Below are 115,343 nucleotides of genomic sequence, written 5' to 3'. Positions count from 1 at the left end.
TAAATACGGCAAGGAAAGCATCAAGCTTGAACTGCGTGATCAATATTACAACATGAGAGAAAAAATCGAACCGGTCAAAGAGATAGTCGATGTCGCCTATCAGGCCATGAAAAACCTCGACATCGAACCGATTATCGAACCGATCCGGGGCGGAACCGACGGCTCACAGCTCTCTTACATGGGACTGCCGACACCGAACGTTTTCACGGGCGGCCAAAACTTCCACGGAAAATATGAATACATTTCCGTCGATCATATGGAAAAGGCGGTAAACGTCATTGTTGAAATCGCCAGGCTCTTTGAAGAGCGCGCTTAAAACCAAAGCCCCCTGCTTTGGTTTTTTTCTTTCACATGAAACCTTTCCTTCTTTCTTTCCGTATATAAGGTATGAAATGGAAAGAAGGAGTGAAGACTATGGCAAGAGGGACTGTAGCGAAAGAATTGAAAAAAACCTTAAAAGACCCGCGTGTTCTGGAGACGAAATCAAATCCTTTTAAAAAACTGCGGAAAATGTTCAAACGATTTTTTTAAGATAACATCTCGTTTTCGTTAAAAAAATAAAGAAAGCGCTGTCAACTCGCAGTCATCTGTTAGAAGCAGTTATTTTGCATATCATACGGTTTTTTAGGGTACTGAATAACACAAGGCAAACGAAAACACTGAAGTAGTTAATTAGACACTTACAAAAAATAGTGAAAAAGTTATATAAACGATGATCATCCATCAGCCGATACAATCTATAGAACCACAACAAGAGCAAAATTTCTTCAACCCATAGTCATTTTTACGGAAAATGACGTTATTTTTTAAAAAAGTGACAATTGTTTGAATACTTTTCGTTTGTTTTTTCGTACAATAATAATACCAAAACTTTTTTTGGGAGGTATGTAAAATGATGCTACTTATTTTCGCTGCTTTGACAGGGTATCTTGTTTTCTCTTTCAGTAAGGACAACCGCCGGAAAACGCCAAAGACAAGCCCGCTGGTGACAGCTGCCGACACGAATAACATCATTGATTTAAATGCGATCCGTCAAAAACGCCGGATGCCGCTATCATAAAAACGACAGCTGCCGCAAAATCGGCAGCCTTTTTTTTATGCACCCGGCCGATATGAAACCATCCGCCTCCTTTTTTCGTACAACATAAAAAAGGAGTTTTTTTATGTACCATTTTTATATCAAAGAGCGGATGTTGACGTTTAAGAATCGTTTTCAAGTGTTTCTTGAAAGCGGAAAAGAAGTCTACAATGTTGAAGGAAAGCTGTTTTCATTCGGTGATGAACTGAAGCTGACTGATTTGGACGGCCGCACGCTCGCCAGCGTCAATCAGAAACTGATGTCGCTCGTTCCCCGTTACGAGATTTCCGTCAGCGGCAAACCCGTCTGCCAAGTCATCAAGAAAGTCACGTTTTTCAAACCGAAATTTGAAATTTCCGGACTCGGCTGGGATCTTACCGGCGATGTGTGGGGCCGGAATTTTCAAGTGACAGACGGAAAATCAAACCGGATGACCGTCACCAAATCATGGATGAGCTGGGGCGATTCCTATCATTTGCAGATTGAAAAGGAAGAGGATATCGTTCTTTGTCTCGCGATCGCCATTGTGATAGATATGATTCTATTTGAGGGTGATAAATAAAATATTTATCGAAATATATTGACAATATGAGAAAACATACTAAGATTAAGAGTATTACAGTTTATTCTGAAAAATAGCATATTTCCTTATCAAGAGAGGTGGAGGGACTGGCCCTATGATACCCGGCAACCGCTGTTCAGCAGAATGGTGCTAAATCCTGAAGATAAGGTTGAGATTTGCGGACGCAAGCTCTTCCCTATCCGAGGGAAGAGCTTTTTATATTTCATCAGGAAAGAAGGAATCGTTCATGTCACAGCAAAACACAGAACAACCATTGCATACGCTTCTAAGAAAAAACCCGCCGTTTCGCGCGGATCAGGTCGGAAGCCTGCTGCGGCCGACGGCTGTGAAGCAAGCCCGCCTGCAAAGAGCGGCGGGTGAGATTTCGGCAGAACAGCTGCGCGAAATCGAAAACAGAGAAATCATCCGCAGTGTGGAAAAGCAGAAAGAAACCGGCCTCAATGTCGTGACTGACGGCGAATTCCGCCGTGCCTGGTGGCATTTTGATTTTCTCGAAAATTTAGACGGCGTCGAAGCGTTTACGCCTGAAAGCGGCATTCAGTTTCACAACGTACAGACGAAAGCGCGCGGCATTAAAGTAACGGGAGATATTGATTTTTCTCAGCATCCGATGCTCGAAGATTATAAATTCCTGCACAGCATTGCCGGCGATGCTGTTCCGAAAATGACCATCCCAAGTCCGAATATGCTGTTTTTCCGCGGAAAATTGGAAAAAGCGTCCTACCAGAATGATTACAAACAATTTCAGCACGATGTGTCAAAGGCGTATAAAAAAGCGATTCAAGCTTTCTATGACGCCGGGTGCCGCTACCTTCAGCTCGATGACACCGCATGGGCCGTTTTCTTATCAGAAGCGGGGCTTCGTCAGATTGAAGCTTTCGGCACAACGCCGGATGAGCTGCGCAAGCTGTTTGCCGCTTCCATTAATGACGCCATCAAGGACCGCCCTGACGATCTGAAGGTTACGATGCATATCTGCCGCGGCAACTTCCAATCCACATGGACGGCTGAAGGCGGCTATGATGCAGCGGCTGAAACGATTTTTGACGGGCTTGACCTTGACGGATTGTTCCTGGAATATGATGATTCCCGCTCCGGCGGCTTTGAACCGCTCCGCTATGTCAAACGCTCTGATCTTCAGCTTGTGCTTGGATTGATTACGTCGAAACATGGCGAACTTGAAGACAAGGACGCGATTAAACGCCGGATTGAAGAAGCTTCACAATATGTCAGCCTGGATCAGCTTTGCCTCAGCCCGCAATGCGGATTCGCCTCCACTGAGGAAGGAAACCTGATCACAGAAGAACAGCAATGGGCAAAACTGCGCCATGTCGTCAACATTGCCGGTGAAGTCTGGAAATAAAAAAAAGACACGCGATTAGCGTGTCTTTTCCGTTTTACAGCGGACCGGTTCCGATTAAAATATCGATATCTATCGTGACAGCAGCCTCTTTCCGGCTGATGAACCGCCGGATGCTGTCATCAGTACATTTCCATGTTAAGGGCGTCATTTTCACAAGCCGCTCGAGGTCAGGCTGCGCTAAGGTCTTCGTGTAACACAGCCGTTTGCGCTCAAAGGTTTGAAAGCCCGCTTGGAATCGTCCGGCCGCAGAATCGGCGGTGTCATTCCGCCGAGGGCTGTCTCCGAAGAAGAATTCCCTTACTTCCTTCAAATAATCACGCCGCGGCACCGCTTTAATGACTGTGCCGCCCTTTCGTAAAAGCCTGCTGCATTCCTTGTAATTCCAAGGTGATAAAACAGACATCACGACATCAAAACAGCTGTCGGCAAACGGCGCATCCGCCACATCAGCGACGGCAAAAACCAAATGATTCCCGAAGGCCTTTGCGGCATGCAGCACACCTTCTTTCGAGAGATCAATGCCGATTCCCGTCACGGAAAAAGCGGGCTGAAGCAATTTGCATACGGCGGCTAAATGAGAGCCTTCTCCGCATCCCGCATCCAATATCGCCGCCGGTTTATGCGGAGATTGCTTACGGCTGATGACGGCGGCGATCTCCTTTTGAACCGGCCCAAAAAATTCCCGGCTGTCAAAAAGCTCGCGTCTCGCTTCGAACAGCTGCCTGTCATAGCGGGTTTTGACCGATTTATTGAGGAAATTCACATATCCTTGTTTTGATATATCAAATGTATGCCCCTGTCCGCAAATCAAGCTTTTGTATTGTGAGACCGCCATGGCCGACCGGCATAGCGGACACCTGAACACGGACTGGCATGATTGCAGTAATTCCGCGCGTTTTCTTTTTATAGACGTCAAAAAAACACCTCATTCATTCGTTATTCCGATGAAATGAAAAAGGCATAGACAAATAAACCTCGCCAAATTGGAAGGTTTAACCTATTTATCTATACCTCTCATTATCTGTAACGAATGAACTGAATGATCACGAAAATGACCCCTTTTCTGCCGTCTTTTGAAGGCTGTGCCCTCAGATCCATTTTATCAGCTGCATCCCGTCTTTACAATGAACCGGAACGGTTTTTGGGGGTATTTTAAACCTTTATTATCCAATTACTTATGAACATCCTTTATTTTCTTTATTTATAATATAAATTTATTATTTTGAAAATATCTAAAAAGGTTGATTTTCAAAAATTGAAACGATAAAATACTGCTATCTCATGTAATATCGTTATTCTTGTATATGATCAGTAATATGGTCTGATTGTTTCTACCTAGTGCCGTAAAAGACTAGACTACAAGAAAGTTTGCATAAATTTGAACGAGTGAAAAGCATATGACGCTGTCTATTCTTTTCTTTTGGCTCTTATTTATCACACTTTCTGGCTTTCAGGAATTTGTGACGAATAAGAGCTTTTTTTATTTCCATAATACCCTTATAGGAGTTGCTCACATGTACTTTTTATTGAACATTGTCGGTCTCATTGTTGTCATGGCTGTTGTTTTCTTATGCTCTCCCAACAAGAAGAAGATTAAATGGCGTCCGATTGTCATGCTCCTCGTCTTTGAGTTTCTGATTACTTGGTTTATGTTAGGGACAAAAGTCGGCGGCTTTGTCATCGGGAAGATCGGCGCGTTCTTTACATGGCTGATTTCCTGCGCCAGTCAAGGAATTGCGTTCGCTTTTCCGTCTGTCATGGCCAATCCGACGGTTGATTTTTTCTTCAGCGCATTGCTGCCGATTATCTTCGTCGTGACCTTCTTTGATATGCTGTCGTATTTCGGTATTCTGCCGTGGCTCATTGATAAAATCGGCTGGCTGATTTCTAAAATATCCCGTCTGCCGAAGCTGGAGAGCTTTTTCTCCATCCAGATGATGTTTTTAGGAAATACGGAAGCTTTAGCCGTCATCCGCCAGCAGCTTGCCGCCGTCAGCAACAATCGGCTTCTGACATTCGGGCTGATGAGCATGAGCAGCATCAGCGGCTCGATCATCGGATCGTACTTGACGATGGTTCCGTCCACTTATGTGTTTACAGCCATCCCGCTGAATTGCTTAAACGCCCTTTTAATCGCCAATATGCTGAATCCCGTGGACGTTTCTAAAGAGGATGATATTATTTACGTTCCTTCAAAAGCGGAGAAAAAAGACTTCTTCTCCACAATCTCTAACAGTATGCTTGTCGGCATGAACATGGTCATTGTCATTTTAGCGATGGTGATCGGATATGTGGCGTTAACGGCCGCGTTAAACGGCGTACTCGGATTGTTCATGCACGGTTTGACCATTCAAAAGATTTTCTCATACATCTTCAGTCCGTTTGCCTTCCTTCTCGGATTAGGCGGACATGACGCGATGTATGTCGCACAGCTGATGGGCATCAAGCTCGCGACGAATGAATTTGTGGCAATGGCCGATCTGAAAGGGCAGCTGAATTCACTTCCGCCGCACACGATTGCCGTGGCTACGACATTCCTGACATCATTCGCAAACTTCAGCACCATCGGTATGATCTACGGATCTTATCAATCTCTGCTTGATGGTGAAAAATCAGCCATCATCGGAAAAAACGTCTGGAAGCTGCTTGTCAGCGGAATTGCCGTTTCCTTATTGAGCGCGGCGATTGTCGGATTGTTTGTCTGGTAATAGAAAAAAAGCGATACCGCTCCGTTTTGGAGTGATATCGCTTTTTTTTATTGATAGACGGATGCAGGTACGAAAACGTCCCGGATTCCTGCCGCGTACGGTCCGAGATCATATTGTCCGAACACAACGGCAATGCCGTTTTTCGTAAAGAAGAAAGGTCTTTCGTTATTCAGGATGATCTCCTGTTTTTTAACGTCCTGATCGAACAGATCATCATGTTTCTTGATGTAACCGTAAAGATAGTCTCTCGTCTTGTTAGCTTTCGTTTTTGTATTCAGCACATTATCGAGTGTGACCCGTTTTTTTGCGGCCAAGTCGTAATTAAAGGTCTGAACGGATGTCAGCCCGTGTGCGCCGCCTGTGTAACTGTAGTCTTCCGTCTGAATGCTGAGCTTGCCGTCTTGATTATACTTCACCTTGAAATCTGCCTGGTATTCCGCTTTGTAGCCTTGTTTCTCACCGTCTTTTTTGTTTTTCACATATTCTTTGTACGATTGTTCAATATAGCGCTTGAAGTCCTGATTGATTTTCTTTTCAAAAGATGCGTTTCCCGTATTTGTGACCTCGGGGTATGTCAGCTGCTTTACATGCTTATACGTCTGGCTTTTGACGACGGGCTTTGCGGTTTGCGCGGCCTCGGCTGAAGGCGCGAAACCTCCGAACGGCGCGGCTGTCAGCACTGTTAAGAGCACGGCCGCCATCATTTTGAATGCCTTTTTCATCACAACTCCTCCTTTTCATTACCGTTCCCTTTTTGAAAACGGTTTACACTCTATAGACAGCGCAGATCAGCAAATTGTTTCTGGGCCTTCTTTCACATTTTCTCCATAAAAAAAGAGACATGGAAAATCCACGCCTCTTTTACCGTGAAGGTCTTTGCGCAATGGCTTCATAAACGGCTTCCGCCAAATCGGAGTTGCCGAACATCTCCAAAACGCCGATAACGGTTTGATCAGGAATCCGTTCTGATTCCTCCTTCGGCACGACAAGTTCTTCAGCCGTTTTTCGCAGCTCTTCGTTTAAAGGCTGTCCGGGATAAGCCTTGCTGTAAATGGCCATCGGATCAAGGTCATGATTGACGCACCATTGGGCAAACACCAAAATCATCATGTTTTCGTCACGCCGGTAATATTCTTCGAGTTGTTTTTCGGTAAACGGCTTCACTATCATTCGCTCCTCCAGAAAATCTACCCCTAAGATACACAAACACAGAGCGGAAGTAAACCAAAGAGGGTGAAACATATTATTTCATCAACCCGACTGCTTTAAATAGCGCATGCCCTGACTCTCTAAAAACTGTTGTCTGAATGTCCCGGACAGCGGAAGGGACGGATTTGCACGGAAGCCATTTTCGTTTTCTCCCAATATTAATGCTTCGTTCAGATATTTCACTTTCACAATAAAAAAGCGCCCCTCTCATAAAAGGCGCTTTTTCATTCTTATATGCTTCTGTCCCAATGCCGATGCTCAGCCACGGCCTTCAGAAATTGTTCATGGTTTCCGTCCGGAACAAGGCCTGGGCCGTTTTCGGTTCCGGCGGCGAGGGCGAGAAGTTCTTTTCCTTCACCGGAGGCGCCGATCGCTTTGTAATGGCTGAAGGCTTCGCTGACGAAGTCTCTGGCCGATTTTTGGGCTTTGAGGCTGTCTGTGCTTTGTTTTCCGCCCGGAATGAAAACAGCGTCGTACAGGACGGAATCCGCTGTCAGGAAAGTGGCTGACGCTTCGAGCTCCGTGCCGTTTTCTCCCTTGACGGTTCCCAGCGCGGGGCTGATGATATCGGCTCTGACTCCCGCCTGTTTGCATGCATCAAGCACTTGTTTGACTTTCTCATCAGAAAACCCGTGGTCGGTTAAAACCGCAACCTGCCTTGTCGCTGCCGTCTTCACCGTGTTTTCCTGGCTTAAGGCCGGGGAAGTGAACGTTTCATCAGATTCACGGTCCTTCGGCGGCGGGTTCACGCCGATTCCTTTCGCAACACGCTCGGCTAGCCCGGCGTCGACGTGACTGAAGACATCAACCACCTGCTGCTGCACATCCTTGCTGTTCACTTTTCCGACTTCAAAACAGAACGCGGAGATGATATGTTCTTTCTCAGCGGGAGACATGCTGTTCCAGAACATCTTGGCCTGAGAAAAATAGTCATTGAAGCTCTCACTGCGCTGGCGGATTTTTCTGCCTTCTACTTTTTCCTGGTAATGAACGTATCCGCCTTCTTCTTCTGAGGCCGGCGACGGATCATTGTTCTGCAGGGAATTTTTATGATAGGCGACGGGACCCTTATTAATCGTCATCCGGTGGTAGCCGTCGTATTGGTTGTTATGGAACGGGCAGACCGGCCGGTTGATCGGAATCTCGTGAAAATTCGGCCCGCCAAGACGGATGAGCTGTGTATCTGTATAAGAGAAAAGCCGACCTTGAAGAAGCGGATCATTGGTGAAATCAATGCCCGGCACGACATTTCCCGGGTGAAAGGCGACCTGTTCCGTTTCCGCAAAGACATTGTCCTGATTGCGGTCGAGGGTCATTTTTCCGATCAGCTTGACGGGAACCAACTCCTCCGGCCACAGCTTCGTCGGATCAAGGATATCGAAATCAAACTTAAATTCATCTTCTTCGTCAATCATCTGAACACCGAGCTCATACTCGACTTTGCCGCCGTTTTCAATCGTTTCCCACAGGTCGCGGCGGTTGAAATCGGGATCTTTCCCGGCAATTTTCTGCGCTTCATCCCATACGAGGGAATGAACGCCGAGCACGGGTTTCCAGTGGAATTTGACAAAGCGCGCTTTTCCTTTCTCGTTGACGAAACGGAACGTATGCACGCCGAAGCCCTCCATCATCCGATAGCTTCGCGGGATGCCGCGGTCAGACATCGTCCACATGACCATGTGCGCGGATTCAGGATTGTTTGCGACAAAATCCCAGAACGTATCATGAGCCGTCGCAGCCTGCGGCATTTCATTGTGCGGTTCCGGTTTTATGGCGTGAACGAGATCCGGGAATTTGATCGCGTCCTGAATGAAGAACACCGGAATATTGTTTCCGACGAGGTCATAGTTCCCTTCTTCAGTATAAAACTTCGTCGCAAATCCCCTGGCGTCACGGACGGTGTCGGCTGACCCCTTGGAGCCCGCCACTGTTGAGAAACGGACGAAAACAGGTGTTTTGACAGACGGGTCCTGCAAAAATTTCGCCCGTGTATATTCCGTCATCGGTTCGTACACCTGAAAATGCCCATGAACGCCGTACCCGCGTGCATGAACGACTCGTTCCGGAATCCGCTCGTGGTCAAAGTGCGTCATTTTCTCCCGGAAGTGAAAATCCTCCATCAGCGTCGGGCCGCGAACCCCGGCTTTTAACGAATGCTCATCCTCTGACACCCGCAAGCCTTGGTTTGTCGTCATTTTCTTCCCGCTGTTATCGGCCCTGTACTGCTCAAGCTGCTCGTCCTTTGAGTGTTCATTTACACGTTTGTTTTGGTCTTCACACATGTCTGCTCCCCCTTTTTAAAACGAAACATTCTACAGCACATTTACCCGTGGCGTTCTTCATATAAACTGCTAATCCGCTCATTAGGATTTTTGGTCTACATATAGATATGCGGTCATACACATTTGAAATAAGCCTTCTTCACAGAAAGAAAGGATGGAAGCGCTTACCAAAAAAGCTGTTGAATAGGGGAGGTCATATCATGCTTGCCATACTCGGTTTTGTGATGATGATTGTCTTTATGTACCTTATTATGTCTAACCGGCTTTCCGCTCTTATTGCTTTGATTGTCGTTCCTATTGTGTTCGCCCTGATCAGCGGATTTGGCAAAGATCTCGGCGAGATGATGATTCAGGGCGTTACAGACCTCGCCCCTACCGGTATCATGCTGTTATTCGCCATCCTGTATTTCGGCATTATGATTGACTCGGGCCTGTTTGATCCTCTCATTGCCAAAATCTTATCGTTTGTCAAAGGAGATCCGTTAAAAATCGCCGTAGGCACAGCGGTTCTGACCATGACCATTTCGCTGGACGGAGATGGGACAACAACCTATATGATTACCATTGCAGCGATGCTGCCTCTCTACAAACGGCTCGGCATGAACCGTTTGGTGTTAGCGGGAATAGCGATGCTCGGTTCGGGGGTTATGAATATTATCCCGTGGGGCGGCCCGACTGCGAGGGTTTTGGCCTCCTTAAAATTGGACACGTCAGAGGTCTTCACGCCGCTGATTCCCGCTATGATCGCCGGCATTCTCTGGGTGATCGCCGTTGCTTATATCCTCGGAAAGAAAGAGCGGAAGCGGCTCGGCGTCATTTCGATTGATCACGCACCGTCTTCCGATCCGGAGGCCGCACCGCTCAAGCGCCCCGCTCTTCAATGGTTTAACCTGCTGCTGACTGTCGCTCTGATGGCCGCACTGATCACCAGCCTGCTGCCGCTTCCTGTTCTTTTTATGACTGCGTTCGCCGTTGCCTTGATGGTTAACTATCCAAATGTCAAAGAGCAGCAGAAACGAATCTCGGCGCATGCGGGTAATGCGTTAAACGTTGTCTCAATGGTGTTTGCTGCGGGCATATTCACAGGCATTCTCTCCGGCACAAAAATGGTGGATGCCATGGCGCATTCTCTCGTTTCACTCATCCCTGATGCCATGGGCCCGCACCTGCCGTTGATCACTGCGATCGTCAGCATGCCATTCACCTTTTTCATGTCGAATGACGCCTTTTACTTCGGTGTCCTTCCCATCATCGCCGAAGCCGCTTCCGCTTACGGAATAGACGCCGCTGAAATCGGAAGGGCCTCCTTGCTGGGGCAGCCTGTGCATCTGCTCAGCCCGCTAGTGCCTTCCACCTATCTATTGGTTGGAATGGCAGGCGTCAGCTTTGGCGATCATCAAAAATTCACTATTAAATGGGCCGTGGGAACAACGATTGTGATGACGATTGCGGCGCTTTTGATTGGGATTATTTCGTTTTAATCAAAAAAGGATTTCCGTTGGCGGAAATCCTTTTCTGTACATTATTTTTTTGTATAGCGCACCCAGTCATAATGAGCGTATAGCGGATTTACACCATTGTAGGAACCGAGCCAGTCATCGACACCTATCCCATTCCACAAGTTCATCATGATCTTTCCCGGTGTTGTCGGGATTTGGCTTGTCGCAGTATGTTTTAATTGCCCATCGACATACCATTTAATAGAGTTTGGCTGCCAATCGAACGCATACGTATGATAGGCATTGGCCGCGTCAAATCCGAGATCCGCAACCTTCTCATGGTTTCCCGCGCCATTTGTATAATAATTAAATTGAACCTTTGTCGTGTCTTTTCCTAAAAATTCGATATCAATCTCATCCCAAGGAGTGCCATCCGTTGGACCTGTATAAGTGAAGAACGATGAAACGATCCCTGTGTTTTTAGCCGGTTTCATTCTGACTTCATAAAGTCCATAGCCATAGGTTTGAACGGAGCGGTTCTCCCCGCAGTCAAACTTGTTATAAGACGGGCTTGTCAGCGCCAAACGCATTTCACCTGATGACGTCATGGATACATTATTTGCACGCCATGTGCAGTTGAACATATCTCCATTGGAGTAACCATTTGCTTTTTGCCATAATCCGGAGTTATAGCTGTTAAAAGGTTCAAAAAACGATCCGCCTGTTTGAGCTGATGCAGTAGAAGTGATCGCACACAAACTCAAAAACAATCCAGTGACAAGAAGCAGCAGCACTCGTTTCATACGATAAAACATGTCGGCATTCCCCTTTCTTTGAAAGCGATTTCTTTATCGATCATACATGATTCTGTTAAAAGGGGACATCGGTCAGAATAATGATAATAATGAATCTTAAAAAACCTAAATTACCATCAGCACAAACAGAAATCAGCGCTCATTGTAATTTAGGTTTTGCCTGCCTTAACCAAGTCATATGTGAATGTAAGACAAAATAAATACAAGGAAACTAAAATGGAATGCCCCGGCCCATGATGACCAATTCCTGATTGCCTTCTTTGAGGATACTGACGACATTATTATTAATGACTTTCGCAATCTTCAATTCTGTCTCCCTCCCGCCTGACCATTTACCTGCTACACCTTGATTGTACATTCTTTTTGAACTAGGTCAATATCTCCATGTCAATCAGAAAACGCCGTTCAGAAATCTTTGTCCAACGATGAGGCAGAGGCGCATATAATGCAGAGAACCGGTTTTTGGGAAGGAGCGTGTGTGATGAAACGGTTTTCGAAAGAAGAAAGCAGCTGGATGCTGTATGATTGGGCCAATTCAGCTTATTCGGTCATTATTATGACGGCGGTGTTCCCCTTGTTTTTTAAAGCGGCGGCGGCGGAAAACGGCGTCAGCGCAGCTGATTCCACCGCTTATTTGGGCTATACGATTGCCGCCGCGACTTTTATTTTGGCGATGCTCAGCCCCGTCTTAGGAACGATTGCCGACTACAAAGGATGCAAGAAACGGTTTTTTGCCTTCTTTTTTCTGATCGGTGTGGCGGGCACCGCCGCGCTGGCTTTGATTCCCGGCGAATCTTGGATGCTGTTATTAATTTGTTATACGATCTCCACGATCGGCTTTGCCGGATCTAATGTGTTTTATGATGCGTTTCTCGTTGATGTGGCCGCAAAGGAGCGGATGAATATGGTGTCCGCCAGGGGGTTTGGGCTGGGCTATATCGGCAGTACAATCCCTTTTCTCCTCAGCATTGCCGTGATTCTGTCAGCACAAGCGGAGGTGATTCCGCTGTCCGCCCAGACTGCGGGCCGCATTGCCTTTTTGATTACGGCGGCATGGTGGGGGCTGTTTTCGATCCCGCTCCTTCTCCGCGTCCGCCAGCGCTATTATATCGAGAGGGAGCCGCGGCTTGTGATCAGCAGTTTTATACGGCTGGCCGGCACGCTGAAGCAGATCAGGAAGCACCGGGCGCTGTTTTTGTTTCTGCTCGCCTATTTCTTCTACATCGACGGGGTCGGCACCATCATTACGATGTCCACGTCATACGGGGCTGACCTCGGCATCAGCGCGGCAAATCTGCTGATTGTTTTATTTGTCACACAGGTCGTCGCCGCGCCTTTTTCAATTTTGTACGGGCGGCTGGCCGAACGGTTTAAGGGAAAAACAATGCTTTATGCCGGCATCGGCGTGTATATGATTGTCTGCACGTATGCTTATTTTATGGATTCCGCTTTTGATTTCTGGGTTTTGGCTATGCTTGTCGCCACTTCCCAAGGCGGTATTCAGGCGCTGAGCCGCTCTTACTTTGCAAAGCTTGTCCCCAAACAGAACGCCAATGAGTTTTTCGGCTTTTATAATATCTTCGGCAAGTTCGCTTCGATTATCGGCCCGCTTTTGATTGCCGTCACCGCCCAGCTGACCGGAAATTCGTCAGCCGCCGTGTTCAGCCTGATTTTGTTATTTGTAATCGGCATTGCCATCCTTGCGTTTGTGCCTGAGGAAACGGCGTAAAAAAAGCCTGCACGCGGCAGGCTTTCTTTTTTTATTTCTTGGCTTTATGGACTTTCAGTTTTTTGCCTTTGACCGTCGTATTTTTCATGATGTCAAGAACGTGCGGGCCTTTGCCGTTCAGAATTTCGACGTACGATGCGTTGTCCAGAATCGTGATAATCCCGATATCATCGGCTGAAACGCCGTCGATTTTCGCGATCGTCCCGACAAAATCGACCGCTCTGAGTTTTTTCTTTTTCCCGCCGTTAAAGTACAGCTTCATGATGTCTTTGTTTAACTGTTCGCTTTTGTCTGTTTTGACATCGGGGCGGGCGTTCAATTTTTCCGCAAATGCCGCTTTCCGTTCCGCTGTTTCTTTCTCAGACGGCGCCTCCCGCTTTTGGATGCGGAAACCGATATATGTCTCAATGTCATTCAGAAACCGCGATTCAGACGGCGTCACAAACGTAACGGCCAGTCCGCGGTGTCCGGCGCGGCCCGTTCTGCCTGTGCGGTGCACATAGCTTTCTTTTTCAAGCGGAATATCATAATTGATGACGAGGTTGATGTTTTCGATATCAATTCCTCTGGCGGCAACGTCGGTCGCAATGAGATAGCGGAACTCGCCGCGCTTGAATTCATTCATGACGTCAAAGCGGTCTTCCTGCACCATACCGCCGTGAATTTTATCGCAAGGGTAGCCCAGCCTGTCCAGCTCATCGGTTAACTGGATGACCCTTTCTTTTGTCCGGCAGAATATGATGCAGCTGTCCGGGTTTTCGGTGATCAGAACATCACGCAGCAAAGATGTTTTGTCCTCTTCTTCTGTTCTGGTGACAAAATGCTCGATGTCTTTTGTCGTCAGGCCTTCCGCTTTTACTTCAATCAATTCAGGGTCTTTCATATATGTGCGGCTCAGCTTCTCGACGTCATCCGGCAGCGTCGCTGAAAACAGCATGGTGACTCTGTTTTTCGGCAGATGCTGAATGATGGCTTCCACCTGTTCAATAAATCCCATATTCAGCATTTCATCCGCTTCGTCAATCACCACATACGCCAGCCGCTCAAGCGGCAGCGTCCCTTTTTCTATGTGATCAAGCACACGTCCCGGCGTTCCGGCAACGACGTGGCTTTTTTGCTTCAGTTCGGTTTTCTGTTTGTCAAAAGAAGCTTTTCCGAAAACCGCCGTGGCTTTTATCCGTTTGAAACGGCCGATATTCGTGATATCTTCTTTAATCTGCGCCGCAAGCTCGCGGGTCGGCGTTAAAATCAGGGCCTGCGGTTTGTTTTCCTCCCACTCCGCAAGCTCGCAGATCGGAATGCCGAAAGCCGCGGTTTTGCCGCTGCCCGTCTGCGATTTGACGACGAGGTCTTTTTTTTGCAGCGCGGCGGGGATGACGCGCCGCTGCACTTCAGTCGGCTCGGTGTATTGCAAGCCATTCAGCGCCCGTCGGATCTCGGGGCTGATCGCATATTCATTAAACTCATTCATGACTAAACTCCTTCTCTGTCCGGCTCCCCTCATTATACGCGAAATGCCGCCGCTTTACCCTGACGTTTTGCCGGGCCGTTCGGGGGACTGCTTTTTCTTCATGTCGAGCACGACCCATTTGGCGCAATAAAAGCTCATGCTTCCTTCCCCGTCATTGACATAGTAGCGGATCGATTCCCAGCCGCCGTCGACCGGGCTGATATCCAGATGGATGTCGGTGATGCTTTCAAGATCATCCAGCCGGGCAGACCTCACATCCTCAAACCGCAGCACGGCATCATACTGTCCGTCAGTCAGCTTCAGCTCAAACACCGGGATTTTATCATAATACTCGTTATACCCGGTATAGAAAGTAAACTCCGTCAATTCAAAACAACCCGGCGAATCCGGCCCCAGCAGAACTGCTTTCTCATGTTTGTGCCACTCCATTTTGCGCCTCCTTCTCCTCTGCTGCTTCATATTGACGGCAGTAAAAGCGGAACGTTTGATCCTCCCACTCCTCTATGAGAAAGTGCCGTCCATCATCGCCGTCAGCAACAGGATCAATTGTTACAATGCCTGAACCAGCCGCATGACTCTCCATTTCTTTTATCCGAACGGAAGAAACGTCTTTGCATGTGAGCTTTACATGAATGAGCTGATGTTCATACTCGGAGGAAAACGCCAACTCAATTACAGAAATCTCCCCTTCCCGGAAGAGGCGGAATTCTAAAATCTCATGAATCAGCCACTTATTCTTTTTCATTTTCTATTAATTCCCCTATAGCAGCGGCATACAATTCAACGCCGGCAGTCTCATGATCCCACAGATAAACGGTCTCCTCCATTACGCCGTCCGCTTTCTTCAAGCACAGCTTATCCCCGGTTCCGTTGTCGGCAATTACAATCATGTCGTCGGGCATGCTTTCTTCTCTGCACACACTGTTTTGCCTGATCACATCATCCCAGGTTTTCTGTAAACGGCCTTGTTCACGGATAGGGAAAAAAATCCACTCCCCGATTTCCGCGGGGTTCTTTTTATGAAGCAGCCGTTTATATGCTTTCGGAAAAGACGCTCTCAAGCTTTTTTCCGCAGCCCTGAACTCTTCTTCTGTCATCGTTATTCCTCCCCCATAAAACATGAGATGCATTCGCAAGCGGCATTCACTTTTGAAATAAGACAGGAGCGTTTCTTTCTATCGCCCTTATTAGCGGTGAGCCAAAAACCGTAATGGTTTGCTGCCGCGGATCCCCTGACAGCCCCCACTGAAAGTCCTGATGAATAAAGAAACAATAGTCTCCGTTTGGGATAACGGGGACCAGCCATTCGCCGAATTCATCTTTATCAATTGGCGCATGAGGATTAAATAGATAACATTCATGCTGCCAGTCCAGCGCATATATAAACTCTTGCTTTAAGGTACAAGATTGAAATGCCTTTAGTATCTGCACCTCTGCATCTTCCAAAAAACTGATATTCCCTTTTTCATCATTGAATCCTTGAGATACATTAAAAACTTGAAACGGCTTCGGAGGTTTTATTGAAGCAAATCTACTGTACGGTTTCCATTTCACTGCGCGATTCACCCTGCGCCACAATTGCTCTGTCTCCTCCTCACTCAAACAATGCCAATTCATATATTTCTGCCTCCCGCGGTTTCAAATGTTTCACCTCTGCCATCCAATCTTTTAATTCTTCAATCGTATGCAGATACGAATCAGGCGAATCTTTCAGAACAAACCCGCTCAAATACACGAGCATCTCCCAAACGTTTTCATCCTCAACCTCCGGATCATGTGCAGCCACGTACTCACACGCCCAATCCGACACTTCTTCCCTTGCCGCTTGACCGTTCAGGATCAGATCAGCCTTCTTCAGACATTCTGCCATTGTGTTCTTTCATGTTAGAAGCCTGCCTTTCGAATTGTTTAAAATGCTGACTAACAGCCTCCTGGCCCGTTCGTGCCGCCCGATGTCCCGGCTGAGCTCCGGGTAATCTGTTAAAGCGTTTTCCAGATGCGCATATTGAGGATACAGCTCAAAAAAGGATTTATATAAGGCTTTACGCTGCCACTTAGGCATTTGTTTATTCGCCAAAACAACATCTAAGCTGCCGCAGACAAGCGCGAAATATTCATAAAAATCCCCCGCGCAGGCAACCCCCTCAAAGTCTTCTTCAAAACTCCCCGCATCTGAGGGCAGCGGACCCTTCAATTCTTTTTTGTGAAACTTCAGGTTTCTGATGAGGTCATCATTTAAAGAATATCTGTTGGATCTCAACATTTCATTTAGCCGAAAAGAATTCATTTTGTTTCCCATTACTTATATCCCGCTTGTAGATCCCCGAAGTCGAGACCGCGTAAATGGCATTACTTGTCAGCTTCAGCTGATGCCCCGAAAGCTCACGGCCATCCGGATCACAGCACGTTACCTCTTGCACCGGCAGACTGACATCAGCCGGAATGAAGGACAGTGAATGATCATCTTTGCATATCCAAAACCCGTCATCTGAAATCGCAAGCTGATCATATACCCCTGAACATGCTTTATCAGAAATAATCCACACTCGTTTCACGTCCGTCTCATCAAACGCAGCAATGACTGTATAAGAGTAATACAGCATGTAGATCAGTCCGTTTTTTTCCGCAAGCGCATAGCAGTCATCTACAACGGGCGCATATATTTCTGAAAGCTGCTGATCAATGTGAGTTTCCTTTAATTGTCCGTCTAAAGTGAAGCACAGCACACTTTGACCATCAGGATTTTCATCGCTATAAATGCCTTCATCACTTAAACCGATCCAAAGGTTTTGTTTTTCGTCCAAAAGACTGCATGAAACCCCTGAAGGCAGAGAAAATGCACTTTGTTCTGTTCCATCTGCTGAAAATACTTTCACTTTATGCTCATGCGATTCAAAGAAAATCAGCACATACCTGTCAGCCGAACTCTGTTGAAACAGCATAATATCCTCACACGGAATTTGTTCATCAATATGAATCACTCGGGTATCGCCGGATTCATCCGTGATTGTAAACGAGAGACCGCCATTCTGATGCCGTCCAAGATACTGACGTCCGCAGTTGTCAAAGTGACAAAAACATCCTTTTACTGATTCATCGTGTATCTTGTTCATTTTTATTTTCATGTAATTGCCCCTTGCTATTTATAATGCGCGGCGAGCTTTTTTTGAAATTCATCCGGAACGATCTGATCCGGGAATACAACTGATATCCAGTCTAAAACATGATCATCTAACGGCCTCCATGATTCTAACGTTTTTCCCGCAATCTCCTGATCAATGCCTAAAATACAAATTTCAAATTCTCTCTCTCCGTAAATCGCCCACTTGAAAGTCGGTGAAGCCCAAACAACACGAGATGCAATGTTCAATATACAGTCATTTTTACTGTGCTTTGGATAATCAGTTAAGATTGAAAGATATTCATCTGCAGTTATATGCAAAGGGATCTTTAACCAGTTAAAATATCCGAATTTCTCGTAAAACCGATTCATATCATCCGAGTGTTCCAGAACGGCCATTAAGATAAATTCATCGTGATGATGATGCGCCAAACTTTTGAGCATCATCCAGCCTTCTTCAGACAAGACCCAGTGGAATTCCTCGAATAGATAATAATGTTTTTGTTGTTTAAATACTTGTTCGGGCAACGTTTTGTCTTCATGAAATAAGGAATATATCTGGGATTGAAAGACTGCCGATTCCTTTGTGTTCTTTATAAAAAAGGGATGCATCTTGTACCTCTTATTTTCGGGGGTTTATACGCAAGCTCACAGCCATATTCTGTGTGGAATAAACGGTTTCCAACGTATAAATGTATTTGCTGCAGATCCACGGTTTGGTTTCTGTCCTTTAAGAAAAGAGAGGCTGGGAACCTCTCTTATTTGTTTATTTATGACTTCGAACGATACGTATAAAATGATTGGTCGTCAAAGCGAACGGTTTCAGCTTCTACAGCAATCAGCATTCTGTTCATGTCAATGAGAAAGTTAGCATTTGATTGATACTCCGGAATTACAGAATTTGATAGATTTCCGATTCCTTCCGGATGATAACTCATCTCAAATACTTGCCAATTGTATTCTTCGGGATCTATTTTTTCTAATCTCATATCGCCAATATCTGCGCTAAAATAAACAGATGCTACATTTTGAAATAATATTTTATGTGTATATTCACTTTCTTTTTCAAAAACCTTAATATCAAGTGAAAGTTCTTTTTTAAACACATTAAAATCAAAATGAAGGACAGCGCACCCCTCATCTATATAATCAACCCAATCAATTATTGTTTTGTACATTGTTTATCTCCTAAGGACGTTTTGGAGGATTTTTTGTGTCTTTGAGATCTGATTTTAAAGTCTTCACGAAAAATTCTAGCTTTTCTTCATTACAGTTCAATTTATAGAAAGTTGTATTTGAATGATTTTCCACAAATCTAATTATAAATCTGTAATATTCGTTTTCTTTATCAATACTCAAAATAAAAAATGGTTCAATTGTTTCTAAACGTATCCTATCTTGATTCCCTGCTAATAATGCTTCAATCCCTGATATCAGCATTTTATATTCACTTTCTAATAAAGCGGCGGAGTAATCGCGAGCGATTACTTTATTATGTTCTAACAGTTCAAACATTGTTGAGATAAAAGGATCATCCTCCGCCTCTTGATACCTTCTCGGTGTTATGTCAAGTTCCAGACAATCATCTCTAATTTTAGCCATGCTGCCTCCTCGTTTTGGGTGAAAAGAGAGGCTGAGAACCTCTCTTACATTAATAGACTAGGATTCATTTAACATTTCAATCATTTCTGCCGCTTCTAAGTACAATTCATTTATCTTGTTTTGAATTTCTTTTGCGATTTCTTCATCACTTTCTAGATCTGATAAATATCCAGCTTTACCTGAAAACAACTTTTTTTCACAAACCCATATATCTAAGTGGTCTACACAATAGCCGTCTTCATTATCGTGAAAGTCGGTGCCGTCCAAATAAGCTGCAGAAAAAAATATCAATGAATTATAGGTACTCTCAAAACAATCTGAGGGCCGTACTTCTTTTCCTATTTCTTTTTCGTGTCCGACTCTTCCAAAAGCAGCTTCAATTTTCAAACCCATTTTTCTAAACTTTTCTTGATTGTTTCTTATTTTATTTAATGCTATTCGTTCAAATTGTTTTTCTATTTGTAAGATCTCTTTCTGTGTAATAGAATTCAGGTTGATTTTTTTCATATTACACCTCGTTCAGAACTCAGAACATTTACTACTGTCAGTATCTGTACAAGCGAATGTAAGAAATCTGTCTTTTACAATTCATACTTTATGATTTCCTCCATTGTCATCCCTTCAAAATATTTATAAAGAATAGATTCTACAGATGAATGTCCAAATATACCCAATGGGTTAGGGATGTTCTTGCCTGTTTTCTCATCTGCCTCTGCTAATTCATCTTCTGATGCAAATGAATCGCCTTCACTTATGAGATATTTACCGTCTTCATATAAAACAAATTTTAGTTGAGAATTACTGTTTTTCTCTATTATCTCTTGAGGCATCTTGGATATTACTGTCCAATCCCCTTGAAGAAAACCTGTATACCCGGTATTTGCCGCAAATATTTTCTTATTTTCTTCTTTCATTAGACGAATAACTTCTTCTCAGAGTATTTTCAGTAAAAATATTATAGTACTGAATAAGAATGTCATCGTCTTTATTTTTTGATAGATCACCTTCAATAACCCAAGCATAAGTATACTTCCCGATCTTATCCAAAGGTATTTAATAACAGCTCCCGGTACTACTTTAGCTATTGATTTCGCTTTCCTGGTCGTTGCCTTTATTTCTACTATTCGCTTATCAACTAACTCCGTGAAAGAAGAATCTCCATTTGTATTCATAACGGTAACTAAAGTTGCTAAGAATTCTTCTAATATCGGTTCTCTATCCAGATCCCTCTTATATCGTTCACAAAATTTTTCTACCGCATCAAAACATATATCTAAGCCTTCATCACTCAATAACACTTTCTTGTTTTTATATTCTTCTTCCCAATAACCCAATAGAACGGCCTTCTTTCTTTTCTATTTCATACCGCTCATATCCTGAATAATATCGTGTTTGAATTCTGTAAGCGCAGAGGTTAAAAAAGGGTTCCTTCATCAACTCACTCTATATCGTAATCCTCCCACTCCCTCCAGTTGTTATTTACTTCACCTAGATCAACTGAACCTGCGCCTTTTTCAAGATATTGCGCAAATGATTGAAAAGAAATTAATTGGCTTGGATCTGTTAGGTAATCAGGATATTCCCAATCCTCTGTTTCGAACACTCCTTCTGCTTCGCTTTTTAGATCCAGTATATTTAATAGTTTGTTTGGCTTTATCCAAAGCGCCTCTCTAAAAGAAGCATCCTCAAACAAATTCCTGAAATAAGTTTTCCAAGCCCTTTCTTTTGTACTCTTTTGGAATTCATTTCTTTGGTGAATATTTACGCAATAACGAGACTCTTTAATTTCAATTTCCACTACTTCGCTTAATTGTTGAAAATCACTTTCACGATATGTTATTTTCTCACCTGCTTCAGTCTTTAAGGCGAAGTCATCAATTATTATCGATTTGTAGTTGTCTGAAAAACAGTTACTATAGGTATGAATAGCCAGAAAAGGTCCTTTAGAATCTACTTCGAAGCAATGAATTGCCAGTAACCAATTGTCATCATTTAATCTTAATAAGGTACATTTACTCCCAACATAATTAGATTCACGCCATTCAAAAATTGGTCGGTTTAATTCACTAAATTCATCATCTAATAGGCTAAGAATTTCTTTACTTTTAATCAAAATTCATTCTCCTTATTAAATTATTTTTATATTTTATCTTCCACATAATAATTTATTTAATATATAACGGATTATTTCCAATTACTGCATGTCTATAATATCTTCAAAAGTATTGAACAGAATCTGCGTGTGCCCATTTTGGCCACTCTGTGTTACCATCAGCATGTTTTTGAATATATGCTATCTCTTGACGGGAAATTGCTTCGGCAATTGATTGAAAGAAAGGAGACAAACTAGGCAAATCTTTTTCTCCTTCTGGATGCATCCATAATTCTGTTGAATATAATTGTTCATACTCCGAAGAGAGACCCGCTATTTCCAGTTGTTCTTGTTTCGTCAGCCAAAGTGTGTCAAGAAATAATCTATTTTTGGTCATATGCCTCAAACATGTAATCCATTCATTCTTTGGGGAAATCTTATCTTTTATTTCCTGCTCAATAAAAAATTGAAATGTTTTCTCTCTAAGAGACACATTGATTTGTTTACTTGTAAAACCCGATTCTACATCTTCCAATTCCAGAAAATTTCCTTTTTCATCTGCAAATAAAAACGGTTCATCATCTAAAAAACTTACTTCATTATTTGTTAATTGATTACCTACCGCATAAAAATCAATAGCTGGTCCCAATCTCGACAATCCAAACAGCTGAAACGTTAAAAGCCAGTTATCTCTTTCAATAAAAATCGAAAGCTTCCCTTTTGCGAAGTCAAAATTCTCATTATCAAGAAACGGAAACTCTTCCTTATTGAATGAATCGTTAAGCAATGCGAGAATGGCTTCTTTTTTTCCACCCAACAGCCTCACCTCCGTTGATGTCTTTTTCTTAGAATAGCACTAGTATATCCTCCTTGTTTTCGTGAACAAGTTTGACAATGAGGATATAGCCTTTGTCGCTGGCCTTTCTTCCTTAATTTTGATACTGGTTGGTGATCTGCAATCCAATTTCTGCTTTTAGTTCCAGGGTGCCTTCTACCACAAGTATGACAGCCATATTTATTCCCAATTTTGTTTAATACTCTTCTTTCCTTTTTATTTAACCTGCTACTTGTACTTCTTGCAGGAATTGACCTTCTAGCGTATTTACCAGGTTTTAAATACTTCTTGGCGGCCTTCGCAAATCCTAAAGCCTTCTTAGCACCTTTAAACACTTTCCCGGGCCCAAAGTTAGAAGCAGCTGCCCAAGCAGCACCTTTCCACCCTTTACCTGATTTATATGCCTTATACCCATCATAGGCTGCAAATCCGGCATTTACCACAAGCCACACCCAATGCCCGTCCGGATCAACATTCATCACTGGGTTGTTGTTTCCATAAGTATATCCATTCTGATCCAATGAATCCCCATCACTGCCCGGGTCTGGGTCTAGTGATAAGAATACGCCGTTTCTTGGCTCGTAGTAGCGGGCCATGAGATAGTACAGGCCGGTTTCTTCGTCGTATTGGTAGCCTGCGTAGCGGTAGCGGTTGTCTTTTACTTCGTCGCTTGCTTCGGTTTTTGTCGGATTTCCCCATGCATCGTACTGATATTTGGCAACGGTTTTTCCGGTGCTGTCTGAGATGGCGATGACGTCGCCGTGTGCGTTGTAGTGATAGAAATATTTCTTGCCGTTCTCTGTATAGGATAACAGCTGGCCGCTCTCACCGTACGTGTATGATTTTGTGACGTTGTTGTCGGCGTCTGTTTCATACAGGACGTTCAGGCTGTCTCCGTCGTAGAAGTAGTTCGTAACTTTTCCGTTGACGGTTTTTTGGATTCTGTTTCCTTTTTCATCGTATTTGTATGTTGCGAACGGCTTGTCTTCGCCTTTTTTCGTGACGGCGGTCAGGTTGTCTTCTGCGTCCCACGTATATGTGTATTTGCCGTCCGATGTGCGGTTGCCGTTTTTATCATAGGACAGGTCTTCGTCATTCACCTTCGTCAGCTGGTTCATGATGTTGAAGGATGCGTTGACTGATTTGCTTGCGCCGTCCTTTGTGGCGGTGACGTTTGTCCGGTTGCCGAAGCCGTCGTACGTATATTGAATGACGGTGCCGTCTTCATGTGTTTCTTTGACGAGCTGGTTGAGCTTGCCGTATTCGTACTGCACCTTTCCGCCCGCTGAGCTGTCGATGACCGTGCGGTTGCCGTTGGCGTCATATTCATAGCTTTCCCGGAAGATGCTGCCGCCGTTTTTCGTTCCGATATGAAGAGAGCTGACGAGATTCCGCTCATCATATGAAAAACTCGTGCCGACTTCATTGCCGCTGATGAATGTCTGGACATTGCCGTTTTCATCATAATCAAATGTATAGGCTGAAGTGCCGTCTTTCATTTCAATCATTTGATCAAGTTTGTTGTACGTAAAGCTGTTTGTTCCTTTTTGGCCGCCGTGGCTCCATGAGAAAGTTTTCAGCTTATCCGAATCAGCCGGATACGTCCAGCTTTGGCTGCCGCCGCGGTCGGTTAATTCGGTCAGGCGGTTTTTGTTGTCAAAGGTGCGTTTTTTCGTTGTATTTTGTTCTTTGTTTGTGACAGACGTTTCATTGCCGTTTTTGTCATAGGTAAAGTTATATTTTTCAGTGCCGTTATACGCTTTTGACTTAACCCGATCGGTGCCGTCATAGGTCAGCGACACTTCATTGCCGTTGGCGGAAACGGTTTTCGTCAAGTTACTGTTGGCGTCATATTCACTCTTCAGTACATTGCCGAGCGGGTCGGTTGTTTTGACGAGCTTGCCCATGACGTCATATTCATATTGATAGGTCTGGTCCGTGCCGGCCCGAATCGTTTTTGTCAGCTCATTTCCTTCCTTGTCATAGCTGTGAAGGATGGATGTGCCGTTTGACAGGGTCAGCTTTGTCAGCTGGTCGGCCTGATCGTATTCGTAGGCGGTTGTTTCGCCTTTCGCGTCGGTTTCAGATGTTTTCTTGCCAGTCTCGTCATATGAAGCAGTGCTTGCATAACCTAGTTCGTCTTCTTCTTTTGTGACGTAGTTTCCTTTTTCGTCATAGGTGTTTTTCGTCAGGATGCTTCCTTCGATTAAACGGATATCATCAAACCACGCCGTTCCTATGGCGCTTTTTTGGAACAGAATGCTGATTTCGATTTTATTGATCGGCTTTGTTTTCGGAATGACTGCCGCTGCCCGGTTCCATTCTTGGGTCCCCTGCGGGAATTTGGCGGTGTAGACGCCCGTCGTTCCGTCCGCATAAGTGACGCCGGCCTGAAGAGCGTAATCATTGTCGTTCGTTAATTTTACACCGTCAGCCTTGGACATTCCTGTCAGCGTGATATATACCGGCTTATCGTCCGCGCTTTGGCCTAATGTAACGGTTTGTTTTGCGGCCGCATTGGCTTGTGATGCATTTGTGCGGGACGCTTTTAATGAGCTGTCATCATCGAAGCCTTCATCAAGGTCAGCGGCGGCTCCGCTTGTGCTCCAGCCGTCTGCTTTAGCCGTGAAACTGCTGTTTTGCACCGGGTTATAGCTTGAAGAGACTTCGCCTTTTTCCAGCTGAACCTGATCAAACCACGCTTTTCCTTTGCCGTCCTTGTCGTTATGGTCCACTTCCATATAGACGATGGCTTTTCCTGCATTGGCCGGTGTTGTAAAGGTGATCTGCCGTTTCGTCCAGTCATTCTTTCCGGCTAATGCGCCTGATTCATTGTGAATCCATTGAATGCGTTTTTGGTCTTTGTCACGCAGATCAATGTTGAAATACGCTCTTGCCTTTGTCAGATCCGTTTTGATCTGGCCGCTGAGTGTATACGTCGTATTCGGCTCAAGCTGCACTTCCTGCGTTGCGGACGCATGGCCGTGCTCTGTTCCGGCTGAAGCGGATTGTGAGGAGATCTCCAGTGCTTTTTGTCCGGACAGCGCGCCGCTTCTTGCTTTTACAGATGCAATACTTCCGCTGTCTCTCGTAGCGGTGAGATTCCAGCCCAGCTTTGTTCCTTCAAAGCTGCCGTCTTTCAGCAGGCTTGCCGAAGCTGCCAGCTCTTTGCTTGATTGAATGAGATTCCCATACTTGTCATAAACGGCGGCGGATGAGGATTTTCCGCTTTGATCCGTCTCAGAAACGGCATCCAGTCCGTCGTACGCAATATCAGTGACGTTCCCCTCGGTGTCCTTCATTTTCGTTACGTCATTGTTTTTGTTGTACTGATACGTTTCGGTGCCGTAGTTGTCTTTTACGGCTGTGACGTTGCCGTCTTTATCATATTGATAGCTTTCTGTCGCTTTGCCCGTATCCGCGTCGTTCGGATCGGTGTCCTGAATGACGTTGTTGCCTTCGTATACAGTGTTGGTCGTGATTTTCAGCCCTTCGGCATCATCGATCATCTGAATCGGGTTGCCCGCCTCATTATAGCCGTACTGCACTTGGCGGCCGTTCGGCTGCGTCATGAGCAGCGTTTTTTTGTCCGCGTCATAGCTGTAGTCGTACGTTTCTTTTTTCGCATTGACGGCTTTGGCCAGGCGGTGGCCGCTATATTGGTATTCAGTGAACAGCGGTTTGTCATCCGTGCTGTTTGCGGAATACTGCTTGACGAGGCGCCCCTCGTCATCGTAGTCATAGCTTGTGACGCTGCCGTCAGTATCCGTCACCTTTTTGAGAAGGTCTTTGTCATATGAATACGAAATCTTTTTGTTTTTCGGCCCTGTAAGAGATGTGACATGGCCGTTTTCATCATAGGTAAATGTCAGCTTGCGCCCTGATGCGTCTGTTATGGCGGTCAGCTGATTGCTGTCGTTATACTCGTATACGGTTGTGTTGTTGTGTCCGTCAACGATTTTTTGGAGCTTGCCGCCTTTTTTGCTGAAATAAGCGTTCGTCTGATCTTTTGTTTTTAATACAAATTGATCGCTTGTTTCCGTCAGTTCGAGATAAACGCCCGTCGGCGGCTGATACGTGCCGTCAGATTTTTTCGTGAAGACATGTGTTGTCGCGTCCTCATCAATATAAACGGCTCTGCCGTCTTCAGAAAGAATCGACGTTTCCGCATCGGCATACCAGCCTTGGCCGAACATATGGTCAGAGCTGTCAAGGCTGTTGAAGGTCCGGGAGAGTCCGAGCCCCGGTCCGCGTCCGTCGATTGACATATCTTCTTCATTGACGATGACATTTCCCGTTGCGCCGTTCAGCTGTCCGTCCGGAATGTCGATAATAGACCAGAATTCTTCCGTTCCGAGGAATTCCGCCCCTTCATGGAAAACAGGGTTAAAAGGTGCCGTCGGTATGCTGTCACCGTTTGCGTCATAGGCGGTCAGCGTAAAGGAATAGTTCTTCTTCCCTTTGTAATTGCCGTTTGCGTTTTCGTAAACAGGTGAAGGGTCAAGCGCCAGTTCGCCGCCCTTTCCGTCCGTGTGAAGCTGGAATCTTCCCGCTTTCACTTCATCGGCTGAAGGCCAGATGTGTTTGTTTTGGGTCGTCCAATGATCGGTATCACCGATATCGTATGATTGATAGTCTTTTCCGTTGTAGATGTTGATTTTGTAGCCTTTGGCGTTTTTCACCTTATCCCATATGAGATTGACATAACCCGTTTGGCTGGATTTCGTGTTCGTATAGACGTAGCCTGTCAGGTTTTTCGGCTTTGCGATATCAGGCAGCGCCGGACTCGCTTCCGGTGAGGCGATCGCTTCTCCGTCTTTGTTATAGGCAATGACTTTAAATCCGTAGGTTTTCCGGTTCGCATCTCCGCCGGCGTTTTTATAAACAGAGCCCGGGTTGATTGGCAATTCCGCGCCTTTTTTGTCTTTCAGGTGAAGCGCATATTTTCCGGCGCTGATTTCCGCCTTTGTCGGCCAGATGTTTTGATTTTTTGTGGACCAGGATGTTTTATTTCCGAGGTCAAGCGTTTCAAAGCTTTTGCCGTTATAAACTTGCATTTTATACCCGGCAGCGCCTGATACGGCTTTCCAGGAAAGATCAAACCAGCCTGTGGCGTTGTTGTTATTAAAGCCTTTCGTGCTCGGTCTCTGAACTCTGCCAATATTCGGAATGACGGGCTTGGCGGCCGCAGACATGGCGCCTTCTCCTTGGTCAAACACCGCGCTGACCGCGACCCAGTAATTTTTACTTGCCGGATAGCTGCCGCCGGAGTTTTTATAGACCGGCGAAGGATTAAGCGCTAATTCACTTCCGCCTTTTCCGTCTGTATGCAGCTTATATTTGCCGGAGTCGATTTCCGCTTTTGTCGGCCAAATCTTTTTTCCTCTTGTGCTCCAAGAGGTTGCATTGCCGACCGGAATGGCTTGATATTCTTTCCCGTTATAAAGCCACACTTTATAGCTTTTGGCGCCTTCAGCTTTTTTCCAGCTGATATTGAAAAATCCTGTCGAATCTCCGTTATGATACGCTTTGACAGACGGCGTGTCCGCCTTCGGAATCGTGTATGTCACTTCAATGTATGGTTTTTTAGCAGAGTTTGCTGATGACATCAGTTTCTTCCAATATTCTTTTCCGTTGCCGTTTGCGTGAAGCTTAAAGCCGTAATTGGCGCCGCCGCTATTCCACGACTTGACTGCGGAGGTGACATCGAAGCTTGCCCATTGGCCTTTATAGACCTCGGCTTTGCCGATGTTTTTGGAGCCCGGCTTGTTCTTCCACGTAATCTTGGCATTGTCGTAATTGCTGTTAACGGTGTCGAGCCAAAGCCCCGTCGCCTTTGATCCGTAATAGGAGTGGGCTGTGTATGCTTTGAGCGTCGCTTTCGTCACCGTCATGTTTTTGATCGGCTTTAGATTATCAAACTTCATAAAAGCGTAGTTCGTTCCGGTTGAACCGTCATAATATCCAGTTTTCAGCACGTACGCTTTCAATCCGGCATCCCATTTCTGCGATGCGGCAGAGTAGTTTGTCGTCGGGTACGCGCTCATGACAAAGGTATCGGATGACACAGATACTGATGTTGAAGGGTCAATAGATACCGGATAAACCCGCTTGGGATCTTTCAGCCATTTTTCATCGGCCGTTACATGGAGCAAGTAGCCTTCGCTGTTTTTTTCAAGTTTGAAGCTGACATCTTCTGACCTGTTGACTTCACCTGACTTTTCGTCGAGATCTGAGTCGGTCATAAAGGGCTTCGGCACGGTGTAGACGACATTGTCTTTATCATCAGAAAACGCGATCGAGCCGTCTTCCTGTTCTTTAGCCTGCAGGTCGGTTTTGATTTGAAAGGTGAAGGAATTGTAGCCTTCATATTTGTGAAGCACAAGGTCTTCTTTTATGTTTTCGTTAAATGTGTAGGTTTGTAAATCAATTGCAGGAAACACTTGCTGATACGTAAGCTCGTTGCTGTCTTCCCTTACTTTTGCTGAGGCATCTGTCGGAGTAATTGCAGCCTGATCGGGGCCTTTTGCGCCGGTTAATGAGTATGTGAGCTTATGATCATCGTGTTCAAATGTAGCGTATAATCCGTTTTTCATTTGCTTCAGAAAATCGGAGTTCAGCACTGTATTTTCCGTCCCGACTTCCTTTGAGCCGGTTTTCAATTCAGGAGAAACGTCTTCCCAGTCCGCATTGGCGGTTTCTTTCGTATGAATGGGGTCTGTGTAGATTTCCTGTTTGTACACACCCTCGCCTTCATAGTAAAGCTTTGAATTCTCAGTTCTTTCAGACGTGATCTCACCGTCTTGATTGATATCTTTTTGATCAAAAGGCATCTGCTCAGATGCTTTTTCCGCCGGAAGATCTTTTTCCGGGTCTGCGGCCGGAATGGCGGCGGTTTTCGCTTGAACTTGTTTATCACGCGTTTCTGCCGCAAACACATCGGCAGGCGCAATGGAAATCATCAGCGTTGCCGCAAGAGTGCCGGCCAGCCACTTTTTCCACTTGTTCTTTTTTCCTATTTTCATAGGTTCTCCTCCTTCTTTTGTAATTTAGGCTTAACAATAGTAATATTATTGAAATTGTTTATCAATATTTTCCTAGGTATTTAAGGTTATTTTAAGGATTATAGGAATTTTGAACCTTTTATTCATATAAAAAAACCGCCGGCTGCCGGCGGTTTTTCGTATTATGGATAGCGGAGATTTGTATTTTGCGCTCCCGCGTAGGATTGGGCGAAGTTTTTGGCGTCCTGGGCTGAAAGGGTGCCATAGCTGTAATTTGATCTCGGATTCCAGCCGGTGCGCGGTGATTTCGGGGCTTTGAGCGACGGGAATGAACCGGTGTCAGTGAATTGGGCGGTCCCGTAGTCGTCTATCATTCCGCCTTTTTCATTTCCGTTGCCGAAATAGTTGGCTTCTGAGAAGACAGTCGCGTTTGTATGAATGGTGAATCCTAAATTGAAATTGGTCACATAGTTGTTTTTCGCATGAAAATAGCCGTATCTCATCAGGCCCGGTGAACGCACATAGACGTTATTAAAATAGTTGTTGGTGATCGTCATATGCGGATAGCCGATATAATTGCGCCCTTCGTTATCATCATTCGGATAACCGAGAATCAGGCCGTACAGATGGTCTGTGAATTTAGAGTTAGACAGCGTCACAAAATCCGCTTTGGCGCCGACATACAGAAGCTTTCCCAAATCGCTGCGGCTGTTCGGATTGTAGCTGTGTCCTTCAAACCACACGTGGTCAATCCAGTAATTCTGTCCGTTCGCTATGTACATCGGAATGTCGTTGTTGCCCGTAATGGCGGCACTATGGCTGATAATGAGATTTTTGAAAATCACATTGTTTGAGCCGGAGCCGGTGGTCAGATAGATGTTGGTCAGCCTGTGGCTGGTATAAGAGCCGACGATGGTTTTATTGGCGCCGACTGTCACAACGGCTTTACCCGGGGAAGAAATATCACTTGTGATGACGATGGTTTTGCGATCCGTTCCGCCCGCATTGTTTTTCAAATCATTGAGATTGCTGACGTAGACGACGGGGCCGCCCTGGCCTCCCGATACGGCGGATTTTGCTTTTCCGTTATGATCCTTCGCATTTCCCGCGAATCCGGTAAGTCCCTGCATCACATCCGGATAAGCCGCTGCCGCTTCTGCCTGCTTTGATACGGAACATACGATGGCCAGACAAAGCGCAAAGCCGAGTGCAGCCAAGAAAGCGAGATGACGCGTCTTGTTTATCATGCCCTTCACTCCTTTAATCTCTTAAATTGTAAACACAAGAAGTATTATACAATTACTATCCCCTTTTTCCATGATCTGTTTGTCTGCTTTTTCGTTATGGCTGAATAGCCCCAAAATAAAAAAAGCAGCCGGTACGGCCGCCTATATACGGGTGCTGTCTGCCTGAGTTTCCGACGGCACGGCTTTTTGCTTTCGAATCAGGGACAGCGCCATTCCCGCAAAAATCAATACAATCCCCAAAGATTGATAAAGGTCGGGGCGAAATCCCGTAAATACGGTGTCAAGCACAATCGCCACCGCCGGATCAAGAAATACGATGATTGAAATAAACCGGGTGGATAAAAACCGCAAGCTGTCAAAAAAGAGCAAATACACAATTCCCGTATGAATGATACCGGTTGACACAATCATGATCCAATTCACATGCGACAAATCAGAAAAAGCGCCGAAACGGACGAACGGAAGAAGAATGATAACGCCCAATCCGGTCTGCAAACAGGTGACGGCGTATGGGCTGAGACTGTTGATACCTTTCCCGGCCAGTGTCGTAAAAGCATAAAAAAGGGCGGCCAGCACGGCCCAAATAATACCCGATCCCATCAGCTGAGAAAATGATGTATTTCCGTTGATGCCGGAAATCAGGGCGGTGCCCAGAAAGCAAATCACGATGGAAGTGACGGATATGAGATGCAGTTTTTCCCGGTATATAAGGCTCCCTAGGAGAAGGACAAGAACCGGAGCCAGATGATAAACGGAAATCGCTATCGTCACTGATGTCTCCTCAAATGATTTAAATAAAAACACCCAGTTCAGCACGAGAAAAAATCCGCAGGCCAGTGTCTGCAGCACCTCACGCCGGTTCCATTGTTCGGTGCGATACCGTCCGGAACCAAACCAGCAAACGCCCAGAAACAATGAGGCGCACAGACATCTCACAAAGACCAGTTCAATTGAAGGCACATTCGTATGTTCCGAGAAAAAGCCGATTGATCCGAAAATGACCATGGAAATGACCATTTTGATGACGGCATTTGATGTTTGTTCAGCTTGCATTGATTCGCTTCCCCCATATCATTGACTGTTTATTCAGACAAATACTAACAGCCATTTTACTTGATTCAGAGGAAGATTTCATCCTATTTTTCGAAAGACGGCGGTCTTTTCTCATTAAAAAAAGCCCCGCATCAGCAGGGTCTTCTGTTTAATGAACGATCAGTACAGGACAAGGAGACAATTGTGAGACCTTATGGCTCACGCTTCCGAGCATCATTTCTTTAAATCCGCTGATTCCGCGGCTTCCGACGACAATCAGATTGAAATGCTGTTCTTTCGCTATGTTTAAAATTTGATGCGCAGGTTCGCCTTGGACGTATAGGCTTTCCGCATTTACCCCGCTTTCAGCCGCTTTCTGCTTGGCATCTTCCAGAATGGCCGCTCCTTTTTGCTCGACTTCATGTTTAATGTCTTCAATGAAGTTTTCCGGAACATAGACAATCCCTGTTAAGGCTGATGTGGAGACAACGGCTTCACGTCCCGCATAGAGAATGGTGAGTTCAGCCTGCTGTTCTTTCGCCAGATGGATCGCTGCGTCCAGGGCTTTATTGCTCATGTCTGAACCGTCTACTGCTGCAAGAATTTTTTTAAACATATGAATCCCGCCTTTCTGCTTTTATTGTCCTCCTCTCTTTGCTGAATGTCAATTTTGCCGGCTTTCTCCGGAACATTACGCTTACAGACTTTCTCCGTTTGTGGCGATGACGTTTTTATACCAATAAAAACTTTTCTTTTTCTTTCTTTCAAACGTGCCTTTTCCGTCATTGCCGCGGTCGACATAGATATAGCCGTAGCGTTTTTTCATTTCTGCCGTTGAGGCGCTGACGAGGTCAATCGGCCCCCACGACGTGTAGCCGATCAGGTCGACGCCGTCTTCAATCGCCTCTCTTGCCTCTATTAAATGATCACGCAGATAATTGATTCGATAATCATCCTGAATGGTTCCGTCCTCCTCCGGCTGATCAACCGCGCCGAGCCCGTTTTCGACGATGAAGAGCGGTTTCTGATAACGGTCGTACAGCTTGTTTAAGGTGATGCGCAAGCCCTTCGGATCAATCTGCCAGCCCCATTCGGAAGATTTCAGGTACGGGTTTTTCACGCCGCCGAGGAGATTTCCCTTAGATTGCGCCAGATCCTCAGGCGCCGTGCTGGCCGTCATCGACATGTAGTAGCTGAAGCCGATGTAATCCACCGTATGTTCTTTCAGGAGCGCCTCGTCTCCTTCCTTCATCTCGATCGTAATTCCGTTTTCTTTAAAGAAGCGCTTCATGTAGCCCGGATAGCTGCCCCTCGCCTGCACATCAGAAAAGAACAGCGTGCTCCGCTCTTTTTGCAAAGCCGCATATACATCCTCCGGCTTCGGCGTCATCGGATACGTCGTCGTCGCGGCGATCATGCAGCCGATCTGGGAATCCGGGATGATCTCGTGGCCGGCTTTTACCGCCAGCGCGCTCGCCACAAATTGATGATGGGCCGCTTGGTACATCGTGTTTTGTTTATTTTCGCCTTCCCGGAATATAAGACCGCCGCCTGTAAACGGAGCATGAAGAACAACGTTGATTTCATTGAAGGTCATCCAATATTTCACCTTGTCTTTATAACGTGTGAAAACAGTCCGGGCGTACCGCTCATAGAAATCGACCGTCCGGCGGTTTCTCCAGCCGCCATAGTTTTTCACAAGACCGAGCGGCATCTCATAATGAGAAATCGTGACGACCGGTTCGATCTGATGTTTTCTCAATTCGTCAAACAAACGGTCGTAAAATTGCAGCCCTTCTTCGTTCGGTTCTGTTTCATCGCCGTTCGGAAAAATTCTCGTCCACGCAATGGAGGTCCGGAACGCTTTAAAGCCCATCTCCGCAAACAGGGCGATATCCTCTTGATAGCGGTGATAAAAATCAATCGCGTCATGATACAGATTCAGCGCATCGTCCGTCTCATGAAACGGAGACATAATGCCGTCCGGGGAGACATCCGCCGTAGAAAGTCCTTTGCCCCCTTCTTTATAAGCTCCTTCAATCTGATTGGCAGCCGTTGCGCCGCCCCATAAAAAACCTTCCGGAAATCTCTTCATGTTTTCTCCACCTCTTTTTCAGGATAACGCCAGAAGCGCTTCGTTCGGTTTGACCATTCCGCTTTTTTTCACGTCTGTAAATGAATATTGATCCGTATTCGTAATGATGACCGGCGTGATCACGTCAAAACCGGCAGCCTTTATCTCTTCGATATCAAAAGTAATCAGCAGATCTCCCGGTGCGACGGCATCGCCTTCTTTGACGTGCATTTCAAAATGCCTGCCATCCAGCCGTACCGTATCAAGCCCGATATGAATGAGAATTTCGGCTCCCCGGGCGCTCGTAATGCCGATGGCGTGCTTTGTTTTAAATACGGCTGTCACCCTGCCTTCTACGGGAGAAACCACCGCGCCCTCTTCAGGCAGAATCGCAAAACCTTTTCCCATCATTCCACCGGAAAAGACGCTGTCGTTCACTTCGCTTAATGCTTTCACTTCGCCTTTAATCGGGCTGTGAATGATTTCTCCGCCTGCCGTCACACCCGGCGTTTCAGATGCTTTGTCCCGTTCGGACTGTACATCCTCAAACCCGATCAGAAGTGCCGCCGCCATACCCGCCGCAAACGAGATAAAAAGCCCGATCAGCGCGTAAAGAAACGTCGGCCCGATAAAGACCGGAATGCTCGGCAGACCGGCGTTTCCGCCCACAATGTAGGAAGCGACACCCGTTACACCGTAAAAAGCACCGCCTGCCGCGCCGCCGATTAATGCAGCCGCGAACGGTTTTTTCAATCTCATGTTGACGCCGTACATGGCAGGTTCGGTTATGCCCATCAATGCCGTAATGCTCGTCGTAAACGCGAGTGATTTGAAGGTTTTGTTTTTTGATTTCAAGAAAACCGCAAATGACGCGCCGGCCTGCCCCATGTTCGCCAAAAACATCGCAGGCAGAATGTAATCATGTCCGTTTTGGGCAATGTTATTGATCATGATCGGCACAAGCGCATAATGCATCCCCGTCATAATGATTAGCGAAAACGTGCCGGCAAGCAGAATCATCGCGGCAATGCCCGCATGATTGAACAAATCATTGACGCCGACAGACAGGTAATTCCCGAGAATCGCGCCGAGCGGACCGACTGTGATCAGGGTGACAGGCACGACGATCACAAGCGTAAGCATCGGAACGGCAATCAATTTCAAAGATGAAGGAGTGATTCGGTCAATTCCCTTCTCCACATAGGACATCAGCCAGATCGCCAGCAAAATCGGGATAACTGTCGATGAATACGTGGCAGCGGTTACAGGAAGACCGATAAAGGAGATGCTTTTCCCTGCTCCAAGCAGGGCCGTTAAATCCGGATGCAGGATCGCACCCGCCACAGCGGCCGCCACGTACGGATTACATCTGAATTTTCTCGCCGCGCTTACTGCAAGCAAAAGCGGCAGAAAATAAAACGCACCGTCACCGACAGCCGTAAGAATGCTGTGAGTCTGGCTCTTCTCCGACATCCAGCCGAATGTCACCGCTAGCGCGACAAGCCCTTTTATCATGCCGGCTCCGGCAATGGCCGGCAGAATCGGCGTAAACACGCCGGAAATCACATCAAATACAGCACTCAGAACATTTTTCTTCTGTTTCGATGTTTTGTTTGCGCTTTCATCACTGAGCCCGCTGCTCTCCATCAAAGCCTGATACACCTTCGGCACATGATTGCCGACAATGATCTGAAACTGCCCGCCGCTGATATTTGTCCCCATCACGCCTTCCGTCTGTTCCAGCCCGCTCCGATCTGCTTTCGCATTGTCATACAGATTAAAACGAAGCCGCGTCATGCAATGGATGACACTCTGAACATTCTCCTCCCCGCCGACAAGTTGTAAAATCTCTTTTGATATTTTATGATAGTCCATGAGTATACCTCCTTAAAAATGGGGGAACTGCCGGACGAAAGGTGGCCGCCTTTCTCCGGCTTTTTTGTTATGAAATCAGCATCACCTCCGAAAAAAGGGTATAAAAAAAACCCAAACTGCACAGAACACGGGGGTCTCCCCCTGTCTGACGCAATTTAGGTTTTGCCTGCGGTTTGCAGTAACAATCCTGGGTGAATGATATTGGGTTGATATGTATACTTTAGCACTGGATTTATTGGGTGTCAACGCTTACATTTTTAAAAGTGAGATCCTTTTACATATTGTTCTTTAAATAGTTTAGGTGAAAACTCAAAAGGCACTTCTTTTGAGTTTTTATAAAGGGCAACCACTAATATACATTTAAAAAACATTTCTAATTTGTTATTCCATATTTGCTCGTTACAGCTCATAATCTAAGCTCTTGTTCCATAGCATAGTCAGTTCTTGCCGAATGTAACGCGCTCATTACTGCCAGCATGAGGCATCACCTTCTAAGTAAAATCGGGCCTATTTAGACTGTTACCATGTTTCATGATAGGTTATTCGGATAAAAAGACCTATCAAATCCTCTACTTTAATTTTTTAAATAAATTGATTTATAAAATTAAAGTAGGTTATGATATTCTATAAAAAAGATAGGTGGGACAATCAATTATGAAGACTAAAGAAGATGATTTGAAAATAGCTATAGAAGTATTTGATCGTTGTTGCAAAAAATTGTATAAACACAGAAATCCTAACATACGTTTAGAGAAGAGCTCTGAACTTTTAAGCAATTGGTTTTTAGATGGTCTGAAAGATCTAAACCCTCTTACTTTAGGATCGAACTCCCATCCAGATTTTATTGTTCAAAATGTGGGCTTTGAGTTGAAGTCTACAAAAACTAAAGGTTTAATTCAATTTAACTCTACTATCCCTTGTGGGGGTTATTTACATAATAATGAAGAAAGAGAATGTTATTATGTAATAGCTCGTTACATAAAGGACAGGCAATTTGGCTACCTAGAAGATTTTACATTAGTAGATGGTGACTTTTTCAACAATGATAGAAACCTGTCTTTTACACATCGCAATAGCCAAGAAAAAAAATTCGGATCCTTTCAGGATGGCATTGTTAGATACAGAAAAATGTATCATTTTCCTTCTCCACATAATGAAATACCGGGCGTTAGATTTATATCTAAATATAACAATGCTCAATCTTATAATTCTAATTTACAATTAGAAAAGGAAATAAGTAGAAGTAATTCCACTTGTGAAGAATTTACTTTTTATGTTTATGCGCATGATTTATTAGTGTGACTTCTTCATTTTTTATGCTCAACAATGAAACTTTCAATTTCATCTATTACTTTATTGTAATCTGTTTTAAACTCATGCTCCCAAACTCTCATTATATTCCAACCATTATCTAAATAATAATTTGTTACTTTTTTATCCCTTCTTTTATTTCTAAGAAGTTTTTCGTTCCAATACTGTATATTACTTTTAGGAATATGACCGTGTTTGGGGCAATTATGCCAAAAGCATGAATCAATAAATATTACTATTTTATACTTTTTTATTGCAATATCAGGTTTTCCGAATAATGACTTAACATTTCTTCTAAACCTCAATCCCCTTCTCCAAAGTTCAGAAGTTATTCTCTGTTCTAGCTTTGATTCGGATTTTATTGATTGCATTGTTTTCCTTCTCTGCTCTATTGTCTCCCTGCGCATCTTCAACACTCCTTCTCATTGCGTATATTTTTTTATATCCTCCAAATTAATTGTTAAACATAAAAAAGAGATCCCAAAAGGACCCCTTTACCTATCAAACAATTCTAATTGTTGAATCTCCTCTCTTTTTGAAGTTAACTCTTTTTTGTTTCTATGACTCCACTCTGCTATAGGTCTAGCAATTGCTCTAGCAAGTTCTACAGGTACTGCATTGCCTATTTGTTTATACACTTTATTTAAGCGTCCATTTTTGCTTATTTCTTTAGAAATATCTCCATCTGAAAATTTAAACCAGTCGGGAAATGTCTGTATTCTTGCAATTTCTTTAACAGACAGCCTTCGATTAAGCTCTATTCCATCAGCAAACCCCCATTGATCTGTTCCTAGTTTAACCATAGGGCTACCTCCCGGGTGTAACGGTGCCTGTCTCCCAGATGCTTGAATAGTAAAGCTTTGATCATTCCAAGTTTTTTTACGATTACGTGACATATATATAGAAGAGAAGCTACCTTCATACCAATCTCCCGGATCTTCTTCTAAATCGCCAATAGCGTCCTTAAGAGTTACGTAAGGTAATCTACCCTCACCATGAGTCTCACTTGGAAATTCATAATCAAAGTTTAAATCTTCACGAACTCCGACTATAAATACACGCTCTCTATATTGAGGCACTCCATAATCTCTAGCATTTGTTAGTTTAAATTTAACCTTATATCCAGCTGATTCAAAATCTTGAATTATTTGCTTAATGACTTCACCTTTACCTAAAGTAAGCATCCCTTTAACATTTTCCGCCACGAAAAAAAATGGCTTAGATTGTATTAAACAACGAATAAAATGTATATATAAAAAGTTTCTCTCATCATCTATTAAACGTGGTCCTGCTTCACTAAAACCTGGGCACGGAAAACCACCTAATACAATATCACTCTTCGGGAAAAATTTAATTTTTCTGATGTCCTTTTCAGATTGAAAAACATGCTGTGGAAAATTCAACTTATATGTTTGGTTAGCTTCTTTAAACATGTCTATTGAATAGACAGTATGAAAAATGCTTTCTTCTCTATGCTTTAAAAATAAATCTTTATCTTTTTTAAGTTCATTGGTTGTTTTAATTCCTTTTATAGCATCCAGACCAGCTAATTCAAACCCGAGGTCTAAACCTCCACAGCCAGAGAATAAACTTGTCAAGTTGAGTTTTTCGTTATCGTACAATAAAGGTTCTGGTTTTTCATTAAAATTGTCAAGTCTTTGAGCAGCTTCTTGTTCAATACTTATTTTATCTAAAAGTAGCGCTTTAACCTCATTGGCATCATAGTCTTTCATTGGGCGGTACTTTGCACGCCCTCTATCTTCAGTCTTCATAATTACACCTCCATGCTAAGATCATTTTAACACTTAATAAAGAAAAAGGCCAGAAGAGAATACGAATAGTAAATTAAAACAAATATAGAACAAAAACTGCAATTTAAAATACTAATTAATATAAAATCAAATATAACACATCTAGTTAAAGCAAACAAGTGTTCCCGTTTGTTTAAAATGTAATAATTTAAATTATATAATAGGAAAGGAATTAGCACACATTGAAAATGAAGGAAACAGGATGAGATGATATTAAACATTTTTTAAGGTTATTTATTGTAGAAAAGAGCAGCCTACCATACCATTTTTCTGTCATCTCTCGCAAAACAAGGGGAAACTTTGAAGAATAAAATAAGCACTAGATTAAGAGGAGAAATCGTTATAATGTTATGGAAAAAACGGATTTTAAATTAACAAAGCCATCAATAGTGGTAAAAGACAAAAATTCCAAACGAAAAAGGAGGTCAGATAATCTCCTCCTTTTTAATCTAAACGATTTAATTCCAAGACACTACTTGTCGGTAAAGTGTAGGTGGCAAGCCTGCTATTTGAACATCTAACTTTAAAGAGCTTTCCACCTTAGAACTTGCATTATGTATTCTAGCAGAAATGGTCCAGCCTTCATCACATACAATTATTAGCGTAGTATTGTATCCTTCTTTAAAATGTATATCGTAAAATCTCTTTGGTAACTTTAACTGAGGAACCCTTAATTTTGGTCTATTTCCATGTATGATTTTATTTAGCGTTCCATAAAGGTTAAATGCTTGTATCTCAGTGGTTTTATTTTTAGTGTCTACTATGGCCTTATAAAAATCATGTCTCCCAAGTAAATAACTTAATAATCTTTTAGGAATTTCACCTGGATACATTCCGTCTAGCACCTTGAGTTCGTTATTTAATGCCTCTAATACTGGCTTATAAAAATTTTCGGACTTATTCTCAAGTTCCCTCCAAAATAACCCTTTCTGCTTCAGTTCATCTAATTCTTTGAATAACGGAATAATATTTTTAAAATACTCATCCGTTGATTTAAATCCAAACCATGATTCTCCTACATCAATACTTGCAGATAGCCGCGAGTGTTTGACAGCCTTGTGATCTTTTTTGCAGGATAATCCAATTTCCCATTTTTCAAAACCACGCATTGCTAAAACATCTCGAACATCTCCAGTTTGCCCTTTAGAATCTTGCTGAATTGCTAACGAGAGAAGTCCCTCTCCATTTAATAGACCAGGTTCTAGCTTTAAAATCTCCATTACACCAGCCATGGATGCTTTATTCATGTCATCAATTTTTTCTGAATCAAATGCTAAATAGGCATCTCTCGCTGTTGTTAATTGATCAGAATCAAGAATTTGAATTTGTTCAGTACAAAGGCTATTACTCAAAGATTGTAGAAATGCATATTCAAGAGCTTTTCCATTTCTCGTCTGAATCCCCATTTTGACCTCTTTCTTTTATTAGAATATGTATATTGTAACTCATTGGTTAAAGGTTCTCCAGTTTTTACATATACATTGACTCATTATTGTTTAATTACTTACTAAGAACTTATAGTGGTGCTCCTTTATTCATTCAATTATTCAAATAAAAAGAAACAGTTAAGTGTTCATAAATCAGAACATTGTTTATACGATCATATTAAATGAATATATACTCTCTTTAAAGTAGAAGGGGCGTTTTTTTGGTTCACTTCACTCCCCAAACAGCCTCCCCATCACCGCTCAGCACACTAAACGTCACAACTTCCTTCTCCCTCGCTGAGTCCCATTCTTTCAGGAAGACGCCGTCATAATTTGTGCCGTTCAGGTTGATTCGGGCTTTGCTGCTGTCCGTTATTGTCCAGGTTCCGGTCATTTCCCCGGAAATGGTGCCGTCGTTGTTAAGCCGGATGTTTTTTGGGGTTTTGATCGTAGCCGTGATGTCTTTTCCGTGCTGGATGAGTTTGTAGGTTCCGGATGCGGCGGCCGCCGATATGTGTGTATCCGGTTCTCCCGCATAGCGGTATGGCGCTGCAACGGGCCATCCGTCTTTGTTCATGTACAGCCGATGCACTCTGACTTCGTGCTCTTCGCCTCTGTTCGGGAAACGGGTGTGGAAAATGAGGTATGATCGTTTCGTTTTCCCGTCGTAAAACACGGAGTTATGTCCCGGTGAGACGTAGCCCGTGCCTTTTTCAGATTGTGAGGCGAAGCTGTAGCCGCCCATGAGTTTGACCCCGTACGGTTCAATTGCTTTGTCATCGAAGAAACTGCCGTCTTTTCCTTTGGCGTCAAGCATGTTATGGCCTGCGGCGTCATAGTACGGACCGTCCGGATTTTGGGAACGCGCCACACGCATATTGTAGCCGCCGGCTGTGTCAAGTCCGCCGAATGACAGATACAGATAGTAATATTTCGTTTCCGGATTGTAGCTGATGTACGGGCCTTCGATTCTGCTGTGATTTCCGCCGAGCAGTTTTTTTCCGTATCCTTGGTTCGGGAGCGGGAAACCGGTTTTCGGATTCATTTCCAGTATAAAAATCCCTCCGGAGTAAGAGCCGTACACCATCCAGAGCTTGCCTTTATGGTCAAAAAACGTTTGCGGATCTACGACGTTCGGGTGAACGTTTGCATGATACGTCGTGCCGTCTTCGCTTTTTCCTTCCATGCCCGATTTCAAAAAGATGCCTTTGTTTTTGTAGGGTCCTTCGATTTTGTCACTCACGGCGACACCGAGAGCGGACCTCGGCGAGTCTCCTTTACAGGCGTTATAGTACATGTAAAATTTCCCGTCAGACAGCTGGGCGACATCCGGCGCCCACAGCGTATCAGACTGCGCCCAGTCGAATGTCTCTTTTAATTCGGTGTAGACGTTCGGGATCAGGGGATTATTGGGATTGACGCTTGAAGACATCTGCTGCCACTGCATCAGGTTTTTCGACTTGGCGGAAGCCAAATGCGAGCCGAATACATAATATGTATTGCCTGTTTTGATGACGGACGGATCATGCACGCTGACCTCTGAAAAAACCGGATGCTGGGCTTTTGCCTGCGGCAGAGTGAACCCGATGACCGCTGCTGAGACCAGGCACACACGAAAGAAACTGGTTTTCATTTTCTGAAATCGCCTCGCTCTCTTCTTTTCTTAAAACGCTTTCAAGACAACGCTCCATTTTATGACGCGGATGGCGGAAATATGTGATCAACAGCGCCGGCTTCACGATGTACCGCTTTACTTCGATAGCAATCTGATTTGTGAAAGACTGGAAAAAAAGTTTTGACTTCTGATTCGCAAACACTTAATATAAAAAACAGTTACTAGTTATCAGAATATTTAAGAATTGAGTGAAGCATATATGACCTTACACAAAGACCGCCGCATCGGGCGATTGTCCGTCCTTCTTCTGCTTCATGAGACTGAAGAAAACCAGCAGATCAGCCGGCTGGAACGGGACGGCTGGAAAGTCTGTCTCGGCAGGGTGGGTTCAATGGATGCGCATAAGGTGGTAGCTGCAATTGAAACCGCTTCCAAAAAGAGCGGCGTCATTCAATCTGAGGGTTATCGCGAATCACATGCGCTGTATCATGCCACAATGGAAGCTTTGCACGGAGTGACGCGGGGCGAAATGCTGCTTGGCTCGCTGCTTCGTACCGTGGGCCTGAAGTTTGCCGTCTTGCGGGGAAATCCGTATGAAAGCGAGGCGGAAGGCGATTGGATCGCCGTTTCACTTTACGGCACGATCGGGGCTCCGATTAAGGGGCTTGAGCACGAAACATTCGGGGTCGGAATTAATCACATATGAATCAGCCCATAGATTTCAGATGATAGGGGGCTATGCGTGAAATATCATTTTCATGGCATAGCTCCTTTTTGTATGGGCGCTTTACCAAAGTAAAGGAAAAGGGGTTGAAATGATGGAGACGTTAGACGGTTCCTCACTGACAACCGCAGATGCCCAGCGTGTGCTGTTTGATTTTGAAGAGGTTCAGGCATCTGCCGAAAGCATGGAACGTGTGAAAAAAAGCAAGGCGGCGGTTAAACGGATCGTTCAGGAAGAGAAGACCATTTACGGGATTACGACGGGATTCGGCAAGTTCAGCGATGTGCTGATTCAAAAAGAAGACGCCGCGGATCTGCAGCTGAATCTGATTCTTTCTCACGCGTGCGGCGTCGGTGATCCGTTTCCGGAATCTGTATCGCGGGCCATGCTGCTTTTGCGAGCCAATGCCCTGCTGAAAGGCTTTTCCGGCGTGCGGACTGAGCTGATTGATCAACTGCTCGCGTACCTCAATCATCGCATTCACCCGGTCATCCCGCAGCAAGGGTCACTGGGGGCGAGCGGAGATTTGGCGCCGCTTTCTCATCTCGCACTGGCGCTTATCGGGCAAGGCGAAGTCTTTTACGAAGGGGCCCGGATGCCGACAGCTCATGCTTTAGAAAAGACAAACCTTCAGCCGGCCGTCCTGACCTCTAAAGAAGGGCTCGCGCTGATCAACGGAACGCAGGCCATGACCGCGATGGGGCTGATCGCTTATCTCGAGGCCGAAAAGCTGGCCTATCAGTCGGAACGGATCGCGAGCTTAACGATCGAAGGCCTTCAGGGCATTATCGATGCGTTTGACGAGGACATTCATGCCGCCCGCGGATATCAGGAACAGATGGATGTCGCAGAGCGAATCCGCTATTACTTGTCAGACAGCAAGCTGACGACCGTCCAAGGGGAGCTGCGTGTCCAGGACGCCTATTCGATCCGCTGTATCCCTCAGGTCCACGGCGCATCATGGCAGACATTAGCGTATGTAAAAGAAAAATTAGAAATTGAGATGAATGCCGCGACAGATAACCCGCTCATTTTCGAAGACGGCGCCAAAATCATCTCAGGCGGAAACTTTCACGGACAGCCGATCGCCTTTGCCATGGATTTTCTCAAAGTGGCGGCGGCCGAACTTGCGAATATTTCTGAACGCCGTATCGAACGGCTTGTGAATCCGCAGCTGAATGACCTGCCGCCCTTTCTGAGCCCTCAGCCCGGCTTACAATCCGGAGCGATGATCATGCAATATGCGGCGGCCTCCCTCGTGTCAGAAAATAAAACCCTGGCCCATCCCGCCAGTGTCGATTCCATTCCTTCATCGGCAAACCAGGAGGATCACGTCAGCATGGGAACCATCGCCTCAAGGCACGCCTACCAGATCATTGCGAATACGAGGCGGGTGCTTGCCGTTGAAGCCATTTGCGCGCTGCAGGCCGTGGAATACCGGGGTGCGGAACATTGCGCTTCGTACACAAAACAGCTCTATCTTGAAATGAGAAACATCGTGCCGTCCATACAAGAAGACCGCGTGTTTTCTTATGACATCGAGCATCTGAGTGACTGGCTGAAGAAGGAGTCTTTTCTGCCGAATGAGCATCACCAAAAACTGATGACCAATGAAGGGGGACTGACAAGATGACTGATGTAAAGAAATCAATCCGCGCCGGCCGTGGCACCGAACTTGAATGCTTAGGATGGGAGCAGGAAGCCGTGCTCCGCATGCTCCGAAACAACCTTGACCCGGAGGTTGCCGAAAAGCCGGAGGATTTGATCGTATACGGCGGCATAGGCAAGGCCGCGCGAAACTGGGATGCTTTTCACGCGATTGAGCGCTCCCTCAAAACGTTAAAAGATGATGAAACACTGCTGATCCAATCCGGAAAACCGGTCGGACTGTTCCGCACGCACAGCCGCGCGCCCCGCGTCCTGCTGGCTAATTCGGTTCTCGTGCCGAAATGGGCGGATTGGGGGCATTTCCATGACCTTGAGAAAAAAGGGCTGATGATGTACGGGCAGATGACGGCCGGCAGCTGGATTTATATCGGCTCACAAGGTATTTTGCAAGGCACCTATGAAACCTTTGCGGAGCTTGCGAGACAGCATTTCGGCGGCAGTCTGAAAGGAACCCTTACGCTGACGGCCGGTCTTGGCGGAATGGGAGGCGCCCAGCCGCTGTCCGTCACGATGAATGATGGCGTGGTCATCGCCGTTGAAGCGGATGAAACACGGATTGATAAACGGATGGAAACAAACTATTGCGACCGTAAAACCGCATCAATTGACGAAGCGCTGCGCTGGGCCGAAGCAGCCAGACAAGCCGGAGAACCTTTATCGATCGGCCTTCTCGGCAATGCGGCTGAGGTGCATCATGAGCTTTTGAACCGCGGCGTCCATATTGACATCGTGACCGATCAGACTTCCGCTCACGACCCGCTGATCGGCTATATTCCGGCAGGATACTCACTTGAAGAGGCCGGGCGTCTGCGCCGGGATCAGCCCGATTTATACGTAAGGCTATCCAAGCAAAGTATGAAAAAGCACGTGGAAGCCATGCTTGCCTTCAAGAAAAAAGGGGCTATCGTCTTCGATTACGGCAACAATATCCGCCAGGCTGCCAAAGATGAGGGTCTCGCCGATGCTTTTGATTTTCCGGGATTCGTTCCCGCCTACATCCGGCCGTTATTTTGTGAAGGAAAAGGGCCGTTCCGCTGGGCTGCGCTGTCGGGAGACCCCGAAGATATATACCGCACGGACGCTTTATTAAAAGAGCTGTTTCCAGAAAATCAAGCCCTTCACCGCTGGATTGACATGGCACAGAAAAAAGTCACATTCCAAGGCCTGCCGTCCCGTATTTGCTGGCTCGGCTACGGTGAACGGGAAAAGATGGGGCTCGCCATCAATGAATTGGTCAGAAACGGCGAGCTGAAAGCCCCGATCGTCATCGGAAGAGACCATTTAGACTGCGGATCTGTCGCCTCTCCGAATCGGGAAACAGAAGCGATGAAAGACGGAAGCGACGCGGTCGGCGATTGGGCGGTGCTGAACGCGCTGATCAACACGGCCTCAGGCGCAAGCTGGGTTTCTTTTCACCACGGCGGGGGCGTCGGCATGGGGTATTCCCTTCACGCGGGAATGGTCGCGGTCGCCGACGGCAGCCTGCTTGCGGAACAACGGCTTTCCCGCGTTCTGACAAGCGATCCGGGAATGGGCATCATCCGCCATGCGGACGCAGGTTATGAAAAAGCGGCTCAAGTCGCCGAGGAACAAGACATTATGATACCGATGAAAAAGGAGCGGTAACATGCCGAAACAAATAGATACCATACTCACCAACATCGGCCAGCTGCTGACGATGGAATCCGGCGGCCCCCGATCAGGCGGAAGCATGCAGGATCTTCATGTCACGGAAGATGCCGTCATCGGCATTCACGACGGGCGCATTGTTTTTGCCGGACATCAAGGAGCGGAGGAAGGATACGAGGCACGAGACATCATCGACTGCGGGGGACGGCTCGTCACCCCCGGCCTCGTCGATCCCCATACCCATCTTGTATTCGGAGGGTCCCGGGAAAAAGAACTGAATTTAAAAATTCAGGGCATGTCCTATTTGGATATTCTGGCGCAAGGCGGCGGTATTTTGTCAACGGTCAAAGACACGAAAGCCGCCTCCGAAGAAGAACTGATTGAAAAAGGGCTTTTTCACCTCGGACGCATGCTGTCATACGGCATCACGACCGCGGAAGTAAAAAGCGGGTACGGACTCGACAAAGACACGGAGCTGAAACAGCTGACCGCAGCGAAAAAACTGGGCGGGCGCCAGCCGGTCGACCTTGTCACGACCTTTATGGGGGCACACGCCATTCCGCCTGAGTACCGGAACAGCCCTGACGAATTTCTGAATCGCATGCTGCGGCTTTTGCCTGAAATAAAAGAAAAAGGCCTCGCGCAATTTGCCGATATTTTCACAGAAACAGGCGTCTTTACCGTCAGCCAGTCGAGGGACTACCTGAAAAAGGCGTCTGAAGCTGGTTTCGGCCTGAAAATCCATGCTGATGAGATTGACCCGCTCGGCGGCGCGGAATTGGCGGCAGAACTGCATGCTGTTTCTGCCGATCATTTGGTGGGGGCGTCTGACGAAGGCATCGAAAAGCTAGCGGAGTCCGGAACGATCGCCGTCCTGCTGCCGGGCACGACTTTCTATCTCGGCAAACACACTTATGCGAGAGCCCGGAAGATGATTGATGCGGGCGTACGGGTCAGTTTGGCGACTGACTTCAACCCGGGCAGCTCACCGACGGAAAATCTCCAGCTCATCATGTCGATTGCCGCGCTTCATTTAAAAATGACCGCAGAAGAAATCTGGCATGCTGTCACCGTTAATGCCGCGTATGCGATCGGAAAAGGCGAAGAGGCCGGACAAATTAAAGCCGGACGGGCGGCTGACATTGTCATTTGGGAAGCGCCGAATTACATGTATATCCCGTATCATTACGGCGTCAATCATGTCCGCCGTGTCATCAAGAACGGAAAGACGGTCGTTTCAAGGGAGGGAGCCGCTCTTGGATAAGTATCCGTTTCTGCAAAAAGCCGGCTCTCTCTTCAACGACCGCCATGTGACAAGGATCGGCGATGTGACGGAAGCGTGGGCGGGACAAACGATCAAAGGGCCGGCTTTGATCGGCGTTCCGCTTTCTAAGTCGTCAATCAGCCATTCCGGCGCCTGCTTTGCACCCGGTGCGATCCGCCGGGCGCTCGGCGGCATTTCCGCATATTCCGCAGAGCTGCGGGAGCATGTCATTGACCATCTGTACGATATCGGCGATATTCAGATTCACGTCACGGATGTCGTCACATCTCACGAACACATTTATCGGACCATTCATGACATTCTGACGGACCAGCCTGACTGGGTGCCCGTCATTCTCGGCGGCGACAACTCCATCAGTTATTCCACCATTAAAGCCATTGCGGAAACGAAAGGAACAACAGCCGTCTTTCAATTCGACGCCCACCACGACGTCCGCAACACAGAAGACGGAGGGCCGACAAACGGCACGCCATTCCGCCGGCTGTTAGATGAAAATATCATAAGCGGACAAAACCTGATTCAGCTTGGAATCAGGGAGTTCAGCAACAGCTTGGCATATGAACAATATGTAAAAGAGCGGCAGGCAGACGTGCATACAATGGAGATGATCCGGGAGAAAGGGCTCCTCCGAACGATACAAGAGGTCTTGCCGGCCGTTCAAAAAAGAGCCGACGCCATTTTTATTTCGGTTGATATGGATGTGCTGGATCAAGCTCATGCGCCCGGCTGTCCTGCGATCGGCCCCGGAGGTCTGTATACCGAAGAACTGCTTCAGGCGGTCAGGTTTTTAGCCCAAGAGGCTGACATCTCGGGTATTGAGATCGTTGAGGTTGATCCGACACTTGATTTTCGCGATATGACAAGCCGGGCAGCCGCACATGTCATTTTACATGCATTAAAGGGATTTAAATTGTCACGTTAAAGTCAAATCCGGCACGCGTGCTCTCGGCTGCCGGAAGATTCTCACGCCACGCAAAAAGGGGGAGATCACGATGGATGTTGATCAAGGCGGCAATCAACTAAAGCGCACGATGAAAAGCAGGCACTTATTTATGATTTCATTGGGAGGGGTCATCGGCACGGGGCTGTTTTTGAGCACAGGGTATACATTGAGCCAGGCCGGGCCGGGCGGGACGATCGCCGCCTACTTAATCGGCGGCTTGATGATGTATCTTGTCATGCAGTGTCTCGGAGAATTGTCAGTAGCCATGCCTGTGACCGGTTCATTTCAAACGTATGCGACAACGTTTATCGGGCCGTCCACGGGTTTTATGGTCGGTATCATGTATTGGGTGAATTGGGTGGTGACGGTGGGATCGGAGTTTACAGCTTCCGGTATCCTCATGCAGCGCTGGTTTCCCCACAGCAGCGTCTGGATGTGGAGCGCGATTTTCGCGGCTCTCCTTTTTGCCGCCAATGCATTCTCCGTTAAATTGTTTGCAGAAACGGAGTTTTGGTTTTCCAGCGTCAAAATCGTTACCATCCTTTTATTTATCATCTTAGGCGGCGCCGCGATGTTCGGTTTGATTTCATTGCACGGTTCGGGTGAAGCTCCGATGCTGTCGAATTTCACCTCACACGGCGGACTGTTTCCGAACGGCTTTCTTGCGGTTTTCATCGCAATGATTTCCGTAAGTTTCGCCTTTTCAGGGACGGAGCTGATCGGAATTACCGCGGGTGAAACCGCCAATCCGGCAAAAGATATTCCGCGTTCGATCCGAAATGTCGCCTGGAGAACGGTCATCTTTTTTATCGGCGCCATTTTTGTGCTGTCCGGACTGATCTCCTGGAGGGAAGCCGGTGTGATTGAAAGTCCGTTTGTCGCGGTCTTTTCCCAAATCGGTATCCCATACGCCGCAGATATCATGAATTTCGTGATTTTAACGGCTTTGCTTTCGGTCGCCAACTCCGGACTGTATGCTTCCACCCGGATGCTGTGGTCTCTGGCGAATGAAAACATGATCAGCGCCCGGTTCAAAAAAGTCACGCCGAAAGGCATTCCGCTGAATGCCCTGCTCGCCAGCATGGCCGTTTCCTGCATATCCTTGATCTCAAGCATCGCCGCCCCGGGCACGGTCTACGTGGTGCTCGTGGCAATAGCCGGATTTGCCGGCGTCGTGGTGTGGATGAGTATCGCCCTGTCTCAGCTGTTATTTCGAAAACATTATGTGAAAAATGGCGGACGCGTCTCGGATCTGACCTTCCGCACACCGTTATACCCTCTCGTTCCGATCGCCGCTGTGATCTTATGTTTCGCTTCATGCGTAGGCCTTGCATTTGATCCCAATCAAAGAATCGCCCTCTTCTGCGGAATTCCTTGTATGATCCTGTGCTATCTCATTCGTTTTTTGAGAAAGAAACAGCCGAAACAATCCGTCCGTGACATTCATTTGGATAAAACCATGCCATAAAAAAGGCACATACTGATGAGGTATGTGCCTTTCTTCTCTTATTCCGTAATCAGCGTATGAATCAGTTTCGGCGCTTCCGCTTTTTCTGAGATGCGGATGTTGTCATAGACTTTGGCGGTCACGTCGTCAACGTTTTCGCGGTTGGCGTAAAGGGTGACGAGCGGCTCGCCTTTTTCGACGTTGTCACCGACTTTTTTGCGGAGCATAATGCCGACGGCAAGATCGATTTCGTCCTCTTTTGTCGCACGTCCCGCGCCCAACAGCATCGCTGCGACGCCGATTTCGTCAGCGACGATTTCTGAAACGACACCCGCTTCTTTCGCCGGAACGTCAATTTTGTACGCCGCCTGCGGAAGTTTGGACGGATCGTCAACGACAGAAGCGTCTCCTCCCTGATTGCTCAGGAACTCTTTGAACTTTTCAAGCGCTTTGCCGTTTTTCATGACTTCCTGAAGCTTCGTTCTCGCTTCTTCCAATGTCTCAGCTTTTTTCGCCAATACGACCATTTGGCTGCCGAGCGTGAGGACGAGTTCGTTTAAGTCTTCAGGCCCTTCCCCTCTTAACGTATCAATGGCTTCTTGTACTTCCAGGGCATTCCCGATCGCAAAACCGAGCGGCTGCGACATGTCAGAAATCACGGCCATCGTCTGGCGGCCGACGTTGTTTCCGATGCGGACCATTGCTTTGGCGAGGTTCACGGCATCTTCATCCGTTTTCATAAACGCGCCGGCCCCCGTTTTGACGTCAAGCACGATGGCATCTGCTCCGGCGGCGATTTTTTTACTCATAATTGAGCTTGCGATCAGCGGGATGGAGTTCACCGTACCCGTTACATCACGCAGCGCATACAGCTTTTTATCGGCAGGCGTCAAATTGCCGCTTTGTCCGATGACGGCTACCTTGTCGCGATTCACAAGCTTGATGAATTCATCTTTTGACAATTCCACATGGAAGCCTTCGATCGCTTCCAGCTTATCAATGGTCCCCCCCGTATGGCCAAGACCGCGGCCGGACATTTTAGCAACGGGAACGCCGAGCGCCGCGACGAGCGGTGCGAGTACGAGAGTTGTCGTGTCGCCGACCCCGCCCGTAGAGTGCTTGTCGACCTTAATGCCTTCAATGGCGGAGAGATCAATCGTTTCCCCTGAATTCACCATCGCCATTGTCAGATCTGCGCGCTCCTGATCTGTCATATCCTGAAAGTAAATCGCCATAGCCAGCGCGCTTGCCTGATAATCAGGGATGCTTCCGTCCGTGTATCCTTTTACGAAAAATTGAATTTCTTCTGTTGTCAGTTCTCTTCCATTTTGTTTTTTTACAATAAGATCTACCATTCTCATGATCTATCACCTGTCCTTCATTTATGTTCAGTGAATCAATCCGACGATCGCCGCTGTCAAGAAGCTGACGAGTGTTGCGCCGTACAGCAGCTTCAGCCCGAACCGCGCGACGACGTTTCCTTGTTTTTCATGCAGCCCTTTCACCGCACCGGTAATGATTCCGATAGAGGAGAAATTCGCGAATGAGACAAGGAATACAGATACCACTGCCTGTGTATGCGCACTGAAATGGAAATCGCCGGATGAGAGTGTCTGCATCGCCACAAATTCATTCGATACCATTTTCGTCGCCATAATGCTTCCGGCGCTCACCGCTTCATTCCACGGAATACCGGTTAAAAACGCAAACGGCGCGAATACATATCCGAGCAGCGCCTGGAATGTAATGCCGAAGACCGCGTTAAAAACGCCGTTGATCAGGGCAATGAGTGCGACAAATCCGATCAGCATCGCCGCTACGACGACGGCGACTCTGAATCCATCCATTATATACTCACCGAGCACTTCAAAAAAGGATTGCTTTTCTTCTTCAGGAACGACGATCAAATCCTCTTCTTTGCTGACGGTGTACGGGTTGATGATAGAAGCGATGATAAATCCGCCGAATAAGTTCAGCACAAGCGCCGTCACGACGTATTCAGGCTTCAGCATCATCATGTAAGAACCGACGATCGACATTGAGACCGTCGACATTGCGGACGCACAAAGCGTATATAAGCGCTGTTCAGTAAGATAACCGAGCTGTTTTTTCAAACTGATAAAGACTTCTGATTGCCCTAAAATCGCGGATGCGACAGCGTTGTAAGATTCGATTTTCCCCATTCCGTTCACCTTGCTTAACGCAAGACCGATATACTTCGTGATGAAGGGGAGGACCTTCCAATGCTGCAGAATTCCGATTAAAGCGGATATAAAGACGATCGGCAGAAGCACGCTCATGAAGAACGTCGTCTGTTTCGCATTCACAAGCCCGCCGAATACAAAGTTAATCCCTTCTGATGCATATTCCAGCAAGTAGTTAAATCCTTTTGCAAAACCGCCGACAAGAAAATTCCCGATACCGGTGTTGAGGAGAATATAACCGAGAATCAGCTGCAGCACGAGCATGACGGCGATCGGCCGGATTCTGATTCTTTTTTTGCCGTTGCTGGCAAGCCAGGCAAGACCTAAAAACACAATGATTCCGATAATTCCGATGAGATACTTCATATGTGTTCTCCTTTTATTTGTATTCGCTTACAATTTTTTATGCATCAACAAAGAAAGAGGATGGCGGAAGCTTTCAGCTTCCGCACTGCTGATTAATAGTCGCTGCTGCCGCTGTCTCCGCCGCTCACGATAGAGACGCCCGCACTTGCGCCGATCCGGCTCGCGCCCGCAGCGATCATGCTGTCAACATCAGCTTTTGTTCTGATGCCGCCTGATGCTTTGACCCCGATGTCCGGTCCGACTGTTTTTCTCATAAGAGCGATATCTTCAGCCGTTGCCCCGCCTGTAGAAAAACCGGTAGACGTTTTGACGAAATCGGCGCCTGCTGATACCGCTAAGCGGCACGCGCGCTCTTTTTCTTCATCTGTCAAAAGGCATGTTTCGATGATCACTTTGACGAGCGCTTTTTTATCAGCTGCTTCAACTACCGCGCGGATATCAGCTTCAACCGCTCCATCATCGCCGTCTTTTAATGCGCCGATATTGATGACCATGTCAACCTCAGTGGCTCCTTTTGAGATGGCATCCTTCGTTTCAAATGCTTTTGTTTCCGATGTCGTTGCGCCGAGAGGAAATCCGATAACGGTGCAAACGTCAACTCCCGTGCCCTTCAGTTCCTCCGCTGCGAGTTTGACCCAAGTCGGGTTTACACAAACGGAAGCGAATTTATATTCTTTTGCTTCTTTTATCAGTTGTAAAATATCCGCTTTTTGTGTATGCGGTTTCAAAGCAGTATGGTCTATTTGACTTGCAATTGACATTGTATGCACTTCCTTTTTCCTAGGATACGTTTAGAATAACCGAATTTTGAACATATGTAAATTGGTAATTGAAATTATGTTCATGAATTGTCACAATTCTTGAATGAGTTTTTTGGCCGTATGCTGATCGGTAATCAAAACGTTGGCGTACTTTCCTTTGAGGGCACCGTGAATGGCCTTGCATTTTCTGCTGCCGCCCGCCACCAGAATCGAACGCTCTTTCATTTTCAAGTCGCTGAGCTCGACTCCGATCGTCCGGCCGTTAATGCTGCTGCTGCAAATCCTGCCTTCCTCGTCAAAAAAGCGCGAACAAATATCGCCGACCCCGTGCGCTTTCAGCAATTGTTTCTCTTCTTCCCGGAAATAGCCGAGTCTGAAAAGCAGCGCCTCATCCCGGACAGTTCCGACCGTAAACAGGGCGATATTGGCTTGTCTGCCCATTTCAATGATCCGCTTAATATGTCTGTCCCGCTCGACCATCTGTTTCACATCGGCGCTGTCAAATATAACCGGCAGCGGCAAATACCTCGGCATGGTCTGAAATGCTTCGGCGAACAGCTGAATCGTTTCTGACGAATACGTATTGACATTGGAATGACTGATGCCGCCTTTCAGCTGCACAACTTCAACGCTCTTTACCTGCTTCGGCTCCATGCGGCTTGCGATCTGGTACATCGTCGTCCCCCAGCTTACGCCGAGTATATCGCCGTCCTTTACGGTTTTATGCATATAGTCTGCGCCATAGCGGCTTAAGTAATGTGTAATGGCCTGGTAATCGTCGCTTGGAGAAAAGACGACGTGCGCCTCAAGCAGCCCGTATTTTTCTTCCAGCTTCGCGCCGAGTTCGTCCAGATCCTCAAACGGGTCCATGACGCGAATTTGAACATACCCTTTTTCCTTTGCGTACTGAAGCAGCCTTGAAACGGTGGGGCGTGACAGATCAAGCCGTTCGGCGATCTGCTGCTGGCTGTAATCTGATTGATAATATAGTTTTGCCGCTTCTATGCTGAGCTGCTGTTTTTCACGATCCATATCGCGCCTCCAGTTTTGAATCAATATTATTTATTCATTATCACAGTACTTCAATTTATTTTAACATTAAAGTAATGTATACGCTCCATTATCGGAGGGTTAATCCACTTCAAAGGTGATATTTAAGACTCATTAATAAAACATGCTCAATTTAGAGGGTATTTTTCTAAAAATGAATATGAATAAAAATTTGATTATTCATTTAAACCAATATAGAAATTTAATCTCCCGTTAAGAAACTTTCATATTCCTGGTAACGACTTTAATTTTATATATACCTGAAGTATACCGCATTTGAAAGACTGTCGTCCTTTGCTTTTCAACTTATCTCGCGATCTATGTTTTATATTAACTATATGAATAAATACTCAAAAAAATAGAAAAAACTAGTTTACATGTAAAAATAATATATTTATTATTAGTTTATTGAAGATTTTTCGATTAAATAAGAGGAAGTGTTCTTTAGTGAAGAAAATAATCCTTACACTATTTTTTACAGCATCCCTCTTAATAATTTCTGCTTGTGGTAAAAATAATGAAGTCAAGATGGTTACAGATTCGGTATCAGAACCAATAGTTGTAATAACAGATACCTCTAAAGACCCTAAGAGCGAAAATAATGACTTTTGGTTAGACTCTGAATCGAAAAATATTTATTTCAAAAAAATATTTTGGTCATCTGATTTTAAGAATGGTCCTTTTTACAGTAAACAAGTAGAGAAGAATGATGCTGATATTAAAAAAATACTTAAAGGAAAAAAGACAGATATTGTCCCTCTCCCAAAACATAATAAGATTGAAATGGTTAAGGAATTAAAACATCCTACACCAAATTACATACTTGGAAAGATAAGTGGAGAAAACGGGAAAGAAATTACATGGAAACAAACTTACAAAAATCCTGGACCTGATGCGGATTTTCAAATCAAATTACCATCTTTCAAAGGAAAATCAGCAGTTGTTTCTCTTCGGTTTATTTGGTTGAATGAAAATCATGACTGTTACGGTGTGGCAGACAAGATTTTTAATATAAAAAAAATATAGAGGTGACTTAGGTGAAAAAAAAATAATTGTATTTATGCTTCTTTTGGGGGTTAGTTTTACTTCTTTAGGTACTGCCAAATTATTAGCGGCCAGCCCACCAGATGGAAACTTTAAAGACACTAAATTTCATTTTGGGTTCTTGAAGGGAAACCCTTATGATGAGACGACTGAACGTGACAAATACCGAACAACTTATGTATTTCAAGATGTAAAAGATGTTAATATTGCTTATACATCTTGGGTTAAAGCCAAAGGGCATGATGCTTCCCACGGTCATAATTATACAGTACGAAAAAAGGGCGTAGTATTAATGACAAACTATGCAGTTGAAGATTATAGAAGTTGGTGGGCGGAAACCGTAAGCACTTCTATTGCAGCTAAAAAAAATGGAAATGGGCACTCTAACGGAGTATGGAGTCCTGACTACGATAAATATTCGTAATAAAACGTGATTCAGAAGGGAACTGTTAGAGCATGAAAAAAAAGTTTTTTATTTTCACTCTTATTATAGGGCTTACCTTTACTTTAGTAGGTATTAACAAAGCTTTTGCAATTTCAACATTAGGTTCGTCAAAAAGTTATCATTTTGGGTTTTTAAAAGGAAATCCATACGATGAGACTGGTAAGCTTGAAAAATATACTACGAGCGCTGTCTATCAAAAAGTAAAGGATATAAATATTTCATATACATCTTGGGTTAAAGCAAACGGGCATGATGTTTCCCATGGTCATAATTATACAGTAAGAAAAAAGGGCGTAGTATTAATGACGAATTATGCCCTTGAAGATAACAAAGGATCTGGAACAGTAATCGCTTCAATTGCTGCTAAAAAAGACGGAAACGGCCATTCTAATGGATATTGGAGCGCAGATTATTGATAAATTCTTAGGTACTGATATTTCAGTACCTATTTACTTGTTTAGAGGAGGATTTTATGGGAGAACTAATTTTACGCCGACTATTACATAGAAAGTCATTTTATATCGCAATTTTAATCGGCTTATTTTGTTCTGTTGCTTATTTTTATACAGATGAACTTTTTTTAGAAGAATCAATTGAAAAAGATGGCGGAATAGCATTTACACCTTATACCAAGTGGATGGGGATTGGTGGAATTTCAGACTACCCTACCTTGTTTCTGTTCCTTTTACCTGTAATAGTATCTCTTCCATTAGCAGATTTATTCGCAAGTGATCAACGTACTGGCTATACACCTTTTTTATTTATAAGGAAAAAAGCAAGTTTATACTTCAAGGCTTTATTTGGATTGAATTTTGCCGCAGCTTTTATTACTGGAACGCTGCCTCTAATTTTTAATCTTTATTTGTCTTTCATGAAGTTTCCTAATATTCCGCCTGATCGTGTTATCAATAATGAAATGCCATTAGTAACAGGTTATACATTTTTCCCTGATTTTTATTATAGTCACCCATTATTACACATTTTGTTCTATATATTATTGACTGGTTTGTTTTCCGGGGTTTGGGCTAGTTTTGCACTGAGTATAAGTATGCTATTTCACAATATGTTTATTGTTGTTTTATCTCCATTCGTACTTCAGTTTATTCTTAATACTGTATTCACAACGTTAGGACAAGATCAAATGCAAGCCTCTAGTTTTTTACAACAACAAGCACCCAATGGAGCAAGTTGGTCTGCAATGTGCTTCCAGTTAATAGGAGTGATGCTTTTAAGCTTAATAATTTTTCTACTAGGAGTTCGCAAATATGTTCGTGATTAGGGAATGGAAAAACTTAATAACTGATTTATGCTCGGATAAGTGGAAGATATCGGGTTGGTTTTGCTTATTTATACTGACTATTCTTTTCTTAATTAAGAGTGCACGACTTGAAGATCTAAAAGGTACGATTAGTATCGCAGACGCAATGGATCAATTTTTCTCAATATATACATTTACTTTTCCTCTCAGTCCACTTTTTCTTTTATTTGTGTCTATTGGTGTTTTACCATTTTTTTCGCTATTTCGTATCATTAGATATAGATCACGTTCAGAACTTTTTTTAGCATTAATTGCTCGATTGTTTGGTATTTCCTTATGTTTTACACTATTATTATTATTTTCCGGCTACATTATTAGTGGGATTTGGTGCGGAAATTTTGTACATTATTGGGACACAACAGCAGGAACGCCTTATATAAGATATGGAGATCAAATAGACCTCTCATCTTTTTCAGGGATATGGATGATTACTCGTTATTTTATTACGAGTACGCTCGTGTTCTTTTTCTTTTCTGCTGCAGTTAGTGCTATATATTTGTTTTTATCAAATTACATATATAGTTTTATCGCTGTAATGTCTTTAATTATTATGGATCGTATGATGAGCAACTTTTATGAATTTTCAATTTTACATGATCACTTATCTTTGAATTTAGACCAATGGTTAGTACCAGAATCTTTTGAGACCACAGTCTTTCTGTTTACAGGCGGAACACTACTTTTATTTTCTATAATATATGTACAAATGGTCAAAAAAGATTATTCTAATGGGAAAATTGACGAGAACAACGTTAAGAAGAACTAATAATGGAGGACGAAAAATGTCGAAAGTAATCATAGAAGCTAAAGATATTGTAAAAACATTCAAAAGAAATACGGTACTAGATAGTATTTCTTTTGAATTAGACCAAGGGAAAATTTACGGATTTCAAGGACGGAATGGATCTGGTAAAACTATGCTGTTGCGTGTACTATCGGGATTGATGCGCCCTACTAAAGGGCAAATCTTAATAAACGGAATTAATATGACAAAGCAAGGAAATTTCCCTAACAATATTGGCGTTTTAATTGAGTATCCTGGTTTTGTGCCTGATTACACCGGCTTTAAGAATTTAAAGCTACTTTCAAAAATTCAATCAAAAATTTCCGATAATGACATAAAGAAAGCTATTGAAAGTGTCGGCTTAAATCCTGATGATAAAAAAAAATATAAAAAGTATTCCTTAGGTATGAAGCAACGCCTTGGAATTGCTCAAGCTATTATGGAAGATCAACAAATTATAATGCTGGATGAACCGACAAACGCTTTAGATCGGGAAGCTGTAAAAGTTGTTGAAAAACTTTTATTTAAATTAAAGGCTGAAGGAAAAACCATATTAGTTGCTAGTCACGACTCTGAAACACTTAATGCAGTATCAGATAAAATTTTTGATATTGATTGTGGACGTATTATCCGGGAGTCTGAGAGGAATGTGAATTAATGAAGAAAAAACTATATTTAGCTTTAGTATTAATTTGTTTGATTCTCGTTACTGCATATAGCATTTATCAATACCGTGCTACTAATAAAAACTATGCTGGTTACAAATTATCTATTGTTAATACTAAACTTGATACACCAATAAAAGCCTTAGGCCTTACACAAGCATTCGGTAAAGCAAAAACTGAAGTAGTGGAAGATGACATGCTGAACAAAATAACAAAATTTTCCATACCTTTCACTATTAAAAATGACACTAATAAAGATGCTACATTCCATCCAGAATTTTATCGGTTGATGCGTGGGGAAGATATGACGCAAAGTATCGACTTTATTGATAATCGCACAAAAAAAAGGGTTTATTCCATCCCTCCTTATACAACAATCAAAGGTGAAGCTAAATTCACCTATAATGATATGAATAAAACTGTACCATTACAACTAAATATTAATTCTAGGGATGGTATGACTATAAATTTGTTCAAAATCCCAGTTTACAAATAAGGCTTTATGGAAGTGAAATTCGATGAAAGATTATATCTTACTAATAAAAAGAGATCTGCAAACTGGCTTTCAACATATCAAAAACAACTTCATTATTTTGCTAATTGTCACGTTGTTTTTTTTGTTGTACCCAGTACTTCTGTTAAAATCATATGATCAAAATACTTATTATTCGTATTTAGATGCGTTACTAATTGGGATTGGAGGTATACCCATTGATCTTGTGAAGCAACACTCTTTTAAATTCCCTTTTTTATGGTTGTTTATTCAACTAAGCTTAATTTTTATTATGAATACATGGGCAAGAACAGACATTATCAATTTCAGCTCATTTACTAGAATTAGAATGCGCAAAGTATATTTACTTATCATCAGTAAATATACTTGTACTTTTATTATAACGTTGATTTACTGCTCTCTAATGTTTTTATCAACACTTTTTCTATGCTCTTTATTTGGGATCCAGTCAACAAATTATACAGAATATGCTTTGCATACACTCAGTTTTTCAGATTTAAAGATGCCTTATTTACAATTAACATGGTTCATCATTTTGTTGAATTTTTCAAGTGTACTCTGTGCAGTTTTTCTCTTCACAACACTATCAATAATGATGAAACCAGTTTATGCCTTTTTGATCATAACTGCATGGTACGTGCTGTCTATTTTCAGAGACTCCTTTGTTTTTATAGGAAATCTTAGTATGGTTTTAAGACAGCCCCTATTTCATCAAAATGCTTTTACCTCTATTATGATCACCTTGTTGATACAAATAATAATTATTTTTATTTGTGTGATTACCTCCATTATATTCCTTAACAAAAAAGACATCATAGGGGATTCTATTGATTAAAAATACTGAGCTAAGAAGAGTTATTTCAAATTTTAAAGAGTTTAATCATCATAACTTCTTAAATTGACTTTAATATTTTAACTATCCTCTCGGTTAATGTTACTACAATATTTCTAATTAGGATTTAAAATTTTTTCAAAAAAGCACCCTCTGATGGGGTGCCTATTTTTTCAGCACAAGCTCCTGAATCGCATGCGCCACGCCGTGTTCGTTATTTGATTTCGTTTCAAAATCGGCAATCTCCCTTACTTCCGGGATGGCATTGGCCATTGCCACACCGCAGCCGGCCCACTGAATCATGGACATGTCGTTGCCGTTATCGCCGATTGCCATGACGTCTTTCTGTTCAATGCCGAGTTTTTCGGCCAGCAGCTTAACCGCGTTTCCTTTACTGACTTTCGGGTGAAGAATCTCATGGAAGAATGGCGCACTTTTGACCATTGTGTATGTTTCTTTGAATGATTCCGGAATGGAAGCGATCGCTTTCTCCAGCTTGTCCGGATCGTCAATGAACATGACTTTCGGAATCAGAATATCCTTCGGCACTTCATCGATCGTGCGGAAATGAAGCGGCACTTTCGTAATGTATGATTCGTATACCGTGTATTCACTGATATCCCGGTTCGGCGTGTACAGATTGGCTGTGTCAAAGTAATGCATCGGAGTATCCAGCTGTAAGCTCAGCTCGTAAAGCGACTTCAAATCCTCAAAGCCTAATGACTGCTCGGCCACGACACCGTTTGTATACGTATTTTGGACGAGTGCGCCGTTATAGGCAATCACAAAGTCGCCTTCTTCCTGTAAGTTCAGCTCTTCCAAATACCGACGCACGCCGCCGATCGGCCGGCCCGTGCACAGGACGATATTGACCCCTTCCGCTTTGGCGGCATCAAGCGCCCCGCGGACTTCAGCCGTCACTTCATGATGATCGTTTAGTAGTGTTCCGTCCATATCTATTGCGATTAACTTGTACATCCTGCATCTCCTTTGTATCCTTTTCTTCTTATGCTTTCATCATATCGTTTTTTCGTTTCAATGAAAAATCAAACGGACAAGTTTCTCCGCCTTCTCTTCGTATACCGGGCCTGCCTCCGGATGCGGGGCCGTCTTTTCCCCTTGTCAGCTTGTTCGCCGCCGTCGTCTGTTTTCTGCTTCAAGAGCATCAGCCCCGCCGCAAAGAAAGGGACGGCCGCTATGTCCAGAAGGGCAAGCTTTATTCCCATCGCTGCGGGAAAGTATGCCCATAATGAACGGCTGTTCCGCCTGATCATGATATAAGAAACGATTTCCAGCAGGATAAACAGAGCGTTCACCCACAAGTAAATGAGCATTGCCGCAAACAGAAACAGCAGAAGCGTATTCCGCAGCGTGCCGGAAAACAGAAGAGCGCGCATCATATCAAAGAATGAAAAAGACTGCATGCTGCTGTTGACGACATTGGGATTGTAAATGGTAAAACGCCCGAACTGATCAAAAAGCATAAAAAATAACCATAACAGTGAAAACCATTGAATGATATGTACGATGACACCCGTCAAAACGAGTCTGTCGGCAGCCTTATTTCTCATGTGCATCCTCCCCGCCGGTTTTTATTCTTGTCATTGTTTTTGTTTCTCCGTATATCTTCCAAATGAGCGTACCGTTTTTTCCTCTTTTCAACGTGCTTTTGACGGGGTGCGGATGTCCGAGGTATTCAATCTCGATCGTCCCGTCCGTGTTTTGTGAGATCACCTTGTACACATCTGAGGGCATGGCAACCTCGCCGCGGCCCTGAATGACCTGCTTTGTCAGCACGCTGTCTTTCGTAAACGTGACGGTTTCAGATCTGACCCCGTCCATCGGGCCCGGTTTCAGCCCTGCATCCCATGTCCCGTAATAAAAAGGGGTATCGTCTGCTTTCTTTTGCGAGCAGCCTGTTATCATGACGCATCCGAAAACAAGAACCGTCATGATGAAAATCCGTATGTTCCGCAACATGATCACCTTCCTTTGAAGCTTTTTTACGCCTGTAACTTAGGCAGATGCCGTGGCACTGTGCAATTGACTACATAGTGTATAAAGACTTCACTAGATAAGGAGAATGATGAATGAACCCATATCAGTACTACACCCCGCCTGCCTATTTCCCTCAGCAGCAGGAATACGAAGTGAACCGCGTTGAGTATGAGCCGTATCAGCAGCAGGAAAGCTATTATTATGCGCCCCCTCAGTCTGAAGAGCGGCAGCCGACGGCTTTAGAACGGAGAGTCGCCCAGCTTGAAAGACAAAACGCCCAGCAAACGAGAGAGCTCACCCGCCTCTCACAAGAAGACCAGCGCCAAAACCGGGAAATCACGCGTATGAATGAGCAGATCAGACGGCTGAGCCAGTCCATTGAAATCCATACCCGCCGCTTAAACCGTTTGAATCAGCGCCTGCGCGCAGTCGAAAACAGACTCAATATTCCTTTTCACGCTACAGAAGGCGGCTTCTGAGAAAAAGGGCCGGAATACAAAGCTCGACAGGCCATCCCGAGCCTTGTATTCCGCTCTGTACATAACAGGTAAATATTTGAATCCTTTTCTTGCATGAATGCCTCTCCTATTCTTTCACATGATAAATGTGTAAAATCAATCACTCCAGGAGGTCTTCATGATGTATCAAAACCAATACAGCGGAAATCAGCTGCAGCAATGCCGCCAAACAGCACAGCAGCTTATTCAGCAGACGCAGCAAAGCAGTCAGCAGTACAAGCAAATGCTCCAGCAGGAACAGCAAAACATTCAAATGCTTCAGCAGATGCTTAACCATGAACAGCATGCCGTTCATACCATTCAGCAAGCGCTGCAGGGGCATGAAGCGGCCATTCAGAAATGCCAGCAAATCGTGAATGTGTGCAATCAGCTTCAGCAGGAAGTAAGCGGACACATGCCTGCACCGATGACAAACGCTAATGTTTCTTCATTCCCGCAAACACAGCATCACACACCGTTTCAGCAGCATTCATACCAGCAATAGGCCGGTCATGCAAATGACAAAGCGCGAGATACCGGCTTTGTCATTTGTTTTTATCTCTGTTTTGTCAGATCAATGCGATGAGCGGGTTTTCCGCCGAATTTTGCTTCCGCCTCATGCCTTACCGCTTCAAACGCTCTTGCTTCGACGTTTTGTTTAAACACATCAAGCTGTATCAAATAAGCCGCCCGCACTTTCAGCCCGTGGATGATGGAGATGACCCATAAAGGCAGCACGATATACACGCCCGGCGTGCTCGGCAGCACAAAAGCAATTGCTAAAATAATAAAATAGATAAGTCCGTATTTCAGCCATTTTTTGTTCTTGGCCCGGTAGCCGATATAGAAAAAGGCCAAGAAAGCGGTCAGCGCAAACGGCGCGAAAGTCAGCAGCAGCCACCAGCTGTGCAGCACTTCCCACCAAGTCCCTCTTTTCGTAATCAACATTCATTCCTCCTCCTTTACTACTATAACATGGATAATCAAGGAAGGTTTTCTATAAAAAACATAGACGGAATGACGTCTTCCTGCTATATTAATAATGATAATCATTATCACCAAAATAGGGGGATCATTATGAAGAAACAATCATGGCTGATCGGCCTGGCACTTCTGCTTGTTTTCGCATTAAGCGCTTGCAGCGGCGCGAAGGAAAACAACGGATCGGCATCAGGCAAAGGAAAGACAGACATGCGTACATATGAATCAACAAAAGGAAATATTGACATACCCGCACATCCGAAACGGATCGTCACTGACTTTTATGCGGGTGAGCTGCTGTCCGTTGACGCAAATGTCGTCGGGGCGGGCTCATGGGCTTTCAAAAATCCGTTTATCAAAAAACAGCTGAAAAACACCACGGACATCGGCAATCCCGTCAATGTGGAGAAAGTGATGCAGCTGAAGCCTGATTTAATCGTGCTGATGAAGGATGACCAATACGAGAAACTATCGAAAATCGCACCGACGATTGTCATTCCTTTTAACACCGCAAAGAATACGAAAGATACGGTCAGCCTATTCGGTGACATTGCCGGGGCGAAGGATAAAGCCAAAAGCTTTATGGCAGACTTCAACAAAAAGGCAGAAGCCGATCAAAAGCGCCTCAAAAACGTGATCGGCAAAGACGAGACAGTCGGCCTTTATGAAACGACAGATAAAGGCGAAATCTGGATTTTCAATGACAATTCCGGCCGCGGCGGCCAAGCCGTTTATAACGCGCTCGGATTGAAAGCACCGGCCAAAATCGAAAAAGACATCATGAAAACGGGCGCCATGAAACAGGTTTCCCAAGAGGTCATCCCTCAATATGCGGCTGATTATATGTTCATTACCGATTACAATCCGAATGGAGAAAGCAAAACATTTGAGCGTCTGAAAGAGTCATCCGTTTGGAAAAATCTCGATGCCGTAAAGAACAACCGTGTCTTTATCAACGATTTCAACACCTTCTATCCGTATGACCCGATTGCCGTCAGCAAACAGATGGATATCATCACCGACATGCTGATCAAACGGGCTGAAGAAAATAAAAAATAAAAAAAGCGGCACAGTCATGACACTGTGCCGTTTTTCATGTTCACTTTAATTTTGACTGTACGGAGCCCGGCATATCTTCAAATCTGACTTCTTCCCAGGTCTCGACATACTTTCCTTTCGCCTTCACCTTCAAATACGCGTTCTTCCGAAGGTCTTTCCCGGCGAAAAAGGTCACTTCTTCTTTTTTCCCGGATGCGTTATATCCGTCTAATGTATACTCAGTACCGCCCGGGCTAAGATGTTTGCCATCTCGATCAATCTGTACATAAACATCTTGCTGGTGAATAAACGGATTAAATCTGTCTGTAACATCATTATGAAAAAAGAGAAGTCCGTATATGACGGCAGCGGCCGCCAAGACGGCCAGGATTGCCAATGCTTTTTTCATCTGTGCACTCCCCTTACTTGTTCATTTTTTTCAAATAGCTTGTCCGCACCGCGAGGAAGAACAGAAGCTGAAAGATGAAAAACCCTCCGATGGTCAGACTGAGCGGCCCCGCTACATCGGAATAGCCTTCCACCGCCAATGTTCTCAAAGCAAACAGCGTATGGATGACGGCAATGACGAAAGGAAAGAAAAAGAGAATCGCCAATTGTATCGTCACGCTTTGTGCCATTTCACGCTCGCTCAGACCGATTTTGGCCAATGAACGGTAGCGCTCCCGGTCCTCATCTAAATCGGTGAACAGCCTGAAATATAAGAAACTCGCTGCCGCGACAAAGAAAACGATCGCGATAAACAGGCCGATGAATAAACTCAGGCTCGGCAGCTGCACCGTATCATAGTACGTCCCGGCTTTTGCCATAAAATCAGAATGCACGTCGATATAGTTGCCGTAAATCTCATTTTTCAAGGATTGGCTGATCCCAAGACTGTCTTTCCAATGATCATAGCTGTAGCCGTATAATGACGCTTTCTCACCGAGTGATTTCAGCTGATCAAAGGTTTGATCGTTCACCGCGATGATGGCATTCAGTGAAATCAGCGGTTTTTTGACTTCTTTTACCGTCAGTTTTTGGTCAGACGGCTTGCCTTTTTGGTTCAGCAGCTTCAGCTGATCCGGCGCGTCGTTTTTGAAATTGCGGTCATACGTGCCCGGGAAATAGACAGCCTCATTATGTTTCAGCCCGTTCAGCTTGACATGGAAGTATGTTGACACATCCGATTCGCTGATCATGTAAACAGGCGGAACAGTATCTCCTTCCTGATAGCGGACATAGGAAACATTTATTTTGTCTTTCTTATACGTAAAGCCGTGTGTTTTCAGTTCATGGTCAATATCTTTCAAATGAGTCTGTTCTTTCGGGTTATTGCTGAAAGATAAATACTCCATCTCATAGGCGGACTCTTCCGCCCCGACGGTCGATTTGTACATCGCGAGCACGCCCGTCGCCGTAAAGGCAACCGCGGAAATAATACTGACGATAAAGAACAGGCGGGCATTGTCTTTTAAACGATAGACAAGGTCAGAAACCCAAATAACATTTTTCCCGCGCAGATAAAAGGTTTTCCACTTCTTCAGCGCGCGCAGAATCCAGATGCTGCTTTGGCTGAAAAAGAAATACGTGCCGATGACGGTAAGCAGTAAAATGATGAACGGCTCGGTCCCGTGGACATTGCCTTTCAGAACCATGCCGTACCCGCCGCACAGGCAGGCGATGCCGAATAAGGACAGAAGCACGGACGGCTTCGGCTCCGGCTTGATCTTGTCAGTGCCCTTTATTAATTTGATCACCGTATTTGATCTGACAAAAAGGATCGTGAACTGCGATAAAAGGAAAAATAAGAGCAGAAATCCGCCGGCCGTAATGCCAAGCGCTTTCCAAGGCATGTACAGAGGCAGCGCGTCCATTTCTAAAATATAAGCGCCGACCGTAAAGAACGTTTTCGAAAAAATGAAGCCTCCGATAATCCCGGCTGCGATCGACATGACGCCGATGATCATGTTTTCCGCCGTAATGAGCTTTCTCAGCTGCACCGGCGTAATACCCTGCATCAGCAGAATACCGAATTCTTTATTTCTCGATTTCAAAAATGCGTTAACCGAATACAGAACAAATATGAAAGAAAAAACAAAGATCATCCATTCCGCGGCGGTTAAGCCTTTTTTGGCGATGTTATTCAGGTAGCCTTCCTTTAGTGCCGGATGAAACAGGAACATCGCAAAGGTAAAGAAAATCAAAACGGAAAAGGCGCTGCTCAAGAAGAATGCAAGATAGGCCCTTTTGTTTCTCGTGACGTTTTTATAAGCGAACTGAAGAAAGGTCATTTGCGTTTCCCCCCAGCATAGACAGCACATCAAGAATCTGCTCATAAAAGACTTGGCGGTTTTCCCCGCGGTAAATCTCATTAAACAGTTCGCCGTCTTTTATAAAGATGACGCGGCGGCAGTAGCTTGCCGCAACCGGATCGTGGGTCACCATCAAAGCCGTGACATGATCATCCTGATTCAGGCTCTGCATCGTTTCCATGACATCTTTTGACGCTTTGGAATCAAGGTTTCCCGTCGGTTCATCAGCCAGAATAAGTGACGGCTTATGAATGACCGCTCTTGCGATGGCGGCCCGCTGGCGCTGTCCGCCGGATACTTCAAACGTCCGTTTATTGAGCAGGTCTTCGATTCCGAGCTTTTTTGCGATGCCGTGCAGTTTTTCTTCCATGACAGACGGCGCTTCTTTTTCAAGCGTTAACGGCAGCATGATATTTTCACCGATTGTCAGCGTGTCCAGAAGGTTGAAATCCTGAAACACAAATCCGAGCTGCTTGCGGCGGAAATGAGCGAGCTTTGTCCGCTTCAGCCGGTGCGGGTTTTCTCCGTGAATCAGGATATCGCCTGAATCCGGCCGGTCGATCGTTGAAATGATATTCAAAAGTGTTGTTTTTCCGGAGCCGGACGGTCCCATCACCGCCGTGAACCCGCCTTCTTCTATTGAAAATGAAATTTGTTTTAAAGCTTGATAGGATACTTGTCCTTTATAGGTTAGGTTTTATTTATATGTTTGACTTCAAGCATATTCGCCATGAGAATCCTCCTTATGGTTTTATTCTTGTTGATCTGGGCTGCTTTCATGTAGTGCCGGGGCATTCAGCATAAAAAATCCCCTTGACATAAATCCATGTTATCAAGGGGAAACAGAATGAGCTATGTTGTTTTCTTAACGCAGTCTTACATTTTTGTAAGAAATGAAAATCGGACCGATGTCCCTTCACCGGGGGACGAGCTGATGTCCACCGTATGATTGAGCTTGCCCGTAATTTCTTTGACGAGATGGAGGCCGATTCCCGTAGATTCTTGGAAACGCCGCCCGTTTTCGCCGGTGTAATAAGGGTCAAACACCCGCTTGATATCTTGCGAGGGAATGCCGACACCGTAATCTTTGACTTCAAGCATCGTCCTGTCTTCATCGCGGAAGACATTCAGCTCCAGTCTGTCACTCTTGCCTGCCGAATATTTGACCGCATTTGTGACGACTTGGCCGATCGCAAATTTGAGCCATTTGGCATCGGTGTAAATCTGATGATCATCGCGAATATCCATTTTCGGATAGACGCGGTATTGAATAAAAAATCGTTTATAGCTTTGAATGACCGATTGGAGAAGCTCTGATAAGGAAACCGCTTCGACTTTAAAATCCCGCTCAAACAGGTCAAGCCTTGATGAATAAAGGAGCGTCTCCAGCCCGAATTCAATCTGCCGGACCTCTTTTTTGATTTGTTCAAAGACGGGCTCATCCTCTTCCTGAATGATTAAATTAATGACCGACAGCGGCGTTTTTACTTGGTGCACCCATTGATTCATATACGTCACCCGCGCGTCGAGCTTGGCTTCGGTCTCGTAGAGCTTCTGGTGCTGCAGCCGGGTCAGCTCCATCTGCTTTTCATACAGCTCTGAACAGAACACTGAAGAACCGAGATACGGGATGTCCGTCCCTTCCTGCTCCGAGCTGAGCCAATGATACACACCGCGGTCTTTGTACCAGCGATAGGCAAGATACCCCGCCAAAATAAGAAGCTGCACGCCCAATATGTAAAACAGGTGGGAAAAAGAATGAAGACCCGCAAACCAGTAATAAAAGAAGACAAACAGCCCTTGAAGGAGAAAAAGCAGAATCAGCACGGCATGAGACCGGAGAAACAGCTTCATGACAGCGCCCTCAGCTGGTAGCCTTCGCCCCGCACCGATTCAATGGAAACAGGCGCATTCAGCTCCCGCAGTTTTTTTCTGAGCCGCGTGATATACACGTTAAGCGTATTATCATCGACGAAAATGTCGGTGTCCCACGTTTTTTCCATGAGCCGGTCTCTTCCCGTCACCTTTTCTCCCCGCTCCAGCAGAACTTCCAAAAGCTTGCTTTCTTTCTTAGAAAGCTCGCTTTTTTCGTCCTGAAAACGCAGTTCAAACCGTTCCACAAAGAGCTGCACACCGGCATATTCAACCACTTTCTCTCCCTGCTTGGCGGCGTACTCTCCGTATGCCCTGCGGATCTGGCTTTTGATTTTCGCCAGCACAATATCATAAGAAAACGGTTTTTCGATATAATCATCTCCGCCGTTTTCAATCGCCATCACCTGATCCATTTCTCCGCTTCTGGCTGAGATGAAAATGATCGGGCTTGTAGAATGCTGGCGGATCTGGCGGCACCAATAATAGCCGTCATAAGACGGCAGATTGATATCAAGCAGCACCACATCAGGCTTTTCCCGCAAAAAAACATCAAGAACAGCCGTGAAATCCGCGGCGGCCACTGTTTGATATCCGTATTTTTCAAGGTAATTCTGCAATAGTCCGCGAATGTCTTCACTATCTTCCACAATCATGATTTTATTCAAACTGAACCACTCCCGTTTCTTACGCTGCTGCCATCATCATAATCGTTTCGGGCGTACGGACGCAACACCGCACAAAAAAACCGCCATCTTGGCGGTTTCCGTTTTCATCAGCCGACCTGCTGTTTTACGGCTTTACCGGCTGATCCGAACTCTCTCATTTTGCTTCGCACCGTCTCTTCCACGGCTTCAATGCCGGGTGTCATGTAGCCGCGCGGTTCGTACAGATCGCCGTTTTCCTGAAACATGCGTCGTGTTTCGTCTGTCCAGGCTACCATACATTCCGTGTTGATATTGATTTTCGCGTGGCCGAGCGTGATGGCTTTTTTGATCTGATCCTGCGGAATCCCGGATGCTCCGTGGAGAACGAGGGGAATATCAGTCATGCGGGAGATAGCCGCCATTTCTTTAAATCCGAGATTGGGCTCGCCCTGATATTTGCCGTGGACGGAGCCGAGGGCGGCGGCCAGAGCGTCGATATTGGTTTCTTTCACGATCCGTTTACATTCGGCGATATCGGCATAGCGGACCCCGCCGACCAGCCCGTCTTCCATGCCGCCGACCGTGCCGACTTCTGCTTCTACTGAGACGCCGTGCTTTGCGGCATAATCGGTGACTTCTTTTGTCATCGCGATGTTCTCATCAATCGGATGATGGGAGCCGTCAATCATCACTGAGCTGAATCCGGCGTCAATGGCCTGTCTGCAGCGTTCCGCACTGCTTCCGTGATCAAGATGGAGCACGACGGGAACGGTAATCGCCATTTCTTCCATTAACGCGCCGACCATGGCGGCAATTGTTTTAAACCCGCCTAAATAGTCGACCAGACGATCGGAAGCCGCGGCGATGACCGGCGATTGCTCTTTTTGCGCCGCTTGCAGAATCGCCTTCGTCCATTGGAGGCCGTTGATATTAAACTGGCCGACTGCATAATGCTCCCGTTTCGCTTCTGCAAGAAGATGTTTCATGGTGACAAAAGCCATGTTCACGCCTCCTTCATGAAGTATTTTGATACGACGGCTTCCGTTGTTTCCTTTGCCGTTTTGATCGTTTCCTCCGCAGTCAGCTTATAATATTCAGGTCTGAACAGCTCTACGGAGACAACATCATTGAATCCGATTTCTTTTAACGCTGACAGATGGGCGTCTAAGTCAATCGCACCCTGCCCAGGCCAGACGCGGTCTTCATCCGTTAAAAAGCCGATCGGAAAGTCTTCTGTATCGTCGATATGATAGATGAAAATTTTCTTTCCGTCCGCCTGCTTCAAGCTCTCAATATTGGAGCCCATCGCGTGGAAATGGAAGCTGTCAAACACCAGTCCGACATTATCGCGGCCGACAGCGTTCACGATGTCATACGCCTGTTCAAATGTATTGACCGTGCATTGCGGGTGGCCGACAAATTCAAGGGCAATGTTTACGCCGTACGGCTCCGCGATGTCCGAAAGCTCAGTCAGCACCTCTGCGCTGCTCTTTTTGATTTCTTCTTTCAAGATTTTCCGCTCTGTCACAAGCGGCACGGCCACCACATATTTCACGCCGAGCGTCCTGCAGGTTTCCATCATGCTTTTGAATTCCGAAATGATCTCCCTATAGCCCTTCTCATCACGGTTGTTGAAGAAAACCAGTGCGTTCAGGGCAAGCGGTTTAATGTGATGGGTTCGAAAATATTCCGCCAGATCGGCCAGTGAATGGTCTTTTAAGTATTCCGGCAGCTTATCCATTGTGCGGATTTCAATATAATCATAGCCGTGCTTTTCGCACAGTTCTAAATCCTGTTTCAGGTTTGAATTCTCCAGCGTAGTCGCTTCATTAAAGCAAAGTTTCATGTCAGCCTCTCCCATCCGCGTTTTCGATATGAAGGGAGTCCGGCTGGAGGGCTTTTTTGCCCCGCTCCGCCGAACTCCGTACTCAGCTTATGCCATACCCAGTTCTTCCTTTAATTTCTTAAGCGTGGTCCGGCTTGATTCATCCGCTCTTTCGCCGACCCAAGCAAAAACGGCGTTCGTCGCAATTCCGTCGAATTTCATCTCTCTCATCTTTCTGAAAATCGTCTCAAAATCGACCTCGCCTTGCCCGATGTCCAAATGTTGGTGAACCGTTACTTTCGCATCAGGCGGGTTGACGATGTAACGCAGGCCGTGCGCCGCTTTATGATTAAAAGTATCTGCAAATAAAACATGTGTAAGGCGGTCGCCGGCTTCATCAAACATGGTCGCAATATCGCCTTTTCCGTCATCATAGAAGAACGTATGCGCAGTCGAGTAGACAAGATTGATCCAATCCTTATCAAGCGCGCGGATCATATCCATCGCACCTTTGTGCGTTTCGATAAAATCATACGGGTGAGCCTGAAGATTGAGTTTAACGCCTTCTTTTTCAAAAACGGGCAGCAGTTCATCCATGGATTTGATAAATTTTTCTTCACTTGTCAAAGGATCATATTTTGAACCGCTGAATTCACTGTTCATCAAATCCACTTCAAGTTCAACCGCAATTTCGATCGCCCGTTTCCAGTTGCGCACGGCGGCCTGACGACGGTCTTCTTCAGGACCCGCCCAGTGGTAAAGCGGAAGAAGAGAGGACAGCTTCACACCTGTATCCTTTAAAAGGCGCTTCAATTGTTTGATTTTTGCTGAATCGACTTTCGGATATTTGTAGAAAGGACAAAAATCCTCGCGCGGGGACAGTTCGATATATTCGTATCCGAGCTCCGCCGTTTTATAGACCATTTCCTCTAACGTTAAATCATCGCGGTACATGGATGGATCTAAGGCCAGTTTCATTTCTTTCACTCCCGATCTATTATTTGTTCACAGTCGTAAATGATTGGTAGAATGCCGGTTTCTCTTGCAGCGCCACAGGCTCTTTCTGCCCGGATTCCTGAGCTTTTACGCACGCGTCAGTTGTCACCGCGGCAATATAACCGTCCCATGCCGTCGGACCGCTGACTTCGCCTTTTTTCCGGATCGAATCAATGAAGTCTTGAATTTCCACATCATACGCAGCCACAAATCGGCGCTGCCAATCCATCAGGATATCGGTGCTGAATGTCCCTTCTTTTCTCAAGCTGATGCTTGACGGTTCCGGAAGCTTGATGACGCCGTCTTCCCCGACGATCTCACATTGAATGTCATAGCCGTATTTACAGTTCACGTAGATTTCGGCATTGATGACGATGCCGCCTTTTGTTTCGATGATGACCATCTGCGGATCTTTCAGATGCGGCAGCGCATTTTTTGATTTCTTCGGATAGATGACCTGTACGGATTCATAGTCGTCATTGACGAGCCAGTGGAGGACATCAATTTCATGAACGAGCGTATCGACGACGGCCATGTCCGTTGAATAATTCGATGCGACTGTCGGGTTGCGGTGCGCACAGTGAATCATCAGCGGCTCGCCGACCACGCGGTTATCGATCGCTTCTTTCAGCTGAACGTAACCGCTGTCATATCTGCGCATAAAACCTACCTGCACCAATCGTTTTCCCGTCTTCATTTCTTCCTCGACAATGCGCATACAGCCTTCTGCCGTTGTCGCAAGCGGCTTTTCACAAAACACGTGCTTGCCGTGCTGAATCGCTTTCAAAACGCTGGACTCGTGAGCCGGGCCCCAGCTTGTCACTAAGACGGCATCCACATTTTCAGCAGCGAGGAGGCTGTCGTCATCAGGATAAACGGAGGCGTTCAAATTGAAATCCTGAACGGTCTGCTGCGCGGCCTCCTGATTCACATCTGTGACAGCGGTAATTTCCGCTCCGGACAGCTTATTTGTGATGCGGTTGATGTGCTCTTTTCCGATAGCACCGGTTCCGATAACACCTATACGTAAATTCATTGATCGCCACTCCTTCTGATAATCAAATAATGGTTCTCGTCTTTCTTTTCTCGCTGCCGTCCTGAGGAGCGCCGTAAAGTTCCTCCTGTATCTGTTCAAGCGACTTGCCGGACGTACTCGGCGCGAAGACAAGTCCGATGATCATACTGGCCGTCACACATATGAGCAGAATACCGGCCATAAAACCGATGCCGAATTGTGACATGATGACCGGCACAAATAAACTCCAAATGCCGATTGAAATACGGACGAGAAAGAACATGAGCCCTTGTGCTGACGCTCTGTATTCTGTCGGGAACAGCTCGCTTGCCCACAGCTGGTAGTTCGCCTGCTGGCCGGCTCCGTTATTGATGCCGATCGCTAAAACAAACAAAAGCAGCATCGGGAGCCCCTGAAACGGCAGTAAAAACAGCGACCAGCCGACAACGGCCATAAATGCGCAGATTCCGAACACCGTTTTCCGATATTGATCTGCAAAAGGCATGAAGATACAGGCGACGCCGAGCCCGGTAAAGATAAACAGGGCCATCTGCAGAATGTTGGCCGTATTTGCGGATACGCCGCCGACCTGCTGGTAGATGTACGGCATGAAGAACCCCATGACGCCCGCTGCGAGATTCCATACGAGAAACACACCCATTAAAAACAAAATGTTCTTGAAAAATTTCGGCTGAAGCAGGTCAAAATAAGATGTTTTTTTCACGGCGGCAGGCCGCTCTTCACTGTTTTTCCAGGCATCCGACTCAGGTAAACGCTTTCTTATCACATATGTGATCAGGGCGATCACCAATAGATGCGCAAAGACAATTTTATTTCCTAAAAGCCCGAGGTCACCGACCAAAACGGATAACAGCAGAACCACAACGGCCCCTGCGGCCCACGCCACCTGCGCCACTCCGCAATGCCTCGCCCGGTTTTTCTCGGGGGCGTTTTCCGCGATAATGGTCCATGAAGCCGTAATATCCGCGCCTACAGAAATCCCGATAATCATGTATCCGCATAACAGCATGGGAAAGTTGAATCCAAACAAAACCAAACAAATTCCTAAGGCGTAGACGAGCATACTGTTTGTGTATACAGCTTTTCGGCCGACTTTATCAGCCAAATACCCGCCGAGCAGCGCTCCGACGGCCGCTGATATCGCGTTTGCACTGAAGGCGCCGAGCAATCCGATCTGGCTGTCGGACAGCTTTAAATAGCTGACCCACATAGATAAACCCGCTGATCCTGCCACGATGGAACCTGCATCAATGTAATTGGCTAATGCTGCGGCGATGGTCCTTTTGCTGAAAGCTGATTCCGCCTTGGCACTATTCATATAAGTCCCCCTCTAATTTGCAGGATCAAGCAGTTCACTGTCGATGTACTTTCTCGCAATCAGCGCGTACTCAAGCGGATTGGCGACTGCCGGGTCTTGTTCGGCTTCGATGACGATCCAGCCTGAATAATCATGACGGACGAGCGTTCGGTATACTTCGGTAAAATCGATGCATCCGTCTCCGGGAACCGTAAAAATGCCCTGTAAAAACGACTGCCTGAATGACTTGCCTTCCTGTCTGCACCGCTCCATAATGTCAAACCGCGCGTCCTTGAAATGAACGTGTCTGATCCGATCCATATGCTTGTTGAGAATTGTCATATAGTCTCCGTCCGAGATATAGGCATGCCCGGTATCATAAAGTAAATGGACATACCGCGGGTCCGTTCCATCCATCAGCCGGTCAACTTCTTCCGCCGTCTGGACGCCTGTGCCGAGATGATGATGAAAAACCATGTCCAGCCCGTATTCGTCAGCGATTTTCCCGAGACGGTTCAAGCCCTGGCACAGCGTATCCCATTCTTCATCTGTGAAGTGCGGTTTTTTCTTAAATACATCAATGTCCAAGCCTTGAACACTGTACGTCTGTTCAGAAACGGTGGCGACATCCGCTCCGACTTTCTGCAAATAATCACAGTGTTCTGTAAATTGTTCAGCCGTTTTTTCAATACCGTCTTGAATGATAAAGCTGCTGAACCATTTCCCCGCAATCCGCAAGTTCCGGAGAGCCAGCTCCTTATTGAGGACGGAGGGTTCAGGGAAAAACCCTCCCACTTCCGTACCTTGAAAGCCGGCGACAACAATATCGCTTAACAAATGCTGCAGCGTATTCCCGGCTCCGATTTCCGGCATATCGTCATTGCGCCACCCAATGGGAGCGATGCCCCACAGAATATCTTGTTTGCCCATCGTGATGCCTCCCCTCTAGTACTGCTTCGCAGACTTCAGCTTCATCTCTTTCGCTTCGTATGCCCGCTGAACACTTTCCTGCTCCGACACTTCCGCCACGCCGACATGCCACCAGCTGTCATAGCCGTCCGTCATCGTTTTCGGCAGAACCTTCATTTCAATTAAAGTGGATACGTCTTGCGTTTTCGCATCTTCAAGCGCCGCTTTCAGTTCTTCAACCGTATTGGCTCTGTATGTTTTAGCGCCGTAGCCCTCTGCCACCTTCGCGTAATCAACGTTTAAAATCTGATTGTCCTCTGTGCGGAACTCGCAGAAATAACTGCCGCTCCCGTGATCCATCTGCAGGTTGTTGATACAGCCGAATCCCGAGTTGTCAAAAAGCAGGACATTGATTTTTTTGTTATATTGAAGCGCGGTAATCAGCTCTGAGTGCAGCATCAGAAAGCTTCCGTCGCCGACGAGTGAATAGACTTCTTTGTCGGGATGGGCCAGCTTGAGGCCGAGCGTGCCCGATACCTCATACCCCATGCAGGAATAGCCGTACTCGAGGTGGTACGTATTCGGGACGTTGGAATGCCACAGCCGCTGCAAATCTCCCGGAAGAGATCCCGCCGAACTGATGACGACGCTGTCTTCAGGAATCGTGTCATTGATGGTCAACAGCGCCGTTGTTTGCGGCAGCTCAGTCTCGAGCGCGTCGGCATACTCGTTTAACACATCCTGTGAGAAATGGTTCTTAATTTCCGGTTCGAACGCGTCACGTGTAAAAGTGACCTTGCCGAGCCGGTCCCGTTCAGCCAGCCATTCATCTTTCCAATCTTTAATCGCCGTGCCGAATGCACTTTTATATCCGTCTAATAAGCCGTGCAGCCTGCCGAGCGTCACTTTCGCATCGGCTACGACCTGAAACGCGTCAAGCTTGTAAGCCTGCATGCGGCTGACGTTGATATTCAAAAATTTTGCTTTGTCAAAATCAAACGCCGTTTTCGAGGATGTCGCAAAGTCCGTGTAACGTGTGCCGACACCGATGATCAGATCAGCCTGGCGGGCGGCTTTGTTTGCGGCGAGTGTGCCCGTGATGCCCATGCCGCCCAGATTGTTGGCGAAATCGGCTTCAACCGTTGACTTGCCGGCCTGCGTTTCGACAAGCGGAATGCCGTATGTTTCAGAAAGCGCGATTAATTCCTCACGCGCGCCGGAGTACTTCGCGCCGCCGCCCACTAAAATGACGGGACGGCTGCTCTCCTTAATTCTCTCCGCGGCGCCTTTCAGCTCACGCTCGCTTGGCTGCATCCGGTCAATGTAATGAACGCGTTTTTCAAAGAAGCTTTCATCAAAATCAAATGCTTCTCCCTCTACATCCTGAGATATGCAGATTGTCGCCGGACCCGCTTTTGCCGGATCTGTCATCACTTCAAACGCCCGGATTAAGCTGCTCATCAGCTGCTCGGGGCGGGTAATGCGGTCCCAATAGCGGGACACGGGCTTTAACGCATCGTTTGTCGTGACGGCGGCACTGTATTCCTGCTCCACCTGCTGAAGCACCGGGTCAGGCTGCCTCGTCGCAAAGGTATCGGCCGGAAGCAGCAGCACCGGGATATTATTGGCCAGCGCCGTACCCGCGGCAGCCGTCAAGTTAGCGGCACCCGGACCGACAGATGTCGATACCGCGTAAATTTTTCTTCTCAGCATCTGCTTGCTGTATGCCATCGCGGCATGCGCCATGCCTTGTTCGTTTTTGCCTTGATAGACTTTCAGGTGCCCGGCGTCCTGCTCAAGCGCCTGCCCGATCCCCAACACATTTCCGTGGCCGAAAATCGTGAAGATGCCCTCAACGAACGGCTCTTCTTTTCCGTCAACATGAATGTACTGCCGGTTCAAGAATTTAATCAGCGCTTGTGCTGTCGTTAAGCGAATTGTCTTACCCACAAACGATCCCACCTTTTATACGTTCTATTTACCGTTAAGACTGTGCTGCGCTTCAATCAGTTCGATGATTTCACCGGCAGCCGGCATTGCTTCTGAGGAGCTGTGTTTGCTGACGACGATGGAAGCGGAAGCGCTCCCGTATTTTAAAGCCGTTTCAATATCCCGGCCGCTGACAAGTCCGTAGATGAAGGCTGACGCATAGGAATCACCCGCACCGAAGGTCTTCAGCACCTTTGTTTTATAGGCGTGCGCCCGGAAAACTTCTCCCGATCTGCTGTATGCGTATGATCCGTCAACGCCGTGCTTAATGACGACAAGGTCAGCAGAGTGCGCAAACAAATGGCGGACGGTTTCATCGTTATCTCCGCCGCTGCGGTTTTCCATTACGTCAAATTCATCACGCGTACCGATGACGATATCGGATTGTTCCGCCACCAGCGTGTAGTACACGGCTGTTTCTTCTGCCGATTGCCATGTATACGGACGGTAGTCGAGCTCAAACACGACTTTTACGTCATGTTTTTTTGCGATATGCACCGCTTTTAAGACGGCTTCGCGCGACGGGCTTTTCGCAAGCGCCGTGCCTGACACGAGCAGCATTTTCGCGTTTGCGATGTAACCTTCATTGACTTCGGACGGCTCAAGATACAAATCCGCCACGTCATCCCGGTACATCAGAATGCTGCACTCTTCGGGACTGAGAATTTCCGTAAAAGCGAGCCCGGCTTTGCGCCCTTCTCTGTCAACGGTCATTTGTGACGTATCAACGCCCTTTCCCTGCATATAAGAAACGATGAATCTGCCGTGCTGATCATCCGGGATTTTGCCGATAAAACCGGCTTTTAATCCGAGCTTGGCGCTGCCGATCGCAATATTTGCCGGGGAGCCGCCGACATATTTAGAAAACGTCATCGTTTCTTCCATCGGCCGGTTGTATTCCGCCGCGTTCAAATCAATACACGCGCGCCCGATCGCGACAATATCAAACTCTTTTTCTTCATTAAATGTATATTTCATCGTTATCTGCCACTCCTCACTTGTTAGCGTTCCAGGATCCATTCATGGGCCGGATCATTATGAAACTTCCATTTTCGTGTCGGTCCCGCCATTACATTCAGGTAGTAAGAGGTATACCCGTCCGGAACACCAACCGGGTGATAGCCCGCCGGCACGATGACAACGTTTTCATTTTCTGCGGTCATCGTCTCGTCAATCGAGCGGTCGTCCGTGTACACACGCTGGAAGACAAACCCCTGCGGCGGGTCCGTTTCATGGTAATAGGTTTCTTCTAAAAAGGATTCAGCCGGCAGATTGTCTTGGTCATGTTTATGAGGCGGGTAGCTCGACCAGTTGCCGCTGTCCGTGTAAACTTCAACAACGAGAAGGCTGTTTGCCGATGGATCTGAATCGGGGAGAATATTATGAACGGTTCGTTTGTTTGCCAGCTTGCCGCGATGTTCCACACCGTTGTCTTCCGCTTTAATCAGCTTTGTCGGAAGCTGGTGTTCGGACGGAGAATAGCACAGCGCGACCCTCGCCCCGCTGACGGCTGTGATTCCAAAAGAGCGGTCATTGGACACATAAACGCTGTCCGTCGGTTTTCTTTCAAATACGCTTTCACGGGTGCCGATGCTTTCAAATGTCTGATCATAATCAGTGACGGTGATTTTTCCCGTTACCGCAACGATGCAGCACTCCGTCTTTTTCAAATCTTCTGTATATGCGGAACCGGGAGTGAGGTCAACGACTTTAAATCCGACGTATTTGAGATCTGAATTGGCTGAAGTGACGTCATGTATGATGTTCACACCTTGAGAAATCTCATCGGCCTGCGGTTTGCGCAGCAAATGACTCATGTTTATTCCTCCTTAATTGATGGTAAAAGAAAACCCGGACGGAATCACAAAGCCGTCCGGGCCGGCTGTCAGATCAATTGAAGTCAGGAGACGGGTATCGTGCCGTCACGACTTTTTTACGTGTATAGAAGTCGACGCTGTCTTTTCCGTTTGCGTGCAATGTGCCGAAGAAAGAAGACTTCCAGCCAGAGAACGGGAAGAATGCCATCGGCGCCGGCACGCCAAGGTTGATGCCGAGCATCCCCGCGTCAATATTCTCACGGAAGTAGCGGATCGCGTGCGCATTTGAAGTGAACAGACACGCGCCGTTCGCAAATTCAGACTGGTTGGCGATGTCCACCGCTTCTTTTAAGTTTTTCACGCGGATGACCGACAGAACGGGCGCAAAGATTTCATCTTTCCAAATCGTCATATCCGTCGTCACGTTGTCAAAAATCGTCGGTCCGACGAAATAGCCGTCTTCCGTTGCGTTTTCACGCCCGTCACAAAGAAGTCTCGCTCCTTCTTCGATGCCTTTTTCAATATAGCTGTGCGTGCGTTTTTTGTTGTCCTCGCGGATGACCGGGCCCAAGAATACGCCGTCATCCAGTCCGTTTCCGATCTTGATGTCCTCTGCTTTTTCCTGTAGTTTCGCCATAAACTCATCAGCGATTCCCTCTTCAACCGTCACAACCGCGCATGCCATGCACCGCTCTCCTGCCGAACCGAATGCCGCACCGATAATGTTTGTCACCGTATCTTCAAGGTGGGCGTCATTTAACACGATCGTATGGTTTTTCGCGCCCGTTAACGCCTGCACGCGTTTCAAATGTTCGCTGCCTTTTTTGAAAACATACTCGCCGACAGGTTTTGAACCGACGAATGAGATGGCTTTAATATCCGGATGTTCAAGAACGCCGTTTACGACGTCATGCGCGCCGTGCACGACATTGAAGACGCCCTTCGGCAGACCGGCCTGTTCAAACAGCTCTGCCAGTTTTTCCGTTAACAGCGGCGTGCGCTCAGACGGCTTCAGAATGAACGTGTTTCCTAATGAAATCGCCATCGGGAACATCCAGCACGGAACCATCATCGGGAAGTTGAACGGTGCGATACCGCCGACCACCCCGATCGGATAGCGGTAATTCGCCGCCTCTACATCCGTCGCAATAGAGGCAAGTGAATCGCCCATCATGAGTGACGGCGCGCCCGCTGCGAATTCGACGTTTTCAATTCCGCGTCCCACTTCACCGAGTGCTTCTGTCGTGTTTTTACCGTTTTCCAAAGTGATCAGACGGGCAAGCTCTTCTTTGTTCTGCTGGAGAAGCTGCTGATAGTTAAATAGGATTCTCGCACGGCGCGGCACTGCCGTCTTTGACCATGTTTGAAACGCCTCTGACGCTGAGCGGACGGCGTATTCCACATCCTCCCGCGTAGAAATCGGAACCTGGCACATCACTTCTTTTGTAGCCGGATTGACAACGTCTTCATATTGATCTGTCTTACTTTCAACCCATTCACCATTGATGTAGTTTTTCAGTTTTCTGATCTCTGCCATTCTCATTGCCTCCTTAAATAGTAAACATCCTGTTCAGCTGGATAATAACGGATGAATATATTCATCTTTTACATATAAAAGACATGAATTAAACGCTTACAAATGCTAAAATGATGGTGACTCCCAATCTTCCCATGTAAAAGTTGGTCATGTACCGGAAAAAGCAAACGGTTACATCTTTCGCTTTTGATTTTACAGGTTATATTTTGGTCATTTCTTGGTTACATTGTAAGCCCAACACATCTTCAAGTCAATCTAAAAAATCAAAATTTTTTCATTATTTTTATCATACTTTTTTTGATCGGGAAAACAGGAACTTGGAGAACCGTGTCGAATCGTACGGTGTGAACCCTCTTTTTTATCATTTGTTAAGTAACTATTGATTAACTTCTGGTGTTTATTATATATTTTAATTACTTTAAGAATTCTAGAAGGAGTTTTTTTATGAAACTGATGCGGATTCAGGAGATGGAAGAATACATTCTCAAACACGGAGCCACTTCGCTGGATGAGCTGTGCGAGGTATTCAATGTCTCTAAAAACACGGTCAGACGCGATATTAATAAGCTTGCGGAAAAAGGGGTTATCAAAAAGGTATACGGCGGCGTGACATCAGCCGAAAAATCTGTGCTCGTCCCTTTTGAGAACCGCACCATTCAACATCAGGATGAAAAAATCAAAATCGCCCGCTATGCGTCACGGTTTATCGAGGATCACGATCTTGTGTTTATTGATTCCGGCACAACGACCAAATCGATGCTGGAGACGCTTGATCCCGATAAGAATGTAACGGTTTTGACGAACAGCCTTGATATTATTAACGCGGCTTCATCCATGAAAAATATCGACCTGATCATCATCGGCAATAACTACAAACGGAAGACAAGGTCGTTTGTCGGCATTGATGATCCGAGCACACTCAATAAATACAACATTAACAAGGCGTTCATGTCCGCTACCGGGACAACGATCACCCACGGCCTGACGAATTCCGACTTACTGGAATACGAGGTGAAAAAGAGAATTTCCGAAAAGGCGAACGAAGTGTATCTGCTCGCGGATCATTCCAAATTCGGCAAATCCACACTTTTGACTTACGCGCCTTTCGACCGGCTTCACAGCATCGTCACTTCTCAGCAGCTCGATGAGGAATATACGAAGTATTGCCAAGAGCATCAAATCGACATTCACTTGGCATAGCGTTATAGTTAATAGAGAACGCTGCCGTATTTTTCCGGCAGTCGCTATGATATCCAATTTTTTCAGGGGGCGAAAACATGAGCAAAGTAACAATCGGCAAAACTGACCTAAAGGTATTTCCGATCGGTTTGGGAACAAATGCGGTCGGCGGACACAATCTCTATCCGAATCTGAATGAAGAAACGGGAAAAGAATTGGTCCGGGAAGCGATTAAAAGCGGCGTTACCATGTTAGATACCGCCTACATTTACGGTGTGGGCCGTTCTGAAGAATTAATCGGCGAGGTGCTGAAAGAATGCAACCGCGAGGATGTCTTCATCGCCACAAAAGCCGCTCACAGAAAAGAAGGCGATGACTTTGTTTTCGACAATTCACCGGCCTTTTTGAAACAATCGGTCGAAGACAGCTTGAAACGCCTGCAGACTGATTACATCGATTTATTCTACATCCATTTCCCGGATGAGCACACGCCGAAGGACGAAGCCGTTCAAGCATTGAATGAGCTGAAAAAAGAAGGAAAAATCCGTTCCATCGGCGTATCCAATTTCTCTTTGGAGCAGCTGAAAGAAGCCAATAAAGACGGCTTAGTCGACGTGATTCAAGGAGAATACAACCTGCTGAACCGTGAGGCGGAAAAGACTTTCTTCCCTTATACGACAGAACACGGCATCTCATTCATTCCGTACTTCCCGCTCGTATCCGGACTGCTGGCCGGCAAATACGACGAGAACACAACCTTCCCTGAAGGCGACCTGCGCAATGATCAGGCGCATTTCCAAGGGGAACAGTTTAAAGAAAACATCAAAAAAGTCAACCAGCTCAAACCGATTGCCGAAAAGCACAATGCCGATACGGCGCATATCGTGCTTGCCTGGTACTTGGCGAGACCTGAAATCGATATCCTGATTCCGGGCGCCAAACGCGCGGATCAATTAAAAGACAACATGAAAGCAGCCTCCATTACGCTATCTGCTGAAGAAATCGCGTTTATCGACAAGCTGTTTTCCTAAGAAAAAAAACACGCCTTTTAAAAGGGGCGTGTTTTTTTTATGTTTATATTTTTCTCTTCGGGGAATGAAATAGTTATCTAAATAAACTATTATGCGTTCCAAAAGATGAGGAGGATCATCTGTGAAGAAAAGTACCAAAAAATACCTGATTTACTTTTTCGGAGCATTAGGCGGGCTGCTTTACGGCTATGACACCGGTGTAATTTCAGGGGCTTTGTTATTTATTAACAATGATATTCCTTTAAACACGCTGACCGAGGGATTGGTCGTCAGCATGCTACTGCTCGGTGCGATTTTCGGGTCCGCCTTAAGCGGGACATGCTCTGACCGATGGGGCCGGAGAAAAGTGGTTTTCGTCCTTTCACTCATTTTTATTATCGGCGCGCTTGCGTGTGCGGCTTCGCAAACCGTCACTATGCTGATTATCTCCCGTGTCATTCTCGGGTTAGCCGTCGGCGGCTCAACGGCGCTGGTTCCCGTTTATCTATCTGAGATGGCGCCGACAAAAATACGCGGAACGCTCGGCACATTGAATAACTTAATGATTGTAACCGGAATTTTACTCGCATATATCGTGAATTACATATTCACCCCGTTTGAAGCTTGGCGCTGGATGGTCGGTCTCGCGGCAGTACCGGCGGCGCTTTTATTAATCGGAATCGCGTTTATGCCGGAATCTCCGAGATGGCTCGTCAAACGCGGCCGTGAGCACGAAGCCAGACAAGTCATGGAAATGACGCACGACAAAAAGGATATCGCCGTTGAATTGGCGGAAATGAAACAAGGAGAAGCCGAGAAAAAAGAATCTACGCTCGGCTTGCTGAAAGCAAAATGGATCCGCCCTATGCTGCTGATCGGGATCGGCCTCGCCATCTTCCAGCAGGCGGTCGGTATCAACACGGTGATTTACTATGCGCCGACCATCTTTACAAAGGCAGGACTCGGCACTTCGGCGTCCGTTCTCGGCACGATGGGCATCGGTGTCTTAAACGTCATCATGTGTATCACCGCCATGATCTTAATTGACCGGATCGGCCGGAAAAAACTGCTGATGTGGGGAAGTGTCGGCATTACCTTGAGCCTGGCGTCACTATCAGCCATTCTCCTTCTGGCCGGCCTGTCAGCTTCAACGGCATGGCTGACCGTGCTGTTTCTCGGCATCTATATCGTTTTCTACCAGGCGACATGGGGTCCCGTCGTATGGGTTCTGATGCCGGAGCTGTTCCCGTCAAACGCACGCGGAGCCGCAACCGGATTTACGACATTGATTCTGTCGGCAACCAACCTGATCGTTTCACTGGTATTCCCGCTTATGCTGAGCGCCATGGGCATCGGCTGGGTATTCGGAATATTCTCAGTCATTTGCCTCTCATCCTTCTTCTTCGCCGCTTACATCGTTCCCGAAACGAAGGGCAGAAGTTTAGAAGAAATCGAAACGCACTTGAAAAAACGGTTCTCCTTAAAGAAGCGCAGCAAACAAAATCAAATTCTTAAACAGCGCACACTGTAATAAAAAAAGGAATCGCCCCCGCCGGGCGATTCCTTTTTGGCGTCATACCATAACTTTGCAGATGTCATTCGTAAACTCGACCGGATCATGGATCGGCAGCCCTTCAATCAGAAGCGCCTGATTGTACAGCAGGTTTGTGTATAATGCCAGCTTTTCCCGATCTTGTCCGTGCGCGTTCTTTAACGTCTCAAACACTTCGTGGTTCGGGTTGATTTCCAGCACTTTTTCCGCTTTGACCTGCTGGCTGTCAGGCATGGCGTTTAACACTTTTTCCATTTCGATCGTCACTTCGCCGTCTGTCGCAAAGCAGACCGGATGAGATTTTAAACGTTTCGATGCTCTGACGTTCTTTACTTTATCCGCAAGAATCTCTTTCATGCTTTCGAACAGGTCTTTATATTCGTTCTCTTCGGCTTCAGTCTGCTTTTCATCTTCGTCACTGTCGATGCCTAAATCGGCGCTGGATACGGATTTGAACTCTTTTTCCTCGTAGCTTGTCAGCATTTTGATCGCGAATTCATCAATATCCTCCGTGAAATATAAAATCTCGTAGCCTTTGTCCGCCACCATTTCAGTTTGCGGCAGCTTTTCAATCCGCTCATATGAATCACCGGACGCGTAATAGATATATTTTTGATCCTCAGGCATTCTGGACACATATTCGTCCAGAGTGACGAGCTTTTTCTCCTTAGATGAATAGAAGAGAAGCAGATCTTTTAATACGTCTTTATTCGCGCCGAAATCATTATAGACGCCGAATTTCAGCTGTCTGCCGAAAGATTCATAGAAAGATTCGTATTTTTCCCTTTTGTTCTTCAGCAGGCTCTTCAGCTCGGCTTTGATTTTTTTATTGATGTTTTTCGCAATCAGCTTCAGCTGGCGGTCGTGCTGCAGCATCTCTCTGGAAATGTTCAGCGACAGATCCTCAGAATCCACCATGCCTTTTACAAAGCTGAAATGATCCGGAAGCAGGTCGGCGCATTTGTTCATGATCAGCACGCCGTTGGAGTACAGCTCCAATCCTTTTTCGAATTCCTTCGTATAATAGTCAAACGGCATGTTTTCCGGAATAAACAAAATCGAATTGTAACGCACCGCTCCATCGACGCTGATATGCACATGGGTCAGCGGTTTATCAAAACCGTAATGCTTCTCGGCGTAAAAAGCCTCGTAGTCCTCATCCGTCAGCTCGCTTTTATTTTTTCTCCAGATCGGCACCATGCTGTTGACCGTCTGTTCTTCCTGAACTTCTTCAAATTCGTTCTCGCTGCCCTCTTTCGGCTTGTTGACCGTCTCTTCCATTTTGATCGGGTAGCGGATAAAATCAGAGTACTTTTTCACGATCGCTTTGATGCGGTAGTTTTCTAAAAACTCATCATAGCTTTCATCTTCTGTGTTTTCTTTTATTTTCAAGGTGATTTCCGTACCGACGGTTTCCTTGTCACACGGCGCGATCGTGTAGCCGGCAGCCCCTTCCGACTCCCATACATACGCCTCGTCACTGCCGAGCGCCTTACTTTTCACCGTGACTTTATCAGCCACCATAAACGCCGCATAAAACCCGACGCCGAACTGGCCGATAATGTCATGGCCATCTTTCGAGTCATTTTCTTGCTTGAAAGCGAGTGAACCGCTTTTCGCAATCGTGCCGAGATGCTGTTCAAGCTCGTCTTTTGTCATCCCGATACCGGTGTCTTTGACGGTGAGCGTTCTCGCTTCTTTGTCCGCCGTCACTTTTATGTAGTAATTGTCTTGATCAAACGTTAATGAATCATCGGTTAACGCCTTGTAATAGATTTTGTCAATCGCATCGCTCGCGTTGGAAATTAACTCGCGGAGAAAAATTTCCTTCTGCGTGTAAATGGAGTTAATCATCATGTCCAGCAATCGCTTGGATTCTGCTTTAAACTTTTTTTTCCGCACTTCAGATCTCTCCTTTAATTATGCTTTGATGTTATGTAAAATCTTTTCAGCATCTATTTATCATATACAGTTACAATTGTCAACTAGCATTAGCAGATGCATATATTGTAAATTTAACATGTTAATGGATTCATTTCACCCATTTTATCAATAAAAAAGAGAGAATGTTGATCATCCTCTCCTCTCTGCTTCTTTCCGGCGGCCGAATTCCTTCTTCATCCATATGTATGACGGGTAGAAAAACAAACTAAATAAGATAAGAGATCCCAAGTTTCGCAAAGACTCATGCAGAACATTTCTTACAGTGAGAGGAAATGTGATGTCCTGAAATAGAATAGAGATAACGGTGTAAATCACAAATCCCATAGGAACAATGGCATAACAATAAAACGCTATCTCCTTCTTATGCTGGATCTTCAAAATATGCAAACCTTCAATGATGTATATACATAATATTAACATATTTAATAGCTATTTAGAAACAGACCGCCGTATGTTTATCCCCCTATTCAGCGGGAACAGATATAAAAAAGGAGGAATCGCAATATGGGAAGATTAACAGACAAAACCGCAATCATCACAGGGGCCGCGACAGGCATCGGACAAGCGACGGCACGGATTTTCGCCGATGAAGGCGCCCGCGTGATCTGCGGTGACATCAATGAAAGCGAACTGAATGAAACCGTCAGCGCCATCAGAAAAAACGGCGGAGAAGCAGAAGCCTTTCACCTTGATGTATCAGACGAAGAAAACGTAAAGTCTTTTGCGGACGGCATTCAGCAAAAGTACGGAACAATTGATATTCTGTTTAACAATGCCGGTGTTGACCAAGAGGGCGGAAAAGTCCATGAATACCCGGTCGACCTGTTTGACCGGATCATCGCCGTCGATCTGCGCGGCACATTTCTGTGCAGCAAATACCTGATTCCGCTCATGCTCGAAAAAGGAGGCTCCATCATCAACACCTCCTCCATGTCCGGCCGGGCCGCAGACCTTGACCGCTCAGGCTATAACGCCGCAAAAGGCGGAATCACGAACCTGACGAGAGCGATGGCCATTGATTACGCCAGAAGCGGAATCCGCGTCAATTCCTTATCGCCGGGGACGATTGAAACGCCGCTCATTGATAAATTGGCAGGCACGACAGAAGACGAAATGGGCGAGGCGTTCCGTGAAGCCAACAAATGGATCACGCCGCTCGGCCGGCTCGGAAAACCGGAAGAAATGGCAGCCGTCGCGCTCTTCCTCGCTTCAGACGACAGCTCTTACGTAACGGGAGAAGACATCACCGCAGACGGCGGCATCATGGCATACACTTGGCCGGGAAAAATGCTGATTGATAAGAAGTGGAAGGAAGAGACGGAGTGACGATAGATAATAAAAAAAGCCAGTGTAAAAAAACACTGGTTGAACAAGCTGAGGGCGGGTTACTTAAACCAGCCCTTTTCCTTTGATCGGGTAATGGCTTCAATTCGATTTTTTACTTCTAGTTTATCCAGAATCATCGAAACGTAATTGCGGACTGTGCCACTTTTGATGCTGAGGGCGTTTGCGATTTCTTTCGTGTTTTTTCCGTCTGCGACAAGCTCGAGCACCTCTTTTTCCCGTTCAGTCAGCGGGTTTTCTTCACTATAGATGTCCTCCATTAATTCAGGTGCGTAGACGCGTCTTCCTTTCATGACGCTGCGGATGGCGCTGACGAGCTCATCGCTCGGGCTGTCCTTGAGCATGTACCCGCTGACGCCTGCTTTTAGCGCCCGCTGAAAATAGCCGGAGCGGGCAAAGGTCGTCAAAATGATGATTTTCACATCGCTGTCCTTGAGCTTTTCCGCCGCCTCAAGACCTGATACCCCGGGCATTTCAATGTCCATCAGACAGATGTCAGGAGCGTGTTTTTCCACGAAATCGATGGCATCCTGGCCGCTTGTGCCTTGGCCGACAACCGTCATATCCTCTTCTAAATTCAACAGCGAACCGAGTGCGCCGAGCAGCATTTGCTGATCCTCGGCAATGAAGATGTTGATCATCTGCTACCATCCTTTTCTTTTGATTTTGAATCATTCGGGATTCTCATGGTCAGCTTTGTTCCGGCAGCTGTATCGATGGCTAAACTGCCATTCGCGAATTCAAGCCGTTCTCTCATTCCAAGCAGGCCGTTTCCCTGTGAAAAAAAGCGGTCTTCTCTGCATTGAAAGCTGCCGTCGTCTTCTACCGTAATGACAACCTCTTTCCAAAGCTGCTGAATGGTGATGCGGCATACTTTGGCGCCGCTGTGTTTCACGACATTGGTGACGGCTTCTTTAATGCACATGCTGACGATGTTTTCGTTCAGCAGAGAGATATGTTTGGGCGCTTCTTTTTCTTCATACACAAATTCAATTCCTGCCGCTTCAAGAATTTGCCGAACATTGCCGAGCTCATCCTTCAATCGGATGCCTTTCATCGACGATACAATTTGTCTGACCTCATTTAAGGAGGTGCGGGCCGTCTGTTGAACGCTTTTCAGCTCAGTGCGGGCCTGTTCAGGGTCCTTGTAAATCAACTTCCGGGCAAGGTCGCTTTTCAGTCCGATTAAGGAGAGCTTTTGTCCAAGTGTATCGTGAAGGTCCCGGGCAATGCGCTGCCTTTCTTCCAGCTTCACAAGATCCGCGATTCGTTCATTTGCATATTCTAATTTCTCCTCAAGGCGCTCTCTTGCCTTTCTGCTTCGAATGGTGAGCGGGAGCAGGATGGCACTGATCAGTGTAATGACGATAAACGGAATTTGTGTCAAAAACCACCCTTTTTTCAGAACAAGGCTGAAGTTGACGGCAACCGCCGCACTGATGATATGAATGTAATATAAGATGTAAAAAGGAACTTTGTCTCGGATATGGCCGATGAAGTAGGCGATAAAGAAGGCGAAATAAATATAGCTGAACAGCATAACTGAGCTGGTCGAAATGCCGATCAGAAGAAGCGCCCATAAGTAAACCGGCCAGCCTTTTGCAACAAATGCAAAGCGATATGCGCCAAAGAAAACAAGTGTGAAAATGACGCCGGCCGCCATTACAAAGGTGGAAGAGCTCTTGAAAATAAAATAAAAGGGCAGAATGAAAAAAATCGTCCATATATAAGGAGAAATCCCATTCAGTTTTTGAAATTTAAAATATTTCTTCATCCTTATTCCACCTTCTGCCGCTTGTGTCTACCATCACTTTACCAAAACGCCGCCTTCATTGCATCCTCACACATAAAGAGCAGGCCCTTTCTGATAAGAGAAAGAGCCGCGCGCCATATCAGGCATTTTTCTTTAAAGGTTCTTTCGGCACCTGCTGGGGCGGCGGTGTTTTCCGCGCCTCCCGAAAGGTGACAAATTGCTTTTCATCCTCATCCCACAGACGGAATTTCATGGATTCAAGACTTGTTTTAAGCGTAATGGTCGGTACGTTTTTTAAAGGTTCATGCCCCTCGTGAGCGGCTTCCAGCTTGTAATTCGGCACTTTCGGGCTTAAGTGGTGGACATGATGGTAGCCGATATTGCCCGTCAGCCATTGCAAAAGCTTCGGAAGCTTGTAAAAGGAGCTTCCTTCTACCGCGGCCTGCACATAGTCCCAATGCTCATCGGCTTCAAAATAAGAATCCTCGAATGTATGCTGGACATAAAAGAGCCAAACGCCGATTGACCCCGAAATAAGGAAAATCGGACCCTGAACAAGCAAAAAGTTTTCCCAGCCGACAAGCAGGCACGTCGCAGCAGCCAATAAGACAATCGCCGCGTTCGTGAAATAGGTGTTCCAGCGTTCCTTGCGGCGGGCGCCTTTTACATTGAAACGGTTTTTAATCAGAAATACGTAAATCGGGCCGAGAATAAACATAATAAACGGATTGCGATAAAGTCTGTAGCGTACTTTTGTCCAGGCTGACGCTTCGTTGTATTCCTTGACGGTCATCATCCAAATATCGCCTGTTCCCCGTTTATCTAAGTTGCTGCTTGTCGCATGATGAATGGAGTGGCTGCGCTGCCATTGAGAGAACGGAAACAGTGTCAGCACACCTGAAATAAACCCAAACAGCCGGTTCAGCTTCTTTTGTTTGAAAAAGGATTGATGGCAGCAGTCGTGGAAAATAATAAAGATTCTTGTCAAAAATCCCGCTGCTATTACAGTAAAGGCGAGGGTCAGAAAATAGGAGACATCGAGGCTGAAGTAAGCAAGAAACCAAAGGGCAAAGAACGGTACAAACGTGTTGAGAAGCTGAATGACACTATGCTTTGTATCGGCACCGGAAAATGCGGCAACCTGCTTTTTTAAAGACGCTTGTTTTTGAGTTGCGGCGTGATTGATCATGGATGTCACGTCCCTTCTTTTTCATTATGATCCCAAGTATAACGGGGCGCCGGACGCTTTTGTAGTAGCAGCCATCATGCCCCGAATATGACATTTGTCATGTTTGGCAGCAGAAATGCTGATCTGGCGTCATATGGCAGGTTTTCTTTTTAGCCGGACAATTCATATCGGCACTTCTCGAAGAAAACAGCAAAAAAGAACTCCGCCTGTTTTGGGAGTTCTTTTTCATCATCTTCACAGCAAAATCACCCGATACTTCTTCACATCCAAAAACTGCAGAAACTCCCGGGCCAGCTTGTCCGGCGCGTGGTCTTTTCCTTCATGAAGGCGATATTGAATCAGACCGACGAGCATGGATGCGACATAGTATGCATAGAGCTTTTTGCCCGCCTGAATGTGCAGAGGCTGATGAAGATAAAACGATTGCAGCGCTCTGAACATTTCCGGGATGACGTCAGGCACTCCCGAACCCTCTCTCAGAAAATGGACGAGCGGCAGGCCGTCCGACAGTGCCGAAAAGAGACGGACGAGCGCGGCTTCCGCTTCTTCCATGGAGCAATCGGCAGGCTCTCCTTTTACCGTCAATAATCCGATCAGATCCCGGCATGATTGATGGATGATCGTTTTCAGCAATGCTTCTTTGTTGGCGTAATGGTCATAAAAAGTGGCACGGCGGAGGTTGCTTTGACGGGCAATATCGGAAATCGTGATTGCCGCGTACTCTTTTTTTTCCGCCATTAAGCCGATCATGGCTTCTTGCAAGGCCTGCCTCGTCCGGGTCACCCTGCGGTCGGCGGGCTTTTTTTCTTCTTGTTCCGGCACCCGGCGGCCGAACAGCCAGTAAAACCGTTTTTGAGAAATTAAATCCCACACCTGTCCGCTGATCGCTTCCGGGGATGCTCCGGGCTCCTCATTCAGCCAGTACAACACAATGGCATATGTGTATAACGCGCGGTAATGAATGTACATATCCTGTTCAGTCGGTGAGAAATCCGCATTGACCGGTGACAGCAGCACATCATGCCGGAACACATCTTTTAAAAAAGCATGAAAGTGAAAATACGGCATTTTATGACGGTCCATCATCGTTTGAAAAAACTCCCGATGCCGGTCAACAAAAGACAGGGTCGGATGCACTTTTTGCCATCCGCCATGTAAATGAAGCACATCTTTATTCTTCAGCGAATCATAAAGCGCTTCGCTCAGCCCGTCTTTCATTTCTTCCTCTATATCCTCTAAAATCGCATATTTATCTTCGTAATAAAGGTACAGTGTCCCCCGGCTCACATGCGCCCGTTCGGCGATGTCCTTCATGGTCACACGGCGGATATCCCGCTCTCCAAGCATGGCCAAAAGCGCTTGTTTGATGTCAGTTGTCACAGAATCCGGCATAAGAGACACTCCTTTCATTAGACAGATCACCGCAATTTGTACGGTAACGTATAGATGTGTTTACGCTGTCTTTGCCGCAAAAACACATCACATTATAATAGGCCCTGAAGAAACAAAAAAGCAACCAGAGGAGGAAGACCGATGGATCAGCATATAAAAGCAGACATCAAACGCGTCTTTGAGCTTCAGAAAAAAAATCAAAAAACGCTGCGTGCTTCAACAGCCGGGCAGCGCAGAGAAAAGCTTCAGCGCTTTTTAGATGCCGTCACCGCACATGAAGAAGAAATCATCGAGGCGATCAGACGGGACGTCCGCAAGCCTTATCATGAGGTGAAAAGAGCGGAAACGCAGGGAACGATCAAGGCGATTAAAGATAATATGAACAATCTCGACACCTGGATGGCGCCGAAACGCGTCGGCTCATCCGTCAGCCCCGACGCTGACGGCGTATTAATGTACGAGCCAAAAGGCGTCACCTTAATTCTCGGCCCATGGAATTATCCGTTTATGCTGACGATGGCTCCGCTTGCGGCTGCCATTGCGGCCGGCAACAGCGCGATTGTGAAGCTGTCCGATTTTACGATGGAGACGAGCCATATCGCCGCGACAGTTATTCGCGAGGCATTTCACGAAGAAGAAGTCGCCATTTTTGAAGGTGAGGTCGATGTCGCCACAGAACTGCTCGACCAGCCGTTTGACCACATTTTCTTCACCGGAAGCACGAATGTCGGTAAAATCGTCATGACGGCAGCGGCGAAGCACTTGTCGTCCGTCACGCTTGAGCTTGGCGGAAAAAGCCCGACGATCATCGACAGCGGCTATGATTTGATGGACGCGGCGAAAAAAATCGCCGTCGGCAAATTTGTCAATGCGGGGCAAACATGTATCGCTCCTGACTATCTTCTTATGAAGGAAGATGTACAGGACACCTTTACAGATCTTCTCCAGACCATTGTCAATGCAGGTTTTATGGAGGATGATCATACGGTTGACCGCAACAAATTCACGCAGATTGTCAACGACCGCAACTTTAACCGTGTCAAAGCTCTGTATGATGATGCCATTGAAAAAGGGGCGAAAACGGCGTTCGGCGGTGTATTTGATGCGCATGACCGCACGATTTCTCCGACCGTGCTGACAAACGTCACGCCTGATATGAAGATCATGCAGGAAGAAATCTTCGCACCGATTCTGCCGATTATGAATTACGAAGATATCAGTGAAGCCGTTGATTACATCACTGAACGGGACAAGCCGCTTGCCTTGTATGTATTCAGCCATAATCAGGAGCTGATCGATTATGTTCTGCAGCATACGACGTCCGGCAATGCTTCTGTCAATGATGTCGTCGTTCATTTCACTGACGTCAACCTTCCGTTCGGCGGTGTCAATACGAGCGGGATCGGTTCATATCACGGTGTGTACGGCTTTAAAGAATTCTCTCATGAAAAAGGCGTATTTATTCAAGCCTCTAAATAAAAAAAGAATCCGCGCACGCGGATTCTTTTTTATTATTTTTTTGCACCGAATGCGAGCAGTTTCGTATAAGTGCCAACGTAGAGCGTGCCGTCTTCAGCCAGAACCGGGGAGGAAATGACATTGCTGTCTGTTTGATAGCGCCATTTTTCATTACCGTCAGCGTCAACCGCATAGACGTTTTTATCGTCAGAGCCGAAGTACACATTGCCGTCCGCATCAATCAGCGGCGCCGTTCTTACAGGCCCGTCCGTATAGAAAGACCAGTTCATATTGCCGGTTTTGCTGATGGAAAACAGCTCGCCGCTTCCGGAACCGATATACACATTGCCGTTATGGTCGATCGCTAATGAAGAGCTGGAGAAACCGTTTAACGGGAACGTCCACTTTACAGCACCCGTTGATGTATAGGCATATAAGTTGCCGTCCTGGTTTCCGGCGTAAACGGTGCCGTCTCTATCTATAACCGGATAACCTTTAAACCCGTTGGACGTCGTTTTTGACCATTTCACTTGGCCAGTTCCGGAATTGATCGCGTAAAAGATATTATTGTACGTTGCCGTATACAGAGTGCCGTTTGATGCTAACACGGGAGCGGAACCGACCACGCCGTTTGTTTTAAACTTCCACTTCTGCGTCCATGTCGAAGGCGACGTCGGTTTAATCGCATAGATATAGTTATCCAGCGTCGACACATACAGCGTGCCGTCAGAGCCGATAGCCGCATCGGAACTAGGCGCTCCGCTCAACGGAACCGATGTTAAAATGTTTCCGGTTTCTTTGTCGATGAAATACAGTTTTTTATCGTGAGAAGGAAGATAAATAACACCGTTTGTTCCGAGCACCGGAGTCAGCGTATAGGTCGTCCCGAGGTTTTCCGTCACCCATTTCACAGTACGTCCGGATGATACGCCGTCAGCTTCCCGTCTTTTGATTGAATAAATACGGTGCCGTCCCCGTCAACCGCGGCTCCCGCGCCGTTTTGAGGATTGGCCGGAACATTCTTTTCCCATTTTAACGCGCCATCGGCAGTGCTTGTAAACCGGCTTTCTCTTGACCAGTTGAACATCGTCGGAGACATCGCCTGCGCGTCATACCGTCCCGCCAAGAAACCGGATGCCGCATGATTTTGTTTAAATACCGTTTCCGCAGCTTGAGCAGCGGCCGGATGCAGCCATTTTGCCCCCGGCAGATCAGAAACCGCCCCCACAGATAAAGCCGCAGCAACCGCAGCGCCGGCCGCCAATGTTTTCATTCGCAATGAAGCTGTCTTTTTTTTCAATGTCAGTTCCTCCCGTTTCTATTAAAAACTGCTATACCGCTTTCATCATACCATAATCATCCTATGAAATATTTGTATTTTCGGTAGATTTATAGAACAAATGTCACATAGCCTGCTGATGCTTCGGGGATGATCGAAACGCGGCAATATACCACACCACATTGACGATGAAAGCCGCGCCTGACCAAACGAAAAGGCCGTAATAAAGAGACAGCTCCTGCCCTAAGGAAATTGCGGTCAATAACGTCACCAACAAGACAGCCGCGCAAATGATAAGCCCGATTCCGCAAAAAACGGCCATGATGATTTTCATGACACGAATACCGAGAATATACATAATGAGCGGGACCGCATATATAACAAGGATCTGGCCGACGGCGGCCCACATGCCCGCGGAATTAAAACGATTCGCGTTCGGCCCCGTTTCCGCAAGCGGAGAAAGCGAGACGAGGACCGGCAATAAACAAAACAGCAGAGCGGAAAGCAAGGTCACCGCAACCGTACCTTTTTTCTTTTGATTCATGTGAATATCCTCCTGACAATAACCCGGCTTTTTTACCGGTAATCTGATAATATGTTATATTTTAGCACGATTTTTACTTAATTTGAGAATGTTTTGTCAAAAACGAATTTACAAATCCAGAAAAATAGATATAATAAATGTTATGGAACCGATATTGATTCATAAAGCGCTATCTAACAAAACACGAAGTGATATTATGACGTGGCTTAAACACCCGGAGGACCATTTTGATGAAAAACCTTACCTTGATCAGGGACTCAGCTTCCGCACCGGAATTTGCGTCGGTGATATTCAGGCAAAGTCGGGGCTTGCGCAGTCCGTCATCTCCAGCTACCTGCTGACCATGCAAAAAGCCGGCCTGCTGGAATCCGAACGAATCGGAAAATGGACCTATTACAGAAGGAATGAAAAACAAATTAAAGCCTTTGCTGACTATGTTCAGCACCAGCTATAACCATGAAAGGAGGTTTTTTTTGTTCTAACATATCTATTTTTCTGTATATGTAGTTATAAAAGGAGGCATACATAACAATGAAAAAAAGCAGCTCCATCTTCATTCTGTTTTTGGCATTAGGGGTTTTCGGAATTATCACGACTGAAATGGGCATTATCGGCGTTCTTCCGCAAGTGGCGGACAGATTTCATATTTCTGCTTCAAAAGCGGGGTGGCTTGTCAGTATTTTCGCGTTCATCGTCGCTGTGTCGGGACCGTTTTTAACCTTGCTTGCTTCAGGTATAAACCGGAAAGTCATTCTGCTTTTGGCGGTGCTGATGTTTGCCGTTTCAAATGCGGTCTACGCGTATACGGCGCATTTCAGTGTCATGCTGGCGTTTCGGATCATTCCGGCTTTATGCCACCCGGTGTTCTTTTCTGTAGCGCTTGCGGCCGCGGCCCGGCTTGTCCCCGCCGGCCAATCCGGAAAAGCCGTAACGAAAGTCTTTTCAGGCATCACCGCCGGCTTTGCGTTCGGCGTGCCTTTCACGTCTTATCTGGCGGATCGTCTCTCCCTTGAATCAGCATTCCTATTCGGCGCTATCATCAGTCTCATCGCATTCACAGGTATTCTTCTCTTTTTGCCATCCATGCCGGTCACAGAAAACATGTCTTTCAGAAGCCAGCTCGGCATCCTTCGCAAGCCGGTCTTGTGGCTTAATATCGCTGCCGTCACCTGTCTCTTTGCGGCCATGTTTTCTGTCTACAGCTATTTTGCGGAGTACCTCGGACGGGTGTCCCATATGAACGGCACATGGGTCAGCTTCATGCTGATGAGCTTCGGAGTGATTATGATAGCCGGGAATTTCGTCTTCGGCGCTTTGTTATATAAAAATATGAAAAAGACCGTCATCCTGTTTCCGCTTCTTTATACAGCCGCCTACTTGCTCATATACGGGTTTGGGACGTCTTTCGCGCCGATGGCCGTCCTCGTCTTCGTATGGGGCGCCGTTCATTCCGGCGGGCTCATTGTCAGCCAGACATGGCTTACTGCGGAAGCAAAGGAGGCCCCCGAATTCGGCAACAGCCTGTTTGTCTCTTTTTCCAACCTCGGCATCACCATCGGAACGGCGGCGGGCGGCTGGTTTATTTCCCATTTGGGAATCCATCAGCTGATGTGTTGCGGCATCATGTTTGCCCTTCTGGCTTTCGGGCTGATCATGGGACGCTTGGCATGGGGAAAGAGGCTGCTCGCAGAAGCTTAAGCTCCGTTGCAAAATCCGGAATGATTACGTATAATATTCCAGATTAAAGCAAGGGAGAGAAAATGATACATGGAAAGACCGGCAGGATTTTGGATTCGGTTTCTGGCTTACGTCATTGATCAAATCATCATAGGAATTCCGATTTTTATCATTCAATTTATGGTCTCTTTTTTATTTGCGGCAGGCGTTGCGGCGGCTGACCCCTTCATGACCGAAAATCAGTTTAACATCTCTTTTCTGGTGTTCGGCGTCATCCCGATTCTTGCGAGCTCTTTTGTGATCAGTATCTTATATTTCAGCCTGCTCACGGCCTCAAAGATGCAGGGGACACTGGGAAAAGCATTGCTAGGCCTTAAGGTCGTCAATGAAGATGGCGGACGCATTTCCATCGGCCAGGCCTTCGGACGCGCTTTCGCATATATCATATCTAAGCTCATTCTTTATATCGGATTCATCATGGGCGCCTTCGGAGAGAAAAAAACGCTGCACGACATCATGTGCAGCACCCGTGTTGTCTATAAATAATGACCTCAAGTCCGGGCCTTTTGAGCCCGGGCTTTTTTATGACGGCTGTGCCCGCCTGATGTCAATGCCGCCCTTTCCGTCAGCCTCAATGCGGATCGTCCCGTTCACAACGACAGACAGCGGATGAAACTCCGCATGCTGATCAGAAAAAATCCAGCGGCGCCCGTTCGGCCCTAAAAGCAAAAACGCCCCATCATTGTAATCACCCATAAAATGAAACCCGTTTTCACTAAGAGGCGCATGCTTTCTCACCGGAATGCCGAAACGCTGCAGCTCCTTCCCGGTCGATACCACCTCGGCAGCCGTCAGATTCACCTCGCCGATATTCAGGACGGACTCAATCGAAAAACGTTCCGCGCTTGCCGGCGATGTGTCTCTCGCGATGAATTCCGCCAGATTGTTGGACGGATCTTTAAAATAAAAGGAACGCGCCTGAATATGGGAGAAATACACCTCATCCTCCCCATCTTCCGTTTGAAAAACGACTTTATCCTTTATCCACGCCTTCGCCTCATCAAAACGATTATTCGGAATGTTAAACGCAAAATGATACGTCGGTTGAGAGTGAGAATCGGCGCGCCTGAATTCCAACTCACTTTCTCCCGCCTTGATGGTAAACGAATCACCGGACTCATCAATTAAAGGAAAACCTAACACCCGTTCATAGAAGTGTTTCGTCTCCTCCAACGCACAACTGTACAAAGTAATGTTATTTATTTGCATGATCATACCCCCTTTGGTTTATACTGCCATATAGAGGGGTTGATTCCTACTGTTTCGATTCACCAATTGAGAATCCCCCTTTCGCCCGGCGCTAAACATGACAAACAGCGCCAAACCGCTTATACCAGGCGTTTTTTAACGTCTGAAGCAAAAAAAGCAGAAAATAATACCCCATATAGCTTGACAAAAAATAAATGTTATTTAATAATCTATATATAATTAGAATTATTATTGAAAGATAAAGTGAATGCTTTGTCTTTTTAATATATTTCAAATCACATTTCAGGAGGAAGATATTATGTCTTTAATCGGAAAAGAAGTACTGCCATTCGAAGCAAAAGCTTTTAAAAACGGTGAATTCATCGATGTAACAAACGAAGATTTGAAAGGTCAATGGAGCGTTTTCTGCTTCTACCCAGCGGATTTCTCTTTCGTTTGCCCGACTGAACTTGAAGATCTTCAAGGACAATACGCTGCACTGAAAGAATTAGGTGTTGAAGTATACTCTGTTTCTACAGATACTCACTTCGTACACAAAGGCTGGCATGACAGCTCTGAAAAAATCGGCAAAATCACTTACGCAATGATCGGTGACCCATCTCAAACGATCTCCCGCAACTTCGACGTTCTTGACGAAGAAACTGGTCTTGCTGACCGCGGAACATTCATCATCGATCCTGATGGCGTGATCCAAACAGTTGAAATCAATGCAGGCGGTATCGGCCGTGACGCAAGCAACCTTGTAAACAAAGTAAAAGCAGCTCAATACGTTCGTCAAAACCCAGGTGAAGTCTGCCCGGCTAAATGGGAAGAAGGCGGCGAAACACTTACACCTAGCCTTGATTTGGTAGGTAAAATCTAAGGAGTGCATTCCATTGGTACTTGATGCAAATATCAAAGCACAATTAAATCAATACATGCAGCTAATTGAGAACGACATTGTTCTCAAAGTAAGCGCCGGTGACGATGACACTTCTAAGGACATGCTGGCTCTCGTTGACGAGCTGGCTTCCATGTCATCTAAAATTTCAGTTGAAAAAACTGAATTAAACAGAACACCGAGCTTCAGCGTTAATCGTACCGGAGAAGACACAGGCGTTACATTCGCCGGTGTTCCTCTCGGCCACGAATTTACATCTTTAGTGCTGGCATTGCTTCAAGTCAGCGGCAGAGCCCCTAAGGCTGATCAAAAGGTCATTGACCAGATTAAGAACATCAGCGGAGAATACCGCTTTGAGTCTTATATCAGCCTGACGTGCCACAACTGCCCTGATGTCGTCCAAGCATTAAACATGATGAGCGTGCTCAACCCGAATATCACACATACAATGATTGACGGCGCGGCATTCAAAGAAGAAGTAGAAAGCAAAAACATTATGGCTGTTCCGACTGTTTTCTTAAACGGTGAATCTTTCGGAAGCGGCCGTATGACCATCGAAGAGATTCTCGCGAAAATGGGCAGCGGCGCAGATGCGTCTGAGTTTGCCGACAAAGAGCCGTTTGACGTTCTTGTTGTCGGCGGCGGACCTGCCGGCGCAAGCGCGGCGATCTACACGGCGCGTAAAGGCATCCGCACCGGTGTCGTCGCTGAACGCTTCGGCGGCCAGGTACTCGACACCATGAGCATCGAAAACTTCATCAGCGTCAAAGCGACTGAAGGACCGAAGCTCGCTGCAAGCCTTGAAGAGCACGTGAAAGATTATGATATTGACGTCATGAACCTTCAGCGCGCGAAACGCCTTGAGAAAAAAGACCTCTTCGAACTTGAACTTGAAAACGGCGCTGTACTGAAAAGTAAAACAGTGATCCTTTCAACAGGTGCCCGCTGGCGCAATGTCAACGTACCTGGTGAGCAAGAGTTCAAAAACAAAGGTGTCGCTTACTGCCCGCACTGTGACGGACCATTGTTTGAAGGCAAAGACGTAGCGGTTATCGGCGGCGGAAACTCCGGAATCGAAGCGGCGATTGACCTTGCAGGTATCGTCAATCACGTGACTGTGCTGGAATTCGCGCCTGAACTGAAAGCAGACGAAGTCCTGCAAAAACGTCTTTACAGCCTGCCAAACGTCACTGTGCACAAAAATGCACAAACGAAAGAAATCACAGGCGACCAAAACGTAAACGGCATTACGTTCGTTGACCGTGAAACAGGCGAAGAAAAACACGTTGAACTCCAAGGTGTATTCGTCCAAATCGGCCTCGTGCCTAATACAGAATGGTTAGACGAAACGGTCGAACGCAACCGCATCGGCGAAATCATCGTCGATAAGAGCGGCGCGACAAGCGTTCCCGGCCTATTTGCCGCAGGGGACTGCACAGACGGCCCGTACAACCAAATCATTATCTCCATGGGATCAGGTGCAACTGCCGCTTTAGGCGCATTTGATTATTTGATCCGGAATTAATGTGAAAGCCGCCATTCATATGGCGGCTTTTTTAAATATACTAATTAAGAAGGCAGTATCTCCTCTAAACAATCCTCCCTGATTTTATAAGATTTTGGCCTTCTGCTTACCAGCTCAACAAATCCTTGCTGTTCTAAATAATCCATTACTCTGTTAATTTTATGTCTCGATTTATTTGAGAGCTCCATTAAATCTTGCACCGACAGCGTAACCTGATCATTTACAAATACATTAATCGTGATAATGATATTAAAAATATCACGTTCATCCTTATAATCAGCCCATTGATCACTATCAATATAGTTCCTAATTCGTTTCAGTTTCATTAAATTAAATTCAAGATCCTCAATAATCCCTTTTTGTCCTGACAGAAGCAATTCCAGCATATCCATTAAATAAAAAGTCAGCTCTCCCCGGTTTAAAGGTGCGGGAATTTCCTCTAATGCCTTATAATACTTATCTTTGTTCTTATTAACTGCGTAAGAAAAAGTGATGGCTGAATATTTTTCTAAGTATCGGGACAAATAACTCCCAACGATAAGGCGTCCTGTTCTTCCATTGCCGTCATAAAAAGGATGAATGTATTCATAGTAGTAATGAGCTGTCATGTAACGATACAGCTGGGGATGTGTTTCATCATGAAGATAAGCAATTAAAGCCTCAAGCGCTTCTGTTATCTTCTGTTCAGAATTAACGCCGATATGGGTGGTCATGTTCCCATCGTTCACTTCAACATAGCCTTTTCTGAATAGCTCACCATCCGGCGCATCTTCTGCTCCGATTTCATCTGCGACCAGCTCGTCATATAATTCCCTAAAGTCATGAATGCTTGTAAACGACGGAATTCGGTCTATAAATTGATATGTTTTCATCAATCCGACAAACCGCTTATGTGAGGGCTCGGATTGTTCTAACGCTTTAAGAGCCTCTTTCAATTCTTTTTTTGTACTGCGGATTCCTTCAATTTCATTATTACTCTGTGCTTCATTAATAATTAATTTATCAAAATAAGGTTTGACGGCAAATTCGGGGAGCTGACTGATAAGGGATGAAATTTTGGAACTGTTTAACAACACTTCATTATTCAGCTTCATGAGTTTATGTGTATTCACATAAAATAGCTCAAATGAATCGCCCGTGGGTCGGCCTTTTCGGAACCCCCGTATGTTTAATGATGTTGAATAACTGCCATAGCTGCTTGTTCTCTTTTTAAATTCTTTCTCATATGAATCAGCATCCATTTTATAAAAAAGCTTAGATAACTTCTCATACTTCATATCATCACCTCGCTTAATTTAAAATTATACACTTTTTTAAATTATACAATCATTATAGCCTGATTTCTAACAAATATTCTCGCTTTCCAATCAAAACAAAAAACGGCATACTGCATGGCAGTACACCGTCTGAAGCAATTCAATCTGTCTTTCTCCCTCTCGCCCGATAGATAAGAAATAATCCAATAAACCACAGCGGCGTCAGCAGCAAAGCCGGGCGCGTTACATCCGCAAACAGCATAATCACCAGAATGACGGCAAACAGCGCCAGCACGGCGTAATTGATAAACGGCGCAAACGGCGCCTTGAAAGACGAGCTTGCATGTAAGTCCGGACGGGTTTTCCTGTATCTGATATGACAGACAAGAATCACGCCCCACACCCAAATGAAACAAATCGCGCTGATGGTGGTCACGATGCCAAAAGCCGCTTCCGGTATCAATTTGCTTAAAAGAGCGCCAGCTGACAGCACAATAACCGATATCCATAATGCGCGGCTCGGCACATGATTTTTATTCAGCTTCGCAAAACTTGCAGGCGCTTGTTTCGTTTTGCTTAAGTTATACAAAATCCGGCTTGTTGAAAACATCCCGCTGTTACAAGCAGAAGCGGCAGACGTTAATACGACAAAATTAATGATTCCCGCGGCTAACGGGATGCCGACCAGGCTGAAGGTCTTTACAAAAGGACTTTCCGCCGCATTCAGCTGCATCCACGGATTAATACATAAAAGAATGAGCAATGCCCCGACGTAGAAAAATAAAATCCGCAATGGAATTTTATTGATAGCGGACGGAATATTTTTTTTCGGATTTGACGTTTCCGCCGCCGACACACCCACTAATTCCACACCGACATAGGCGAAGATCACCATCTGGAACGAAAGCAAAAAGCCTGAAAATCCGTTCGGAAACAAGCCGCCGTGCTCCCACAGATTCGCCGCTGAAACCGTTCCGGTATGCGTTTTGAACCCAATCACCAGCAGAACCACCCCGATGACAATTAACGCGAGAATCGTGACTACCTTAATTAAGGCGAACCAAAACTCCAATTCTCCAAAAATCTTAACCGTTAACAGATTAAGCCCTAATAAAATGAGCAAACAGATAAGTGCCGGAATCCACTGCGGAATATCAAACCAATATTTCACATACACACCGACGGCGATCACATCCGCCATAGCCGTCATAATCCAGCAAAACCAGTAGGTCCAGCCGGTGACAAACGCTGCACGCGGCCCTAAATACGCCTCGGCAATATCCGTTAATGATTGGTAGCCCGCTTTAGATAACAGCAGTTCTCCCAGCGCCCGCATGACGAAAAAAAGCGCAATACCTACAATAAAATACGCAAAGATGATAGAAGGACCCGCCAGCTGAATCGCCTTACCGGACCCTAAAAACAATCCGGTGCCGATCGTGCCGCCAATGGCGATCAGCTGCACGTGCCGATTCGATAAGTCCCTCTTTAGCTCTCGCTGCTCCACATCTGACTCCTCCTTACCTCTCTAGTGAACGACGAGCAAAAAAAGCCAATAAAAAAAGAGATTGGATGCCCTCCAATCTCATGGTCATAAGAATATCAAATTATATCTGCGCCGCTGACAATCAACAGCATGACAAATACATATTCGGTACTCTTCTGTCCTTTTGCCTGAGATTGTGAACCCTTCGGCGCCGCGGAAAACCCGCGGTCTCTCCAGAAGCCGCTCCTGCTGTAGTTCGACCCACAGCAATCATAGCCTGCTACGTATTGAGTTTCTGATAGAAATACCTATCAGCTAACTTTTTATTTTAATGGAACTTGAATGCATTGTCAATAGAGGGATGAGCTGCACGGCGTTATCCCGGTCCAATTTTTGATGCCTGAAGCGCCGTATTTTCCGTTTTCATTGTCTCAAAAAGGCGTTATGCGGTACTATCATATAAGGTCTAATCATTTAAACATTATGTCATACTTTAAATTCACTTTATCATACAATTGCTCGTAAATAAAAAGGGGATGGACGAGATTGGAAACGAAATATTTAGATCTGCTCGCACAAAAATACGATTGTGAAGAAAAAGTGGTCACGGAAATCATTAATCTGAAAGCGATACTGAACCTGCCGAAAGGAACCGAGCATTTCGTCAGTGATCTGCACGGGGAGTATCAGGCATTCCAGCACGTGCTGCGGAACGGTTCAGGAAGGGTAAAAGAGAAGATCCGCGATATTTTCAGCGGCGTCATTTACGATAGAGAAATTGATGAACTGACGGCTTTGGTCTATTATCCTGAGGACAAACTGCAGCTGATCAAACATGACTTTGATACGAAAGAGGCATTAAACGAGTGGTATAAAGAAACGATTCACCGGATGATTAAGCTCGTTTCTTATTGTTCTTCCAAGTACACCCGCTCCAAATTGCGCAAAGCGCTGCCCGCCCAATTTGCTTATATTTCTGAAGAGCTGCTGTACAAAACAGAACAAGCCGCCAACAAGGAACAATACTACTCCGAAATCATAGAACAGATCATTGCGCTCGGCCAGGCCGATAAGCTGATCACCGGCCTTGCCTACAGCACGCAGCGTTTGGTGGTCGACCATCTGCATGTTGTCGGCGATATTTACGACCGCGGACCGCAGCCGGATAAGATCATGGAAGAACTGATCAACTATCATTCAGTGGATATTCAATGGGGGAATCATGATGTTCTCTGGATAGGCGCTTATTCCGGCTCAAAAGTATGCCTGGCAAACATTATCCGCATCTGTGCCCGCTATGACAATCTGGATATTATTGAAGACGTTTACGGCATCAATCTGAGACCGCTATTGAACCTTGCTGAAAAATATTACGATGATAACCCGTCTTTCCGCCCGAAAGCGGACGAAAACAGACCGGAAGATGAGATTAAACAAATCACAAAAATTCATCAGGCGATTGCGATGATCCAATTTAAGCTTGAGAGCCCGATTATTAAGAGACGGCCGAACTTTAATATGGAGGAACGGCTGTTACTGGAAAAGATCGATTATGACCGCAATGAAATCACGCTGAACGGAAAAACATATCAACTGGAAAACACCTGCTTTGCGACGGTGAATCCCAAACAGCCTGACGAGCTGTTAGAGGAAGAAGCAGAAGTCATGGACAAGCTGCTGTTCTCTGTTCAGAACTCCGAAAAACTGGGCCGCCATATGAATTTTATGATGAAAAAAGGCAGCCTTTATTTAAAATATAACGGCAACCTGCTGATTCACGGCTGTATTCCCGTCGATGAAAACGGCAGCATGGAAACGATGATGATAGAGGATAAAGCTTATGCGGGCCGTGAGCTGCTAGATGTTTTTGAACGGTTCTTACGGGAAGCGTTTGCCCATCCGGAAGAAACCGATGATCTGGCGACAGATATGACGTGGTACTTATGGACAGGCGAATACTCCTCCCTCTTTGGAAAACGCGCCATGACAACCTTTGAGCGGTATTTCATTAAAGAGAAGGAAACGCATAAAGAAAAGAAAAACCCGTATTACTATTTGCGCGAAGACGAAGCAGCCTGCCGAAACATCCTGAAGGAATTCGGCCTCAACCCGGATCACGGCCATATCATCAACGGCCATACACCGGTAAAAGAAATCGAAGGCGAAGATCCGATCAAGGCAAACGGAAAAATGATCGTCATCGACGGCGGCTTCTCCAAAGCCTACCAATCCACAACAGGCATCGCCGGCTACACGCTCTTATACAACTCCTACGGCATGCAGCTCGTCGCCCATAAACACTTTAACTCCAAGGCCGAAGTGCTGAGCACCGGAACCGACGTCTTAACAGTGAAACGATTAGTCGACAAAGAGCTGGAGCGTAAGAAAGTGAAAGAAACAAACGTCGGTGAAGAACTGATGAAAGAAGTGGCGATTTTGGAGAAGCTGCGGGAGTATCGGTATATGAAGTGAAGAATATGGAGTTCAGGGATGATTCTCTGGGCTCTTTTTTTACGGTTTCCCTGTATGTAAAACCGATTTAACCGCTTCTTCAATCTCCCTATAACCCGTACATCTGCAAATATTGGACTCCAGCCAATTTTTTATCGTGTCATCACTTGCATTCGGCTCAGTATTCACTAAAGCATGACAATTCATGAGAAAACCCGGTGTGCAATAACCGCATTGAAACGCGAATTTTTCAATAAAGGCCTTTTGAATCGGCGTATTGATCAGTCCTTCAATCGTCGTAATGTCCTTTCCTTCCCCTTCTGCCGCAAGCATTAAGCAAGATTTCATCGGCACCCCGTCCGTTAATACCGTACAGGCGCCGCAATCCCCATTTAAGCAGCCCGGCTTTGCACCAGTTAATCCGAGACGAAGACGAAGAGCAAATAACAAAGTATCAGCCGGCCTGACCGTCATCTGTCTTTCCTCGCCATTTACTTTCAACGTAATAGGATCAGACATTTGGACCTCCTTCTAATTCCCGTAAGGCATCTAAAATTGTATTTTGCAAGACAAACATTCGGTATTCACTTGAGCCTTCTGCGTCATCAAGAACGGGTTTGGGTACATACTGTAAAGACCTGCTTACTCTTTCTTCTGCTGATCGGCTTTTATCGTTAAGCACAGCCTCCATTTCAGCAGAACGAAACGGAAATGGACATACGCCGCTGAAGGCCATTCTGATCTCATCATCTTTTTTCAGCGCACAGACTGTCACCAATGGATACCCGACATTCCACTGCTGTCTTCTTTTGATACTGACAAATGGCAGGTCAACGTACGCTCGATCGACAACGACATGAAATAAAAAATCACCTTTTTGCAACTGTATTTCCTTGTTAAATACTTTATTTATGGGACGGTAATGAATCCCCGCTCTCCCTGCAATCCCTATCAAACTATCAGAAATCAGCAACGGCAGCACGGCCTCACGGTAGTAGATGCCCCCGCAAATGTTTCCACCCAGGCTGACCTTATTTCGAGTCGTCCGATCGGCTATTTCACTTACCGTTTTACTTAATAGCGGAAATGGATTTTCTTCCTCCAGTTTCGTTAATGACACGCCTGCTCCGATCACCAGATAACGTTCATAAAAACGGATGGCGTGAAATTCCGGAAGCGCGTTCATATCTATCACCGCATCCGTATAGACGATATTCAGCCTTCCTAACGTGATAATTTCCGTGCCGCCGGAATAATACATTGGTGTTTTCTTTTCGGCCGCAAGCGAGTGAAATAGATTGATTGTTTCTTGAATGGTCTTCGGTTTAAAATAGTCGAAATCAAACGGTATCATCTTTCCACCCCTCTTGCGTTCTCCATAATCGTTCGGGAATGAGAGGAAGTTGATTCAATTGGACACCTAAAGCGGCGGAAAGGCAATTTCCCAATGCGGCCGGCATCCCCAGCAGTCCGTGTTCCCCGCCGCCGCGCGCTCCATAAGGCGCAATCACATGCGGGGTTTCAACAAATTCAATGATATATTCAGGCTGCTCTCCATAGTGAAGGGGGCGGTATGTTCTAAGCTGAGGATTTAATACTCTGCCATATGAATCAAAGACAAAGGTTTCTCTTCCTCCGAATGCGATTCCCATACTCATCCCCCCCATCACTTGACCCCTTGCAGCTTTTTCATTCAATACTGTTCCTATATCCACAACAGAATAGGCTTTTGTAATCCGATACGTATAATCCCGTTTATCCAACTCAACTTCAATTCCCTGAGCACCGACAGCCCACTCGGGTCCCGGCTTTCCTCTTCCCGTTTCCCGGTCTAAATTCGTCATCCGGGTTAATGTGTAATTGCCGCTCGCAATGATTTGGCCGCCAATGGTATTTCCATTCGGAAACGTATATCCGTAAGCAATGTCTTTTATGTCAACATGTACAGAAGGATGATCTATAAAATAAACCTTTCCGTCGGCCACTTCCAATTCCTCGACAGGAACCCGCAACACACATGATGCCGCGTCCTTCAGCTTTCGAATGGCTTCTTCCGCTGCATTCAGTACGGCTTTTCCGGCCATTAACGTCCCTCTGCTCCCCACGGTTTTCCAATGCTCGGGTGTTGTTTGTGTATCTACAAGCATTTTTACGTGAATTTTGCTTATATCCATTTTCATTCGTTCTGCTAAGATTTGGGCTAGCACTGTTTTTGTCCCTGTTCCAATCTCCACTATCCCTGACATCAAATTAATGCTTCCATCAGGATTAAAGGTTAAAATCACTCCGGACGTTGCATTTGTATCAAATGTTGAGGTTTTCCAAATGCAGCTGATTCCCTTCGCCCGTATCTTCCGGCCGTCGATTTCAATTCGCTGTCCCTCGTCCCAATTCATTAATTCCTTCAATCTTTCAATACATTTCGGTACATTTCCGACCGTGCTTGAATTGAGAAGAACTTGAGTCGGTGTGGTGTCACCGGGGCTAATGGCATTTTTATAGCGGAGTTCTAACGGGTCCATGTTCAGCTTTTCCGCCAATACATCCATCGTCCGCTCAAAAGCAAATAACACTTCAGCATGGCTGTAGCCCCTGAATGCACTTGGATATGGGTGATTCGTATACATACAATATGAATCACACGATATATGGTCGATAGCGTACGGACCCGTACAATCAACCACCGCAGCCCGGCTGATGTCCACTCCTTTATCAGAGTATGCTCCGCCATCAAATAAAAGCTGAATGTCCGCCGCCTTTAAAATTCCATTCTTTGTGGCCCCTAATTTGACAATGGCATCCAATCCTACATGAACGGGAGATGTGATCATATCCTCTTCTCTCGTATTAAACAATTTGACGGGCCGGCCTCCGACTGCTTTTGATGCCAAATAGGCAATCACCTCTAACTGAACGGCTGCTTTTCCCCCGTACGCCCCGCCTACTAAAGGCGTTTTGACGATAACCTTTCCGGGTTCAATTCCAAAATACCACTGCATTAATTTTTTAATGGCAAAAGGAGCTTGAGAGGATGTGGTAATGATAATCTCCTCATCCGCCCGAATTTCAGCGATCGAGCATCTTGTCTCCATCGCAGCGTGATCAGAAGGGTTAAAGGAAATCTGGAATTCTGCTGTCACATCACTTTCCCTAAATCCGTCTTCAATATTTCCTTTTCTAACCTTATCCACGTTTGCGATATTTGTCTTCGGAACCGGGAATACACCTTTTGTCTTCTCATAGCGGTCCGCATGTTCATGAACGAGCGGCGCATCCTTTTGAAAGGCCTCACGGGGGGAATTGACGACGGGAAGAGGTTTATAGGATACTTTGATGGCATCCGCGGCCTTTTTAGCTGTAATCGGATTTTCCGCAACAACAACAGCAACCGGCTCACCATGGTATCTGACCCTTTTATAAGCAATCGGCGATCTGTCTTTAATTTCTTCACCTGCAAGCGGAAAAGGTTCATCCCCCAATATCGCTCTCACGCCGGGAATCTTCCAAGCTTCTGAAAAGTCCATAGACACAATATCGGCATGCGCATATGGACTGGTCAGCATTTTTGCGTGTAACGTCCCTGTTTCTTGAAAATCATCCGTATATTTCGCTTTACCCGTCACTTTTTCAAGGGCCTCTTTCCGAATGACACTCTTCCCGATATACTCCAACTCATTCACTCCCCGAATTTATTCAGCAGCAGCGTATAATCTTCAGCTGTATCGACGTCATAAAAAAGCAAAGGGTCTTGAAAGCTGATCATTTTTCCCGTATTGATCATACTTTCACGGATCACATGCCGGGCGCCCTGGTCTCCCTTTAACTGATGCAATACCGGAAAACATTGATTGGAGAATAAAATGGGGGGCATAGGAAGATGTTGATTTTCAGCGGCGATAAATGAATAACGGCGCTCCTTGTGATAGGAATCAATTAACGTATTGATGATATCTGCGGTGACAAACGGCTGATCTGCAAGGAGAATGATAACGGCGTCAGCCTCGTACGCTGCCGCTTTTTGTAAACCGCATAGTATAGAATGGCCTTGGCCCTTACCCGCTTGCTCACATTCTGCCTGGCTCCACTTATTTGACATAGGGGATAAAAAGAAAAATTCCGAAAGCCAATGCAGTGAATCTCCCTTTCCCGTAATAACGAAAATATGATCTAATTCAGATAACAAAGCATGTTTAAGCGCCATACTTCCGAGGGAGACGCCATTGAGAACTAAACTTCGCTTATCCGTCCCCATGCGTCTGCTTGTACCGGCTGCCAGGTAAATGGCTGCTGTTTTCATAAGCGAGACCTTTGTTTTCGCATTTCTTTAATCATCTCGCCGACAATACTTACAGCAATCTCTTTAGGGCCTTGTGCCCCGATGGGAAGGCCGATAGGGGAATGAATATCTGCCGGAATCTCCGCCCCGCCTAACAGCCGCTCCGTGCGCCTTCTGGGGCCTAAAACGCCTTTATAAAACACATTCTCGTTTTTTATTGTATGTAAAATGATCTGATCTTTTTGAAAGCTGTGCGTCATAATGACAACAAAATCCCTTTTTGTCATGCTCAGGCCTTCCATGACTTCTTCCGGCGCTCCCGTTATCAAATGGCCGGCTTCAGGAAAATGCCCGTGATGACATAAGGCGGGACGCCAGTCAATCACCGTCACATGAAAGCCCGCACGAGCCGCCAACGAAACTAACGGCCTCGCATCTTCCCCTGCTCCGAAGACATATAGACAAGGCTTTGGAACCATCTGATGGATAAAAAATAAATCAGATGTATGTTCATCCCTTTTGATTCCCTTCTCTGTCTGTCTCAGTTTTTGAATACGGCTTTGTTCCATAACATCCCCGGTTCCAAACACGCTGCCGTCTTCAGCTATATACAGATCTTCCTTCGGCTCTAACGTTTCAGTGAATCGTTTCACTCGGGTCACAGACTTTTTTTCATCTAAGCATGTCTTGACTGTCATCAGATTTCGTTCCAATTCCCCTTTTACAGGCTCAAGCAAAACCGTCAAAACACCATTACAGCCAATGCCCTGTCCCCAGGATTAATCGTCCTCCGCGCTCATATCAAAGCGGACAATCAACGGCTCTCCCGCAGTCCAGACCTGTTCCGACCGTTCAACGAGATCTTCTTCCAGACAACCGGCGGATAACATTCCGACTCTTGTTTTGTCCCCTAAAATCAGCATGGAGGCCCCTTCCTTCTTATAAGCGGACCCCTCTGTTTTAATGATGGTAGCCAGTACCTTAGCTTTTTTAGAAGTGGCGATGACATCCAAAATCCGGTGTATATCATCCATTTCATGTCCCCCGCTTTTACCTGATCATATCTGCATCTGTATATCCGTATTCTTTTTTTCCGGAAAACATTACAAACGCTTCAGCAATTTCTTCGTTTCTAAAAAAAAAGAGTCTTTATAGACCTTATGACCGGGCGGCGGGTGCGACAGCATGTCGGAACGGAGAGATTCCAATAACATGACCTGTTCCTTCTGTTTCCAATTGTCTGTTTCACCATGCTGTATGCCTTTAAAACCCGCAAAGTATTCACTTAACACTTGTAAATCATTCCCCAGCTCCCTTTTGTCACTTGAAGATAAAGCTCCTTCTTTTTCCCATTCTTTTAACGTTTTCACTATATTTGATAGATACTCAAATCCGGCGTTCAACTTTTGCATCTCTATTTGATAGCTTGAAATGATGATTTTATGTTTTTTTCTGACGGGGTTGAATTTTAAGCTGTCAGAGGCTGTTTGCAGCATCTCTTTTGCCGTATGCAGCTCCCGCAGAAGATGGTTCATTTTATATTCCATAAGGTTCCCTTTTCCTTGTCCCCACTCTGATTGCACCCATTTGGAGAGGTCTGAAAGTGTGCCGGAAAGCTGACGAGCCAATGTTTGAAAAGAGTCCGCTGCCTTTTTTGTGTAGTCCGGCGGAAAAAGGAACATGTGAACCAGAATGGCGATGATGACGCCGATCACCGTATCGATGATTCGGTCGAATGCATAATCTTTAGAGTTCCGTTCAAACGTAAAGACCAACAAAATGGTGAGCGCTGCCTGATGTAAAACCGTTACATCTATTCGTAACCACTTCGCAATGTAAGTACCGCCTAATAGGAACAGCCCCAGCATCCAGCCATTCATTGGCAAGTGACTGACAAGATAGGACGTTAGCATGATCCCAATCGCAGTTCCCGCAATACGATGAAAAGAAAAGCGAATCGACTGATCTATCGTTGGCTGCAAACATAAGATAACAGATAGAGGCGCTAAATAGGGATGATCAGAGCCCGCCAGTTTTGCCGCTTCCCAAGAAACAGCAGATGCAATCGCCATCTTCCAAACCAAAGATGTTTTGTTTTGAATTTTTTCACTTTTCACCATACACCCCCTCCTTTCAGAAACCTTTTCCACTAGGTTTCCGTGACGCAAAGGGATTTATACTGTCGTATGGAAAAAGCGGAAGATGGGAGAACGTTAGCAAATGATACATTATTTACTACTCTTTGCAGGTGCTTCACCTTTCTTGATAGCTTCGCCCCAGATATGAAGCCTGTCCCCCTATGCCTTTCGAAGGGAAACATACAAACCGTGTTGGTTAATGTGATGAAATTGGGTGAATTTTTTATCATTTTATATGGTAAGGGTTTAAGATGCAGATTGCCTTTGTTAGTATGGCAACCAAAGGAGGAGGATCAATTATGCAAAGCAGAATGAAGCTAACCGCAGTGAAACTGGCAGCCTTGGTATTCCTAGCAGGTGCCTTTGCCCTCCCGGTTTTACCTCATGCTGCGGCTGCTGCAGAATCCCAAGCTACATACAAAGTTGAAAACCTCAACGACAGTGAGCTGAAGATGACGTTCAATCATGCAGATGTTCATATTGACGCTAAAGGCAATGCAACCCTAAAAGACAACATAACGGGCGAGGAGCAGGCTCTTCCGAAAAGCTCTGCTGACAAAAATGGTGACCCCGTTACACTGAATATGAAAAAATCAAAAATGGCGTTTTAGTCAAAGTCGTAAACAAAGACGCTGGAAAAACGAGCGGGTCAATCAGCACCCAATCAGTCGGGAAATGTATTTTAGGTACTGGCGGTGGTGCGGTAACTGGAGGCGGCACACTGGGTCTTGCAGGAGCTGCTGTAGGAACAGTCACAATACCCGGTATCGGAACAGTAGGAGCGGGTGCCGTCGGAGCAATTACCGGCGCTGTTGGCGGCGCAATGACAGGAGCTGCCGCATCTTGCTTTTAACCATGAAGAAAAAGGGGCCCGCGCCCCTTTCTTTTACTAACTATGGAAGGTGGTCGACATGTACAAAATCATCATTCCTTCAATACTAGCCATCTTCATTCTCTGGATACTCTTACAGATTTCCCTGGAGATAAACATCGTTAAGAATCCATTGAATTACTTTATTGTATTCATTGTCTTCTTTCTCTTTATAAAGATGGTGAAAGAGAAGCAACAGTAGGTTGCTTCTAATCAGCTGTGGGAAACCAGATTTGTATCGGAATCTGGTTTTTTTGTGTTTTATTCACTATAAGTTAACAGGAGAATTCGCAGTAAAATTGAATATTGACGACAAGTCATTGACCCTTTAAATTTTTAAGTTTACTTACAACCTAAAAATACAGTTATTAGAATTTAATCTATCCATTTCTTCATGATTATGGATATGATATGATATAATGTATCTATCATCTAGAAAGGATTGAATTTTTTGACTAGCAAATCAGATGAATTTAAAATCATTTCTGTTTTTAATCATAAAGGTGGTGTAAGCAAAACTACCACAACTTATAATATTGGTTGGAAACTAGCAGACAAAGGATATAAAGTTTTATTAGTAGATGGAGATCCACAATGCAACTTAACAGGTTTACTATTAAAAGAGGATTTTGAAGATTATTATGTGGGAGAGAATAGCTATAATAATATAAAAGATGCTGTTCGTCCTGCATTTGAAGGGGCACCTCAACCAATTAAACCTATTGAGTGTTATTCACCATCAGAAAATCATAATCTCTTCTTGATACCTGGCCACATGGATTTGTCAGAATATGATCCAGCTCTTAGCTTAGCTCTGAATAGTAATAATGCAATTACTACTCTCCAAAACCTACCAGGTTCTTTTTATGAACTAATACAACTTTGTGTCGACAAATATTCAATTGACTATGTATTAATAGATATGAATCCTGGATTAAGTGCTATAAACCAAACATTTTTTATTTCTTCTGACGCATTTATAATTCCAACAAACCCAGATCCATTCTCTATAATGGCCTTAAAAACAATGAGCAAGATACTACCAAGATGGAAACAATGGGCTAATAACTTTGCTCCCGTTTTTTCCAGTGCAACATATCCACTCCCACAAAGAAGCCCTAAGTTTGCTGGTGAGATTATTCAAAGATTCAATTTACGCAATAAAAAACCGGCAGCTGCTTATAAAGATAAGATTACTGAAATTCAGAACTTTATTGAGAATGACTTCCTATCTACTTTAAAATCTGTTGATATGGTATACGATATTACAGAATCTAAAGCAGCTAATTATGTCGATTCGTATTGTTTAGCTCAAATACCCGAATTTGGCGCTTTAAACCAAAGATCTCATGAACATGGTGTGCCAATTTTTTCATTGAGTGAAGAACAAATGGGAACAACCGGACCAGTTAAAGCTCAGATGTTAGAGAAACAAAGAGAGATAAATTTCATTTTTGAAAAATTAACAAACGCAATTGTTAAAACAATAAAATGAATTTGGCAATCAATCAGTTTAAAATAATAATCAAAGAAACACAGCAAATGACAACTGTTTATGAGCACTTTAAAATTCCATTAGATGATTTACTAAGATGGCAGTGGACTCAGGCTGTCTCAGCCTTAGATAAATATATACATGACATAATAAGAATTGGTCTCATTAAAACATTTAATAAAGAGATAACCCCTACCAAAAGTTTTAATAGTTTTCCTATACCTGTTTCAATTATTGATGACTCATCTTTTATTTCACATGCATTTGAACAATTTATAGTTAAAAAATTGGCTTTTAATTCGTATCAAACTGCAGAAAAGATTAATGAAGGGTTATCATTAATTTGGACAGAATCGCATAAGTGGCAGACTATTTCAATTCAAATGGGGGTGGAAAAGAATTTCCTTACTAAGAAGTTGAATCTTATTGCTCAGAGGCGTAACCAAATAGTCCACCAAAGTGACTACCCCTCATTTTATCTTGAAAAAGAAAAACTTAATCCTGCTCAAACTGAAGATGTAATTAGTTTTATCAATCAAATAGTTGAAATAATACATTATGAATTACAAAGAGAATTCACCAATAGGAAAATAATTAAAAAAGGTAATCTACGTTGATTACCTTTTTTTAATTACCCCATTTAGAATTAACTGTACAAAGAACAAACATACCAATAACAACATACCTCCAATATTGAAAATATTGAAATAAAAAGTCAAATTAATACAGCCTATAAAAAAAAGGATTCCTTAATTATTAAAATTGAGAATGTTAAACTTTTTACCTTCTTTTTTTCGGTTCTCAAACCATTTTTTAAGTACTCATCACTGACTAATTTTCTGACAATTAGTTTTTCATATTTGTTCAACTGTCTACCTAAGCTTTTTCTAAGTGTTATATATGATTTGATAATTGAAACTAGATATATAATATTAACCTCTAAAGAAATGGTAAAAAGTTGATTATTATCTAGATGGTTATTTCTTTTGAAACGATCATAATTACTCATACCTAAAGGAAAGGAATGGACACTATTAGAAAATAAATTATATATACCTTTCTCTACATCCTAATTTCCAGTACTCATTTTTCTTTTAATACGATAATTTAAATGGTTTTTTACTTCTTACATTTCCTGTAGTTGTTTTTTAGTTTCTTTAAATAAAAGCCTTTGTTTAAAACCTGCTTTCTTTTTAAAATACCTTCTCTCTAAGTGGTCCCG

Annotated in this window: 107 protein-coding genes, 5 pseudogenes and 3 riboswitches (1 of these 115 only partly in view); of the genes and pseudogenes, 39 read left to right on the top strand and 73 right to left on the bottom strand. The window is 45.5% G+C overall.

Annotation, left to right across the window (positions count from 1 at the left end; all coding sequences use genetic code 11):
- The 4 genes from pepT to OVA33_RS05625 form a co-directional block, all read left to right on the top strand.
- Positions 1-316, top strand: the 3' portion of a protein-coding gene (gene pepT, locus OVA33_RS05640; RefSeq protein WP_128974148.1) for a peptidase T. The gene continues 917 nt to the left of window position 1, outside the view; 316 of the gene's 1,233 nt are visible here — the last part of the coding sequence; the start codon falls outside the window, past its left edge; the stop codon is at positions 314-316.
- Between the two features lie 576 nt (positions 317-892).
- Entirely contained in the window at positions 893-1,060 is a 168-nt protein-coding gene (locus OVA33_RS05635) for a hypothetical protein (RefSeq protein ID WP_003150808.1), read from the top strand.
- A gap of 103 nt (positions 1,061-1,163) precedes the next feature.
- On the top strand, positions 1,164-1,640 hold the full coding sequence (locus OVA33_RS05630) for an LURP-one-related/scramblase family protein (protein ID WP_025650049.1): 477 nt from the start codon (positions 1,164-1,166) through the stop codon (positions 1,638-1,640).
- An 83-nt stretch (positions 1,641-1,723) separates the two neighbouring features.
- Positions 1,724-1,810, top strand: a riboswitch (SAM riboswitch).
- Between the two features lie 77 nt (positions 1,811-1,887).
- The gene (locus tag OVA33_RS05625) at positions 1,888-3,024 is read left to right on the top strand and encodes a 5-methyltetrahydropteroyltriglutamate--homocysteine S-methyltransferase (RefSeq protein ID WP_017418593.1); all 1,137 of its coding nucleotides are present in this window, start codon (positions 1,888-1,890) and stop codon (positions 3,022-3,024) included.
- A 34-nt stretch (positions 3,025-3,058) separates the two neighbouring features.
- On the opposite strand, the gene OVA33_RS05620 is transcribed toward OVA33_RS05625, so the two are convergent.
- Positions 3,059-3,940, bottom strand: coding sequence for a methyltransferase domain-containing protein (locus OVA33_RS05620; RefSeq protein WP_017418592.1), 882 nt, complete (start codon positions 3,938-3,940; stop codon positions 3,059-3,061).
- Between the two features lie 362 nt (positions 3,941-4,302).
- Positions 4,303-4,403: riboswitch (purine riboswitch) on the top strand.
- A 135-nt stretch (positions 4,404-4,538) separates the two neighbouring features.
- Between OVA33_RS05620 and OVA33_RS05615 the strand changes: the two genes are divergently transcribed.
- A complete protein-coding gene (locus OVA33_RS05615; protein ID WP_014419242.1) occupies positions 4,539-5,732 on the top strand; it encodes a NupC/NupG family nucleoside CNT transporter in 1,194 nt (397 codons plus the stop codon).
- Positions 5,733-5,779: 47 nt separating this feature from the next.
- Here OVA33_RS05615 and OVA33_RS05610 read toward each other — a convergent pair whose 3' ends face one another.
- The 4 genes from OVA33_RS05610 to OVA33_RS05595 all read right to left on the bottom strand — a co-directional run bounded on the left by OVA33_RS05610 (position 5,780) and on the right by OVA33_RS05595 (position 9,223).
- A complete protein-coding gene (locus OVA33_RS05610; protein ID WP_017418591.1) occupies positions 5,780-6,454 on the bottom strand; it encodes a DUF3298 and DUF4163 domain-containing protein in 675 nt (224 codons plus the stop codon).
- Between the two features lie 139 nt (positions 6,455-6,593).
- A complete protein-coding gene (locus tag OVA33_RS05605) occupies positions 6,594-6,902 on the bottom strand; it encodes a hypothetical protein (protein ID WP_017418590.1) in 309 nt (102 codons plus the stop codon).
- An 81-nt stretch (positions 6,903-6,983) separates the two neighbouring features.
- Positions 6,984-7,130 (bottom strand): hypothetical protein, encoded by a 147-nt coding sequence (locus tag OVA33_RS05600; RefSeq protein ID WP_017418589.1) that lies wholly within the window; start codon positions 7,128-7,130, stop codon positions 6,984-6,986.
- Between the two features lie 41 nt (positions 7,131-7,171).
- On the bottom strand, positions 7,172-9,223 hold the full coding sequence (locus tag OVA33_RS05595) for a catalase (RefSeq protein ID WP_025650048.1): 2,052 nt from the start codon (positions 9,221-9,223) through the stop codon (positions 7,172-7,174).
- A gap of 200 nt (positions 9,224-9,423) precedes the next feature.
- On the opposite strand from OVA33_RS05595, the gene citH reads away from it, so the two are divergent.
- The gene (gene citH / locus OVA33_RS05590) at positions 9,424-10,704 is read left to right on the top strand and encodes a citrate transporter CitH (protein ID WP_003227205.1); all 1,281 of its coding nucleotides are present in this window, start codon (positions 9,424-9,426) and stop codon (positions 10,702-10,704) included.
- A gap of 41 nt (positions 10,705-10,745) precedes the next feature.
- Here the strand turns inward: citH and bglS are convergent, their stop codons facing one another.
- A complete protein-coding gene (bglS, locus tag OVA33_RS05585; protein ID WP_017418586.1) occupies positions 10,746-11,477 on the bottom strand; it encodes a beta-glucanase in 732 nt (243 codons plus the stop codon).
- 214 nt (positions 11,478-11,691) lie between these two features.
- Positions 11,692-11,784 (bottom strand): annotated as a pseudogene (locus tag OVA33_RS05580) (CAT RNA binding domain-containing protein); the annotation flags it as partial.
- A gap of 171 nt (positions 11,785-11,955) precedes the next feature.
- Between OVA33_RS05580 and OVA33_RS05575 the strand changes: the two are divergent.
- On the top strand, positions 11,956-13,206 hold the full coding sequence (locus tag OVA33_RS05575; protein WP_128974149.1) for an MFS transporter: 1,251 nt from the start codon (positions 11,956-11,958) through the stop codon (positions 13,204-13,206).
- 31 nt (positions 13,207-13,237) lie between these two features.
- On the opposite strand, the gene OVA33_RS05570 is transcribed toward OVA33_RS05575, so the two are convergent.
- The 22 genes from OVA33_RS05570 to OVA33_RS05465 form a co-directional block, all read right to left on the bottom strand.
- Entirely contained in the window at positions 13,238-14,677 is a 1,440-nt protein-coding gene (locus tag OVA33_RS05570; protein WP_071182071.1) for a DEAD/DEAH box helicase, read from the bottom strand.
- Positions 14,678-14,731: 54 nt separating this feature from the next.
- Positions 14,732-15,106 (bottom strand): hypothetical protein, encoded by a 375-nt coding sequence (locus tag OVA33_RS05565; protein ID WP_025650045.1) that lies wholly within the window; start codon positions 15,104-15,106, stop codon positions 14,732-14,734.
- Complete coding sequence (locus tag OVA33_RS05560) at positions 15,087-15,422, bottom strand: hypothetical protein (protein ID WP_025650044.1); 336 nt, start codon at positions 15,420-15,422, stop codon at positions 15,087-15,089. Before OVA33_RS05560 ends, OVA33_RS05565 begins: the two co-directional genes overlap by 20 nt.
- Positions 15,409-15,774 (bottom strand): SMI1/KNR4 family protein, encoded by a 366-nt coding sequence (locus OVA33_RS05555; protein ID WP_025650043.1) that lies wholly within the window; start codon positions 15,772-15,774, stop codon positions 15,409-15,411. Before OVA33_RS05555 ends, OVA33_RS05560 begins: the two co-directional genes overlap by 14 nt.
- 46 nt (positions 15,775-15,820) lie before the next feature.
- Entirely contained in the window at positions 15,821-16,294 is a 474-nt protein-coding gene (locus OVA33_RS05550) for a DUF2716 domain-containing protein (RefSeq protein WP_025650042.1), read from the bottom strand.
- On the bottom strand, positions 16,272-16,547 hold the full coding sequence (locus OVA33_RS05545) for a hypothetical protein (protein WP_025650041.1): 276 nt from the start codon (positions 16,545-16,547) through the stop codon (positions 16,272-16,274). Before OVA33_RS05545 ends, OVA33_RS05550 begins: the two co-directional genes overlap by 23 nt.
- A 9-nt stretch (positions 16,548-16,556) precedes the next feature.
- Entirely contained in the window at positions 16,557-16,940 is a 384-nt protein-coding gene (locus OVA33_RS05540; protein ID WP_025650040.1) for a YxiJ family protein, read from the bottom strand.
- Position 16,941: 1 nt separating this feature from the next.
- Positions 16,942-17,802: a hypothetical protein gene (locus tag OVA33_RS05535; RefSeq protein WP_025650039.1), complete on the bottom strand. Its 861-nt coding sequence runs from the start codon at positions 17,800-17,802 to the stop codon at positions 16,942-16,944.
- A 14-nt stretch (positions 17,803-17,816) separates the two neighbouring features.
- Positions 17,817-18,410: a hypothetical protein gene (locus tag OVA33_RS05530; RefSeq protein WP_025650038.1), complete on the bottom strand. Its 594-nt coding sequence runs from the start codon at positions 18,408-18,410 to the stop codon at positions 17,817-17,819.
- Between the two features lie 158 nt (positions 18,411-18,568).
- Positions 18,569-18,976 (bottom strand): YxiG family protein, encoded by a 408-nt coding sequence (locus OVA33_RS05525; protein WP_063636544.1) that lies wholly within the window; start codon positions 18,974-18,976, stop codon positions 18,569-18,571.
- 10 nt (positions 18,977-18,986) lie between these two features.
- The gene (locus OVA33_RS05520) at positions 18,987-19,400 is read right to left on the bottom strand and encodes a WapI family immunity protein (protein WP_017418576.1); all 414 of its coding nucleotides are present in this window, start codon (positions 19,398-19,400) and stop codon (positions 18,987-18,989) included.
- 57 nt (positions 19,401-19,457) lie between these two features.
- A complete protein-coding gene (locus tag OVA33_RS05515) occupies positions 19,458-19,907 on the bottom strand; it encodes a hypothetical protein (RefSeq protein WP_017418575.1) in 450 nt (149 codons plus the stop codon).
- Between the two features lie 74 nt (positions 19,908-19,981).
- A complete protein-coding gene (locus tag OVA33_RS05510; protein ID WP_224443211.1) occupies positions 19,982-20,314 on the bottom strand; it encodes a hypothetical protein in 333 nt (110 codons plus the stop codon).
- Between the two features lie 18 nt (positions 20,315-20,332).
- Positions 20,333-20,734 (bottom strand): hypothetical protein, encoded by a 402-nt coding sequence (locus OVA33_RS05505; protein WP_017418573.1) that lies wholly within the window; start codon positions 20,732-20,734, stop codon positions 20,333-20,335.
- A 104-nt stretch (positions 20,735-20,838) separates the two neighbouring features.
- Positions 20,839-21,513: a DUF7003 family protein gene (locus tag OVA33_RS05500; RefSeq protein WP_017418572.1), complete on the bottom strand. Its 675-nt coding sequence runs from the start codon at positions 21,511-21,513 to the stop codon at positions 20,839-20,841.
- 103 nt (positions 21,514-21,616) lie between these two features.
- Entirely contained in the window at positions 21,617-22,318 is a 702-nt protein-coding gene (locus OVA33_RS05495; RefSeq protein ID WP_394852748.1) for a DUF7003 family protein, read from the bottom strand.
- Positions 22,315-29,352, bottom strand: a complete 7,038-nt coding sequence (locus tag OVA33_RS05490) for a DNRLRE domain-containing protein (RefSeq protein ID WP_063636545.1) — start codon at positions 29,350-29,352, stop codon at positions 22,315-22,317. Before OVA33_RS05490 ends, OVA33_RS05495 begins: the two co-directional genes overlap by 4 nt.
- A 161-nt stretch (positions 29,353-29,513) precedes the next feature.
- A complete protein-coding gene (locus OVA33_RS05485) occupies positions 29,514-30,578 on the bottom strand; it encodes a polysaccharide lyase family 1 protein (protein ID WP_025650036.1) in 1,065 nt (354 codons plus the stop codon).
- 141 nt (positions 30,579-30,719) lie between these two features.
- Entirely contained in the window at positions 30,720-31,631 is a 912-nt protein-coding gene (locus tag OVA33_RS05480; protein ID WP_025650035.1) for a DMT family transporter, read from the bottom strand.
- A 148-nt stretch (positions 31,632-31,779) separates the two neighbouring features.
- A complete protein-coding gene (locus tag OVA33_RS05475) occupies positions 31,780-32,226 on the bottom strand; it encodes a universal stress protein (protein ID WP_007407802.1) in 447 nt (148 codons plus the stop codon).
- Positions 32,227-32,307: 81 nt separating this feature from the next.
- Positions 32,308-33,705, bottom strand: a complete 1,398-nt coding sequence (locus OVA33_RS05470) for an aryl-phospho-beta-d-glucosidase (RefSeq protein WP_025650034.1) — start codon at positions 33,703-33,705, stop codon at positions 32,308-32,310.
- Positions 33,706-33,723: 18 nt separating this feature from the next.
- Complete coding sequence (locus OVA33_RS05465; RefSeq protein WP_025650033.1) at positions 33,724-35,559, bottom strand: beta-glucoside-specific PTS transporter subunit IIABC; 1,836 nt, start codon at positions 35,557-35,559, stop codon at positions 33,724-33,726.
- A 654-nt stretch (positions 35,560-36,213) separates the two neighbouring features.
- Between OVA33_RS05465 and OVA33_RS05460 the strand changes: the two genes are divergently transcribed.
- Entirely contained in the window at positions 36,214-36,861 is a 648-nt protein-coding gene (locus OVA33_RS05460; RefSeq protein ID WP_065180339.1) for a hypothetical protein, read from the top strand.
- A gap of 5 nt (positions 36,862-36,866) precedes the next feature.
- On the opposite strand, the gene OVA33_RS05455 is transcribed toward OVA33_RS05460, so the two are convergent.
- From OVA33_RS05455 to OVA33_RS05440, 4 genes are all read right to left on the bottom strand, one after another.
- On the bottom strand, positions 36,867-37,277 hold the full coding sequence (locus tag OVA33_RS05455; RefSeq protein ID WP_065180340.1) for a very short patch repair endonuclease: 411 nt from the start codon (positions 37,275-37,277) through the stop codon (positions 36,867-36,869).
- Positions 37,278-37,364: 87 nt separating this feature from the next.
- Positions 37,365-38,642 (bottom strand): DNA cytosine methyltransferase, encoded by a 1,278-nt coding sequence (locus tag OVA33_RS05450; RefSeq protein ID WP_065180341.1) that lies wholly within the window; start codon positions 38,640-38,642, stop codon positions 37,365-37,367.
- Positions 38,643-39,139: 497 nt separating this feature from the next.
- Positions 39,140-40,087 carry a HaeIII family restriction endonuclease gene (locus OVA33_RS05445; protein WP_128974150.1) on the bottom strand — a complete coding sequence of 316 codons (948 nt, stop codon included), beginning with the start codon at positions 40,085-40,087 and terminating at the stop codon, positions 39,140-39,142.
- Between the two features lie 247 nt (positions 40,088-40,334).
- The gene (locus OVA33_RS05440; protein WP_128974151.1) at positions 40,335-41,741 is read right to left on the bottom strand and encodes an arabinan endo-1,5-alpha-L-arabinosidase AbnB; all 1,407 of its coding nucleotides are present in this window, start codon (positions 41,739-41,741) and stop codon (positions 40,335-40,337) included.
- Positions 41,742-41,982: 241 nt separating this feature from the next.
- Here OVA33_RS05440 and hutP point away from each other — a divergent pair, with 241 nt between their 5' ends.
- From hutP to OVA33_RS05410, 6 genes are all read left to right on the top strand, one after another.
- Positions 41,983-42,429, top strand: a complete 447-nt coding sequence (gene hutP / locus OVA33_RS05435; protein ID WP_004393292.1) for a histidine utilization transcription antiterminator HutP — start codon at positions 41,983-41,985, stop codon at positions 42,427-42,429.
- Positions 42,430-42,541: 112 nt separating this feature from the next.
- On the top strand, positions 42,542-44,080 hold the full coding sequence (gene hutH, locus OVA33_RS05430) for a histidine ammonia-lyase (RefSeq protein WP_025650027.1): 1,539 nt from the start codon (positions 42,542-42,544) through the stop codon (positions 44,078-44,080).
- Positions 44,077-45,741, top strand: a complete 1,665-nt coding sequence (gene hutU / locus OVA33_RS05425) for a urocanate hydratase (protein ID WP_063636548.1) — start codon at positions 44,077-44,079, stop codon at positions 45,739-45,741. The genes hutH and hutU overlap by 4 nt, the downstream gene beginning before the upstream one ends.
- A gap of 1 nt (position 45,742) precedes the next feature.
- On the top strand, positions 45,743-47,008 hold the full coding sequence (gene hutI, locus OVA33_RS05420; protein WP_063636549.1) for an imidazolonepropionase: 1,266 nt from the start codon (positions 45,743-45,745) through the stop codon (positions 47,006-47,008).
- Complete coding sequence (gene hutG, locus OVA33_RS05415; protein ID WP_017418560.1) at positions 47,001-47,951, top strand: formimidoylglutamase; 951 nt, start codon at positions 47,001-47,003, stop codon at positions 47,949-47,951. The genes hutI and hutG overlap by 8 nt, the downstream gene beginning before the upstream one ends.
- 70 nt (positions 47,952-48,021) lie before the next feature.
- Positions 48,022-49,440, top strand: a complete 1,419-nt coding sequence (locus tag OVA33_RS05410; protein WP_014419271.1) for an amino acid permease — start codon at positions 48,022-48,024, stop codon at positions 49,438-49,440.
- 38 nt (positions 49,441-49,478) lie between these two features.
- Here OVA33_RS05410 and OVA33_RS05405 read toward each other — a convergent pair whose 3' ends face one another.
- The 4 genes from OVA33_RS05405 to OVA33_RS05390 all read right to left on the bottom strand — a co-directional run bounded on the left by OVA33_RS05405 (position 49,479) and on the right by OVA33_RS05390 (position 53,782).
- Complete coding sequence (locus OVA33_RS05405) at positions 49,479-50,780, bottom strand: pyrimidine-nucleoside phosphorylase (RefSeq protein ID WP_017418559.1); 1,302 nt, start codon at positions 50,778-50,780, stop codon at positions 49,479-49,481.
- Positions 50,781-50,807: 27 nt separating this feature from the next.
- The gene (locus OVA33_RS05400; RefSeq protein WP_063636550.1) at positions 50,808-51,989 is read right to left on the bottom strand and encodes a NupC/NupG family nucleoside CNT transporter; all 1,182 of its coding nucleotides are present in this window, start codon (positions 51,987-51,989) and stop codon (positions 50,808-50,810) included.
- A gap of 92 nt (positions 51,990-52,081) precedes the next feature.
- Positions 52,082-52,750 carry a deoxyribose-phosphate aldolase gene (gene deoC, locus OVA33_RS05395; RefSeq protein WP_015387489.1) on the bottom strand — a complete coding sequence of 223 codons (669 nt, stop codon included), beginning with the start codon at positions 52,748-52,750 and terminating at the stop codon, positions 52,082-52,084.
- Positions 52,751-52,840: 90 nt separating this feature from the next.
- Positions 52,841-53,782 (bottom strand): DNA-binding transcriptional repressor DeoR, encoded by a 942-nt coding sequence (locus OVA33_RS05390; RefSeq protein ID WP_007614813.1) that lies wholly within the window; start codon positions 53,780-53,782, stop codon positions 52,841-52,843.
- A 465-nt stretch (positions 53,783-54,247) separates the two neighbouring features.
- Here OVA33_RS05390 and OVA33_RS05385 point away from each other — a divergent pair, with 465 nt between their 5' ends.
- The 7 genes from OVA33_RS05385 to OVA33_RS05355 are packed head-to-tail and all read left to right on the top strand — an operon-like array spanning position 54,248 to position 58,552.
- Positions 54,248-54,826: a hypothetical protein gene (locus OVA33_RS05385; RefSeq protein WP_017418557.1), complete on the top strand. Its 579-nt coding sequence runs from the start codon at positions 54,248-54,250 to the stop codon at positions 54,824-54,826.
- Between the two features lie 34 nt (positions 54,827-54,860).
- Complete coding sequence (locus OVA33_RS05380) at positions 54,861-55,268, top strand: hypothetical protein (RefSeq protein ID WP_017418556.1); 408 nt, start codon at positions 54,861-54,863, stop codon at positions 55,266-55,268.
- A 32-nt stretch (positions 55,269-55,300) separates the two neighbouring features.
- Complete coding sequence (locus OVA33_RS05375; RefSeq protein ID WP_017418555.1) at positions 55,301-55,705, top strand: hypothetical protein; 405 nt, start codon at positions 55,301-55,303, stop codon at positions 55,703-55,705.
- A gap of 56 nt (positions 55,706-55,761) precedes the next feature.
- Positions 55,762-56,568: a hypothetical protein gene (locus tag OVA33_RS05370; RefSeq protein WP_017418554.1), complete on the top strand. Its 807-nt coding sequence runs from the start codon at positions 55,762-55,764 to the stop codon at positions 56,566-56,568.
- Positions 56,555-57,373 carry a hypothetical protein gene (locus OVA33_RS05365; RefSeq protein WP_017418553.1) on the top strand — a complete coding sequence of 273 codons (819 nt, stop codon included), beginning with the start codon at positions 56,555-56,557 and terminating at the stop codon, positions 57,371-57,373. The genes OVA33_RS05370 and OVA33_RS05365 overlap by 14 nt, the downstream gene beginning before the upstream one ends.
- 16 nt (positions 57,374-57,389) lie before the next feature.
- Positions 57,390-58,049 carry an ATP-binding cassette domain-containing protein gene (locus OVA33_RS05360; protein ID WP_017418552.1) on the top strand — a complete coding sequence of 220 codons (660 nt, stop codon included), beginning with the start codon at positions 57,390-57,392 and terminating at the stop codon, positions 58,047-58,049.
- On the top strand, positions 58,049-58,552 hold the full coding sequence (locus OVA33_RS05355) for a hypothetical protein (RefSeq protein WP_017418551.1): 504 nt from the start codon (positions 58,049-58,051) through the stop codon (positions 58,550-58,552). Before OVA33_RS05360 ends, OVA33_RS05355 begins: the two co-directional genes overlap by 1 nt.
- Before the next feature lie 1,015 nt (positions 58,553-59,567).
- On the opposite strand, the gene yidA is transcribed toward OVA33_RS05355, so the two are convergent.
- The 3 genes from yidA to OVA33_RS05340 all read right to left on the bottom strand — a co-directional run bounded on the left by yidA (position 59,568) and on the right by OVA33_RS05340 (position 61,382).
- Positions 59,568-60,380 carry a sugar-phosphatase gene (yidA, locus tag OVA33_RS05350; RefSeq protein ID WP_014419274.1) on the bottom strand — a complete coding sequence of 271 codons (813 nt, stop codon included), beginning with the start codon at positions 60,378-60,380 and terminating at the stop codon, positions 59,568-59,570.
- A 68-nt stretch (positions 60,381-60,448) separates the two neighbouring features.
- Positions 60,449-60,973: a hypothetical protein gene (locus tag OVA33_RS05345; RefSeq protein ID WP_063636552.1), complete on the bottom strand. Its 525-nt coding sequence runs from the start codon at positions 60,971-60,973 to the stop codon at positions 60,449-60,451.
- Positions 60,963-61,382, bottom strand: coding sequence for a lipocalin family protein (locus OVA33_RS05340; RefSeq protein WP_007407821.1), 420 nt, complete (start codon positions 61,380-61,382; stop codon positions 60,963-60,965). The genes OVA33_RS05345 and OVA33_RS05340 overlap by 11 nt, the downstream gene beginning before the upstream one ends.
- A gap of 110 nt (positions 61,383-61,492) precedes the next feature.
- On the opposite strand from OVA33_RS05340, the gene OVA33_RS05335 reads away from it, so the two are divergent.
- Together OVA33_RS05335 and OVA33_RS05330 are read left to right on the top strand one after the other, a co-directional pair.
- Positions 61,493-61,879, top strand: a complete 387-nt coding sequence (locus OVA33_RS05335; RefSeq protein ID WP_014419276.1) for a hypothetical protein — start codon at positions 61,493-61,495, stop codon at positions 61,877-61,879.
- Between the two features lie 160 nt (positions 61,880-62,039).
- On the top strand, positions 62,040-62,402 hold the full coding sequence (locus OVA33_RS05330) for a hypothetical protein (protein WP_017418549.1): 363 nt from the start codon (positions 62,040-62,042) through the stop codon (positions 62,400-62,402).
- A 50-nt stretch (positions 62,403-62,452) separates the two neighbouring features.
- Here the strand turns inward: OVA33_RS05330 and OVA33_RS05325 are convergent, their stop codons facing one another.
- Positions 62,453-62,845 (bottom strand): hypothetical protein, encoded by a 393-nt coding sequence (locus tag OVA33_RS05325; RefSeq protein ID WP_007407824.1) that lies wholly within the window; start codon positions 62,843-62,845, stop codon positions 62,453-62,455.
- Positions 62,846-62,974: 129 nt separating this feature from the next.
- Here OVA33_RS05325 and OVA33_RS05320 point away from each other — a divergent pair, with 129 nt between their 5' ends.
- Positions 62,975-63,937, top strand: coding sequence for an iron-hydroxamate ABC transporter substrate-binding protein (locus OVA33_RS05320; protein WP_004393259.1), 963 nt, complete (start codon positions 62,975-62,977; stop codon positions 63,935-63,937).
- Positions 63,938-63,977: 40 nt separating this feature from the next.
- On the opposite strand, the gene OVA33_RS05315 is transcribed toward OVA33_RS05320, so the two are convergent.
- The 15 genes and pseudogenes from OVA33_RS05315 to iolA form a co-directional block, all read right to left on the bottom strand.
- Entirely contained in the window at positions 63,978-64,325 is a 348-nt protein-coding gene (locus OVA33_RS05315; protein ID WP_004393256.1) for a YxeA family protein, read from the bottom strand.
- 13 nt (positions 64,326-64,338) lie between these two features.
- Positions 64,339-66,207 carry an ABC transporter permease YxdM gene (gene yxdM, locus OVA33_RS05310; protein ID WP_128974152.1) on the bottom strand — a complete coding sequence of 623 codons (1,869 nt, stop codon included), beginning with the start codon at positions 66,205-66,207 and terminating at the stop codon, positions 64,339-64,341.
- A pseudogene (yxdL, locus tag OVA33_RS05305) lies at positions 66,182-66,960 on the bottom strand (ABC transporter ATP-binding protein YxdL). The gene yxdM and the pseudogene yxdL overlap by 26 nt, the downstream one beginning before the upstream one ends.
- Positions 66,961-67,104: 144 nt before the next feature.
- Positions 67,105-68,082 carry a two-component system sensor histidine kinase YxdK gene (yxdK, locus tag OVA33_RS05300; protein ID WP_004393249.1) on the bottom strand — a complete coding sequence of 326 codons (978 nt, stop codon included), beginning with the start codon at positions 68,080-68,082 and terminating at the stop codon, positions 67,105-67,107.
- Complete coding sequence (gene yxdJ, locus OVA33_RS05295; RefSeq protein WP_004393241.1) at positions 68,079-68,768, bottom strand: two-component system response regulator YxdJ; 690 nt, start codon at positions 68,766-68,768, stop codon at positions 68,079-68,081. Before yxdJ ends, yxdK begins: the two co-directional genes overlap by 4 nt.
- Positions 68,769-68,875: 107 nt before the next feature.
- Positions 68,876-69,748: a 6-phospho-5-dehydro-2-deoxy-D-gluconate aldolase gene (gene iolJ, locus OVA33_RS05290; RefSeq protein ID WP_025650018.1), complete on the bottom strand. Its 873-nt coding sequence runs from the start codon at positions 69,746-69,748 to the stop codon at positions 68,876-68,878.
- Positions 69,749-69,750: 2 nt separating this feature from the next.
- Positions 69,751-70,593, bottom strand: coding sequence for a 2-keto-myo-inositol isomerase (iolI, locus tag OVA33_RS05285; RefSeq protein ID WP_012118841.1), 843 nt, complete (start codon positions 70,591-70,593; stop codon positions 69,751-69,753).
- Positions 70,594-70,680: 87 nt separating this feature from the next.
- Complete coding sequence (locus tag OVA33_RS05280; RefSeq protein ID WP_017418544.1) at positions 70,681-71,550, bottom strand: sugar phosphate isomerase/epimerase family protein; 870 nt, start codon at positions 71,548-71,550, stop codon at positions 70,681-70,683.
- Positions 71,551-71,569: 19 nt separating this feature from the next.
- Positions 71,570-72,604 carry a bifunctional inositol 2-dehydrogenase/D-chiro-inositol 1-dehydrogenase gene (locus OVA33_RS05275; protein ID WP_014419289.1) on the bottom strand — a complete coding sequence of 345 codons (1,035 nt, stop codon included), beginning with the start codon at positions 72,602-72,604 and terminating at the stop codon, positions 71,570-71,572.
- 22 nt (positions 72,605-72,626) lie between these two features.
- Positions 72,627-73,922, bottom strand: coding sequence for an MFS transporter (locus OVA33_RS05270; RefSeq protein WP_063636556.1), 1,296 nt, complete (start codon positions 73,920-73,922; stop codon positions 72,627-72,629).
- A 12-nt stretch (positions 73,923-73,934) separates the two neighbouring features.
- Positions 73,935-74,831: a myo-inosose-2 dehydratase gene (gene iolE / locus OVA33_RS05265; RefSeq protein ID WP_063636557.1), complete on the bottom strand. Its 897-nt coding sequence runs from the start codon at positions 74,829-74,831 to the stop codon at positions 73,935-73,937.
- A 15-nt stretch (positions 74,832-74,846) separates the two neighbouring features.
- Positions 74,847-76,760, bottom strand: a complete 1,914-nt coding sequence (gene iolD / locus OVA33_RS05260; protein WP_014419292.1) for a 3D-(3,5/4)-trihydroxycyclohexane-1,2-dione acylhydrolase (decyclizing) — start codon at positions 76,758-76,760, stop codon at positions 74,847-74,849.
- 24 nt (positions 76,761-76,784) lie between these two features.
- Complete coding sequence (gene iolC / locus OVA33_RS05255) at positions 76,785-77,777, bottom strand: 5-dehydro-2-deoxygluconokinase (RefSeq protein ID WP_017418539.1); 993 nt, start codon at positions 77,775-77,777, stop codon at positions 76,785-76,787.
- Positions 77,778-77,800: 23 nt separating this feature from the next.
- Positions 77,801-78,616: a 5-deoxy-glucuronate isomerase gene (iolB, locus tag OVA33_RS05250; protein WP_014419294.1), complete on the bottom strand. Its 816-nt coding sequence runs from the start codon at positions 78,614-78,616 to the stop codon at positions 77,801-77,803.
- A gap of 73 nt (positions 78,617-78,689) precedes the next feature.
- The gene (gene iolA / locus OVA33_RS05245; protein WP_017418538.1) at positions 78,690-80,153 is read right to left on the bottom strand and encodes a methylmalonate-semialdehyde dehydrogenase; all 1,464 of its coding nucleotides are present in this window, start codon (positions 80,151-80,153) and stop codon (positions 78,690-78,692) included.
- 444 nt (positions 80,154-80,597) lie between these two features.
- Between iolA and OVA33_RS05240 the strand changes: the two genes are divergently transcribed.
- From OVA33_RS05240 to OVA33_RS05230, 3 genes are all read left to right on the top strand, one after another.
- Positions 80,598-81,353 (top strand): DeoR/GlpR family DNA-binding transcription regulator, encoded by a 756-nt coding sequence (locus OVA33_RS05240; RefSeq protein WP_007614879.1) that lies wholly within the window; start codon positions 80,598-80,600, stop codon positions 81,351-81,353.
- Positions 81,354-81,430: 77 nt separating this feature from the next.
- Positions 81,431-82,363: an aldo/keto reductase gene (locus OVA33_RS05235; protein WP_007407843.1), complete on the top strand. Its 933-nt coding sequence runs from the start codon at positions 81,431-81,433 to the stop codon at positions 82,361-82,363.
- 121 nt (positions 82,364-82,484) lie between these two features.
- A complete protein-coding gene (locus tag OVA33_RS05230) occupies positions 82,485-83,873 on the top strand; it encodes a sugar porter family MFS transporter (RefSeq protein ID WP_017418537.1) in 1,389 nt (462 codons plus the stop codon).
- A gap of 42 nt (positions 83,874-83,915) precedes the next feature.
- Here the strand turns inward: OVA33_RS05230 and htpG are convergent, their stop codons facing one another.
- Both htpG and OVA33_RS05220 read right to left on the bottom strand, forming a co-directional pair.
- Positions 83,916-85,796, bottom strand: coding sequence for a molecular chaperone HtpG (gene htpG, locus OVA33_RS05225; RefSeq protein WP_017418536.1), 1,881 nt, complete (start codon positions 85,794-85,796; stop codon positions 83,916-83,918).
- A gap of 171 nt (positions 85,797-85,967) precedes the next feature.
- Complete coding sequence (locus OVA33_RS05220) at positions 85,968-86,216, bottom strand: hypothetical protein (protein WP_014306134.1); 249 nt, start codon at positions 86,214-86,216, stop codon at positions 85,968-85,970.
- A gap of 126 nt (positions 86,217-86,342) precedes the next feature.
- Here OVA33_RS05220 and OVA33_RS05215 point away from each other — a divergent pair, with 126 nt between their 5' ends.
- A complete protein-coding gene (locus OVA33_RS05215; protein ID WP_022554010.1) occupies positions 86,343-87,164 on the top strand; it encodes an SDR family oxidoreductase in 822 nt (273 codons plus the stop codon).
- A gap of 59 nt (positions 87,165-87,223) precedes the next feature.
- Here OVA33_RS05215 and OVA33_RS05210 read toward each other — a convergent pair whose 3' ends face one another.
- The 4 genes from OVA33_RS05210 to OVA33_RS05195 all read right to left on the bottom strand — a co-directional run bounded on the left by OVA33_RS05210 (position 87,224) and on the right by OVA33_RS05195 (position 91,516).
- Positions 87,224-87,823, bottom strand: a complete 600-nt coding sequence (locus OVA33_RS05210; RefSeq protein ID WP_017418535.1) for a response regulator transcription factor — start codon at positions 87,821-87,823, stop codon at positions 87,224-87,226.
- Positions 87,820-88,956: a sensor histidine kinase gene (locus OVA33_RS05205; RefSeq protein ID WP_270777842.1), complete on the bottom strand. Its 1,137-nt coding sequence runs from the start codon at positions 88,954-88,956 to the stop codon at positions 87,820-87,822. The genes OVA33_RS05210 and OVA33_RS05205 overlap by 4 nt, the downstream gene beginning before the upstream one ends.
- A 118-nt stretch (positions 88,957-89,074) precedes the next feature.
- Positions 89,075-90,124, bottom strand: coding sequence for a Delta(5) desaturase DesA (locus tag OVA33_RS05200; protein ID WP_016937409.1), 1,050 nt, complete (start codon positions 90,122-90,124; stop codon positions 89,075-89,077).
- Between the two features lie 234 nt (positions 90,125-90,358).
- On the bottom strand, positions 90,359-91,516 hold the full coding sequence (locus tag OVA33_RS05195) for a TetR/AcrR family transcriptional regulator (protein ID WP_128974154.1): 1,158 nt from the start codon (positions 91,514-91,516) through the stop codon (positions 90,359-90,361).
- Positions 91,517-91,657: 141 nt separating this feature from the next.
- Here OVA33_RS05195 and OVA33_RS05190 point away from each other — a divergent pair, with 141 nt between their 5' ends.
- The gene (locus OVA33_RS05190) at positions 91,658-92,995 is read left to right on the top strand and encodes an aldehyde dehydrogenase family protein (protein WP_128974155.1); all 1,338 of its coding nucleotides are present in this window, start codon (positions 91,658-91,660) and stop codon (positions 92,993-92,995) included.
- A 32-nt stretch (positions 92,996-93,027) separates the two neighbouring features.
- Here OVA33_RS05190 and OVA33_RS05185 read toward each other — a convergent pair.
- Both OVA33_RS05185 and OVA33_RS05180 read right to left on the bottom strand, forming a co-directional pair.
- Positions 93,028-94,247: pseudogene (locus OVA33_RS05185) on the bottom strand (outer membrane protein assembly factor BamB family protein).
- 130 nt (positions 94,248-94,377) lie between these two features.
- Complete coding sequence (locus OVA33_RS05180) at positions 94,378-94,797, bottom strand: DUF5391 family protein (RefSeq protein WP_017418531.1); 420 nt, start codon at positions 94,795-94,797, stop codon at positions 94,378-94,380.
- A gap of 142 nt (positions 94,798-94,939) precedes the next feature.
- Here OVA33_RS05180 and OVA33_RS05175 point away from each other — a divergent pair, with 142 nt between their 5' ends.
- From OVA33_RS05175 to OVA33_RS05165, 3 genes are all read left to right on the top strand, one after another.
- On the top strand, positions 94,940-95,251 hold the full coding sequence (locus OVA33_RS05175) for an ArsR/SmtB family transcription factor (RefSeq protein WP_014722059.1): 312 nt from the start codon (positions 94,940-94,942) through the stop codon (positions 95,249-95,251).
- A gap of 77 nt (positions 95,252-95,328) precedes the next feature.
- A complete protein-coding gene (locus tag OVA33_RS05170) occupies positions 95,329-96,495 on the top strand; it encodes an MFS transporter (RefSeq protein ID WP_063636561.1) in 1,167 nt (388 codons plus the stop codon).
- Positions 96,496-96,564: 69 nt separating this feature from the next.
- Positions 96,565-97,020, top strand: a complete 456-nt coding sequence (locus tag OVA33_RS05165; RefSeq protein WP_014419310.1) for an RDD family protein — start codon at positions 96,565-96,567, stop codon at positions 97,018-97,020.
- Positions 97,021-97,056: 36 nt separating this feature from the next.
- Here the strand turns inward: OVA33_RS05165 and OVA33_RS05160 are convergent, their stop codons facing one another.
- Positions 97,057-97,743, bottom strand: coding sequence for a VOC family protein (locus tag OVA33_RS05160; protein ID WP_106067788.1), 687 nt, complete (start codon positions 97,741-97,743; stop codon positions 97,057-97,059).
- 298 nt (positions 97,744-98,041) lie between these two features.
- Between OVA33_RS05160 and ahpC the strand changes: the two genes are divergently transcribed.
- Both ahpC and ahpF read left to right on the top strand, forming a co-directional pair.
- Complete coding sequence (ahpC, locus tag OVA33_RS05155; protein ID WP_004393188.1) at positions 98,042-98,605, top strand: alkyl hydroperoxide reductase subunit C; 564 nt, start codon at positions 98,042-98,044, stop codon at positions 98,603-98,605.
- A gap of 13 nt (positions 98,606-98,618) precedes the next feature.
- Positions 98,619-100,148 carry an alkyl hydroperoxide reductase subunit F gene (gene ahpF / locus OVA33_RS05150; RefSeq protein WP_007614902.1) on the top strand — a complete coding sequence of 510 codons (1,530 nt, stop codon included), beginning with the start codon at positions 98,619-98,621 and terminating at the stop codon, positions 100,146-100,148.
- 44 nt (positions 100,149-100,192) lie between these two features.
- Here ahpF and OVA33_RS05145 read toward each other — a convergent pair whose 3' ends face one another.
- Positions 100,193-101,425: a Fic family protein gene (locus OVA33_RS05145; protein ID WP_017418528.1), complete on the bottom strand. Its 1,233-nt coding sequence runs from the start codon at positions 101,423-101,425 to the stop codon at positions 100,193-100,195.
- A 139-nt stretch (positions 101,426-101,564) separates the two neighbouring features.
- Positions 101,565-102,911, bottom strand: coding sequence for an amino acid permease (locus OVA33_RS05140; protein WP_017418527.1), 1,347 nt, complete (start codon positions 102,909-102,911; stop codon positions 101,565-101,567).
- A gap of 145 nt (positions 102,912-103,056) precedes the next feature.
- A riboswitch (glycine riboswitch) is annotated at positions 103,057-103,137 on the bottom strand.
- Positions 103,138-103,436: 299 nt separating this feature from the next.
- On the opposite strand from OVA33_RS05140, the gene fbp reads away from it, so the two are divergent.
- Positions 103,437-105,362 carry a fructose-1,6-bisphosphatase gene (fbp, locus tag OVA33_RS05135; RefSeq protein WP_007407862.1) on the top strand — a complete coding sequence of 642 codons (1,926 nt, stop codon included), beginning with the start codon at positions 103,437-103,439 and terminating at the stop codon, positions 105,360-105,362.
- A 39-nt stretch (positions 105,363-105,401) separates the two neighbouring features.
- Here fbp and OVA33_RS05130 read toward each other — a convergent pair whose 3' ends face one another.
- The 6 genes and pseudogenes from OVA33_RS05130 to OVA33_RS05105 all read right to left on the bottom strand — a co-directional run bounded on the left by OVA33_RS05130 (position 105,402) and on the right by OVA33_RS05105 (position 111,737).
- A complete protein-coding gene (locus OVA33_RS05130; protein ID WP_017418526.1) occupies positions 105,402-105,860 on the bottom strand; it encodes a (2Fe-2S)-binding protein in 459 nt (152 codons plus the stop codon).
- On the bottom strand, positions 105,853-106,695 hold the full coding sequence (locus tag OVA33_RS05125; protein ID WP_128974156.1) for an FAD binding domain-containing protein: 843 nt from the start codon (positions 106,693-106,695) through the stop codon (positions 105,853-105,855). The genes OVA33_RS05130 and OVA33_RS05125 overlap by 8 nt, the downstream gene beginning before the upstream one ends.
- The gene (locus OVA33_RS05120; protein WP_123117539.1) at positions 106,682-109,012 is read right to left on the bottom strand and encodes a xanthine dehydrogenase family protein molybdopterin-binding subunit; all 2,331 of its coding nucleotides are present in this window, start codon (positions 109,010-109,012) and stop codon (positions 106,682-106,684) included. The genes OVA33_RS05125 and OVA33_RS05120 overlap by 14 nt, the downstream gene beginning before the upstream one ends.
- Positions 109,013-109,017: 5 nt before the next feature.
- Positions 109,018-109,638: an NTP transferase domain-containing protein gene (locus tag OVA33_RS05115; protein WP_025650075.1), complete on the bottom strand. Its 621-nt coding sequence runs from the start codon at positions 109,636-109,638 to the stop codon at positions 109,018-109,020.
- A pseudogene (locus OVA33_RS05110) lies at positions 109,635-110,651 on the bottom strand (XdhC family protein). Before OVA33_RS05110 ends, OVA33_RS05115 begins: the two are co-directional and overlap by 4 nt.
- A 69-nt stretch (positions 110,652-110,720) precedes the next feature.
- On the bottom strand, positions 110,721-111,737 hold the full coding sequence (locus OVA33_RS05105) for an FUSC family protein (protein ID WP_014419320.1): 1,017 nt from the start codon (positions 111,735-111,737) through the stop codon (positions 110,721-110,723).
- Positions 111,738-112,054: 317 nt separating this feature from the next.
- Here OVA33_RS05105 and OVA33_RS05100 point away from each other — a divergent pair.
- From OVA33_RS05100 to OVA33_RS05085, 4 genes and pseudogenes are all read left to right on the top strand, one after another.
- Positions 112,055-112,608: pseudogene (locus OVA33_RS05100) on the top strand (Pathogenicity island protein).
- Between the two features lie 58 nt (positions 112,609-112,666).
- The gene (locus OVA33_RS05095; RefSeq protein ID WP_017418518.1) at positions 112,667-112,828 is read left to right on the top strand and encodes a hypothetical protein; all 162 of its coding nucleotides are present in this window, start codon (positions 112,667-112,669) and stop codon (positions 112,826-112,828) included.
- A 249-nt stretch (positions 112,829-113,077) separates the two neighbouring features.
- Positions 113,078-114,121, top strand: coding sequence for a ParA family protein (locus OVA33_RS05090; RefSeq protein WP_014306149.1), 1,044 nt, complete (start codon positions 113,078-113,080; stop codon positions 114,119-114,121).
- 47 nt (positions 114,122-114,168) lie between these two features.
- Positions 114,169-114,738, top strand: a complete 570-nt coding sequence (locus OVA33_RS05085) for a HEPN domain-containing protein (RefSeq protein WP_017418517.1) — start codon at positions 114,169-114,171, stop codon at positions 114,736-114,738.
- Positions 114,739-115,343 lie beyond the last annotated feature (605 nt).

Source organism: Bacillus sp. KICET-1, assembly GCF_027721405.1.
Taxonomy (GTDB): Bacteria; Bacillota; Bacilli; order Bacillales; family Bacillaceae; genus Bacillus; species Bacillus velezensis.
The sequence above is the reverse complement of the archived record's forward strand: the minus strand, read 5'-3'. Positions and strand labels throughout refer to the sequence as shown.

What these genes read in the sequence shown, in the direction of transcription:
- hutU (WP_063636548.1), top strand. Translation starts at nt 44,077, where the DNA reads ATGACTGATGTAAAGAAATCAATCCGCGCCGGCCGTGGCACCGAACTT.
- OVA33_RS05335 (WP_014419276.1), top strand. Translation starts at nt 61,493, where the DNA reads ATGAACCCATATCAGTACTACACCCCGCCTGCCTATTTCCCTCAGCAG.
- OVA33_RS05445 (WP_128974150.1), bottom strand. Translation starts at nt 40,087, where the DNA reads ATGGGGATTCAGACGAGAAATGGAAAAGCTCTTGAATATGCATTTCTA.
- iolE (WP_063636557.1), bottom strand. Translation starts at nt 74,831, where the DNA reads ATGGGCAAACAAGATATTCTGTGGGGCATCGCTCCCATTGGGTGGCGC.
- OVA33_RS05340 (WP_007407821.1), bottom strand. Translation starts at nt 61,382, where the DNA reads ATGTTGCGGAACATACGGATTTTCATCATGACGGTTCTTGTTTTCGGA.
- OVA33_RS05475 (WP_007407802.1), bottom strand. Translation starts at nt 32,226, where the DNA reads ATGTTTAAAAAAATTCTTGCAGCAGTAGACGGTTCAGACATGAGCAAT.
- OVA33_RS05270 (WP_063636556.1), bottom strand. Translation starts at nt 73,922, where the DNA reads ATGAATAGTGCCAAGGCGGAATCAGCTTTCAGCAAAAGGACCATCGCC.
- OVA33_RS05610 (WP_017418591.1), bottom strand. Translation starts at nt 6,454, where the DNA reads ATGAAAAAGGCATTCAAAATGATGGCGGCCGTGCTCTTAACAGTGCTG.
- yxdM (WP_128974152.1), bottom strand. Translation starts at nt 66,207, where the DNA reads ATGACCTTTCTTCAGTTCGCTTATAAAAACGTCACGAGAAACAAAAGG.
- OVA33_RS05375 (WP_017418555.1), top strand. Translation starts at nt 55,301, where the DNA reads ATGAAAAAAAAGTTTTTTATTTTCACTCTTATTATAGGGCTTACCTTT.
- OVA33_RS05345 (WP_063636552.1), bottom strand. Translation starts at nt 60,973, where the DNA reads ATGAGAAATAAGGCTGCCGACAGACTCGTTTTGACGGGTGTCATCGTA.
- OVA33_RS05515 (WP_017418575.1), bottom strand. Translation starts at nt 19,907, where the DNA reads ATGAAAAAAATCAACCTGAATTCTATTACACAGAAAGAGATCTTACAA.
- OVA33_RS05195 (WP_128974154.1), bottom strand. Translation starts at nt 91,516, where the DNA reads ATGCCGGATTCTGTGACAACTGACATCAAACAAGCGCTTTTGGCCATG.
- OVA33_RS05510 (WP_224443211.1), bottom strand. Translation starts at nt 20,314, where the DNA reads ATGAAAGAAGAAAATAAGAAAATATTTGCGGCAAATACCGGGTATACA.
- bglS (WP_017418586.1), bottom strand. Translation starts at nt 11,477, where the DNA reads ATGTTTTATCGTATGAAACGAGTGCTGCTGCTTCTTGTCACTGGATTG.
- OVA33_RS05555 (WP_025650043.1), bottom strand. Translation starts at nt 15,774, where the DNA reads ATGACAGAAGAAGAGTTCAGGGCTGCGGAAAAAAGCTTGAGAGCGTCT.
- OVA33_RS05595 (WP_025650048.1), bottom strand. Translation starts at nt 9,223, where the DNA reads ATGTGTGAAGACCAAAACAAACGTGTAAATGAACACTCAAAGGACGAG.
- OVA33_RS05605 (WP_017418590.1), bottom strand. Translation starts at nt 6,902, where the DNA reads ATGATAGTGAAGCCGTTTACCGAAAAACAACTCGAAGAATATTACCGG.
- OVA33_RS05370 (WP_017418554.1), top strand. Translation starts at nt 55,762, where the DNA reads ATGGGAGAACTAATTTTACGCCGACTATTACATAGAAAGTCATTTTAT.
- OVA33_RS05520 (WP_017418576.1), bottom strand. Translation starts at nt 19,400, where the DNA reads ATGGCTAAAATTAGAGATGATTGTCTGGAACTTGACATAACACCGAGA.
- OVA33_RS05530 (WP_025650038.1), bottom strand. Translation starts at nt 18,410, where the DNA reads ATGCATCCCTTTTTTATAAAGAACACAAAGGAATCGGCAGTCTTTCAA.
- iolA (WP_017418538.1), bottom strand. Translation starts at nt 80,153, where the DNA reads ATGGCAGAGATCAGAAAACTGAAAAACTACATCAATGGTGAATGGGTT.
- OVA33_RS05460 (WP_065180339.1), top strand. Translation starts at nt 36,214, where the DNA reads ATGAAGACTAAAGAAGATGATTTGAAAATAGCTATAGAAGTATTTGAT.
- OVA33_RS05490 (WP_063636545.1), bottom strand. Translation starts at nt 29,352, where the DNA reads ATGAAAATAGGAAAAAAGAACAAGTGGAAAAAGTGGCTGGCCGGCACT.
- yxdK (WP_004393249.1), bottom strand. Translation starts at nt 68,082, where the DNA reads ATGAAGCTGTTTCTCCGGTCTCATGCCGTGCTGATTCTGCTTTTTCTC.
- deoC (WP_015387489.1), bottom strand. Translation starts at nt 52,750, where the DNA reads ATGTCAATTGCAAGTCAAATAGACCATACTGCTTTGAAACCGCATACA.
- OVA33_RS05455 (WP_065180340.1), bottom strand. Translation starts at nt 37,277, where the DNA reads ATGCGCAGGGAGACAATAGAGCAGAGAAGGAAAACAATGCAATCAATA.
- OVA33_RS05215 (WP_022554010.1), top strand. Translation starts at nt 86,343, where the DNA reads ATGGGAAGATTAACAGACAAAACCGCAATCATCACAGGGGCCGCGACA.
- OVA33_RS05565 (WP_025650045.1), bottom strand. Translation starts at nt 15,106, where the DNA reads ATGGAGTGGCACAAACATGAGAAAGCAGTTCTGCTGGGGCCGGATTCG.
- iolJ (WP_025650018.1), bottom strand. Translation starts at nt 69,748, where the DNA reads ATGGCTTTTGTCACCATGAAACATCTTCTTGCAGAAGCGAAACGGGAG.
- OVA33_RS05320 (WP_004393259.1), top strand. Translation starts at nt 62,975, where the DNA reads ATGAAGAAACAATCATGGCTGATCGGCCTGGCACTTCTGCTTGTTTTC.
- OVA33_RS05330 (WP_017418549.1), top strand. Translation starts at nt 62,040, where the DNA reads ATGTATCAAAACCAATACAGCGGAAATCAGCTGCAGCAATGCCGCCAA.
- OVA33_RS05180 (WP_017418531.1), bottom strand. Translation starts at nt 94,797, where the DNA reads ATGAATCAAAAGAAAAAAGGTACGGTTGCGGTGACCTTGCTTTCCGCT.
- OVA33_RS05105 (WP_014419320.1), bottom strand. Translation starts at nt 111,737, where the DNA reads ATGGTGAAAAGTGAAAAAATTCAAAACAAAACATCTTTGGTTTGGAAG.
- OVA33_RS05470 (WP_025650034.1), bottom strand. Translation starts at nt 33,705, where the DNA reads ATGAAGAGATTTCCGGAAGGTTTTTTATGGGGCGGCGCAACGGCTGCC.
- hutH (WP_025650027.1), top strand. Translation starts at nt 42,542, where the DNA reads ATGGAGACGTTAGACGGTTCCTCACTGACAACCGCAGATGCCCAGCGT.
- OVA33_RS05380 (WP_017418556.1), top strand. Translation starts at nt 54,861, where the DNA reads ATGCTTCTTTTGGGGGTTAGTTTTACTTCTTTAGGTACTGCCAAATTA.
- OVA33_RS05525 (WP_063636544.1), bottom strand. Translation starts at nt 18,976, where the DNA reads ATGTACAAAACAATAATTGATTGGGTTGATTATATAGATGAGGGGTGC.
- yidA (WP_014419274.1), bottom strand. Translation starts at nt 60,380, where the DNA reads ATGTACAAGTTAATCGCAATAGATATGGACGGAACACTACTAAACGAT.
- OVA33_RS05130 (WP_017418526.1), bottom strand. Translation starts at nt 105,860, where the DNA reads ATGTCTGATCCTATTACGTTGAAAGTAAATGGCGAGGAAAGACAGATG.
- iolB (WP_014419294.1), bottom strand. Translation starts at nt 78,616, where the DNA reads ATGAGTCATTTGCTGCGCAAACCGCAGGCCGATGAGATTTCTCAAGGT.
- OVA33_RS05210 (WP_017418535.1), bottom strand. Translation starts at nt 87,823, where the DNA reads ATGATCAACATCTTCATTGCCGAGGATCAGCAAATGCTGCTCGGCGCA.
- OVA33_RS05570 (WP_071182071.1), bottom strand. Translation starts at nt 14,677, where the DNA reads ATGAATGAGTTTAATGAATATGCGATCAGCCCCGAGATCCGACGGGCG.
- OVA33_RS05200 (WP_016937409.1), bottom strand. Translation starts at nt 90,124, where the DNA reads ATGATCAATCACGCCGCAACTCAAAAACAAGCGTCTTTAAAAAAGCAG.
- OVA33_RS05365 (WP_017418553.1), top strand. Translation starts at nt 56,555, where the DNA reads ATGTTCGTGATTAGGGAATGGAAAAACTTAATAACTGATTTATGCTCG.
- OVA33_RS05485 (WP_025650036.1), bottom strand. Translation starts at nt 30,578, where the DNA reads ATGATAAACAAGACGCGTCATCTCGCTTTCTTGGCTGCACTCGGCTTT.
- OVA33_RS05145 (WP_017418528.1), bottom strand. Translation starts at nt 101,425, where the DNA reads ATGAAGTATGAGAAGTTATCTAAGCTTTTTTATAAAATGGATGCTGAT.
- OVA33_RS05115 (WP_025650075.1), bottom strand. Translation starts at nt 109,638, where the DNA reads ATGAAAACAGCAGCCATTTACCTGGCAGCCGGTACAAGCAGACGCATG.
- OVA33_RS05400 (WP_063636550.1), bottom strand. Translation starts at nt 51,989, where the DNA reads ATGAAGTATCTCATCGGAATTATCGGAATCATTGTGTTTTTAGGTCTT.
- OVA33_RS05450 (WP_065180341.1), bottom strand. Translation starts at nt 38,642, where the DNA reads ATGAAGACTGAAGATAGAGGGCGTGCAAAGTACCGCCCAATGAAAGAC.
- hutI (WP_063636549.1), top strand. Translation starts at nt 45,743, where the DNA reads ATGCCGAAACAAATAGATACCATACTCACCAACATCGGCCAGCTGCTG.
- OVA33_RS05615 (WP_014419242.1), top strand. Translation starts at nt 4,539, where the DNA reads ATGTACTTTTTATTGAACATTGTCGGTCTCATTGTTGTCATGGCTGTT.
- OVA33_RS05355 (WP_017418551.1), top strand. Translation starts at nt 58,049, where the DNA reads ATGAAGAAAAAACTATATTTAGCTTTAGTATTAATTTGTTTGATTCTC.
- OVA33_RS05125 (WP_128974156.1), bottom strand. Translation starts at nt 106,695, where the DNA reads ATGATACCGTTTGATTTCGACTATTTTAAACCGAAGACCATTCAAGAA.
- OVA33_RS05360 (WP_017418552.1), top strand. Translation starts at nt 57,390, where the DNA reads ATGTCGAAAGTAATCATAGAAGCTAAAGATATTGTAAAAACATTCAAA.
- OVA33_RS05190 (WP_128974155.1), top strand. Translation starts at nt 91,658, where the DNA reads ATGGATCAGCATATAAAAGCAGACATCAAACGCGTCTTTGAGCTTCAG.
- OVA33_RS05465 (WP_025650033.1), bottom strand. Translation starts at nt 35,559, where the DNA reads ATGGACTATCATAAAATATCAAAAGAGATTTTACAACTTGTCGGCGGG.
- OVA33_RS05625 (WP_017418593.1), top strand. Translation starts at nt 1,888, where the DNA reads ATGTCACAGCAAAACACAGAACAACCATTGCATACGCTTCTAAGAAAA.
- OVA33_RS05095 (WP_017418518.1), top strand. Translation starts at nt 112,667, where the DNA reads ATGTACAAAATCATCATTCCTTCAATACTAGCCATCTTCATTCTCTGG.
- OVA33_RS05160 (WP_106067788.1), bottom strand. Translation starts at nt 97,743, where the DNA reads ATGCAAATAAATAACATTACTTTGTACAGTTGTGCGTTGGAGGAGACG.
- OVA33_RS05440 (WP_128974151.1), bottom strand. Translation starts at nt 41,741, where the DNA reads ATGAAAACCAGTTTCTTTCGTGTGTGCCTGGTCTCAGCAGCGGTCATC.
- OVA33_RS05535 (WP_025650039.1), bottom strand. Translation starts at nt 17,802, where the DNA reads ATGAAAATAAAAATGAACAAGATACACGATGAATCAGTAAAAGGATGT.
- OVA33_RS05240 (WP_007614879.1), top strand. Translation starts at nt 80,598, where the DNA reads ATGAAACTGATGCGGATTCAGGAGATGGAAGAATACATTCTCAAACAC.
- OVA33_RS05085 (WP_017418517.1), top strand. Translation starts at nt 114,169, where the DNA reads ATGACAACTGTTTATGAGCACTTTAAAATTCCATTAGATGATTTACTA.
- OVA33_RS05170 (WP_063636561.1), top strand. Translation starts at nt 95,329, where the DNA reads ATGAAAAAAAGCAGCTCCATCTTCATTCTGTTTTTGGCATTAGGGGTT.
- citH (WP_003227205.1), top strand. Translation starts at nt 9,424, where the DNA reads ATGCTTGCCATACTCGGTTTTGTGATGATGATTGTCTTTATGTACCTT.
- OVA33_RS05545 (WP_025650041.1), bottom strand. Translation starts at nt 16,547, where the DNA reads ATGGCAGAATGTCTGAAGAAGGCTGATCTGATCCTGAACGGTCAAGCG.
- OVA33_RS05560 (WP_025650044.1), bottom strand. Translation starts at nt 15,422, where the DNA reads ATGAAAAAGAATAAGTGGCTGATTCATGAGATTTTAGAATTCCGCCTC.
- OVA33_RS05275 (WP_014419289.1), bottom strand. Translation starts at nt 72,604, where the DNA reads ATGAATTTACGTATAGGTGTTATCGGAACCGGTGCTATCGGAAAAGAG.
- OVA33_RS05405 (WP_017418559.1), bottom strand. Translation starts at nt 50,780, where the DNA reads ATGAGAATGGTAGATCTTATTGTAAAAAAACAAAATGGAAGAGAACTG.
- ahpC (WP_004393188.1), top strand. Translation starts at nt 98,042, where the DNA reads ATGTCTTTAATCGGAAAAGAAGTACTGCCATTCGAAGCAAAAGCTTTT.
- OVA33_RS05325 (WP_007407824.1), bottom strand. Translation starts at nt 62,845, where the DNA reads ATGTTGATTACGAAAAGAGGGACTTGGTGGGAAGTGCTGCACAGCTGG.
- OVA33_RS05410 (WP_014419271.1), top strand. Translation starts at nt 48,022, where the DNA reads ATGGATGTTGATCAAGGCGGCAATCAACTAAAGCGCACGATGAAAAGC.
- OVA33_RS05165 (WP_014419310.1), top strand. Translation starts at nt 96,565, where the DNA reads ATGGAAAGACCGGCAGGATTTTGGATTCGGTTTCTGGCTTACGTCATT.
- OVA33_RS05280 (WP_017418544.1), bottom strand. Translation starts at nt 71,550, where the DNA reads ATGAAACTGGCCTTAGATCCATCCATGTACCGCGATGATTTAACGTTA.
- OVA33_RS05550 (WP_025650042.1), bottom strand. Translation starts at nt 16,294, where the DNA reads ATGAATTGGCATTGTTTGAGTGAGGAGGAGACAGAGCAATTGTGGCGC.
- OVA33_RS05540 (WP_025650040.1), bottom strand. Translation starts at nt 16,940, where the DNA reads ATGTTGAGATCCAACAGATATTCTTTAAATGATGACCTCATCAGAAAC.
- OVA33_RS05480 (WP_025650035.1), bottom strand. Translation starts at nt 31,631, where the DNA reads ATGCAAGCTGAACAAACATCAAATGCCGTCATCAAAATGGTCATTTCC.
- iolC (WP_017418539.1), bottom strand. Translation starts at nt 77,777, where the DNA reads ATGAAATATACATTTAATGAAGAAAAAGAGTTTGATATTGTCGCGATC.
- OVA33_RS05175 (WP_014722059.1), top strand. Translation starts at nt 94,940, where the DNA reads ATGGAACCGATATTGATTCATAAAGCGCTATCTAACAAAACACGAAGT.
- OVA33_RS05635 (WP_003150808.1), top strand. Translation starts at nt 893, where the DNA reads ATGATGCTACTTATTTTCGCTGCTTTGACAGGGTATCTTGTTTTCTCT.
- OVA33_RS05205 (WP_270777842.1), bottom strand. Translation starts at nt 88,956, where the DNA reads ATGAAGAAATATTTTAAATTTCAAAAACTGAATGGGATTTCTCCTTAT.
- OVA33_RS05315 (WP_004393256.1), bottom strand. Translation starts at nt 64,325, where the DNA reads ATGAAAAAAGCATTGGCAATCCTGGCCGTCTTGGCGGCCGCTGCCGTC.
- iolI (WP_012118841.1), bottom strand. Translation starts at nt 70,593, where the DNA reads ATGAAACTTTGCTTTAATGAAGCGACTACGCTGGAGAATTCAAACCTG.
- OVA33_RS05630 (WP_025650049.1), top strand. Translation starts at nt 1,164, where the DNA reads ATGTACCATTTTTATATCAAAGAGCGGATGTTGACGTTTAAGAATCGT.
- OVA33_RS05390 (WP_007614813.1), bottom strand. Translation starts at nt 53,782, where the DNA reads ATGGATCGTGAAAAACAGCAGCTCAGCATAGAAGCGGCAAAACTATAT.
- hutP (WP_004393292.1), top strand. Translation starts at nt 41,983, where the DNA reads ATGACCTTACACAAAGACCGCCGCATCGGGCGATTGTCCGTCCTTCTT.
- OVA33_RS05235 (WP_007407843.1), top strand. Translation starts at nt 81,431, where the DNA reads ATGAGCAAAGTAACAATCGGCAAAACTGACCTAAAGGTATTTCCGATC.